This window comes from Sulfurimonas sp. HSL3-7 (genome assembly GCF_039645985.1).
GTDB classification, from domain to species: domain Bacteria; phylum Campylobacterota; class Campylobacteria; order Campylobacterales; family Sulfurimonadaceae; genus Sulfonitrofixus; species Sulfonitrofixus jiaomeiensis.
Genome location: NZ_CP147919.1, coordinates 342442 through 457784, shown reverse-complemented (window position 1 = coordinate 457784; position 115343 = coordinate 342442). Strand labels below are relative to the sequence as shown.

General features: G+C 48.2%; 102 protein-coding genes and 1 pseudogene (2 of these 103 only partly in view). 26 read left to right on the top strand and 77 right to left on the bottom strand.

Going from position 1 to position 115343, the window contains the following annotated elements; translation table 11 throughout:
- Window positions 1-1792, top strand: the 3' portion of a protein-coding gene (locus WCY20_RS02290) for a TonB-dependent receptor (RefSeq protein WP_345976661.1). Its footprint begins 233 nt before the window's first position; 1792 of the gene's 2025 nt are visible here — the last part of the coding sequence; its start codon lies beyond the left edge, outside the window; its stop codon occupies window positions 1790-1792.
- Between the two features lie 33 nt (window positions 1793-1825).
- On the opposite strand, the gene WCY20_RS02285 is transcribed toward WCY20_RS02290, so the two are convergent.
- The 3 genes from WCY20_RS02285 to WCY20_RS02275 all read right to left on the bottom strand — a co-directional run bounded on the left by WCY20_RS02285 (window position 1826) and on the right by WCY20_RS02275 (window position 5151).
- Window positions 1826-2389, bottom strand: coding sequence for an NUDIX domain-containing protein (locus tag WCY20_RS02285; RefSeq protein WP_345976659.1), 564 nt, complete (start codon window positions 2387-2389; stop codon window positions 1826-1828).
- A 205-nt stretch (window positions 2390-2594) separates the two neighbouring features.
- Complete coding sequence (gene mgtE / locus WCY20_RS02280) at window positions 2595-3947, bottom strand: magnesium transporter (protein ID WP_345976658.1); 1353 nt, start codon at window positions 3945-3947, stop codon at window positions 2595-2597.
- Window positions 3928-5151: a peptidoglycan DD-metalloendopeptidase family protein gene (locus WCY20_RS02275; protein WP_345976656.1), complete on the bottom strand. Its 1224-nt coding sequence runs from the start codon at window positions 5149-5151 to the stop codon at window positions 3928-3930. The genes mgtE and WCY20_RS02275 overlap by 20 nt, the downstream gene beginning before the upstream one ends.
- A gap of 190 nt (window positions 5152-5341) precedes the next feature.
- Here WCY20_RS02275 and WCY20_RS02270 point away from each other — a divergent pair, with 190 nt between their 5' ends.
- From WCY20_RS02270 to WCY20_RS02260, 3 genes are all read left to right on the top strand, one after another.
- Window positions 5342-6148: a plasminogen-binding N-terminal domain-containing protein gene (locus WCY20_RS02270; protein ID WP_345976655.1), complete on the top strand. Its 807-nt coding sequence runs from the start codon at window positions 5342-5344 to the stop codon at window positions 6146-6148.
- A gap of 2 nt (window positions 6149-6150) precedes the next feature.
- Entirely contained in the window at window positions 6151-7536 is a 1386-nt protein-coding gene (locus tag WCY20_RS02265; RefSeq protein ID WP_345976654.1) for an FAD-linked oxidase C-terminal domain-containing protein, read from the top strand.
- 62 nt (window positions 7537-7598) lie between these two features.
- Window positions 7599-8435, top strand: a complete 837-nt coding sequence (locus tag WCY20_RS02260) for a YihY/virulence factor BrkB family protein (RefSeq protein WP_345976653.1) — start codon at window positions 7599-7601, stop codon at window positions 8433-8435.
- Here WCY20_RS02260 and WCY20_RS02255 read toward each other — a convergent pair.
- The 10 genes from WCY20_RS02255 to WCY20_RS02210 all read right to left on the bottom strand — a co-directional run bounded on the left by WCY20_RS02255 (window position 8382) and on the right by WCY20_RS02210 (window position 16952).
- Entirely contained in the window at window positions 8382-9644 is a 1263-nt protein-coding gene (locus WCY20_RS02255; RefSeq protein ID WP_345976652.1) for a ComEC/Rec2 family competence protein, read from the bottom strand. The genes WCY20_RS02260 and WCY20_RS02255 overlap by 54 nt on opposite strands.
- A 222-nt stretch (window positions 9645-9866) precedes the next feature.
- Complete coding sequence (locus tag WCY20_RS02250; RefSeq protein ID WP_345976650.1) at window positions 9867-11300, bottom strand: replicative DNA helicase; 1434 nt, start codon at window positions 11298-11300, stop codon at window positions 9867-9869.
- The gene (ispG, locus tag WCY20_RS02245; RefSeq protein WP_345976649.1) at window positions 11300-12370 is read right to left on the bottom strand and encodes a flavodoxin-dependent (E)-4-hydroxy-3-methylbut-2-enyl-diphosphate synthase; all 1071 of its coding nucleotides are present in this window, start codon (window positions 12368-12370) and stop codon (window positions 11300-11302) included. The genes WCY20_RS02250 and ispG overlap by 1 nt, the downstream gene beginning before the upstream one ends.
- 107 nt (window positions 12371-12477) lie before the next feature.
- Entirely contained in the window at window positions 12478-12879 is a 402-nt protein-coding gene (locus WCY20_RS02240; RefSeq protein ID WP_345976647.1) for a type II secretion system protein, read from the bottom strand.
- 67 nt (window positions 12880-12946) lie between these two features.
- The gene (locus tag WCY20_RS02235) at window positions 12947-14827 is read right to left on the bottom strand and encodes a primosomal protein N' (protein WP_345976645.1); all 1881 of its coding nucleotides are present in this window, start codon (window positions 14825-14827) and stop codon (window positions 12947-12949) included.
- 127 nt (window positions 14828-14954) lie between these two features.
- Entirely contained in the window at window positions 14955-15365 is a 411-nt protein-coding gene (locus WCY20_RS02230) for a prepilin-type N-terminal cleavage/methylation domain-containing protein (RefSeq protein ID WP_345976643.1), read from the bottom strand.
- 359 nt (window positions 15366-15724) lie between these two features.
- Entirely contained in the window at window positions 15725-16111 is a 387-nt protein-coding gene (locus tag WCY20_RS02225) for a prepilin-type N-terminal cleavage/methylation domain-containing protein (protein ID WP_345976642.1), read from the bottom strand.
- Between the two features lie 148 nt (window positions 16112-16259).
- Window positions 16260-16397 (bottom strand): hypothetical protein, encoded by a 138-nt coding sequence (locus WCY20_RS02220; protein WP_345976640.1) that lies wholly within the window; start codon window positions 16395-16397, stop codon window positions 16260-16262.
- A 72-nt stretch (window positions 16398-16469) separates the two neighbouring features.
- Window positions 16470-16688, bottom strand: coding sequence for a hypothetical protein (locus WCY20_RS02215; protein WP_345976639.1), 219 nt, complete (start codon window positions 16686-16688; stop codon window positions 16470-16472).
- Window positions 16689-16724: 36 nt separating this feature from the next.
- Entirely contained in the window at window positions 16725-16952 is a 228-nt protein-coding gene (locus WCY20_RS02210) for a hypothetical protein (protein ID WP_345976638.1), read from the bottom strand.
- 127 nt (window positions 16953-17079) lie between these two features.
- Here WCY20_RS02210 and uvrB point away from each other — a divergent pair, with 127 nt between their 5' ends.
- Together uvrB and WCY20_RS02200 are read left to right on the top strand one after the other, a co-directional pair.
- Window positions 17080-19053, top strand: a complete 1974-nt coding sequence (gene uvrB / locus WCY20_RS02205; protein WP_345976637.1) for an excinuclease ABC subunit UvrB — start codon at window positions 17080-17082, stop codon at window positions 19051-19053.
- A 138-nt stretch (window positions 19054-19191) separates the two neighbouring features.
- Window positions 19192-19995: an ion transporter gene (locus tag WCY20_RS02200; protein ID WP_345976636.1), complete on the top strand. Its 804-nt coding sequence runs from the start codon at window positions 19192-19194 to the stop codon at window positions 19993-19995.
- Window positions 19996-20254: 259 nt separating this feature from the next.
- Here WCY20_RS02200 and WCY20_RS02195 read toward each other — a convergent pair whose 3' ends face one another.
- The gene (locus WCY20_RS02195) at window positions 20255-20815 is read right to left on the bottom strand and encodes a DedA family protein (RefSeq protein WP_345976635.1); all 561 of its coding nucleotides are present in this window, start codon (window positions 20813-20815) and stop codon (window positions 20255-20257) included.
- 269 nt (window positions 20816-21084) lie between these two features.
- On the bottom strand, window positions 21085-22671 hold the full coding sequence (gene pckA / locus WCY20_RS02190) for a phosphoenolpyruvate carboxykinase (ATP) (RefSeq protein ID WP_345976634.1): 1587 nt from the start codon (window positions 22669-22671) through the stop codon (window positions 21085-21087).
- A 249-nt stretch (window positions 22672-22920) separates the two neighbouring features.
- Here pckA and WCY20_RS02185 point away from each other — a divergent pair, with 249 nt between their 5' ends.
- Both WCY20_RS02185 and WCY20_RS02180 read left to right on the top strand, forming a co-directional pair.
- Window positions 22921-23271: a hypothetical protein gene (locus WCY20_RS02185; protein ID WP_345976633.1), complete on the top strand. Its 351-nt coding sequence runs from the start codon at window positions 22921-22923 to the stop codon at window positions 23269-23271.
- Window positions 23272-23315: 44 nt separating this feature from the next.
- On the top strand, window positions 23316-23609 hold the full coding sequence (locus WCY20_RS02180; RefSeq protein WP_345976632.1) for a c-type cytochrome: 294 nt from the start codon (window positions 23316-23318) through the stop codon (window positions 23607-23609).
- On the opposite strand, the gene WCY20_RS02175 is transcribed toward WCY20_RS02180, so the two are convergent.
- The 5 genes from WCY20_RS02175 to WCY20_RS02155 form a co-directional block, all read right to left on the bottom strand.
- Window positions 23587-24771: a HAMP domain-containing sensor histidine kinase gene (locus WCY20_RS02175; protein ID WP_345976631.1), complete on the bottom strand. Its 1185-nt coding sequence runs from the start codon at window positions 24769-24771 to the stop codon at window positions 23587-23589. The two genes, WCY20_RS02180 and WCY20_RS02175, sit on opposite strands and share 23 nt — an antisense overlap.
- Complete coding sequence (locus tag WCY20_RS02170) at window positions 24734-25405, bottom strand: response regulator transcription factor (RefSeq protein ID WP_345976630.1); 672 nt, start codon at window positions 25403-25405, stop codon at window positions 24734-24736. Before WCY20_RS02170 ends, WCY20_RS02175 begins: the two co-directional genes overlap by 38 nt.
- A gap of 64 nt (window positions 25406-25469) precedes the next feature.
- Complete coding sequence (locus tag WCY20_RS02165) at window positions 25470-26447, bottom strand: hypothetical protein (protein WP_345976629.1); 978 nt, start codon at window positions 26445-26447, stop codon at window positions 25470-25472.
- A gap of 332 nt (window positions 26448-26779) precedes the next feature.
- Window positions 26780-27736, bottom strand: a complete 957-nt coding sequence (locus WCY20_RS02160; RefSeq protein WP_345976628.1) for a glycosyltransferase — start codon at window positions 27734-27736, stop codon at window positions 26780-26782.
- 57 nt (window positions 27737-27793) lie between these two features.
- Entirely contained in the window at window positions 27794-29002 is a 1209-nt protein-coding gene (locus tag WCY20_RS02155; protein WP_345976627.1) for an ATP-grasp domain-containing protein, read from the bottom strand.
- A gap of 275 nt (window positions 29003-29277) precedes the next feature.
- Here WCY20_RS02155 and WCY20_RS02150 point away from each other — a divergent pair, with 275 nt between their 5' ends.
- Window positions 29278-30285, top strand: a complete 1008-nt coding sequence (locus WCY20_RS02150; RefSeq protein ID WP_345976626.1) for a hypothetical protein — start codon at window positions 29278-29280, stop codon at window positions 30283-30285.
- 176 nt (window positions 30286-30461) lie between these two features.
- On the opposite strand, the gene WCY20_RS02145 is transcribed toward WCY20_RS02150, so the two are convergent.
- Both WCY20_RS02145 and WCY20_RS02140 read right to left on the bottom strand, forming a co-directional pair.
- Window positions 30462-31781 (bottom strand): Na+/H+ antiporter NhaC family protein, encoded by a 1320-nt coding sequence (locus WCY20_RS02145; RefSeq protein ID WP_345976625.1) that lies wholly within the window; start codon window positions 31779-31781, stop codon window positions 30462-30464.
- A gap of 57 nt (window positions 31782-31838) precedes the next feature.
- On the bottom strand, window positions 31839-32462 hold the full coding sequence (locus WCY20_RS02140; protein ID WP_345976624.1) for an acyl-CoA acyltransferase: 624 nt from the start codon (window positions 32460-32462) through the stop codon (window positions 31839-31841).
- A gap of 79 nt (window positions 32463-32541) precedes the next feature.
- Between WCY20_RS02140 and WCY20_RS02135 the strand changes: the two genes are divergently transcribed.
- Window positions 32542-33255, top strand: coding sequence for a L,D-transpeptidase family protein (locus tag WCY20_RS02135; protein ID WP_345976623.1), 714 nt, complete (start codon window positions 32542-32544; stop codon window positions 33253-33255).
- Here the strand turns inward: WCY20_RS02135 and WCY20_RS02130 are convergent.
- Together WCY20_RS02130 and WCY20_RS02125 are read right to left on the bottom strand one after the other, a co-directional pair.
- Window positions 33225-33431, bottom strand: a complete 207-nt coding sequence (locus WCY20_RS02130; protein ID WP_345976622.1) for a hypothetical protein — start codon at window positions 33429-33431, stop codon at window positions 33225-33227. The genes WCY20_RS02135 and WCY20_RS02130 overlap by 31 nt on opposite strands.
- Window positions 33432-33669: 238 nt before the next feature.
- The gene (locus tag WCY20_RS02125; protein WP_345976621.1) at window positions 33670-34689 is read right to left on the bottom strand and encodes a cytochrome-c peroxidase; all 1020 of its coding nucleotides are present in this window, start codon (window positions 34687-34689) and stop codon (window positions 33670-33672) included.
- Between the two features lie 140 nt (window positions 34690-34829).
- Here WCY20_RS02125 and WCY20_RS02120 point away from each other — a divergent pair, with 140 nt between their 5' ends.
- Window positions 34830-35240 (top strand): Fur family transcriptional regulator, encoded by a 411-nt coding sequence (locus tag WCY20_RS02120; protein WP_345976620.1) that lies wholly within the window; start codon window positions 34830-34832, stop codon window positions 35238-35240.
- Between the two features lie 131 nt (window positions 35241-35371).
- On the opposite strand, the gene WCY20_RS02115 is transcribed toward WCY20_RS02120, so the two are convergent.
- Window positions 35372-37618: an AAA family ATPase gene (locus WCY20_RS02115; protein ID WP_345976619.1), complete on the bottom strand. Its 2247-nt coding sequence runs from the start codon at window positions 37616-37618 to the stop codon at window positions 35372-35374.
- 48 nt (window positions 37619-37666) lie between these two features.
- Entirely contained in the window at window positions 37667-38548 is an 882-nt protein-coding gene (glyQ, locus tag WCY20_RS02110; protein ID WP_345976618.1) for a glycine--tRNA ligase subunit alpha, read from the bottom strand.
- Between the two features lie 151 nt (window positions 38549-38699).
- On the opposite strand from glyQ, the gene WCY20_RS02105 reads away from it, so the two are divergent.
- Both WCY20_RS02105 and WCY20_RS02100 read left to right on the top strand, forming a co-directional pair.
- On the top strand, window positions 38700-40067 hold the full coding sequence (locus tag WCY20_RS02105) for a M6 family metalloprotease domain-containing protein (protein WP_345976617.1): 1368 nt from the start codon (window positions 38700-38702) through the stop codon (window positions 40065-40067).
- 9 nt (window positions 40068-40076) lie between these two features.
- Window positions 40077-40457, top strand: coding sequence for a hypothetical protein (locus tag WCY20_RS02100; RefSeq protein ID WP_345976616.1), 381 nt, complete (start codon window positions 40077-40079; stop codon window positions 40455-40457).
- Here the strand turns inward: WCY20_RS02100 and WCY20_RS02095 are convergent.
- From WCY20_RS02095 to WCY20_RS02080, 4 genes are all read right to left on the bottom strand, one after another.
- Window positions 40454-40609, bottom strand: coding sequence for a hypothetical protein (locus WCY20_RS02095; protein WP_345976615.1), 156 nt, complete (start codon window positions 40607-40609; stop codon window positions 40454-40456). The genes WCY20_RS02100 and WCY20_RS02095 overlap by 4 nt on opposite strands.
- A complete protein-coding gene (locus WCY20_RS02090; protein ID WP_345976614.1) occupies window positions 40609-41466 on the bottom strand; it encodes an ARMT1-like domain-containing protein in 858 nt (285 codons plus the stop codon). Before WCY20_RS02090 ends, WCY20_RS02095 begins: the two co-directional genes overlap by 1 nt.
- Before the next feature lie 71 nt (window positions 41467-41537).
- Window positions 41538-42035: a 5-(carboxyamino)imidazole ribonucleotide mutase gene (gene purE, locus WCY20_RS02085; protein ID WP_345976613.1), complete on the bottom strand. Its 498-nt coding sequence runs from the start codon at window positions 42033-42035 to the stop codon at window positions 41538-41540.
- Window positions 42036-42130: 95 nt separating this feature from the next.
- Window positions 42131-43432: a peptidase U32 family protein gene (locus tag WCY20_RS02080; protein WP_345976612.1), complete on the bottom strand. Its 1302-nt coding sequence runs from the start codon at window positions 43430-43432 to the stop codon at window positions 42131-42133.
- A gap of 120 nt (window positions 43433-43552) precedes the next feature.
- On the opposite strand from WCY20_RS02080, the gene WCY20_RS02075 reads away from it, so the two are divergent.
- The 3 genes from WCY20_RS02075 to WCY20_RS02065 all read left to right on the top strand — a co-directional run bounded on the left by WCY20_RS02075 (window position 43553) and on the right by WCY20_RS02065 (window position 47102).
- Window positions 43553-44332 (top strand): histidinol-phosphatase, encoded by a 780-nt coding sequence (locus tag WCY20_RS02075; RefSeq protein WP_345976611.1) that lies wholly within the window; start codon window positions 43553-43555, stop codon window positions 44330-44332.
- A 146-nt stretch (window positions 44333-44478) separates the two neighbouring features.
- Window positions 44479-45909: a type I glutamate--ammonia ligase gene (gene glnA / locus WCY20_RS02070; RefSeq protein WP_345976610.1), complete on the top strand. Its 1431-nt coding sequence runs from the start codon at window positions 44479-44481 to the stop codon at window positions 45907-45909.
- Window positions 45910-46151: 242 nt separating this feature from the next.
- Window positions 46152-47102: a HAMP domain-containing sensor histidine kinase gene (locus WCY20_RS02065; protein ID WP_345976609.1), complete on the top strand. Its 951-nt coding sequence runs from the start codon at window positions 46152-46154 to the stop codon at window positions 47100-47102.
- Between the two features lie 9 nt (window positions 47103-47111).
- On the opposite strand, the gene WCY20_RS02060 is transcribed toward WCY20_RS02065, so the two are convergent.
- Both WCY20_RS02060 and WCY20_RS02055 read right to left on the bottom strand, forming a co-directional pair.
- Window positions 47112-47810: a pirin family protein gene (locus WCY20_RS02060; protein ID WP_345976608.1), complete on the bottom strand. Its 699-nt coding sequence runs from the start codon at window positions 47808-47810 to the stop codon at window positions 47112-47114.
- On the bottom strand, window positions 47807-48325 hold the full coding sequence (locus WCY20_RS02055) for a nitroreductase family protein (RefSeq protein WP_345976607.1): 519 nt from the start codon (window positions 48323-48325) through the stop codon (window positions 47807-47809). Before WCY20_RS02055 ends, WCY20_RS02060 begins: the two co-directional genes overlap by 4 nt.
- Before the next feature lie 268 nt (window positions 48326-48593).
- Here WCY20_RS02055 and leuA point away from each other — a divergent pair, with 268 nt between their 5' ends.
- Window positions 48594-50258 carry a 2-isopropylmalate synthase gene (gene leuA / locus WCY20_RS02050; protein ID WP_345978203.1) on the top strand — a complete coding sequence of 555 codons (1665 nt, stop codon included), beginning with the start codon at window positions 48594-48596 and terminating at the stop codon, window positions 50256-50258.
- Here leuA and WCY20_RS02045 read toward each other — a convergent pair.
- From WCY20_RS02045 to WCY20_RS02005, 9 genes are all read right to left on the bottom strand, one after another.
- Window positions 50255-50767, bottom strand: coding sequence for a hypothetical protein (locus WCY20_RS02045; RefSeq protein WP_345976606.1), 513 nt, complete (start codon window positions 50765-50767; stop codon window positions 50255-50257). The two genes, leuA and WCY20_RS02045, sit on opposite strands and share 4 nt — an antisense overlap.
- 6 nt (window positions 50768-50773) lie before the next feature.
- A complete protein-coding gene (locus WCY20_RS02040; protein WP_345976605.1) occupies window positions 50774-52831 on the bottom strand; it encodes a PBP1A family penicillin-binding protein in 2058 nt (685 codons plus the stop codon).
- Window positions 52828-53517: an ATP-binding cassette domain-containing protein gene (locus WCY20_RS02035; RefSeq protein WP_345976604.1), complete on the bottom strand. Its 690-nt coding sequence runs from the start codon at window positions 53515-53517 to the stop codon at window positions 52828-52830. Before WCY20_RS02035 ends, WCY20_RS02040 begins: the two co-directional genes overlap by 4 nt.
- 19 nt (window positions 53518-53536) lie before the next feature.
- The gene (locus WCY20_RS02030) at window positions 53537-54649 is read right to left on the bottom strand and encodes a pyridoxal phosphate-dependent aminotransferase family protein (RefSeq protein ID WP_345976603.1); all 1113 of its coding nucleotides are present in this window, start codon (window positions 54647-54649) and stop codon (window positions 53537-53539) included.
- Between the two features lie 21 nt (window positions 54650-54670).
- The gene (gene maf, locus WCY20_RS02025; RefSeq protein WP_345978201.1) at window positions 54671-55237 is read right to left on the bottom strand and encodes a septum formation inhibitor Maf; all 567 of its coding nucleotides are present in this window, start codon (window positions 55235-55237) and stop codon (window positions 54671-54673) included.
- Between the two features lie 370 nt (window positions 55238-55607).
- Complete coding sequence (locus tag WCY20_RS02020; protein ID WP_345976602.1) at window positions 55608-56144, bottom strand: hypothetical protein; 537 nt, start codon at window positions 56142-56144, stop codon at window positions 55608-55610.
- Window positions 56145-56333: 189 nt separating this feature from the next.
- Window positions 56334-58883, bottom strand: a complete 2550-nt coding sequence (alaS, locus tag WCY20_RS02015) for an alanine--tRNA ligase (RefSeq protein WP_345976601.1) — start codon at window positions 58881-58883, stop codon at window positions 56334-56336.
- 596 nt (window positions 58884-59479) lie between these two features.
- Entirely contained in the window at window positions 59480-60103 is a 624-nt protein-coding gene (gene gmk / locus WCY20_RS02010; RefSeq protein ID WP_345976600.1) for a guanylate kinase, read from the bottom strand.
- Window positions 60093-61010: a hypothetical protein gene (locus WCY20_RS02005; protein ID WP_345976599.1), complete on the bottom strand. Its 918-nt coding sequence runs from the start codon at window positions 61008-61010 to the stop codon at window positions 60093-60095. Before WCY20_RS02005 ends, gmk begins: the two co-directional genes overlap by 11 nt.
- Before the next feature lie 99 nt (window positions 61011-61109).
- On the opposite strand from WCY20_RS02005, the gene WCY20_RS02000 reads away from it, so the two are divergent.
- On the top strand, window positions 61110-61574 hold the full coding sequence (locus WCY20_RS02000) for a hypothetical protein (RefSeq protein ID WP_345976598.1): 465 nt from the start codon (window positions 61110-61112) through the stop codon (window positions 61572-61574).
- 47 nt (window positions 61575-61621) lie between these two features.
- Here the strand turns inward: WCY20_RS02000 and WCY20_RS01995 are convergent, their stop codons facing one another.
- From WCY20_RS01995 to rpsB, 3 genes are all read right to left on the bottom strand, one after another.
- A complete protein-coding gene (locus WCY20_RS01995; protein ID WP_345976597.1) occupies window positions 61622-62266 on the bottom strand; it encodes an ABC transporter ATP-binding protein in 645 nt (214 codons plus the stop codon).
- Between the two features lie 182 nt (window positions 62267-62448).
- Window positions 62449-63513 carry a translation elongation factor Ts gene (tsf, locus tag WCY20_RS01990; RefSeq protein ID WP_345976596.1) on the bottom strand — a complete coding sequence of 355 codons (1065 nt, stop codon included), beginning with the start codon at window positions 63511-63513 and terminating at the stop codon, window positions 62449-62451.
- 2 nt (window positions 63514-63515) lie between these two features.
- Entirely contained in the window at window positions 63516-64283 is a 768-nt protein-coding gene (rpsB, locus tag WCY20_RS01985) for a 30S ribosomal protein S2 (RefSeq protein WP_345976595.1), read from the bottom strand.
- Between the two features lie 419 nt (window positions 64284-64702).
- Between rpsB and WCY20_RS01980 the strand changes: the two genes are divergently transcribed.
- On the top strand, window positions 64703-66313 hold the full coding sequence (locus WCY20_RS01980; protein WP_345976594.1) for a DUF3373 family protein: 1611 nt from the start codon (window positions 64703-64705) through the stop codon (window positions 66311-66313).
- An 84-nt stretch (window positions 66314-66397) separates the two neighbouring features.
- Here the strand turns inward: WCY20_RS01980 and WCY20_RS01975 are convergent, their stop codons facing one another.
- Window positions 66398-67591 (bottom strand): capsular biosynthesis protein, encoded by a 1194-nt coding sequence (locus WCY20_RS01975; RefSeq protein ID WP_345976593.1) that lies wholly within the window; start codon window positions 67589-67591, stop codon window positions 66398-66400.
- A gap of 68 nt (window positions 67592-67659) precedes the next feature.
- Between WCY20_RS01975 and WCY20_RS01970 the strand changes: the two genes are divergently transcribed.
- Both WCY20_RS01970 and WCY20_RS01965 read left to right on the top strand, forming a co-directional pair.
- Window positions 67660-68511, top strand: a complete 852-nt coding sequence (locus WCY20_RS01970) for a DUF2279 domain-containing protein (protein ID WP_345976592.1) — start codon at window positions 67660-67662, stop codon at window positions 68509-68511.
- 255 nt (window positions 68512-68766) lie between these two features.
- Window positions 68767-69279, top strand: coding sequence for a hypothetical protein (locus tag WCY20_RS01965; protein ID WP_345976591.1), 513 nt, complete (start codon window positions 68767-68769; stop codon window positions 69277-69279).
- A 111-nt stretch (window positions 69280-69390) separates the two neighbouring features.
- Here the strand turns inward: WCY20_RS01965 and WCY20_RS01960 are convergent, their stop codons facing one another.
- The 18 genes and pseudogenes from WCY20_RS01960 to WCY20_RS01875 all read right to left on the bottom strand — a co-directional run bounded on the left by WCY20_RS01960 (window position 69391) and on the right by WCY20_RS01875 (window position 96136).
- On the bottom strand, window positions 69391-70698 hold the full coding sequence (locus WCY20_RS01960; RefSeq protein WP_345976590.1) for a capsular biosynthesis protein: 1308 nt from the start codon (window positions 70696-70698) through the stop codon (window positions 69391-69393).
- 5 nt (window positions 70699-70703) lie between these two features.
- The gene (locus tag WCY20_RS01955) at window positions 70704-72722 is read right to left on the bottom strand and encodes a capsular polysaccharide biosynthesis protein (RefSeq protein ID WP_345976589.1); all 2019 of its coding nucleotides are present in this window, start codon (window positions 72720-72722) and stop codon (window positions 70704-70706) included.
- On the bottom strand, window positions 72719-73732 hold the full coding sequence (locus WCY20_RS01950; RefSeq protein ID WP_345976588.1) for a glycosyltransferase: 1014 nt from the start codon (window positions 73730-73732) through the stop codon (window positions 72719-72721). Before WCY20_RS01950 ends, WCY20_RS01955 begins: the two co-directional genes overlap by 4 nt.
- A 14-nt stretch (window positions 73733-73746) precedes the next feature.
- Complete coding sequence (locus tag WCY20_RS01945) at window positions 73747-74832, bottom strand: hypothetical protein (RefSeq protein ID WP_345976587.1); 1086 nt, start codon at window positions 74830-74832, stop codon at window positions 73747-73749.
- A complete protein-coding gene (locus WCY20_RS01940; protein ID WP_345976586.1) occupies window positions 74825-75628 on the bottom strand; it encodes a class I SAM-dependent methyltransferase in 804 nt (267 codons plus the stop codon). The genes WCY20_RS01945 and WCY20_RS01940 overlap by 8 nt, the downstream gene beginning before the upstream one ends.
- A gap of 2 nt (window positions 75629-75630) precedes the next feature.
- The gene (locus WCY20_RS01935; protein WP_345978199.1) at window positions 75631-79743 is read right to left on the bottom strand and encodes a heparinase II/III family protein; all 4113 of its coding nucleotides are present in this window, start codon (window positions 79741-79743) and stop codon (window positions 75631-75633) included.
- Window positions 79718-81046: a LamG-like jellyroll fold domain-containing protein gene (locus WCY20_RS01930; protein ID WP_345976585.1), complete on the bottom strand. Its 1329-nt coding sequence runs from the start codon at window positions 81044-81046 to the stop codon at window positions 79718-79720. Before WCY20_RS01930 ends, WCY20_RS01935 begins: the two co-directional genes overlap by 26 nt.
- Window positions 81043-84921 carry a glycosyltransferase gene (locus tag WCY20_RS01925; RefSeq protein ID WP_345976584.1) on the bottom strand — a complete coding sequence of 1293 codons (3879 nt, stop codon included), beginning with the start codon at window positions 84919-84921 and terminating at the stop codon, window positions 81043-81045. The genes WCY20_RS01930 and WCY20_RS01925 overlap by 4 nt, the downstream gene beginning before the upstream one ends.
- 1022 nt (window positions 84922-85943) lie before the next feature.
- Window positions 85944-87173, bottom strand: coding sequence for a UDP-N-acetyl-D-mannosamine dehydrogenase (wecC, locus tag WCY20_RS01920; protein WP_345976583.1), 1230 nt, complete (start codon window positions 87171-87173; stop codon window positions 85944-85946).
- Window positions 87174-88313 carry a UDP-N-acetylglucosamine 2-epimerase (non-hydrolyzing) gene (gene wecB / locus WCY20_RS01915; RefSeq protein WP_345976582.1) on the bottom strand — a complete coding sequence of 380 codons (1140 nt, stop codon included), beginning with the start codon at window positions 88311-88313 and terminating at the stop codon, window positions 87174-87176.
- 25 nt (window positions 88314-88338) lie between these two features.
- Window positions 88339-88545: pseudogene (locus WCY20_RS01910) on the bottom strand (glutamine--fructose-6-phosphate transaminase (isomerizing)); the annotation flags it as partial.
- 517 nt (window positions 88546-89062) lie between these two features.
- The gene (locus WCY20_RS01905) at window positions 89063-90682 is read right to left on the bottom strand and encodes a polysaccharide biosynthesis/export family protein (protein ID WP_345976581.1); all 1620 of its coding nucleotides are present in this window, start codon (window positions 90680-90682) and stop codon (window positions 89063-89065) included.
- 14 nt (window positions 90683-90696) lie between these two features.
- Window positions 90697-91962, bottom strand: a complete 1266-nt coding sequence (locus WCY20_RS01900) for a hypothetical protein (RefSeq protein WP_345976580.1) — start codon at window positions 91960-91962, stop codon at window positions 90697-90699.
- Window positions 91955-92635, bottom strand: a complete 681-nt coding sequence (locus WCY20_RS01895) for an ABC transporter ATP-binding protein (protein WP_345976579.1) — start codon at window positions 92633-92635, stop codon at window positions 91955-91957. The genes WCY20_RS01900 and WCY20_RS01895 overlap by 8 nt, the downstream gene beginning before the upstream one ends.
- Window positions 92632-93417, bottom strand: coding sequence for an ABC transporter permease (locus WCY20_RS01890; RefSeq protein WP_345976578.1), 786 nt, complete (start codon window positions 93415-93417; stop codon window positions 92632-92634). The genes WCY20_RS01895 and WCY20_RS01890 overlap by 4 nt, the downstream gene beginning before the upstream one ends.
- Window positions 93418-93424: 7 nt before the next feature.
- Window positions 93425-93934, bottom strand: a complete 510-nt coding sequence (locus tag WCY20_RS01885) for a peroxiredoxin (RefSeq protein ID WP_345976577.1) — start codon at window positions 93932-93934, stop codon at window positions 93425-93427.
- A 76-nt stretch (window positions 93935-94010) separates the two neighbouring features.
- Window positions 94011-94463, bottom strand: a complete 453-nt coding sequence (locus WCY20_RS01880) for a DUF523 domain-containing protein (protein WP_345976576.1) — start codon at window positions 94461-94463, stop codon at window positions 94011-94013.
- A 257-nt stretch (window positions 94464-94720) separates the two neighbouring features.
- The gene (locus WCY20_RS01875; RefSeq protein WP_345976575.1) at window positions 94721-96136 is read right to left on the bottom strand and encodes an aldehyde dehydrogenase family protein; all 1416 of its coding nucleotides are present in this window, start codon (window positions 96134-96136) and stop codon (window positions 94721-94723) included.
- Window positions 96137-96704: 568 nt separating this feature from the next.
- On the opposite strand from WCY20_RS01875, the gene WCY20_RS01870 reads away from it, so the two are divergent.
- From WCY20_RS01870 to WCY20_RS01850, 5 genes are all read left to right on the top strand, one after another.
- Window positions 96705-97163, top strand: a complete 459-nt coding sequence (locus tag WCY20_RS01870) for a globin (protein WP_345976574.1) — start codon at window positions 96705-96707, stop codon at window positions 97161-97163.
- A gap of 650 nt (window positions 97164-97813) precedes the next feature.
- Window positions 97814-98731, top strand: a complete 918-nt coding sequence (locus WCY20_RS01865; RefSeq protein ID WP_345976573.1) for a branched-chain amino acid transaminase — start codon at window positions 97814-97816, stop codon at window positions 98729-98731.
- A 31-nt stretch (window positions 98732-98762) separates the two neighbouring features.
- Window positions 98763-99836: a prohibitin family protein gene (locus tag WCY20_RS01860; RefSeq protein ID WP_345976572.1), complete on the top strand. Its 1074-nt coding sequence runs from the start codon at window positions 98763-98765 to the stop codon at window positions 99834-99836.
- A gap of 147 nt (window positions 99837-99983) precedes the next feature.
- Window positions 99984-100664 carry a bifunctional phosphoribosyl-AMP cyclohydrolase/phosphoribosyl-ATP diphosphatase HisIE gene (gene hisIE, locus WCY20_RS01855; RefSeq protein ID WP_345976571.1) on the top strand — a complete coding sequence of 227 codons (681 nt, stop codon included), beginning with the start codon at window positions 99984-99986 and terminating at the stop codon, window positions 100662-100664.
- Window positions 100665-100763: 99 nt separating this feature from the next.
- Complete coding sequence (locus tag WCY20_RS01850) at window positions 100764-101642, top strand: rhodanese-like domain-containing protein (RefSeq protein ID WP_345976570.1); 879 nt, start codon at window positions 100764-100766, stop codon at window positions 101640-101642.
- A 1-nt stretch (window position 101643) separates the two neighbouring features.
- Here the strand turns inward: WCY20_RS01850 and WCY20_RS01845 are convergent, their stop codons facing one another.
- The 14 genes from WCY20_RS01845 to rpmE all read right to left on the bottom strand — a co-directional run.
- Window positions 101644-102609 (bottom strand): TIGR01212 family radical SAM protein, encoded by a 966-nt coding sequence (locus tag WCY20_RS01845; protein WP_345976569.1) that lies wholly within the window; start codon window positions 102607-102609, stop codon window positions 101644-101646.
- A 12-nt stretch (window positions 102610-102621) separates the two neighbouring features.
- Complete coding sequence (gene purF / locus WCY20_RS01840) at window positions 102622-103974, bottom strand: amidophosphoribosyltransferase (RefSeq protein ID WP_345976568.1); 1353 nt, start codon at window positions 103972-103974, stop codon at window positions 102622-102624.
- Window positions 103975-103986: 12 nt separating this feature from the next.
- Complete coding sequence (gene dapB / locus WCY20_RS01835) at window positions 103987-104754, bottom strand: 4-hydroxy-tetrahydrodipicolinate reductase (protein ID WP_345976567.1); 768 nt, start codon at window positions 104752-104754, stop codon at window positions 103987-103989.
- A gap of 10 nt (window positions 104755-104764) precedes the next feature.
- Window positions 104765-105706, bottom strand: coding sequence for an FAD-dependent oxidoreductase (locus WCY20_RS01830; RefSeq protein WP_345978197.1), 942 nt, complete (start codon window positions 105704-105706; stop codon window positions 104765-104767).
- Between the two features lie 311 nt (window positions 105707-106017).
- Complete coding sequence (gene trxA, locus WCY20_RS01825) at window positions 106018-106335, bottom strand: thioredoxin (RefSeq protein ID WP_345976566.1); 318 nt, start codon at window positions 106333-106335, stop codon at window positions 106018-106020.
- 202 nt (window positions 106336-106537) lie between these two features.
- Window positions 106538-106867 (bottom strand): YraN family protein, encoded by a 330-nt coding sequence (locus tag WCY20_RS01820; protein WP_345976565.1) that lies wholly within the window; start codon window positions 106865-106867, stop codon window positions 106538-106540.
- A 328-nt stretch (window positions 106868-107195) separates the two neighbouring features.
- Window positions 107196-109253, bottom strand: coding sequence for a molybdopterin-dependent oxidoreductase (locus WCY20_RS01815; RefSeq protein ID WP_345976564.1), 2058 nt, complete (start codon window positions 109251-109253; stop codon window positions 107196-107198).
- 220 nt (window positions 109254-109473) lie between these two features.
- Window positions 109474-110733 (bottom strand): homoserine dehydrogenase, encoded by a 1260-nt coding sequence (locus tag WCY20_RS01810; RefSeq protein WP_345976563.1) that lies wholly within the window; start codon window positions 110731-110733, stop codon window positions 109474-109476.
- The gene (locus WCY20_RS01805; RefSeq protein WP_345976562.1) at window positions 110726-111952 is read right to left on the bottom strand and encodes an LL-diaminopimelate aminotransferase; all 1227 of its coding nucleotides are present in this window, start codon (window positions 111950-111952) and stop codon (window positions 110726-110728) included. The genes WCY20_RS01810 and WCY20_RS01805 overlap by 8 nt, the downstream gene beginning before the upstream one ends.
- Window positions 111953-111960: 8 nt before the next feature.
- Entirely contained in the window at window positions 111961-112797 is an 837-nt protein-coding gene (locus tag WCY20_RS01800) for a hypothetical protein (RefSeq protein WP_345976561.1), read from the bottom strand.
- Entirely contained in the window at window positions 112791-113666 is an 876-nt protein-coding gene (locus tag WCY20_RS01795; RefSeq protein ID WP_345976560.1) for a hypothetical protein, read from the bottom strand. Before WCY20_RS01795 ends, WCY20_RS01800 begins: the two co-directional genes overlap by 7 nt.
- Before the next feature lie 2 nt (window positions 113667-113668).
- Window positions 113669-114346 carry a 23S rRNA (guanosine(2251)-2'-O)-methyltransferase RlmB gene (gene rlmB / locus WCY20_RS01790; protein WP_345976559.1) on the bottom strand — a complete coding sequence of 226 codons (678 nt, stop codon included), beginning with the start codon at window positions 114344-114346 and terminating at the stop codon, window positions 113669-113671.
- Between the two features lie 139 nt (window positions 114347-114485).
- Complete coding sequence (gene rsmI / locus WCY20_RS01785; protein ID WP_345976558.1) at window positions 114486-115304, bottom strand: 16S rRNA (cytidine(1402)-2'-O)-methyltransferase; 819 nt, start codon at window positions 115302-115304, stop codon at window positions 114486-114488.
- 14 nt (window positions 115305-115318) lie between these two features.
- Window positions 115319-115343 carry the 3' end of a 50S ribosomal protein L31 gene (gene rpmE / locus WCY20_RS01780; RefSeq protein WP_345976557.1) on the bottom strand. It continues 176 nt past the right edge of the window, so only the last 25 of its 201 coding nucleotides appear in the window; its start codon lies beyond the right edge, outside the window; the stop codon is at window positions 115319-115321.

The following is a 115343-nucleotide window of genomic DNA, read 5'->3' as shown; positions in this document are numbered from 1 at the left end:
CAATGTCCTCATCGACGACGGCAAGATCTACGGCGCCTGTCCCAACCGCATGGACCCGCCGATCTCGCACGTTCTGACCAACAACATCGAGAGCATCCAGATCGTCGAAGGACCGTATGATGTCGAGAACTTCGGTACCCTCAGCGGTGCGGTCAAGATCACGACGAAAGAGCCTGAAGAGGGTGTCCACGGTGATATCAACTTCGGTGTGGGCAGCTTCGGCTACAAAAAAGCCGCAGGTACGATCACAGGCGGGACGGACCGTTTCAAACTGCTTCTGAGTATGTCGGGCGAGACCAGCGGACAGTACAAAGACGGTGACGGTAATGATTTTGCCGAGCAGATCGACAACTACCTTTCACCTACTGCCGGAGCAGCGTATCAGGACAAATACAGGGACATGGACGCCTATACGAAAAAGACTTTAATGGGAAAACTCTTTTTTAACATCACAGACGACCAGGAACTCCGTTTCGGCTACACCGCCAACCGCAGCGACGACATCCTTTACCCCTCCAGCAAAATGGATGCACTCTATGATGACTCAAACCTCTATACGGCGGAGTACATCATCCGCAACATCGGTGCAGTCTCCAAAGAACTGGACCTTCAATACTACTACTCTGACGTTGAACATCCGATGTCAACTGAGTACAGAGTGTCAAGTACGAAGCCTCTTCCGCAAGGCGGCATTAAAGTCAGTAAACTGACGACTGATATACAGGGCGTTAAGCTCATTAATACTGCTGATATCAACGACAATCTGGAATTGAAAGTAGGCCTTGACGGCAGTAAACGCAACTGGGATGGAAAGTACACCGTAAATGGCGAGTCGGCTTCGACTGTCAATGCCATGTGGAGTGATACCAGTATTACGGATGTTGACACCGTTAATGCTGCTCTCTTCGCAGAGCTTAACCAAAAAATATCAGATCTTACTATCAAGTACGGCTTACGTTATGACAATACCAAGATCACACCGTCAAGTGATCAACCGGATAATGACTATCAATCTGTCAGTGCCAACATCTTCGCAAACTACCAGGCGACAACGAATCTGGGCTTTTTCGGAGGCGTGGGCAAAGCATCGCGTGTTCCTGATGCAAGAGAGCTCTACTTTTACGGACTTATGGGGAATGAAGTTGGTACACCCGACCTTGATCAGACGACAAATTATGAAGTCGACCTGGGGATGGAGAACAAGTATGAAAGTTTCTCTCTTAAAACAAAACTGTTCTACAGCATGCTGAAAGACTATATCTACTACAACTCAAGCAACGTCAACGGCGGTGGTCAAGCTGTAAACGCATTCGAGAACATTGACGCAACGATATACGGCTTTGAGATCACTGGAAGCTACTACGCCCTTGACAATCTCTACGCTGATTTCGGTGTCGCCTACCAGCGCGGTAAAAAAGACAAAGCCCTTGAAGGTCAGACGAACACCAACCTTGCAGAGATTCCGCCTCTTAAAGGTAATGTCGCGCTTAATTATGTCTACTACCAAGAAAGTACTGCGACAGTTGAATTTGTCGGTGCCGATACATGGAAAAACTATGATAGTGATAATGGCGAACAGGAGATCGCTTCATGGGGCATCATGAACCTGAAGATCGACCATAAACTCCCTTACGGCTTCGGCATCGCTGCCGGTGTTGACAATGTCTTTGACAAGACCTATGCTGTTTCAAACACCTATAGCGATCTCACCCTGCTGACAGGCGGTGACGAGGTGATGCTGCTGAACGAACCGGGTCGTTACTACTACGTCAGCGCAAGCTACAAATTCTAACCTTCTTCTCACAATCCGGGGTTTTCAAAACCCCTATTTCAACTTGGAAAACCACCATGTCATCGCAAACATGATGCCGGGTGTTTTCGCTTTAGACTCATTATAAATAAACTCTTTAGCTTCATGGACCGGTAGATAAACGACTTCTATCGCTTCATCGTGAATACCGCCGCCATCGCTTACCCTGTCCTCATCATCGACCGCAACATAATAGAGTTCCTGTTTTGCCCCTGCAAAACCGACGGCCGTATAGAAGGATGTCACTTTCTTGATGCGATCAGGTTTGACTGCATAACCGGTCTCTTCCAAAATCTCCTCCTGGGCGATCTCAAGCAGTGACAGATCTTTATCGACGATGCCTGCACAGAGCTCATAGGTGAAACCGTCCCTGTTATTCAAATAGACCGGAGGACGGAACTGTTTGACAAGGACAAACGCTTCTCTGCCCTTATGATAGATCAGCACGGCAACGCTGTCGTGCACCTCCACCAGGTCCCACGTCTTTTCTTCTCCGCCTTGCGTGTAATGCATGCGTTTCGATTTAACGAAATTGGAATCGGCACATGCGCTGAATGAAATGTTTTCTATTTTATACATGAAATAATTATATCGGAAATGAGGGTAAAGGGATTATAGAAAGGTGGCGTAGCTCACCTGATTCCAAACTGATTTTTTGAAAGGTTCAGATTTGGTGCAGATTGTGGAAAATGTTTTGCCGACTGCGCACTGCTGTGCGCCGAGAGCAAAATGTTTGCACACGATGCGCCGATACCCGAAGGGGCAGACCCAGCTGGAACTTTCACTATTTTATCAGTATTAAACTGGCAAGCCCCAGGAAACTTAAAAAGCCAAAAACATCGGTTGCAGTGGTCAGCAATACCGACGAGCCGACCGCCGGATCAATGTTCATCCGCTTCAGCAAAAGAGGGATAAAGGCACCGAAGAGTCCGGCGATCAAAAGATTGAAGATCATTGCCAAACCGATAACCAGACCCAATCTTGGGACATCAAACCAGATATAGGCGACAATACCCATCAATACGGCGAAGATAAACCCGTTCAAGAGCGCAACCGTCGCCTCCTTGATGACCGCATCTTTGGCATTGACGACATCGATATCACCAAGCGCCATCTTACGGACCATAACGGTCAGTGTCTGCGTACCGGCGTTGCCGCCCATTGAAGCGACGATAGGCATCAAAATAGCAAGTGACACAAAAGCAACCAGCGTTTCATCGAACATCCCGATAACGATGGAAGCCAAAATGGCCGTAAAGAGATTGATCAGAAGCCACGAAGCACGCTTTTTGAAGACCTCAAAAAGATCTTCCTCCAGCTCCGCTTCATCATTTACCCCGGCCAGGTTGTAGATCTGTTCCGTCGCGCGGTCTTCGATGACATCATAGATATCGTCCGACGTGATACGCCCGACCAGATGTCCCTGGCGATCGACAACAGGCAATACGGAGAGGTCATACTGTTCGAACATCGATGCGACCTCTTCGATCGGTGAAGAGACTTCGACAGAACGAAACTCTTTGGATTCCAGCTGTTCCCTGAAGGTCTTGGAGAAGTCAAACAAGATCACGTTTTCAAGAGGAATCGTCGCGATCAGCCGCCGTTCATCGTTGATGATGAAGACCTGATGTACATTCTCGATCTCATCCAGCTCTTTCATTCTCTTTAGGCGATCACGGGCATCTTGTATCGTCTCATCCAGAGTCGCGTCAAAAACCTCGATCTGCATCCATGCACCGGCCTGGTCCTCTTCATAATGGCGAAGGTGTGCGATCTCTTCACGATCTTCATCATCAAGATGCGCAATAACCGCCTCACTTTTATCCTCATCGACTTCGTCAATGTCCTGAACCAGGTCGGCCGCATCATCCGATTCGAGCCCCTCGACCGCTTCTGCAAGCTCTTTTGTCGAGTAGAAGGTGATCGCTTCATCTTTGAGCTTTTCAGGCAGTTCGAGGAGTACATCCCCGCGGGAATCCTGCGGAAGACGCGACAGTGCTAAATAGAAAGCCTCTTTATCTTCGCTTCGGATCTTTTTAAGGAGGTACGCGACCTCACTGGCGTGCAGGTCATGTTCCTCACTGCCGTTAAGGTAAAGTTCCAGAGCATGTTGCATCTCATTTTCGTACTGTTTCATTACGCTCTGCCCCCTCTCCAAAATCATCATGCTTCACATAACAGACGGGATCAAAATCAAAAAACCGTTCAGCCTGTTTATTGCTGGCCAAAATCATTTCCGCCTCTTCGTCATAATGTTTTACAATATTGTCAAACTGCTTTTTCTTTTTGCCTGTCAATTTTTTGGTTGTCACCTGAATGACGCTGCGCGGATTGATCGCACGGTTGTGTTTATACAGGCCGAAGTGAAGATGCGGCCCGGAAGAGAGACCCGTTGTCCCGACATATCCGATGATCTCGTCTTTTTTGACCCGTTTGCCGCGCCGCATGCCCGCACGAAACTTTTTCTGATGAGCATAAAGTGTCATATACCCGTCGGCATGGCGGATCTTCATCACGTTTCCGTAACTCGGGCTGCGGCGTGCTTCGATGATCGTCCCTGCTCCGGCAGCATGGATAGGGGTCCCTCTCGGCGCGGCATAATCCATTCCCAAATGCGCCCGATATTTGTGCAGGACCGGGTGCCAGCGCCGTTTGGTAAAGCCGGAACTGATCCGCGCACGTTTTACCGGTTTAACAAGCAGGAAGCCTTCGACCTCATGCCCTTTGGCATCATAGTAACGTTCATCTGCACCCAGATAGACCCCGTGCCATTTGCCGTGAAGACGGATTTTTGCCAATTGCAGACGCGGCATGGAGAACGGTTTTCCGAAGCGATACTTCTGATCATATATCATGACCAAGGGATCATCTTTCTGTACATGTAGAGCAAAATTGATCGACTTTCTGAATCCACTGATAAAGGCACTCATCGCCCGTTTGGAATGTGTCGCATCGTAGATAGCAGAAGAGGGGTTACTCGTTATCGTCGTTGTAAAAGACTGAATCTTGGTATTGTATATAATCGGGATCGCTTCAAACACATACTTTCCCTTTCTGTCCTGATAGATATGCAGCTGCAGTTCATCGGAGATAGGAATAAGTACCTGTTGGATGGCTGTCGCGTTGTCATCACGGAGGATCTGATAACGGACACCGCTGTAGATCTCTTCGGTCAGCTTTCTGTCCTCGCTGTCAAGATTCCAGTAAAGCGTACGTGAAGGCAGGTCGTGTTTGGCTAAAAAACTGAGATAGGTCATACCGTTATCCCAGCGCAGATAGTCCACCTTTGCCGCACTCAACACAAGAGGAAGTAAGATCAAAATAAGTAGCCGCTGTATCAACACTTCTTCCTTGCATTTAATTTTGTCAGGATATCGAACTTTAACTTACCAAGAGCTAATATAGTCCCTTGTTTTGGTGCTTTCCAAAGACAGCCACCCATTCGCTGTATTTTTTCTTCTGCCGTCTCCGCTAAGGTCTCGACAAAGAAAAACTGAGCTATAATTGCTCAACACGTTACGAGGATAGTTTGTGCATAGATTTATACTGTTTTTTCTTTTCCCTTTTTTTCTACATGCGGCTGAGCTCCACCTGCCTGTAAAATCCGTCACTGATAATGGTAAAAGTGCGACTGTAGAGGTCAAGCAGATCGCCAAAGGCGTGCACGGTTTTATCGTGCGCCACTTTACCGATGACCACAGTGTCATCGTCGCCGATGCCTATGTCTCTGAATTTAACGAAGCGACATCGGAAGCGACGCTGGCGCTTTCGGAATATGAAGGGCTGAAGCAGAACTCTCTGCCCAGAGGCAGCTGGCATGTTCAACCGGGCGATGAAGCGATCCTGGCCTTCGGCTATTCACGTGCACTTTTGCTTGCACCCAGCGAAGAGACCTATCATATCATCACGAAAAATATTCATGGTGTCGAATGGATCCACCCTGACAGTTTTGCCACCTACCTCTCCTACCATGCGCATCCGGCACCTGTAAAAGAGGACCTTTCAGGTTATTGTACCCTGGGTGAGATCGGGCTTTTGTATATCTACGCTGAAGATGCCCTTTTCACACTAGATTGTCAGACGATGAGCCTGATCCAGATCACGCCCGTCGAACTTGAAGAAAAAGATATCAAACTGCCTTTCTTCTCACGGGTTGAAAAGATCTCGACCTCATGGTGGGTATGGGGCGAAGCAAGCCGGCCTTTAGAAAGCTATGCGCCCTACTATCTGGAACTGCTGGTAAAACACAACACAGAGTCAAAGCTGCTTTATGACCACATCAAGAGCCTTGAAACAGCGGATAAAAAGCTGCTCAAGAAATTTAAAATCGAGGAATAATCATGTTAGACCATTCGCATATCTACTATTTTGAAAAACTTTTAGACAAAGAGAATGTCTACAGCGATAAAGCCCACATGATCGCCTACTCTTACGATGCGACACGTGCACACTTCGAGCCTGATGCCGTGCTCTTCCCCCGCAACGAAGAGGATGTCAGCGCGATTCTGAAGTACTGTAACGAACACCATATTGTCATCGTTCCCCGCGGTGCCGGCTCCGGTTTCACCGGGGGCGCCCTGCCGAGCAAAGGCGGTATCGTTCTCGCTTTTGAAAAGCACATGAACAAGATCCTCGAGATCGATATGGAAAATATGGTCGCCATTGTACAGCCAGGGGTCATCAATATGGATCTGCAAAAAGCGGTTGAAGCGGTCGGCCTCTTCTACCCGCCGGACCCGGCCAGCCAGAACTACTCGACTATCGGCGGAAATGTCAATGAAAATGCCGGCGGCATGCGTGCTGCCAAATACGGCATCACAAAAGACTATGTCATGGCCATACGTGCTGTCCTGCCAAACGGCGATATCATCAAGGCCGGAAAACGCACCATCAAGGATGTAGCCGGTTACAACATCGCCGGTATCCTGATCGCATCCGAAGGCACCCTCGCCGTCACGACCGAAGTCACGTTGAAACTCCTCTCAAAACCCAAGATGACAAAAACGGCGATGGGGATCTTCGATACCGTCAACTCGGCGATGGAAGCCGTCTACAAGACCATGGCATCGGGTGTTACCCCGGTCGCGATGGAGTTTCTGGACAACAAGACCATCCGTGCGGTCGAACAGACCTACCATAAAGGGCTGCCGGTCGAAGCGGGCGCGATCCTTGTCACCGATGTGGACGGCAACCTTGAGAGCGATCTGGACTTCCAGCTCGCCCAGATCGAAAAGGTCTTCAGAGAAAACGGCTGTACTGATTTCAAGATCGCAAAGAACCAAGAGGAAGCAGCCGACCTCTGGTTCGCGCGCAGACGAGCCTCCCAGTCACTCTCCATCTACGGCAGCAAAAAGATCAATGAAGATGTTACCGTACCGCGTGCGGTACTGCCGCAGCTTCTTAAAGAGTTTGATAAGATCGCTGAGAAATACAATATCAACATCCCCTGTTTTGGCCACACCGGCGACGGCAATGTCCACACCAATGTCATGGTTGACGGCAGCGATGAAGAGCAGGTCAAGATCGGTTATCAGGCTATTGAAGAGGTCTTTCAGGCCACGATCGATCTCGGCGGTACGCTGAGCGGTGAGCACGGCATCGGCCTTGCCAAAGCACCGTATATGAATATGGCCTTCACGGATGAGGAGATGAACCTGTTCAAAGCGATCAAAAAAGCGTTCGATCCGAACAATATCCTCAATCCGAACAAGATGGGTCTCGACTAAGCTTATGCTACGTCTGGAACGGTAGCGTTCTCCAAACCAGTCACCTTGTGCTACAATAGTTTATGCATCTGCCTCAAAGTATAAAACGCAACCATTATTATCGTCACATCCGTTTTTTTCTCAAGAAACTTTTTGATGACGAGCTGACCTATTATGCCTCAAGCCTCAGCTTCTACACCATCTCGACCATTGTCCCCCTGCTGGTAATCATCTTCTCGCTCTTGCCGCGTCTGGAACGTTTTGATGAATATTATGCAACACTGAAGATTTTTCTGATCGAGCACCTGCTTCCCGTGCAGACCGAGATCATCACAGACTATATCGATACCTTTATTGCCAACAGTACGCAACTGGGCATTATAAGTCTCACCGTTACGCTGCTGATCTCCCTGCTCTTTTTTACCAATTTCTCTTACGTTGTAAATAGCATTTTCAAAGCCAAACACAGCGGGTTTTTCAAAACGATCTTCACCTACCTCTTGCTGATCACGCTGATGCCACTGGGACTGGTACTCTCCTTCTACTTCACCAGCACCATCAACCAGTTTGTCAACAGATACCTTTTCGGCAGCGTCATCGAGTTCTCCGCCGTGCTGCCCCACCTCATCGAGTGGCTTATCTTTTTTCTTATCTACAAACTGTCTCCCAACGTCTATGTCTATTACAAATCGGCCGCGATAAGTTCCTTCATCGCCATGCTGATCTGGGCCAGTTCCAAGGCCGCCTTTGTCTACTATGTCTTTTTTGCCAAAGCGACCAGCACCATCTACGGTCCTTTCGCTATATCCATCTTCTTTTTGACCTGGATCTATCTCTCCTGGATCATCTTCGTCTACGGATTGCGGCTATGCTACCTGATAAACCGTAGCTACGGATACTCCAGAAGCCACCAAAAGTAGAAGATAGAGCATCTTTTTGCTGTAGAGTGCGCTCAGAGCCAAAAGCAGATAAGGTGCCAGCCAATACAGTGGCAGTTCAAAATGGATGCCGTTGATTTCGTTCACCAAAAAAAAATCCAGCACGCCGTCCATGGCCGCACCATATCCTATTGCGTGCAGCATAAGCGCTGACGGGTAGAAGAGTGTAAACAGAATACTCCATACAACCGAGAGCGGATGGTAGAGACTGTAGTTTCCAAAAACTGTCAGAGCGATCGGTGTCATCATCAGATAGACCCATACCGGGACAACGAAAAGAGTGAGATATTTTGAGAGCTCAGAAAAATAACGCAGGTATAAGAAGATAAAGTAGACCCCGCCGATCGAGAGCCAGAGTCCCACTGAAAAAAAGAGCCTCGGCCACAATGAAAGCAGCAGCACCAAGGTGATAAACAAAGTCTGCATCGAGACGATCTTTACTCCCCTGTCGTGCAAGAGATAGGCAACGATCAACATCACATACGCACGAAGCAACGAAGCGACATCCCCCAGAAAAAAAAGGTAGCTGCCCAACACAAAGGCAACGATGATAAACAGGTCGCGGTTGCGGTGCCTATAGGGGAAATAGCACTGCTGCAAAAGCCGGTACGGCCATCTCAAAAGTGCGAATAAGATCAGGCTCAATACGCCCAGATGGAACCCGCTGATCGCCAGCAGATGCGAGACACCCAGATAGGAAAACCGCTCCTGCAAGGCGCGCCCAAGCGGCAGGGCAAGAAAAAGTGCCCCGTAGATCCTCCCTGCCTCGATGCTGACATGGTTTTCTTGTAAGGTCTCGCCTAGGCTATACCGTTTCTCTTTCATCCGCTCGACTGAGATGATACGCCCTTTTGCAGCAAAGCCCTTAAGATAATCGTAAAAACCGATGTGCGCCGTATGGAGCCATGTCGTTACCCGATACCCGACCAGGTTTTTCAAGACCGGCTTCGATGTGATATAGAACTTGGCACCGTCACCGCTTAGAAGCTGCAATACATCATATTTCTTTCCCTCTTTGACCTTTGTATAGTGCTTTAGAACCGTTACCTCTATAACCGCATCATCAAACTGCGTGAGTTTGGCGTAATGATAAAACTCTGCAGCAAGGGAGAAGAGCAGAAAAGAAAAAGCGAGCAGAAAAAAGTAGAGGTATTCACGACCTCTCAAGAGCGGCGGCGCAGACAATATCACTGTAGGTCCCAACCTTCGATCAAGCTGAAAATATTATAACCAATATTGTTTTATTTTGTTTAAATAATAGTGAAAATTTCTCTTAAAGAGAAGGGATTTAAGAGTTTTAGATTTAGTGTAGATTGTGCCGAAGTCAGGCCGAAAACGCACTGCTGTGCGTAGAATGTCTGCCTTCGGTGCAAGATGCGCTGATACCCGAAGGGGCAGACCCAGCTGGAACTTTTAAATAGTCGGCATCTCTATGTTCATGTTCGCCGAAGTGGTGTCGACGTTTTCATACGCAACTTCAACGGCACCGTAGGCCGGTCTGTCGACAAAGCGGGTCAGTTTTTTCTGGAAGAGAAGCTTAACATGCCCTGTCGGTCCGTTACGCTGTTTGCCGATAATGATCTCGGCCTCCTCTTCCTCTTTTTCGACGTAAGTCGGGGTAAACTCTTTCCCTTCCGCCTTTGCCGCTTTTTCGCGCTCCTTCTCCTCTTTGTAAAGGTAGACATCGTCGCGGTAGACGAACATAATGATATCCGCATCCTGCTCGATCGAACCCGACTCACGGATATCGCTGAGCATCGGACGCTTGTCGTTGCGCGACTCAAGCCCGCGGTTGAGTTGGGAAAGGGCGATGATCGGCATCTCAAGCTCACGGGCCAGCATCTTCAGCCCGCGCGACATCTCACTGACCTCGAGGTGACGGTCTTTTGTGCCCGTGCCGCTCATGATCTGCAGGTAATCCACAACGCAGAGCTCAATCTCGGGATGTTTTCCTTTGAGCTTGCGCAGTTTCGAGCGCAGCTGATTGATGTTGAGTGAGCCGTGATCGTCCACGAAGAGCTTGGAGTGCTGCATCTGTTCGACGGCCTTGTTCAGACGGGACCACTGGTCATCATCCATGTCGCCTACGCGCAGTTTCTGCAGACCTACAGAGGTCTTGATACTCAAAAGACGCAGCATCAGCTGCTCGGCCGGCATCTCTAGTGAGAAGAAAGCAACTCCCTTACCGTTGTCAAGAAGATTCTGGACGATATTTAGCGCAAACGAGGTCTTACCCATGGCCGGTCTCGCCGCCAAGATGACAAGGTCACCCTTACCGAAACCGGTCGTCATCTTGTTGAGTTCTTCAAACCCCGTATCGACCCCGACAAGCACTGTGTTGCCGCGCGCCTTCATCTCTGCGATATAGTTCATCGTGTCGATCGTCACCCGGTCGGCGTCTTTGAAGTCGCTGCTCTGCGAGTCCTGGGTGATGGCATAGAGCTTTTTCTCCACCATATCGACAACTTCACTGCTGGGGAGCTCCTCTTCGAGCGTCACCCGCTTGATCTCTGTAGTCAAGGTCAGAAGATGCCGCTTGAGTGCCTTGTCCTTGATTTCTTTGACGTACGCCGTGGTGTTGGAGATAGGGTTTGCTGAAAGGATGTCCAACATCACCGCTTCATCGAACTTCTTCTTCTGGCTCAGCTCTTTCTTGATAAACTCTTCGTCGATCGGTTCATCCCGGTGCACCAGTGTTGCGATCGCCCTGTAGATATCCTGGTGTGCCGGCAGATAGAAATCGTCTTCTTTTAGAATATTTTCAAGGTCATCGAACTGGCTCGGCTCAAAGATAATCGAGCTAAGGATGGAACGTTCAAATGCCAGGTTATAGAGAGCTTCTTCCATCACCCCTCCTTCTCAATCTTGTCGGCCATCTGTTCGACCTCGGTGACGAAGCGCTCGACAAGTTCCTTCTCATCCAGGTTTGCCACCACTTCGCCTTTGACCATTACCAGCCCCTTGCCTTTGCCGTAAGCGATCGCCACATCCGCATGCGCCGCTTCGCCGATGGCGTTGACAACACACCCCATGACCGAGACGTTGAGCGGGGTTTTGATATGTTTGGTGCGTTCTTCGATCTCGCTGACCGCACTGACCAGATCCGCTTCAATGCGCCCGCAGGTCGGGCAGGAGATGATGTTAAGCCCTTCGGCCGCAGCTCCACTGTCTTTCAAGATAGCACGACCGACGTTGATCTCCTCTTCGAGCTCTCCAGTGATCGAAACACGCATCGTATCACCGATGCCATCAAGCAGCAGCGCGCCAAGGCCGATGGCGCTTTTGACCGTCGCATGGAAGATGGTCCCCGCCTCGGTTACACCGAGGTGGAAAGGGTAGTCATTTTTAGGGCGAAGCATCCGGTAGGCATCAACAGTGCGCTGCACATCGGACGCCTTCAAGGAGACCTTGATGTCGGTAAATCCGAGATCTTCCAGAAACTTGATATTATATTCGGCTGAAGCGACCATCCCCTCCGCCGTCTGACCGTATTTGTTCTCAAACTGCTTTTCCAGAGAACCCGCATTGACCCCGACACGGATCGGGATATTACGTTCTTGACACGCCTTGACGATGTCTTTGACCCGCGACTGATCACCGATATTGCCCGGGTTGATACGGATACAGTCCACCACTTCTGCGGCAACAAGCGCCAGTTTATAGTTGAAATGGATGTCGGCGACCAGCGGTAAAGAGATCTGCTCTTTGATGCTTTTAAGCGCCAGCGCATCCTGCATGTCCGGCACTGCGACCCGTACGATATCACAACCGGCAAAGTGCAGACGGTTGATCTGTGCCACGGTCGCTTCGACATTGTGTGTCTGCGAATAGGTCATCGACTGTACGGAGATCGGAGCATCCCCGCCGACGGCGACATTACCGACATATATTTTTTTGGTTTTTACACGTTCAATCATAAAGAGATTTTAGCGCGAAGCGCGTTAGAGAGAGTTGAGGAAATATTTAAAATGAAAATACCGTTCTTTAAAATAATTTTTCAGTTACTGACATATAAAAATCACTATTAATAGGCGACTTTTGTCTCTTTAAACACACGTGTCCCTACCAGTTGGTTCATAGCAGCTATCCCGATTGCCGATGCGCAATGAGCACCGTCTCCGATGCTTGAAGTGACTGTAATACCATCGTCTACACCATCGCCATCAGAATCTGCAGCTACAAGAACAAAGCAATCACCTGCTACGACAGCATTTGTAGCACCGACATCCAAAGTACCTGTTGCTGTATAGTGAGACCCTATATCCTGAATAGCAGTAGCCAGGTTCATTGCTGCACGTGATCCTTTGGCATCATCTCTTGTTGCAGCGAGTGTTGTCATAGCGACACCTGCCAAGATACCTAATATTACAATGACGAATATCATTTCTATCATAGTAAAGGCTGTTCGTTTTGCGATAAAGCTCATGACAAATCTCCTTATACACGCTGTCTATGCTTTATACTACCATAAGTATCGTAGAATTCATCAATTTTCACATAAATTCTATAGGGTCCATATCGATCTCGGCTAATGGCGTTTTACTGCGCATAAGAGCTTCAATTAATTCTGTACTTTTTTCTGCTCTTAACAAGATCTGAAAACGGTACTTGTTGGCGATTTTCTCGATCTGTGCAGTACCAAAACCGATGACTTCTACAGCTGTAAAACGACGTAAATTTTCGACCATTGCCATCATATCTTGTTCTGCTTTATAGGCATTTTGATGCGCGAAAAGCACACGTGACAACTTCCTGTACGGCGGGTAAAGCGCTTGGCGGAAAACTTTTTCATCCTCGAGGAACTGCTCGTAGTTATTGAGATACGGTTCAAAAAAATCTCTGTTGTAACTTTGCACCAGGACTTTGGCTGCTTTTTTACGACCGCTGCGTCCTGCTATCTGTATGAGTAACGACAGCGCCTTCTCCCGGGCACGATAATCACTCATATTAAGCTGGTTATCAAGCCCCAGGATCACCGCCAGTGTCACGTCATGGTAATCGTGCCCTTTAGAGAGCATCTGCGTACCGATCAGCAGATCGATCTCTCCCGCATTGAAGGCTTTGAGCAGTTTTTTGAGTTTGTTTTGTGTACTGACGGCATCACGGTCAAACTGCCCTACCCTGATCTGCGGGTGGTTCTCTTCGAAAAAACGGACAGCCTCCGCTGTGCCCAAACGGTTTGAGGTCAGCATCTCATGGCCGCACTTCGTGCATTGTGTCGGAATTCTTTCCGAAAAATTACAGTAGTGGCACTTAATGGCATTGCTTTTATGATGCACACTCATACCGACACTGCAATAGGGACACGAGTGGGTATGACCGCAGGCTTCACAGATCAGATACTTGAAATTTGCCCGTGTCGGAACGAAAAGCATCGCCTGTTCATCTTTGGCTTTTGTTCCCACAATGGCAGCTTCGACGTTTTGCGTGATCTCCTCTCGCGAAGACTCAAAAAAAAACTCTCTTGTAGCGGTATAGTGGCCGCCTTTCAGCCTGTAGTGGGGAAACTTCACGTAGGAGCTCATCGATGGTGTCGCGCTTCCCAGGACGACAGGAACCTTGTATAGCTGCCCCATATAGATTGCCATATCCCGGGCATTATAGCGCGGACGGGCGTTGGATTTGTAGCTGTCATCATGCTCTTCATCCACCACGATCAACCCCAGATCTTCCACCGGTAGAAAGAGCGCCGAGCGGGCTCCGGCAATGATCTTTGCCGAACCGTTATAGATGCGCTCAAGAAGCTTCTTCTTCTGCACCTTGGTCACCTTGGAGTGCCACATCACTATGGCATCGCCGAAATGCTCTTCGAGGCGGATCTGCATCTGCGGCGTCAGAGAGATCTCCGGCATCAGAAAGATCGCTCGTTTGCCCTGTTGTAAAATATCTTCAAAATAGCGCATGTAGATCTCGGTCTTGCCGGAACCCGTGTCACCGAACAGCAAAGCAACAGGATGCTGCTGCAAAAACGTTAACGCATCATCTTGTTTCTTTGAGAGGACTATGGATGTATTATTCTGCTTTTTCCTTTCTTCCCCATTCTCCATTACCGATTTACCATTTACCGTGCCAACGGCACACTCTTCACTTAAAAAAGGGACAAAAAGGTTCAAGGCTTCGCCGAGAGAACAAATATAATACTCTGAGATAAATTTTGCGGTCTTGATCTGTTTAGGAGAATAGTAGTTTGACGTCAGTGTCCCGATCTCGCTCGTCTTGAATTCCGGGATTTCACAAGCCTGTACGACAACACCGGTCAACTGACGGTTGCGAAGTGATACATTAACCTCATGCCCAACGGCAATGACACTTTGTGATTGGTAGGTTAGCGGTTCAAGGGGGGAGTTGAGCAGTGCTATCTTATAAAAGTACAAATATATCCTTTTGCAGACATATTATACTTCAATTTTGAAAAGAGAAAAGAAAGGCAAAGAGAATATCTGCTCAATTTTTTATGATCGTCAAATTCCAAAAGGTTTTTGCCCCTCACAATTCTCAACACTAATCAGTTAATTTTGAGCAGTATGAACCTGAAGTACATTCAAACTTTCCGGTAGCTTGTGTATAAGTAAATACATTTGACTCACCTTTTATCTTATACGTATAGCTTGTCCCTCCACCGCTCCAGTGACCATCACCCGTACCAGCTGTTATGCCGTACATCATCACACCGTCAAAAAGTTTGTTAACAGACAACTTATCCGGCGCGATGAAACTGTGTTCACCTTTGACCAACCGCGCTTGTCTTTCTGAAACGATCCCCGTACGAATGGCGGCAACATCGGAACGCCCTTTAGAGATCATTGCATCATCACGGGTAACAGCCAACTTAGGAACAGCTATTGCCGCCAGTATGCCCAGAACTACGATCACAAAAACAAGTTCTATCATCGTAAATGCACTTTTTTTCATAATTCCACCTTATTTATATAAAATTATTATATCACACAATCAAAGTTTATGTTGCTTATCTCAATCGCATATGCTAAAAATCGATTGTCAGCTCTTCAAACACGATACGCTGATTCACGCATTAAAGAAGAAACGTCTGTTTTGCATAAAAACATAAGAAACAGTTAGCTGCCAGAGGGAAACAGACAATTTACAGCTGTCATAAAAAAGATCAAGAGGAGTTTTAGCAGTAACGGCAAAACCGTACAGTAATAGAAAGTATCAATGTGACAGGCGTTATAAACAGAACGCTTCTAAAAAACAATCATCATTGCAATGTCAAAAAACAGGATGAGAAAACTCTCATCCTTCTATACATATTAGTATATTACGTTCGATCCACCGAAACTATGTGTTTTAATTAGACCTTTTGCAGTTGCTTTTGTATTCGCATCTACACAATATGCTAAAGCTGCATCTGGACCGCCACCTGCAACACTAAGATCACCACTTGCTGGGTCTGCTGCAGAAATTACAAAACAACCAGCGTTTGCATTTACACAAGCTGCTGAAGTCAGGTCTGTTGTTCCTGTTGCTGTAAATGCACTACCTGCATCTGCAATACATGTTGACAAGTCTGTTAGTGCACCTGATGTTTTGGCATCATCACGAGTCGCTGCAAGTTTTGGAATAGCAACGGCTGCCAAAATACCCAAAATAACGATAACGAAGATCAATTCGATCATTGTAAAACCAGCTCTTTTCATAAAGAACTCCTTAAATCAAAATATTTGGCTACTCTTGTAACCTGGCCATTATTATGGATCAAATTTTCTTATGTTCAGCTTAGAAGTCAGGTTTTACACCTATCTTGTACAATTATGTTCCAGCATCCCATTGGACTCCCTGCTAAAACTAACGCTCCATACCGCGGCTCATGTACGCCAATACAAGGGCTACAACAACAAGCGCCCCGAACATGATCAGCCAGATCGTAAGATCGGCACCTCCTACCATACTTTCAGTCATTTGTGTCGGATCTGTTGCTTTCATTTTCTCTCTTTTTTAATTTTCAAACTGCCATTTGCTTTATCGTCTTGCTGACGCGGAGAGGCGCATAAGACCTTATCTTTCCAACTTTTCAACAAGCGCTTTCATCTCTTCGTCCTGCCTGAAAAGCTCCGCATTTTTTCGCACATAGGCATGAAGAAGGGTTTTAGCGTCGTTGTTGCCTTCGATATTGAAATCTTTTTTCATCTGTGCTGTCAGATAGCGGGCAAATCCCTCTTCCAGCTCGATGTCAAAACGGCTGCCGTTGATGGTGAGAGACACTTTCTTGCTCATCTAACTTCTCCCATCCAAACTTGTATCATCTTCTGTTCAGCCCAGGATGCTTTCGATCTTATTGACGATCTCTTCGATCTCGCGGTCTTTTTCTGTCAGTTCGTCCTGCATGCGTGACAAAACGGCCTCTTTTGATGCATTTTCAGATTTCAATAGGTCGATCTGCTCCTGCAGCTGCGCATTTTTCATACGCAGTTCATCGTACGTTCTCAGCATCTCGCTGACTTTTTGGCTAAGTTTCTGAAGGGTGGTTGACTCTTGCATCTATTCTCATTGCTGTTGGTTTCGTTTAGCTATAATTTTATCATAAAAGAGAATAAAACCGTGTGGGAAAAAGTAAAATGATATTTAATAGTATCAATTTATTTAGACACCATACAAAAGGCAAAAATTGGCTGACTTCAGTGTAAAGACCGAGTTTGAACCGACAGGCGATCAACCGAAAGCGATAGCGGCACTTTCAGAGAGCATTACAAAAGGGAACCGTTACCAGACCCTCGAAGGGGTGACCGGAAGCGGCAAGACCTACACGATGGCGAAGGTGATCGAGAAGGTGAAGATGCCGACTATCATCATGACTCACAACAAGACCCTTGCTGCACAGCTCTACAGTGAGTTCAAATCCTTCTTTCCGAACAACCATGTCGAGTACTTTATCTCCTACTACGACTACTACCAGCCCGAGGCCTACATACCCCGCCAGGACCTTTTCATCGAAAAGGACAGTGCCATCAACGAGGAGCTGGAGCGGCTCCGCCTCTCCGCTACGGCCAACCTGCTCTCTTATGATGATGTCATCGTCATCGCCTCCGTCTCGGCCAACTACGGTCTTGGAGACCCGGAAGAGTATGAGAAGATGGTGCAGAGCATTGAAGTGGGCGATGAGATCTCGCAGAAGAAGCTGCTGCTGCGTCTCATCGACATGGGCTACGCCCGCAACGACACCTATTTCGACAGCGGACACATCCGCGTCAGCGGCGATGTGATCGACATCTTTCCGCCCTACATGCAGGATGAGGCCGTCCGCATCGAGTTCTTCGGCGATGAAGTGGAGGCCATCTACACCTTTGAAGTCATTTCGAACAAACGCCTTGAAGAGCATAAGCGCTTCACCATCTACGCCACCAGCCAATTTACTGTCGGCCAGGAGAAGCTCTCCGTCGCTGTAAAACGTATCGAAGAGGAGCTTGACGACAGACTCGACTACCTCCTCAAAGAGAACAAACTTGTCGAGGCACAGCGGCTTAAACAGCGCACCGAGTTTGATCTGGAGATGCTCGAGACGACCGGTATGTGCAAGGGAATCGAGAACTATTCCCGGCTTTTTACCGGCAAAAAGCCTGGCGAAGCGCCCTACACCCTGCTCGATTACTTTGCCCTTCACCATGACGAGTACCTGATCATCGTCGATGAATCACACGTCTCCCTGCCGCAGTTCCGCGGCATGTATGCCGGTGACCGCAGCCGTAAAGAGGTCCTGGTCGATTACGGTTTCCGCCTGCCGAGCGCGCTTGACAACCGTCCGCTCAAACTCGACGAGTTCATCAACAAAGCGCCCCACTACCTCTTCGTCTCTGCCACCCCTGCGGAGTATGAGCTGGAGATCTCAGCCACACTGGCCCACCAGATCATCCGTCCGACCGGGCTGCTCGACCCGGTTATTACCATAAAGGACTCCGATAACCAGGTCGAAGATCTGCATGACGAGATCAAAAAGACCGTTGCCAAAGGAGACAGGGTGCTTGTCACCGTGCTCACCAAGAAGATGGCGGAGGGGCTGACCAAGTATATGGCCGATCTTGGCATCAGGATCCAATACCTCCACTCTGACATCGATGTCATTGAGCGTAACCAGCTCATCCGCGGCCTGCGGGCGGGCGAATACGATGTTCTGGTCGGGATCAACCTGCTGCGCGAAGGGCTTGACCTGCCGGAAGTGAGCCTGGTCGCCATTCTCGATGCCGACAAAGAGGGCTTTTTACGCTCTGAAACAGCCTTGACACAGACCATAGGACGCGGTGCACGTAATGCAAACGGACGTGTCATCTTATACGCCAAAAAGATGACAGGCTCTATGCAGCGCGCCATCGACAAAACAAATGCACGCCGTGAGGTGCAGATAAACTACAACAAAAAGCACGGTATCACCCCGAAAACGGTCAAACGTCTTCTCGATACCAACCTTAAAGTCGACGACGCAGGCGAACTCTATGCAAAAAGCAAAAAGGCAGACAAGATGCCTAAGGCCGAACGTAAGAAACTGCTCGACGAGCTAAACCGTAAGATGAAAGAGGCGGCCAAAAACCTGGAGTTTGAAGAGGCTGCAAGACTGCGCGACGAGATCATGAAGATCAAGAAGCTGTAGCATACTGTCACGCTGAAGCGATAATCCGCGGCGCCACGGCCTGCCCCATCCGACCTCTCTGCAACGCTAGCAGGAATGCCTGCCCGTTAATCTTCGCACGATAAAATTCCGTTAAATATTTTCTGCAAAGGGATAACCGTGTATTCAACACTCAAGCAGTTTGTCGACAGCTCAGGTTTCAAAAACTTTATCATCGCGCTGATCATCATCAACGGCATCACGATGGGGTTAGAGACCTCCAAGGTGATCGTCAGCGGTTACGGCGCTTTTCTGCATTTTTTCGATATCGCCGTCATCACCGTTTTCACCCTTGAGATCCTCTTGAGGATCTATGTCTACCGGGTCGATTTTTTCAAGGACCCGTGGAGTCTCTTTGACTTTTTTGTCGTCGCGATTTCGCTTGTTCCCGTTTCGGCCGGGTTCGAGATACTCAGGGTACTGAGGGTGCTGCGTCTCTTCAGGCTGATCACCGTCGTACCTCAGATGAGAAAGATTGTTATGGCGCTGCTGAGTGTCATACCCGGCATGGTCTCGATTGCCGGGCTGATGATGCTCTTTTTCTACATCTTTGCAATCATGGTGACCAAGCTCTACGGGGAGACATTCCCTCAGTGGTTCGGTACGCTGGGCGAATCCTTCTACACGCTTTTCCAGATCATGACGCTGGAGTCCTGGTCGATGGGGATCGTCAGACCCGTCATGGAGACATACCCCGGTGCCTGGGCCTTTTTTATCCCCTTCATCTTCGTCGTGACCTTCATCATGGTCAACCTGATCGTCGCAATCGTCGTCGATGCGATGAGCATCATCAATGCTGAGGAGGAGGCGCACATCATCAACGAGGTTCAGACAACCGAAGATCACACCAAGACAGAGATACAAAGGCTAAGGGTGGAGATAGGAGAGCTCAAAGCCATCATGCTCGAAGCCGCCAAAAAATAGCCCCTGTTTTGGGGCGAACATGAATTAAGTAAAGCGTAAAGCGTAAAGCGTAAAGCGTAAAGCGTAAAGCGTAAAGCGTAAAGCGTAAAGCGTAAAGAAAGATAGCGCAGCGCATCTTTCAAAAGTCTGAACTAATAAAAGTTTCAGATTGGGTGCAGATTGTGACGAAGTGAACCCGAAGACGTACATCGGTACGTCGAGCGGTAAACTCCGGTGCAAGATGTGCCGATACCCGAAGGGGCAGACCCAGCTAGAATTTTTATCGTTTTTTCGTCGCCCACGACATATAGAACCAGATACTTCCGCCCAAAATGACAATGATGATCGGTGCAAGATACGGTTTATCCGCAACCGCTTCATAGCCGCTCATCAACACATTTCCGGCTAAATAACTTCCAAAACCGACAACCAGAGTCCATATGATCGTCGCAAAAAAGTTATGTATCGTAAACCTGCCAAATGGATACTTCGTAATCCCGATAGCCAGCGGGATCAAGGTCTTGATACCATAAACAAACTTCTGCATATAGATGACCCATCTACCGTGCTTTTTCATCAAAAGATGCGAAAGTGCCAGTTTACGGCGATGCCTGCGCAGATAGTTCATCATCTCGTTTTTGTGATAACGCGCCATATAGAAAAGCAGCGTATCACCGATAAAATTGGCGACAAAGGCAATGCCCATCGCCAGGCTGAGATCCATTTTCCCCTGTGAAGCCAGAACGGCTGCCGCCATAAGGGCTATAAAACCACCGCCCAAAGAGTATAAAAACAGACCTATATAACCATAGGTCACGAGGTTAGAGAGCATATCTTCCATAATAATCCAAAAAATTCAGTTGCATGATTATAGCTAATTATCGGTTTGCGAAGATGATTCGTGTTAAGTGTTAAGTGTTAAGTGTTAAGTGTTAAGTGTTAAGTGTTAAGTGTTAAGTGTTAAGAAAGATGGCGAAGCTCATCTTCAAAAAAACTGAGCTTGTAAAAGTTTCAGATTTGGTGCAGATTGTGCAAAACGTTTAGCCGACTGCGCACTGCTGTGCGCCGAGAGCTAAACTTTTGTGCAAGGTGTGCCGAAGCTGGAACTTTTTAAGAGCCGACTTTCGGACCTGCTTGTGAATAATCGAATTCACTGTCTTCCGTCATATATTTTGTAAAGTTGTTAATAAACATCTCCGCAAGTTTGTCACGCTGAGTATCGAAGGCATCTTTATCTGCCCATGCATTGCGAGGATTCAGTACGTTTGGATTGATGTCACCCAGTGTTTTCGGTACTTGGAGGCGGAAGGTCTTTGTCGTATCGAATTCGGAGTTGTTAATGCTGCCGTCAAGGATAGCATTGATACAGGCGCGTGTATCTTTGATGCTCATGCGCTTGCCGACACCGTATGCACCGCCGCTCCAGCCTGTATTGACCAGGTAGACCTCGACGTTGTGCTTGTCGATCTTCTCACCGAGAAGTTTTGCATAGACTGTCGGATGAAGCGGCAGGAACGCCTCACCGAAACAGGCAGAGAATGTTGCGACCGGCTCGGTAATGCCGCGTTCTGTCCCGGCGACTTTTGCCGTGTACCCGCTCAGGAAGTAGTACATTGCCTGCTCTTTTGAGAGTTTAGAAACCGGAGGGAGAACACCGAAGGCATCCGCCGTCAGGAAGATGATCTTTTCAGGGTGACCCGCCATCAGCCCCTCTTGGTGGTTCTCGATATGTTCGATCGGATAAGAGACACGGGTATTTTCTGTTTTGGAACCGTCATCGTAGTCAACCAGGCCGTCCTCGTCATAGACAACATTTTCCAATAGCGCATTTTTGCGGATAGCCGCATGAATCTCAGGTTCGCTTTTAGGATCGAGGTTGATCACCTTGGCATAACAGCCGCCCTCGAAGTTGAACACACCTTCGTCGTCCCATCCATGCTCATCATCACCGATAAGCGCGCGGTTCGGATCGGTAGAGAGTGTTGTCTTTCCTGTACCACTCAGACCGAAGAAAAGAGCCGTGTCACCGTTTTTGCCGACATTGGCAGAACAGTGCATCGCCATCTTCCCCTCGAGCGGCAGCCAGTAGTTCATCATCGAGAAGATACCCTTTTTCATCTCGCCGCCGTACCAGGTACCGCCGATGATCGCTACATTCTCTTCGATATTGAAAAGGACAAAGACATCGGAATTGAGTCCCATCTCTTTGTAACGTGCATTGGTCGCTTTACAGGCATTCAGTACCGTGAAGTCCGGCTTGAACCCGTTAAGTTCGCTCTCGGTCGGACGGATGAACATGTTTTTAACAAAATGCGCCTGCCATGCGATCTCGGAGATGAAACGTACATTGCGTTTACTCGCAGGCGAGGAACCGGTAAAAAGGTCCATCACATATAGATCTTTGTCAGAGAGTTGAGCTGTGGCAATTTGATAGAGCTCGTCGAAATGCTCTTTTGTAATAGGCTGATTGACATCACCCCAGGCAATATATTTGTTTGAAGGCTCTTGATCCACAAAGAACTTGTCTTTAGGGCTGCGTCCGGTAAAGATACCTGTGTCGACCATGGTCGCACCATTTTCTGCCAATGCGCACTCACCGTTTTTCAGTTCGTGATCAATCAGTTCGTCATAGCTTAAGTTGTAAAAGATATTGCCACTGTTTTGGATGCCTAACTTTTCAATCTCTGCGGGGTTCATCGTTTTTGTACCTTCTTTGAACAATAGTTACATTAGTGTAATCGTCACACTGTTTGCTTTCGCTTAAGACAAACACCGTTCTTCAGACACTATTGAATTTTGAATGCGCAATTATACTCTTAGTAACCATAAATTGAAAATAAAGATCCGGACTTAAGTCTATGATCGCTAAATAAACCCGTTTTTTACCTTCACAATCGCTCCACGATCACATTTTACAATGAGACAGTTCAAAAAAGGAGTTTCATCATGAAAACAATTCAAAAGACAGCTAAAACACTTTTAGTCGCATTGATGCTTACATCGGCCTTCGGCTCGGTACTTCATGCCGATGCGGTAAAGGGACAAAAGTATTACCTTAAGAGTCTCAAAAACAAATTCAGTATGAACGGGACACAGTTTGCAGGTCAGCACACCCAGGATGAGTGGGAAGAGCTTTTTGAGAACCGAGGCGAAGGCTTTATTCAAGAGTACTCGCTCAAGTACCCCAAAGCGGAAAAGTTCCTGCAAAATCCAAAGAGCTGGAAAAAGTTGCAGCATGTTCGCGACTTTGCCGTTAAATACGGCAGTGACTCGGGCAACGTACCGAGTTGCGGATAAGTTGATGTCAACCATCCGACCAATAAAATAACAAAGGACAAACAATGAGAACACTACTACTGATCATGGGCATAACAACACTCTTGGGTGCTGCCGACGGTGCAGCCCTGTTTAAAAAATGTACCTCTTGCCACGGGGCTGCAGGTGAAAAACATGCGCTCAATAAAAGCAGAATCATCAATGAAATGAGTAAAGAAGAGATCGCTGCAGCACTGAAAGGATACAAAGCAGGTACCTACGGCGGCGCGATGAAGGCCTTGATGAAAGGTCAGATCGCCGCCTACAGCGACGAACAGATCGATACGGTCGCAGCCTTTATCGCTGCCAAAAAACAGTGATGCCGGTCCCCTTTTGGGGGCCCGACTCCACCTCAACCTTAAATCCATACTCCTCTACAATAGACGCAACGATATGCAGTCCTATCCCAAAACCGCCGACACTCTTGTCAAACCTGCTGTAACGCTCAAAGATCTGGTTCAGTTTTGACGGGTCTATCCCTTTTCCGCTGTCACGGACCTGGAGTTTGCTTTCATCCAAAAAAACCTCGATAGTGCCGCCCCTTCTGTTGTACTTGACGGCATTGGAAAGCAGGTTGTCGATAATACGAATGATCTTGCTCCGATCGGCAGTGAGGGTGCAGGCAGAGAGCCTCAGCCTGACGTCAAGCTGCTTTTGGGCAAAGTGGTCGCTGAAATAGGTGATGCGTTCCTGCACTATCTCTTCCATCTGCAGCGGCTCATCTACTGCCGCGACCTTATGATGCAAAATAAGGTAGGTAAGATCTTCGTAAATAGAAGCGATGGTTTTGGCTGCGATATCGATACGCCGTATCTTTTTACGCGTTTTCTCGTCGAGCGCGGCAAGGTCGATCGTCTCGACATTGGTCACAATGGTACTTACCGGCGTATTAAGTTCATGGGTCGTGTCTTTGATAAAATTATCCAGCAGGACGACCGCTTCGCGCATCGGACGGATAAAAAGACGCGAGAGGGCGATTCCGAGAAAAAGCAGTACGGTAAAAAGCATACCGCCGTATAGCAGAAAGTTCATCCACATCGCTTTCAGCCACAGTCCGTCATCCCTGGTCTCAAAGCCCAAAAGCATCCCTTTCATCCCATATGATCCCATTGCCATGACAAAATGGATCTGATCACCTTCTTTATAGATGCCCGGAACGAACTGCTTAAGCGGCAGATCGAAGTATGAGACTACAGCGGTACCGTTTTTTGTATAGATGGCCGTATGATACGCAATATCGATCGGGAAAGCCTCTTTATTACCCCTTTCACCTTTCCATGCCATCAGCCTCGGGATATAACTTTCGGCTTCTAGCTGCATCGACAGGCGATGGGTGGAGAGCATCAGCTCTTTAGAATAGCTATGATAGATCGTACCGATCAGCACTAAAATAAAAAGCGCCATCACCCCGTACAAAAGGACGAAGGCACGGAGCGTTCTGTTTTCAGCGAAATTGATACCCGAGTCGTTTGTGGCTGACAATGCGTTCCTTTCCCAGAATCTGTCGCAGATGTTTGATGTAGGTACGAAGCGCATCGTCGCTTGGCATTTCATCAAAATCCCACAACTGCTCTTTGATTACCTCATGAACGACCAACTCCCCTTTTCGCTGTATAAAAAGTTTTAGCAGGCGGTTTTCCTTGTCCCCGAGGGTGACCATCTCGCCGTCTTTATAAAGTGCCAATGCGGCGGTATCATAATAAAGATTCTCTCCCAACTCAATCCGGTTGCTGTTGTCGTGATGAAATGTGCGTTTGAGCAGATTTTCAATGCGCAGAAGAAGCTCTTTAAGAGCAAAGGGCTTGCGGAGGTAGTCATCAGCTCCGCTCTCAAACCCGTCTTCAAGGTCGGCCAAAGCACTGCGCGAGGTAAGAAAAATCGCGGGGGTCTTCGTGCCTGCTTTTCGTGCCGATCTCAACAGACTGAAACCATCCACCCCGGGGACATTGACATCCAAAAGCAGCAGGTCAAACGGTGTCTCATAGAGTTTCTCTTCCGCCTCATCACCGTCAAAGACAGAAACAACCTCATACCCCTCTTCTTCCAAAAATTCGGTGATCGTCTCATTGAGAGCGCTCTCATCTTCCAAAAGAAGCAGTTTGGCTTTCTTACTCATCTCAGCATCCCGAAATGGGTAAAGAGAACAAATGCAATCATACCTGAAATGGGGGTTGTACTGTTCATTCCCTATGCCCTTCAATGTATCTTTTCACAGTTTCCGCAATACGGTGCATCTCCCCTATCCCGTATCGCTGATCAATGGGCAGTGCATGTACGTACTTTGTCAGTTTCTCTTCAACGGTATCCGGCCGACCCACATAATCCGACACCTCTTTCCAGTATATGGCTACATAGATTTTCTGTGCGATCAGGTATTCACGAAGTCCTTCGATTTCGATTAAAAGGGGATAGACCATTGGGCCCGATATCTGAGAATATGCGATCTCCAGGGTGTTGAATGTTTTAAGTTCATTGTGCAGGTATAAGAAGTTACGTTCGCGAATCAGCTTGGCTTCTTCATAATCAACACCTGACAACAGGGCGCGGGTCAACCTTGACATTTTTTTCAGAGGAAGACCACGCAGGCTCTCATTATGTTTAATATATTCCATGTAAAAGGAGGAGGCGTCCATATCGATCCCGCCAAGCAAAGCGTGGCAGCGGTCATATGAACGATCTTCTTCAAGCGCTTCATCGAGCAGTGGCTCGGTATAAAGATAGCCGCCGTCAGGTACGCCAAAAAATTTTCTCGGCGAATAATAAGTGTCAGTATGTTTGAGGGGCCTTTTATAAAAGGCCTGTGTATTGTCAACGATCAGCTGTCTGCCAAACAGCTCCGCCAACGTGTCGACATACGTGTTTTTGACTCCGAAATAGTTAATATAGAGTATCTTTTCACCTTCGAGTAGCATATCCGGACGTATATCGGCGATCTCCAGTTTGGCGTCGATGGAATAAAAGCGGTAGGTTATACCAAGTGTTTTGATAGGCTCAATGAGCGTTTCACAGATAAAATAGGGAATGTAAACGGTTCTGATTTTTTGGGCCAACAGTATATATTTGATGGCATTCCTGCCACTGTTTACCTTGATCGCATCATCATAATATTCGGTGGCTCGATGAAGCTCCAATCCAAAAAATCCACCTATCTCTTTCATCCCTCTATCCTTTGCTGATAGGCGTATAGCCACTTTTGATATGAAGTCCATGCTTCGTCTTCAGCTATGACAATAAAGAGGCCCGGGACAAACAGATAACAAACGGTTCATATCCGTTTACACAGAGTCTGACCCCATCATAGCGAAAATAACAGTTTAACGTAAAATTTCTGATCGCCGATAGTCTGAGGTCTGATTTTTGCACGCCACCTCTATCGAAGAGATCTTTGTTGCAATGTCGTTTGCAATAGTTTCGGTTTTCTTCCGTATATAGTCTAGCAACGACGTGATCGAACAAGGTCCAAAAAAAGGCCTTGACAAAGTTACAGATTCTAAATGATACGGGTATGTTTCTTAATGAAAAAGTTAAGTTTCCATATCCCCTGCAAAAATCTGGGAAATTTTCTCAAATAATAGCAGGTACGTAGCTTCAGTGATTTATTATTTGCTAAACGGTGGCTTTGAGTGATAGCTTCATGGCACGCTTTAAATTTATTTTGCTGTAAGTATAAGACGGCCAGTTTGAGATACACTTTTGACCTTTTCAGGTTGATGTCGTCATGGAATTCATTGTCAAGATAGCACTCCAGATTGTCAAATGACACAAGCAAATCCTTAAGGTACTGTTCTTGTCGGGCCATATGGGTATTGGTCACGGACCAGGAGCCAGGAGCATTTCTCCTGTAAACCGACATTGGTCTGGCGATATAGAGCGCACCCCCGTGTAAAGATCCGAAAATCTGCGCGAAATAATCGCCAATAGGTGCTTCGTAAAACCATTGCGGGAGATTGTCAAAAACGTCTCTCTTGAAAATTAGGGATGCGGTCGGGCAAAAACTGCCGCCACCCTTTATGATTTCACGGGTCGTAAAGACTCTGTTCCCTTCTGCCTGTCTGCCGGTGATTTGGTTTTTCCTGCGTTTATCCTCCCACACTTCAAGCGCCGGGTGAAAACTCATGTGACAGTCGGGGTATTTACGCATCTCGTCGACCTGAATTTGAAGCTTATGGGGGTCTGTCCAGTAGTCGTCCCCCTCAAGTACGGCGATATACTCACCCCGGCACGCCCGGTCAACGGCCTGGATATTTTTTGCGGCCCCAACATTTTTTTCATGCAGTATCAGCTTGAATATATGGGGATATTTTTCTTTATACTCCAGTAGGATCGTTCTCGTTCTGTCAGTCGAGCAGTCCTCTCCAACGACGATCTCGTATTTGAAATCCACCTTTTGCATCAAGACGGAGTCAAGTGCCTGTGCAATATACTTTTCATGATTGTAGGTAAGCATATTGACTGAAAGGAGGATCTCTTTATCTTGTCTAATTGGCATAGTCATGCTCTGCTTTCAATTGGCTTCTTTTTTGACATGGACTCTCAAATATTTTTCCATGTTGTACGTTTTTTCCTGCATTTCGTCCAGGGAGGAAAACTTTAGAAGTATTATCCCGATTCTATCGCCTGTACGGTTCATCCTGATTACCTTCTCACCCGGTTTGGCGGTAATCGATTGGGCTATAATGTTTTTCTTTATCTCCTCACTGTACCAGATATGATCAAATACGCCATCCTCAAGTGTATGCACGAGGTAGTCAGCGTAAAACCCTTCTGTTTCTTTCATTTTCAAATCCGAACAGTCCGACCCCAATGCAGCATCAACGGTATATTTGGTGAGATAGACACCCGTTGCATTACGGATGACTTTGGGCACCGAACCCCCACCGTTGCGGGGACCGAAATCGAGCAGTAGAAAATTACCCTCTTTATCGAAAGCAAACTCCGCGTTAAACGGCCCGTGTTTTATATTGAGCAGAGTAAGGAGTCTTTGAATTTCTGATGTGGCATGGTGGATTCTTGTTTTCGGCATAACCGAAGGAATATTGATGCCAACGAATACCAAAGGATTGACTAACTCACTTCTTTGAGAATCACCGCAGCAATGAAATACAACTTTGCCGTCAACGATAAATCCGTCGCCATCGACGATATGTCCCTCATAATCAAAGAACTCTTCAATAAGCACTTTTTTAGCCCTTGAAAATGACAAGGCAGCGTCAAATGCGTTCTTAAGTGCATCCACTGTTTCGAGCTTCGTGATACCGTTACTTCCTGAACTGTCAACGGGTTTAACGAGAACAGGCAGTTTAAACAGAGCCATATCCCTATAAGCCGTATCATAGTCAGTAAAGCTTTTGGAAACAGGCGTATAAAAACCATGTTCTTTCATAAAAGTACGTAACAGGTCTTTTCTTGTCAATGTCACTACTGATTCATAGGGGTTGGAAGGCAGACCCAGTTTGTTACCGACATAGGCCTGAGTAGGAGCACCGGAATCTGATCCAAAGGCCAAGACAGCATCTATGGCCAATGTTTTGGCAAGCTCCAGTACCGCTTCTTTATCGACAGTACTGACATAGTAGGATTCATCGGCCAAGATATGGCCGGGATTTTCAGGCAAATAATCACATGTAATGACATAATGACCCTGCTCTTTGGCATACTCTATTGCCGGGACCTGGTCATCTGACGCACCCAAAAATAAAATTCGTTTTTGCATCGATACCTCGCTTCTTTATTTTTAAAACGTATTAATTTATTGTAGTATACTTGATTTTCCTCATGGTGTGATAGAAAAAACGTCCTGTCACGATAAAGTCGAATGCCCTTATTTAGTCACTTTTTCGGCATCATACATCAAGAACAAAGCTTCACCCGCAACAAAAAAATTGTCACCAGACGATGTCCAACTGACTTTGTTAGAAGGGCTATTTTATGCAAAAGGCACTTTAAGTTTAACTATGTTAGATTTGATATATCTTCAAAAAGAGGGCGATGATGAGAGAAAACAATCCAGATGCTTTAGCCTTTAAAACAACAAGTAAAATTAATATCAATGGTATAGAAGCACAAAGACTAATGAGTGTCTATAGAACGGTAGGATGTGCGTATGATAAAAATAAACACGGATGTACTATGTGTGATTTTGCAGCATATGCGAATCCTAACGCGAAGGGAAAAAATATTTTAACTCAACATGAGACCTCTTTAAATATGTTGCAAAATGGTGATTATTCTCACTTTGATCTTTTAACATTAGGGAATTTCTTTAATGACCAGGAGATTGCTGCTGACTTGAGAAAAGAATTATTAACATTATTGGCTCCCATTGAAAATCTTAAAAGAGTATTAGTTGAAGCACGAAGAGGATATATAACGGTCGATAAACTCCGAAAAGCAAAAAGCTATTTGAGAGAAGACCAAATTTTAGAATATGGGCTAGGTTATGAATCAAGTAATCCTAAAATCAGAAATGAGATTTTAAATAAAGGCGTTCCAGAAAAACATTTAGATGATTCACTGCGAATATGTAAAGAATCAGGAGTTGATTTTGTGGCATATGTCTTGATAAAACCTCCCAGACTCAATGAAGCGGAAGGGATTGAAGATGCCGTTAATACGGCAACACATGTTTTAAAAAAAGCAGACAAATATTCAGTGAATGCCAGAATTGCTTTTGAACCGGTATTTGTAACGGAAGGAACATTAGTTGAAGAACTATGGAATAAAGGAGAATACCAACCTCCTAAACTGTGGAGCATTATTGAAGTACTGAAACAAACAGTCGAAAATGTAGGAAGAGATAAGTCAAGAGGAAAGTTATTTGTTGGACTCAGCGATGAAAATTTATCAAAGGATAGAATGGCCGGAAATTGCGGTATTTGTGATGCCGAAATTTCATCTCAAATTCAAGCATACAATGGACATCAGGACATTACTCAGCTAACAGATCTTTATCACAGTTGTAAAAATTCCTGGGAAAATGAAATTTGGCATAGTTAATCCATCTTCACTTTTTGTCAAAGCCTTGCCGGCTTGGCTCGAGACATCACAGCAGTTCTAAAATAGTTATGTGCGTATTAGATGGTTGATAATGCTAAAGGAACGCCTAGTCAGAATGACCTTTTTGTATCTGTCATTTTACGACAGAAGGAAGTCCTTTTTAGTGGGTTTTATGCTTATCTCATCATTCCAAAGAGGGCAAAAAGCAGGAACGCGATCGTACCGGAGATCAGCGCATAAGGCAGCTGCGTTTTAACATGTTCGACATGATCGCATCCCGATGCCATTGAAGAGATGATAGTGGTGTCAGAGATGGGCGAACAGTGATCGCCGAAGACCCCGCCTGAGATCACCGCGCCCAGTACCAGGGCCATGTCGGCATCCATCGCCGCAGCCAGCGGAATCGCGATCGGCACCATGATACTGAACGTCCCCCAGCTTGTACCGGTGGAAAAGGACATTACCGCAGCCAGCAGAAAGACCGCTGCGGCCAACCACATGGGGCTCAAAACAGCATTGACGTAAGAGGCCAGGTACATTCCCGTATGCATATCGCTGGTCACCTGCCCGATGGCAAAGGCGAACAGGAGAATCAGTACCATAGCCTGCATCCCGCGTATACCGCCAACGCTCTCTTTGATGACCGTTTTCAACGGCATGATACCTTTTAGCACAAAAAAGAGCCCCATCACCGCTAAAGTCACCAGCATCGTATAGAAGATGGAACTTGAACCGCTTCCCTTTAAGATGTCGCCCCCGCCTGTGATAAACAAAAAGAGAAAGACGCCGCCGACCATCATTACGATCGGCACGATCATATACATAGGATGGCCGTTTTCCTGGATCTCACCGACCTCGTTTTTGACAACTGCTGTTTTCATGGCACCCAGATCGATCTTAAACCAGATCACCAAAAAGGTCACGGTCAGCGCAGCAAGCGCATAAAAGTTCAATATCACCGCTTCCATCAGCCACGCCACACTCTCACCGCCCATAACGCCTTGCCCTATCTGCGTCGTGATAAGCCCCAGCATCAGTGCGCCCCAGCCGTTGAACATCAACACCGAACTGACGGGTGCCGATGTCGAATCGGCCACATAGGCCAGTTTGGCACGGGAGATGCCACGCGCATCACACAGCGGCCGTCCGATACTGCCTGCGACCAAGACGGTAATCGTACTCTCGATAAAGATGACGATGCCGATGGCATAGACAAGCAACAGTGCTGCCCTGTCGGACTTGATCACGGCCAACTTATGCGTAAGCATGTAGACAAAACCGTTCACCCCGCCGGAGCGTTCCATCAGGTGCATCACCGCACCCATTAAAAAGATAAACCCGAATGTCTTAAGGATCCACGGGGTCGTCAATAACTGCACCGCCAAATCAACTAAAGCTTGCAAGGTATCAACAACTGAAAAAGTATTAATGATGAACTCACCGACCAAGATACCTGCAAAGAGAGAGAGCAGCACGCGTTTGGTGAACAGGGCCATAATGATGGCAGTAATCGGGGCTGCGAGAGATAGAATACCGTACTCTATGGGAAGGCCTTATAGTTGTATTTGCAGACGTACGATACCTGCTCGGCCGTATTCGGCTTCATAGTGTTTGTCACGGCGTTCGTCTATGACACTAAAGCCGAGTTTTTTGTAGACCATCATCATCTCGACAGAGCCGATCTCCACCATGGTTTGAACAATACGGTACCCTTTGAGTCGGGCGGTAAGCAGGCTTTTCTGCACCAGCTCTTTTAAAACTGAAAATTCATGATACTCATCTTTTACAGCCATAAAATCAAGTAAAAAAGTCTTTTTATCAAACTCGGGCTCGACCAAAAGATATGAAGAGAGACGATCCTGGTACGTTCCATCGAATCCAAGCTCCTGCATCGCTTTTGCAAAGATCTCATGCGTAGCAATACGCGGCTCATACCCGCAGAGAAAACCGGCATCTTCACCGTTGACACTTGCCACCAAAAAGTTGGAAAAATGGCAATAACTTTTTGTCTCTGTCACGGAAAGCTTTTCCAAAAGAGCGAGCAGCTCTTTTTTATCCGAGGTTTCAAAGATGACATCAAAGATCCCTTTTTTCTTACCGGAACGTGAACTTTCAAGCATCGACTCTGCCAAAAGAGGTGCATCACCTTCCGTTGCTTTGCGGATCTTAATATTCATAAACTCTCCCTTACTAAAGCCTAAGCCAAGTTAGCGATATAATAGTGTGTTTAAATCATTCTCAATAAGTGTACCATAGATGAAATATTTTACAAAGCTTTTTTTACCTCTTTTTTTAACCTTTGATTTTGCCTGCGCATCTGAACAGTTGCTCTTGATAGAGAGCAATGATTTCAATACAACACATGCCGTGTTAACACGTTATGAAAGCCGCGCGGACAGCTACGTACAGGTAGGCGAACAGATCCCCGTCAACCTTGGCCGAAACGGTCTGGCCTGGGGGCTTGGCGAAAGCGGTTTTAAGGGCAAAGCAGGTGAACCTCTCAAACAGGAGGGGGACGGACGCTCCCCTGCAGGAATATTTACAATATCCAGAGCCTTCGGTTATGCAGCGCAGTTCAAAACAAAAATGCCCTATATCCAGGCAGATGCAGCGCTTATCTGTGTCGACGACAGCCAATCGGATGATTACAATACGATCCTCGACAGAAACGAAAGTGACAGTCCGAAAAGTTTTGAGTGGATGAAAAGAGAAGACGATCTCTACAAAATAGGCTTGGTCATCGAGCATAACAGCGTGGGGAAGAAGGGTGCAGGTTCGTGCATCTTTTTTCATATACAAAAATCCGAGGACGCCCCGACAGCGGGATGCACTGCCATGAGAGAAGAGGATCTCAACACCATCATGACCTGGCTTGATCCTGCCAAAAAACCGATAGTCGTCCAGATACCCCGAAGCTATTGTTCACAGGCCGAAAGTCTTTATCGCGGCATCCACTGTCCGGTGAAATGAATGGTGAATGGTGAATGGTGAATGGTGAATGGTGAATGGTGAATGGTGAATGGTGAATGGTGAATGGTGAATGGTGAATGGTGAATGGTGAATGGTGAATGGTGAATGGTGAATGGTGAATGGTGAATGGTGAATGGTGAATGGTGAATGGTGAATGGATTATAAAAAGATGGCAAAGCTCATCTTAACGCAAACTGAACTTGTAAAGTTTCAGATTTCGAGGAAACATCGCCATGCGTGCGGTACCCTTGTTTTGGTGTAAGTTGTGCCGGATGTGAACCCGAAGACGCAGAAGAACCAACAGTTCACTACAGCGAACGACTAAATCGTGAGTCGTGCTGCTGTGCGTTGAGAGGTGAACTCCGGTGCAAATTGCGCCGATACCCGAAGGGGCAGACCCAGCTGGAACTTTTGTTAGTTGACGTCCGGTTTCGGTGTCGCTTCAGTGCTGGCCGGCAATATCGGCAATACGATTTCAGGTTTTCTTCCGTCCAGTGCTTTCAGGAAGGTCTCGATAGAGGCAGCATCTTTATCACTGATCTTGACGCCCAGCTGAATACGTCCCATCTCCTGGATCGCCTCTTTAAGGCTCCAGACCGTACCGTTGTGGAAATACGGCGCTGTCTGTGTGACGTTGCGCAATGTCGGGGTTTTAACAAGGCCGTTGGCATCCCCTTTAAAGTCACCGACTTTGGCGTGTTTAAAGTCACCTGTGATCGCAAAGCCCTGCATACCGCCGCCAATAGCAATACCGGTATGACATGAAGTACATCCTGTCGCAATAAAAGTTTTGAGACCCTCTTTTTCGGCTTTGGTCAACGCTTTTTCATCGCCGTTAAGGAAGTCGTCGAAACGTGACGGTGTTACAAGCGTACGCTCGAACAGACCGATCGTCTCCGCGATTGCATTGAAATCGATCTTCACATCTTTACCATACGCGTTTTTGAAAGCCGCTACATACTCCGGCATGGATTTGACCACTGCTTCAATGTGCTCTGTCGATGCTGCCATCTCCGGTGCTGCAAGCATCGGCCCTTTTGCCTGGTCTTCAAGGTCTGGACTGCGCCCGTCCCAGAACTGCTTCTCCGCAAATACCGCATTGTAGACGCTCGGTGAGTTCAGGTGGTGCGGGTTGGCTGTCCAGTTATGACCGATCGCGGCACCGACACCGTCATCACCCCCCTCACTGAGGTTGTGACAGGTATTACAGCTGATCAGACCGCTTTTTGAAAGACGCGGGTCAAAATAAAGTTTCTTGCCCAGCTCGACCTTGGCCGGCGTCATCTTGTTCTTCGGGTTCTCAGTCAGCTTGTTCAGTGCTGCTTTGTCGGCCGGTATCGCGACAAGACCGTTATCTTTGGCCTCTTTGAGCAGCGGTGACGCCATAACGGTCGCACCGACGGCAAAAGTAAGTAGCAGATGTTTCATTTTCAATCCTTTTATACACGTTGTTTTCTTGGCGTTATTATATGGTTCAGAAGCTTAAATAATAATTTTTATTATTTAGTTATCTTTATCCTTTATGGCCGACTCTGGTATAATGACACTCCATTATAGAACAGAATTGGAAAAAAATGCAATTTAGCGAATTGTTAAGAGAAAACACTTTAAAAGTGACGCCGCAGAGAATGGCGATACTTTACGCAATAGAGAAGGCCGGCCATATTGATATCGATCGTCTGTACGACGTCATCCATGCCGCTTATGCCAACATCTCGCTTGCCACGGTCTACAAAAACATCAACCAGATGTACGAAAAAGGTATTCTCGAAGTGATCAATGTACCGAAGCAAAAACTCTGCTATGAGATAGCCAAAGAGCCGCATGTCCATCTTGCCTGCGACATCTGCGGCAGTATCATAGACATGCACCAGTGCCTGGACCAGCTGATCGATTCGGCCGAGGCCAAAAGCGGGTACAGGCTGGAGCATTCAACCGTTGTGCTTAACGGAGTTTGTCCCGACTGTCAGACCAAAACGTCATAGGATCATCAAAACGGTATAGATATTTAAAAAGCGTCATGCTCTTTTCACTCGATAAGAGGCTATGTACCGCCTGCAGTTTTTTTTGCCAGGACTCTCCCCAGCCAACCGCAGCCGAAAATGGCGATGTGTGTCTAGCTTGCTCCGCCGAGTTCCGCCATGACGGTATCGCGTTTGGTCACGTCCAGGCGACGGCACGCCGACTCGAAGGCACCGCTTTCACCGACAATATAGCATTTGTGCTTCGCCCGCGTTATGGCGGTATATAAGAGCTTGGTGTTGTGCATGATGAAGTGCGAAAAACTCATCGGCATCACCACCACGTCGTACTCCATCCCCTGCACTTTGTGAATGGTCAGCGCATAGGAGAGCATCAGGTGGGTTTTGAGCTGGTCGTAACTGTACTGCACCACCGTATCTTCATTGGGGTAGACCACATAGACCAGCTCTTCCTCCTCGTCGATCTTGAAAAGAAGGCCGCCCATGCCGTTGAAGATCCGCTTCTCACTGCTCTCTTCGCCGTTTTTGAACCCCTCCATGCTCCAGGAATGCATGTTCTCGTTTTTGGTGTGCACCACCTTGTCCAACAGGCGGTACTCTCTCTCCCCTTTTTTGACCAGCTGTTTCGGCTTGGGATTGAAGTAGGACTGCAGCACGGTATTGAGGTTGTCCACACCGAGTGTCCCGCCCTTCATCGGCGTGATCACCTGAAAATAGTTGAGATACTCTTTGATCTCTTTTTGGGCCAGATATCGCCGCGCTTTGGGAATGTAGGAGACCGCTTTGTACATGATCTCGCGGACGATCGCATCGGCATTCTCCTGCCGGAGTTCTGCCAGTTCGCTCTGCGAAGCGCTGGCCCGTCTGGCATAGTAGTTCTCTATGTCAACGTGAACAAACGAGAAATCGTCATACGCCTGATTGTAGTTCGGGATCACACCCTGGCGGATATCATTGGCGATCAGTGCGATCGCCTGTTCTTCGCTCTGGCGGTAGATCCTGGTCAGTTTGACGATCGGTGTCAGCTCAAGCCTGAGCAGGTCGCTCAATACGTCGCCTGCACCGATCGGCGGCAGCTGCGCATCATCACCGACGATGATCACGACCGCGTCTCGCGCCACTTTTGAAAGCAGACGGGCGAAAAGCAGGGAGTTGATCATCGAGGCTTCATCGATCAGTACGACATCGTAAGGGAGGGTGTCGCGGTCTTCATATTTGACCAGCAGGCTCTGGATCGTCGCGCTGGCATAACCCGTTGTCTCGGCGATACGCTGCGAGGCGATCCCGCTCAAGGCACAGGTGATGACCGCCTCGGGCTTGTAACGCTCGGCCAGTACATCCAGAATGGTGCGGGCCGTTGTACTTTTCCCCGTTCCGGCGTAACCGACCAGGCAGAGTATCCCTTTTCCGCTGTTGATCACCTCGACCGCTTCGCGCTGCTGCTCACCCAGCTGCAGACCGCCTTTGGCGACAAAGCTCTCAAGGTCCTTGACGATCACGCCGTTGTCAACCTTGGCCCGGCGTTTGAACTCGTCAAACAGAAACTTCTCGGCTTCATAGAGTCTGTCAGGGGCATAACGGTGATTGGCAAGCGGGTAGATGGTGCCGTCGTTCACCCGCTCCAGAAGCACCGTTTCGTAAAGGTTGTTTTGACCGCTGAAGCCGAGCAGGTTGTCGAGCTGTTCGAAAAGAAGGTACTTCTCGACACAGGAGTTCCCCTGCTGGTCGCAGTAGTCGTTGAGGGCGAAGTCCATCGCCGAGCTGATGCGCTTTTCGGAAAGCGGGTCCACCCCCATGTTGAGTGCGATCTCGTCGGCCCGTTTGAAACCGATACCCCGGATAGAGGTGAGAATGTAGGGGTTGTTTTTGATCTTTTCGGCAGGGTTCTGCACCTCCTTCATCGCACCAGCAATGATGGAGAGGATACCGGGCGTCACGCCGAAGGGGGAGAGGAAACCGCCCAGCTCGCGAAGGGAACGAAACTGTTTCCAGCGCTCCTGCATCTTGGCCAGCCGTTTTTTCTTGATTCCCTTGAACTCCAGAAGGCGCTCGATGTCGTTTTCAAGTATGTCGACCAGCCCCTCTTCGCCGAACTTCTCAATGAGGTCGGCCGTCACCTTTTTCGGGAAGCCTTTGACCACGCGGTTGAGGAAGAAGAAGAGTTCGTTCTGGTTGACGATGATGGTCTCGAAGAGAAAGGATTTGCCGTGTTTCTGATGCTCCTGGTAGTCGCCCTTGAGCGTCACGGCGGCGTCGACTAGGTTCTTGACCTCGCTTTCGTGGTACTCGCCCTGGACCTTTTCGCCGGACTTGAGGACGCCGATGAAAAAACCTTCCTGTTCAAAGATAATCTTGTCGATCTGGCCTATGAGTGTTTTCATCACGTCCGCTTTAGAAGGTTGCAGGCGGGGCTATGCCGCTTGCGTGGGTTAGGCTTTAACGCGTTCGAGGCGTTCAGCTTCTTGGCTCTTGTAGAGCTCTGCGCATCCTTTGGAGAGTTCGCGGATCTGCAGGATGTAGTTGGCACGCTCTGTCTGCGAGACTGCCTTGCGGGCATCAAGGGTGTTGAAGGTGTTTGATGCCGCCATACAGAGGTCGTAGGCCGGCAGCGGCAGTCCCGCCTCAAGCGCACGTTTACACTCTTTTGACTTGGCATCGAACTCAGCGAAAAGCATATCGGTGTCGGCCACTTCGAAGTTGTATTTTGAAAACTCGATCTCGCTCTCTTTATGGATGTCGCGATAGAGGGTCTTGCCGTGTTCGTTCTCGTTCCAGATGATGTCAAAGACCGAGTCGACCCCCTGCAGGTACATCGCCAGACGCTCGGTACCGTAGGTAATCTCAACCGCAACCGGGTCACAGGCGACGCCGCCGACCTGCTGGAAATAGGTGAACTGCGTCACCTCCATGCCGTTAAGCCACACTTCCCAGCCGAGTCCCCAGGCGCCCAATGTCGGCGACTCCCAGTTGTCTTCGACGAAACGGATGTCGTGCTCTTTGAGGTTGAGTCCGAGGTACTCCAGGCTTTTGAGGTAGAGCTCCTGGATATTGTCCGGGCTCGGCTTGATCAGTGCCTGGAACTGGTAGTAGCTCCCGAGACGGTTCGGGTTCTCGCCGTAACGGCCGTCTGTAGGGCGGCGCGACGGCGCCACATAGGCGACCGACCACGGCTGGGAGTCGAGTGAACGTAAAAATGTGGCCGGGTGAAAAGTACCCGCACCGGCAGGGATGTCGTAAGGCTGAACAATGTTGCAGCCCTGCTCTTTCCAAAATTCCTGAAGTTTTAAAAGTAGATCGCTAAAAGTAATCATCTGGGCCCTTGAGGTGAATAATTGGCGAATTATAGCATTTTACTCACCGCCTTTTCATTATGCAGGCAGCACTTACACTCCTGTAACAATCTTCTGCTAAAATAAAGTATTGAAACTGTTAGAAAATTTGATCGTTTTATAAAGAGGTCCTGTGTTTATACGTCAGCTTATTTTACTTTTTCCTCTCTTTTTTATCGCCTGTGACTCAAAAACAGGAACAAGTGATACAAACCCTTATACCGGGCCACAAGTTGCAAATGAAATTTTCACACCAGGTACAACATTAGAAGAACGCCATATGCTCGTCATTCGTCTGGACTATGCAAACCAGCATTTTGTCAACGATGAGAGCAGCTGGGCGGCAAAGATCTTCGGCACGCAGAACCAGCAGTTGAACCACTATATGAGTGAAGTCTCAAACGGCCAGTTTCAATATACCCCTGTTGCTGAAAACGACGGGGCAAACGATGGTGTCGTGACGGTCTATTTCAGCTCCGAACACCCTGACCCGGATATCAATAGTGTTGAAAGCAGCCTCCACCCAAGCCTTAAAGAGGCCGTCATTACCGTCTCAAATAATGGTTTTGATTTCAGCCTCTATGACGACGATCAAAATGGAAATATCACATCTGACGAGCTTTTGATCGTCTTTATCATGGCCGGCGAGGAAGATGCCTATTCCGGCGGGTCATCACTTAACGGGGTGTGGGCACATCAATATTGTACCAGTGCGGACTATACGCCGAACGTCAACGGCGTCTATGTGATGGGGTGTGATCAAGATGGCAAATATGCCATCTTCGGTGAAAGACACCACGATACAATCACGGCCAGTCATGATGCAACCATCGGTATTATTGCGCATGAACTTGGACACGCTGCCCTTGGTCTTATTGATCTCTACGATGTCACGTACAACTCGGCCGGGATAGGCTATTTTGGGCTAATGTCTTCCGGGACATGGGGGCAGGCAGATGCCCAGGAATACCCGGGTCAAACCCCTGTTCCCTTTTCTGCATGGAGCAAGATTTACGCAGGATGGTACAGGCCAGCTATCGAAACGAGCACCAATATTGCCTTGAACGGCACCGGATATTCGGACTACAATATTATCAAAGTCCCTATCAGCGGTACTGAGTACTTTTTACTCGAAAACCGAAGCACAACCGGCTATGATAGAGGTCTGGCCTATCCATTAGACGGTACATATATGGGAGGCATTACCATCTGGCACATCGATGAAGATGTCATTTCAAGCAAGTTCGATGCCAATACTGTCAATGATAACGTTTCCCATAAAGGCGTTGATCTCGAAGAGGCCAACAATCCTGTTCTGGATGTTAGCTGGTATAAAACAGGGGATGCAAAAAATCTCTATTATCGCGGCAATAAAACCGAATTTTCACCGACGACATTTCCTAACAGTGACAGCTACTATTCCTCTGGAACTGGTATTAGCATATATAACATCTCTGATGTCGGCAGTACAATGACGGTCGATATCATCAACCCGAATTAAGGCCTGATTATGAAATATCTATTGATTTTATCATTCATCACTTCGCTTTTAATCGCCGCCCCTGCCTTTCACGGCAAGCGCACCTTCACGCAGCCTGACGGAACGGTGGTCGAATACCGTGCGCAAGGCGACGAACACCTGCACTGGAACGAGACGGAAAACGGCGACATCCTGCTCTACAGCAAGAAGAACAAGCGCATGGAGTTTGCAGAGATCAAAAACGGTACACTCCAGCCTTCCGGGATTGCTTACTCAAAATCGGAAACCTCGAAAGCCCCGTCGGCAACACCGCGGAAACTCACCAAAGAAGAAATCTCAGAACTGCATAAGAAGAGACGTGACGAACATCTTTCAAAGATGAAGAGCCGCCACGATCACCCGCATCATTAATAGATAAAAGGGATAAACCTTTTTGTCTCTTTCATACTAAACCGTATACGCTTCGCTGCCATCGCGCTCCATGAAGAGAAGATACTTTGTGAGTAGACAACCATCAAACCGATGAGCGAGAACCGGGCGAAAACCAACCCGCGTGAATACATCAGTTCATCTTACAGATGATGTCACCCACATTTTGGCCAAGTGAAGCAGCAACGACATTGCACTTCACCTTTAGAAGATAACAGAGGTTCGGACGCGGCGAAGGCGAAAGGCACTCGTAATTGCCCATCCCTTTAGTGATCACCAGGTCGGCCTCGTCAAAAAGTTTTTGGCTTGCTCCATTGGCCCTCTCGTAAGCAAAACCGGGGGTATTGACCCCGCTGTCGACCAGATGGCAAAGCGTGTCAAAGCCCGCCTCTTTTGCCTCTGCCATCGTCACGTCATTGATGATCGGGTTGCCTCGTACCATGTAGTAGACCTCGAGTTTCGGGTAGAGCTGCTGCAGGGTCTCGATGCAGAGGTAGTCAAAGATATGTTCGCCGACATTGTCGCCGATATAGAGGAGCGTCGAAGCCTTTTCAAACGCCTTGGCGAGCTGATCGACGTCGTCGTGGGCGAAGTTGGTCTCGAAGATCTTTTCCATCTCTTCGTGCAGGTCGAAGGTCACCTCAGCGGCCAGATCGATCACATTGCCCGCCACCGCGATCTTGATCGCCGTCAAAAGCTTGTCCGATGATGCCTCGATCACCTGATGAAGCTGAGGCAGAAAGGTCCTGGCTTTTTCAGTCGCGTGCGCTTTCAGTTCGCCGTAGAGGTCCTCCATACCGGCCATTTGGGCCATCTGTTCATAGACATCGGAAGCAACTTCCGGGGGCGACTGCGTAAAATCGAAGTGCTTGCCCAACGCTTCGACGCGGGCAAGCATGCGTCTGCTCAAGGCATCATCGGCTCTAATCGCTTCAGTGACACGGCGGCTCTGATTAAGGATGCATTCAACACAGGCATTTTCGATCTTCATGGTCTGGCTCCGGGATTATTTGAGTGGGGGAGAGGTCTGCCTGCAGACTGAGCCGCTGGCAGAAGGGGGTTTTACTTGATGATCGTCTCGATCTCCATAGAGTCCATCTCGACTTTTTTCGCTTTGGCGATACGGTCCTCTTTCAGCTTCACCGAAAGATCCTCATCGTTGAGTGCCAGGATCTGCATCGCAAGGTAGGCCGAGTTGATCGCGCCCGCTTTGCCGATCGCGACCGTCGCAACCGGCATGCCTGCAGGCATCTGTACTGTCGAAAGAAGGGCATCGATGCCGCTCAGTGCCGAAGCGCTCATCGGTACACCGATGATCGGTTTGACCGTTTTGGACGCAAGTACGCCTGCCAGATGCGCCGCCATACCGGCTGCCGCGATAAAGACCTGCGCCCCTTTTTTCTCAGCTGCTGCGACATACTCTTTCGTACGTTCCGGAGAACGGTGTGCCGAAGAGATGATAAGTTCGTGGTGAACACCAAACGCTTCCAATGTGTCTGCACACGACTTCATGATCTCATAATCACTTTTACTTCCGATGATGATTGAAACGAATTTCATTGTTGTCCTTATGGGCAAACTTGACCTGCCGCTGTTTTTTATGCCGAGATTATACTCTAACTTCTTTTTCAGCTTCTTTTAACCCTGTCTCTTTTTTAGACTTTCGGGATCTGCGTCATCTCTTCCGTCGCCGGAATACGCAGGAAAGAATACGGCGGCAGCTGGATCGGCAGTCTGATCGGATTGACGTTGCCGCTGTGGACCGACTCCCACTCTTTGCCGTTTTCCGCAATCAGCTTTTTAAAAGTTATGTAGTAAGTATCACCCTCTTTGGTCACATTTCCGATCTCATTGTCGACCTCTTCGATCTTGGCATCGAACGGCGCCATGATCTCCACCTTGTCCCCCGGATAGGTCTTGTATTTGCAGAGGAAATGGTTCCCCTCTTCCGTCACCATACCGCTGACCTGGTGGGTTCCCATCTGCATGGTAAAGTCCAAACTCTGCGTGTCATGCTTTTCAAAAGGACGGTTAATGAGATAGGCATCGGTAAAACCGCGGTTCTGCATGGAGTTGAGCTCATGCTGATAACGCTCCGGATGGTAATCGTCGGCATAATAGTCATCAATCGCCATACGGTAGGCCTTCGCTGTCGTTGCCGCATAATAGGCGGTCTTTGTACGCCCTTCAATCTTGACCGAGTCCACCGCGCCCGAATCGAGGATCTCTTTCATATGTGAGGCCAGGTTCAGGTCTTTGGAGTTCATGATGTAGGTGCCGACCCCCGGGTCCTCTTCAAGGCGGAAGAGTGTTCCCGTTTCAGGATTTGCGGCATACATCTCATACGGAAAGCGGCAGTCGTTGGCACAGGAGCCGCGGTTAGGCACACGCCCGCTTTGGAGTGTCGAGATCAGACAGCGGCCGCTGTAGGCAAAACACATCGAACCGTGGACAAAGACCTCCAGTTCAAGATCCGGCAGCTCTTTTTTGATCTCGGTCAGATCGCGGAGCGAGATCTCCCTGGCCGCAATGATCCGCTTGGCCCCCATGTCGTGATAGATCTGGGCATCAAGCACGTTCATCACGTTCGCCTGCGTCGAGAGGTGTTTGGGGATATGCGGTGCGATCTCCTGGGAGAGCTTCAAGACACCCGGCGTTGCTACGATGATTGCATCGGGTTCGAGCTCCGCCATCTTCTCTATATGTTTTTTGAGCAGGTTCAGCTGCGAATTGAAAGGGAAACCGTTAATGGTTGCATAGACCTTCTTGCCGCGTTCATGGGCATAATCGATCCCCTCCTTAAAATCATCCATGGTAAATTCTTTACCCGAACGAATTCGCAGAGAGAAGTGACTCACCCCGCCGTAAACGGCGTCAGCCCCGTAATCAAGAGCGATTTTAAGTTTTTCCAGGTTCCCTGCAGGTGAGAGAAGTTCGACTTTTTTAGTTTTAGACATTTTCCATCTTTAGAAGTGCTTTTTATTAAATTAATATTGTAATTTTAGCGCAATGCTGAACAAAGATGATTTAAAGAGTTAATCTATATTATAATTACGGCATTAGTTTATGGAGAAGACATGAAAATCGATCTGCACAGCCACACCACACTTTGCAATCACGCCGAAGGCAGCGTTGATGAGTATGTTGAAAAAGCGATCGAATACGGTATCGATATCATAGGTTTCTCCGACCATGCACCGATGGATTTCGATCCCGGCTACCGTATGAGCTTCGAAGAGATGGCACTCTATAAGAAGTGGGTCATCGATGCAAAGCAGAAGTATGCCGACAAGATCGAGGTCCTCTTCGGCTATGAGGTGGACTACCTGCCGGGCCACATGGATGAACGCGTCTTAAAGGCGGATGTCGACTTCCTGATCGGATCGGTGCACTTCATCAACGAGTGGGGATTCGACAACCCCGAGTTTATCGGCCGTTATGAGAATGAAGACATCGATCAGATCTGGCAGAAATATTTCGACCTTGTCGAAGAGATGGCAAAGACCGGGCTTTTCGATATCGCCGGCCATATCGATCTTATCAAGGTCTTTAAGTTTATGCCGAAAAAAGATATTTTAGAGATGGCAATGCCCGCTTTAAAAGCGATCAAAGCGGCGGACATGGTCCTCGAGCTCAATGTCGCAGGCTACCGTAAACCCTGCGCCGAGCCCTACCCTTCCCCGTCGATATTGCAGGCGGCCTTCGACCTTGGCATCAAGATCACCTTCGGTTCGGATGCCCACAACCCGGAGCAGGTAGGGCTTTACCGTCAGGAGGTGGAAGCCCTGGCCCGTTCGATAGGCTACAAAGAGTGTGCTGTTTTCAGAGACCGTGAACGGACCATGTACCCATTTTGATGCTCTGAGAACATCTCTCTTCGTTTACGGGGTCGGATTACATATCGAAACACCACTGCAACTGGTTATTTTTTAAGCAACGCCTACAGTAAAGTGTCAAATTAATTGGGTTATACTTCTAGCAATATTTACCTCAGGAGACAGAAATGGGAAAATTCGTAAATAACGTAGAAGAGTTTTTTTCTTATTGTGAAGAAAATGATGTTCAATTTGTAGACCTTCGTTTTACAGATATCAAAGGGGCATGGCACCACCTTACTTACCGCATGAGTGCAGTTACCACAGAGATACTTGAAAACGGTTTTCCGTTTGACGGTTCATCAGTCGATGCATGGCAGCCGATCAACAAATCAGACATGCTTTTAAAAGCGGATGTCCCGACAGCGTTCCTTGATCCATTTACTGCAGATCCGACCATTATCCTCATCTGTGATGTTTACGATATCTATAAAGGCGAGCTGTATGAGAAATGCCCTCGTTCTATTGCTAAAAAAGCACTTGCCCATGCTGACAGCATCGGTATTGCTGATGCCGCCTATTTCGGTCCGGAAAATGAATTCTTTATCTTCGATGATGTCAAATTTGTTGATAACATCAATGAAGCAGGCTACAAAATCGATACCGAAGAGGGTGCATGGAACTCTTCTACCGACTATAAAGATATGTACAACACAGGGCACCGTCCTGGTACAAAAGGCGGTTACTTCCCGGTCCAGCCTACTGACTCCATGGTCGATCTTCGTGCCGAGATGATGCTGATTCTTGAGCAGGTCGGTCTTGAAGTCGTACTTGGTCACCACGAAGTGGCACAGGGTCAAGGCGAGATCGGTGTTGTCTTCTCTGACATCATCGGTGCAGCCGACAATGTTCAAAAATACAAATATGTCGTCAAAATGATCGCGCACCTGAACGGTAAAACAGCGACCTTCATGCCTAAACCTCTTTACGGTGATAACGGTAACGGTATGCACGTACACCAGTCACTTTGGAAAGACGGCAAAAACCTTTTCTATTCTGAAGGCAACTACGGCAACCTAAGCGAGATGGCGATCAACTACATCGGCGGTATCTTCAAACATGCAAGAGCGGTTGCGGCGTTTACAAACCCGACAACAAACTCTTACAAACGTCTGCTTCCAGGTTTTGAAGCGCCGAGCATCCTGACTTACTCGTCTCAAAACCGTTCAGCTTCATGCCGTATTCCTTACGGTGCCGGCGAAAAAGCGACACGCGTCGAGATGCGTTTCCCAGACAGCTCTTCTTGTCCATACCTTGCATTTGCCGCAATGATGATGGCAGGTCTTGACGGTATCAAAAACAGAGACATCCCGGTCGGTCCGATGGATGAAGACCTTTTCGAACTTTCTCTTGATGAGATCCGTGAAAAAGGTATTCCTCAAATGCCGCACACCCTACGCGGTTCACTTGAGTCTCTGATCCGTGACAACGACTTCCTTAAGCCGGTCTTTACAGATCACTTCATCGAAGAGTATCAGCACTACCGATTTGAGCGTGATGTATGGCCAGATGAAGGCCGTCCGACTGCTTACGAGTTTAAAACAACCTATCAGTGCTAGAAGCACTTTAATTCCCATACCGGTCAAAGAAGCTGTTGCTTCTTTGGCAACACTGACCTTTTCCTTTTCACATAACCATATCTTCCCTACTTTCTGCAGCCTTTTAATTTTTTTGTCAATAGGTAAACGTCGCACACAATATCTTTAAAATATGCCCATTATCAGGGGTGTTTTATAAAAAGCATGATATAACATTGGCTAATAAATTGACGCTTAGAACCAGATTTTAGGGATGATGCACGGTGACAAAAGAGAAGACCAGAGAACTGCTTAATACTGTTATTGAACTTAGCAGAAACGCCCATCCCGATATTCATCAAAAAGTCCTGCTTCTCTCCAAACAGTATATGCAGGATCTCCGTTTTCGTACGATGCTGGTCGACCAGAACACTCGTTACAATGAAAAACTCCAGCGTCAGGAAAAAGAGCTCACACGCTATAAATATGAACTGACCAACCTCGTCAAACAGGAGACAGAAGCCCACCTGAGAAACGAAAAGATACTCCAGCAGCAGGCCAAGATGGCAGCGATGGGTGAGATGATGGATGCCGTCGCCCACCAGTGGAAACAGCCGCTGAACGCCTTGAGCATGTACACACAGCTGTTAGAGAGTGATTTTGACGACGGCCTCGTTGACAGTGCCTATATCCATACGCTTGCCCATGATGTCGACGAGCAGATCGAACATATGATCTCGACATTAACGGAGTTCCGCACCTTCTTCCGTCCCGACAAAGAACCGGAGCCCTTCGGCCTTAAACGCTGTATCCAGACGGTCATGCTCCTGATGAAAGACGAACTTATGCGCAATCTGATCGAAGTCCATATCGAAAGCGAAAAAGAGATCATTATCACCGGCATCGAAAACGAGTTCAAACACCTTATCTTAAACATCATCACAAACGCACGCGATGCCTTTGTCGAGCGCGAGCGGAAGCAGCGTGCTATCTTTATCCGCTTTCATCAGCAAAACGGTAATGTCATCTTGAAAATCGAAGACAATGCCGGCGGTATCCCCGAAGAGATCATCAAAGACATCTTCAAACCAAACTTTACCTCAAAAGAAGAAGGTACAGGCATCGGCCTCTACATGAGCGCCCAGATCGCACAGAAGATGAGCGGGCAGCTCTATGTTGCCAACACCGAGCGCGGGGCGGAGTTCACCCTGGAAGTACAGCCTTTTCCTAACTAAAAAACCTGTTTACTCCGTGCGCATCTCCACGAGAAGCAGATGCAGATCCGTGATCGCTTCAACCACAACCGATTCGCCTTCCACCTCCGCCGCATCACCCGGCGCGAACACAGTGCCGTTTATAGTGCCGCTGCCTTCCATCACTTTCAGATAAAGCCGGCGTCCCTTTTGCAACGCAAAGGGGAGCCTTTGACCCGCATCGATCTCGCTGACATACATATTGGCATCCTGATAGATGTGGATTGCTGCTTCGCTCTCTTCCGGTCCGGCCAGATGCAGCCACCTGTTGTGACGCGCATTTTTATCAAATACTTTGGAGCCGTATTGCGGTTCCAGCCCTTTTTCGGCAGGGATTATCCATGTCTGGATCAGATGCACCGCCTCACCGCCCTCATTCGTCTCCGAATGCATCACCCCGGTGCCGGCACTCATATACTGAACCCCGCCGCGGCCCAGGCTCTCTTTGTTGCCCATACTGTCTTTATGGGTCAACGCACCGCGTAGCACATAGCTGATGATCTCCATATTTTCGTGCGGATGGGTACCAAAACCCTTGCCGGCCTCGATAATATCATCGTTCATAACACGCAACGGCCCATAGTGTATATTATCGGGATTGCGGTATTCGGCAAACGAAAAGTGGAAACGGCTTTTCAGCCATCCATGGTCTGCAAAATAGAGCGACGCAAACGGAATATGCCTTATCATACGGATCTCCTGTCTATAATAATATCATCCAGCGCTTTACGCGGCGTCATCGTATGGGCTTCATCACGATAGCCCAGAGCGACAGCCGCATGGGGCTGAAGTTCTTTGAGTTCAAAAAGCTCGACCGCTTTTTCTGCCTTAAACCCGCCCATAGGATGAGCATAGATATCTCGTCGTAACGCTTCGAGAATCAGATACCCCATCGCCGTACCGCAATCATAGGCATGCCAACGATTGGGTTTTTGATTGCGTGAAAATTGCGGACGCGAACAGATAAGAATAATCTCTGCTGCATTTTTGGCCCACGAAGCATTGGCTTCAGACAGAACAGAGAGCATCTCTTCTTTTGTTCCCAGCACAAATACCCAGGGCTGTTCGTTAAAACATGAAGGTGCGCTCGAAGCAGCCTCGATAAGTGCTTTTAGATCATAATCTTCGATCGCTTTTTGTTTGAACTTTTTAGGAGAAAAACGCTTTAAGAATTGTTCATCGATGGTAAACTGGCTTGTTCGCATATTTTTTCCTGTCGCAAATAGCACTATTATAGGAGGGCTATCGTTAGTCGACACTTATGTTATCTATTTAATCCATGATAAAGAGATGAAACCGGCAGGAGAGGCAGTGATGATAATGAAACGTAAAAAAAGATATTTTCTCTTAAAAAGGTCTTCATTTTTTTCTTCGTTGTCACTCTTTTTGTTCGTTTATACCTCTATTTGCTATAATTGCGCCACTGATTACCTCTTAGCAGGATGGTAGTTGGAATTCAAGTAAACAGGATTCATTATGACTATGAATACAAACGGAAAATATCGTCCGTACCCACAGGTAGATTTGCCAGACAGACAATGGCCCTCTAACACCATTACCAAAGCACCGATCTGGTGTAGTGTAGACCTTCGTGACGGGAACCAGGCTCTTGTCACACCTATGAACCTTGATCAAAAACTTGAACTCTTTAACCTCCTGCTGAAACTCGGATTTAAGCATATCGAAGTCGGTTTCCCGTCCGCTTCTCAGGTCGAATTTGACTTTCTGCGCAAGCTGGTCGAAGACAACCTTATCCCTGATGATGTCACCATCCAGGTACTTGTTCAGGCGCGGGAGCATCTTATTGCCAGAACGTTTGAAGCGCTCGAGGGTGTCAAATCAGCGATTGTGCACCTCTACAATTCAACATCTATTGCACAGCGCAAGATCGTTTTTCAAAAAGAGCAACAGGAGATCATCGAACTGGCTCTGGCCGGTGTCGACATGGTTAAAAAGTACGAGGCGAATCATACGGGCAAGATCGCGCTGGAGTATTCACCGGAATCCTTTACCGGCACCGAGCTGGAATTTGCAGCCGAGATCTGTAATGCCGTTACCGCGCGCTGGGGTATAGGCGCTGAGCGCAAAGTCATCATCAACCTGCCGGCAACGGTGGAGATGGCGACACCGAATGTCTATGCGGACCAGATAGAGTGGATGAGCCGTCATTTGGACAACCGTGAACATGTCCTGATCTCGACGCACACCCACAATGACCGCGGAACGTCGGTGGCGGCAACCGAACTGGCGCTTTTGGCCGGGGCGGACCGTGTCGAGGGGACACTGCTCTCCAACGGCGAGCGTACCGGTAACGTCGACATCATCACCCTTGCATTGAACATGTACACACAGGGGATCGAGACGGGGCTGGATTTCAGCGATATCAATACCGTGATCGACGTCGTTGAACGCTGTACCGCTATCGAGACCCATGTGCGCCACCCTTATGTCGGTGAGTTGGTCTATACCGCCTTCTCGGGTTCGCACCAGGATGCCATCAATAAAGGGCTGGCCTACCAGCGTATCAAAGAGGACGCCTTCTGGGAAGTGCCGTACCTTCCGATCGATCCGGAAGATGTGGGCCGCAGCTACGAAAGTATCATACGTATCAACTCCCAGTCGGGCAAAGGCGGGGTCGCTTATATTCTGGAGGACAGTTTCGGTTACCAGCTGCCGAAGAAGATGCATCCTGAAATAGGAAAGATCGTACAAGAGGTGACGGACAGAGAGGCAAGAGAGCTCGGCAATGACGAGATCTTAGCTATCTTCGAACGTACCTATTTCGGACCGCCGTCACACCTGAAATTTGTGTCACGTTCGGCATCGACAAAAGAGGAATCCGTCTGGTGCAGGCTCAACTACGTCTATAACGGCAAGGAGATCGAGGCGGAGAGCGAAGGCAACGGTCCTATTGATGCCTGCCGTAAAGCGCTGTTAAAAGACTATCCTAATGAGTTTATCATCCGCTCCTACTCGGAGCACTCATTGGGCGCAGAGTCATCGGCATTGGCTGTCGCCTATATCGAGATCGAAACAAAAGAGGGGCAATCGTTTTTCGGTGTCGGAAAAGACAATGATATTACATTGGCTACGATCAAAGCGCTCTTCAGTGCACTTAACCGCGCTTTTAACGCCTAAAAACTAAACCCTATTACGGCTTCGGGGTAGCCCGAGGTCTTGTCACTCACATTATCACGGCCGAAATAGACCTCCTGTACCCAACCAAAACCACCATACCCGTTTTCAAAGAGAATGGCCAAGCCGAAACGTCCCCCTGCACTGCTGTAGTCGTCATATGCTTTGTCAGCGATATGGGTATAACGGCAGAACCCTCCCAGATAAGGACGGAGGGTGCTTTCTGTTGGCATATAATAGGTCACGGGGAGCGTGGCCTGATGGATCACAGGCGTACCGCCGAACCATCCTCTGTATCCCAGCCCAACAGAGAGGCCGTCTGCAACAAAATAGTCACCGCTCACACCCGCAATAATATAGTTTTCCACCGCCGTGCCGCTCAGGGTGCCGCCGCTGTAACTTACGCTGCCGGAGCCTACCGTAACACCGATGCTTCGGCTACCGGCAACAAAGGAATCGGCAAAGACGAGTGAACTCATAAGTGCGAATGTACAGACTACCTTCTTCATCATAGAGTCCTAAAAAAGCAGCTCTTCGTCTGCTTCAGCTTTGACCTCGGTACGAGGCGGCTTGGAGATATCGGTAAAGTACTCCTTCTTTTTGCCCTCTACCGTCACCTCGATCACATCATCAGGCTTTTCAAACTTTCGCGGCATCTGCGGGTAGATCTTTACCAGCTCTTTGTAAAAATAGCTGAATGAAGGGGCCGCCGTCCAGCCCCCCTGTTCTCTTTTCCACAACGGCGAGTTGTCATCATTGCCGAACCAGACGATGGTTTCGATCGAAGGCGAATACCCCACAAACCAGGTATCGATCGAATCATTGGTCGTTCCGGTTTTGCCGGCAAGTTCTATGCCTGCTGCACGGGCCCGATACCCGGTACCGCTCTGAACGACTTCGCGTAAAATTGTCGTCATTAAAAAGGCCTGTCTCTCTTCGGTCACACGTTTAACGACCTGAGCCGGATGTTCCCAGAGCACTTCGTGCTGTCTCTCAACACTCTGGATCAGACGCAGATCACTCAATTGGCCGCCGTTGGCAAAGGAGGTGTAATATTTTGCGAACGTCTCCGGTGTCAGGGTGATACTTCCAAGGGACAGGGAGAGGTCGCTCGGAAGGTCCTGGATGCCGTACTGCTGTCTCAACTTGCTCTTTATCGTATTGATACCGATATCGGTCACCAGGTTAATCGTCGCAAGATTGCGCGAATGCACCAAAGCTTCGCGCAGTGTGATCAACCCTTTGAAGTTGTTCTCATAGTTCTTAGGCTTCCACTTTTTCGTCTCATTGCTCTCATCTTCGCTCTGCGTCTCATAGTCATAAGTCCGGGAGATATCGATCAGCTTCGTTGCGCCCGAATACCCAAAGTCGAGCGCCACCTGGTAGAGAAACGGTTTGAATGCGGAACCCGGCTGACGGTAGGCCATTGTCGCCCGGTTGAAAGGGCTCTTTTGATAATCAACGCCGCCGACCAAAGCACGGATCTCACCGAGCTTCGGATCAACAGAGATGATGGCACCGTTAAACTTTGTAAGATTCTGGTCTTCGTAATCCTCGCCGTATTTCTCGACACGGATCTTCGCCTGCTCGTAGCCGTAAACGATCGCCTCCTGCGCCGCTTTCTGCATCTTCAGGTCGATCGTCGTATAGACCTCGTAACCGCCTGTTTTAAAATCAGGGAACTGCTCTTTCAAACGGCGTACCACCTCGTCTACGACATAAGGCGCTTTGTTCTGGGTCAAGGTCTCATCGTAAACGACAGGCTTCTCTTTGAGCGCTTTTTCATAACTTTCATCATCGATCCATGCCAGATCATGCAGACGTTCGATCACACGGTTGGCACGCCCTAAAGAGATGTCGTAGTTTTTGGTCGGTGCATAATAGCTTGGTGCCTTTGGCAGTCCGACGAGAATAGCCATCTCTTTCAGTGTCAGATCTTTGAGCTCTTTGTGAAAATAACCGTCAGCTGCCGTTTTGATCCCGTAATAGTTATGCCCAAGATAGATCTCATTGAAATAGCGTTCGAGTATCTCGACCTTGCTCAGTTCGGACTCGATCTTATAGGAGAGGATGAGCTCTTTTAGCTTTCTGGAGATCTTCTTTTCGCGTGTCAGTAACGTGTTTTTCACCAGCTGCTGTGTCAGCGTGCTGGCCCCCTCAACCATCGCCATCGCTTTGATATCTTTGATGATCGCACGGAATATCGCATCATAGTTAATGCCGCCGTGCTCAAAAAACGAGGTATCTTCTATCGCTAAAAGTGCCTCGACCATTCGCGGCGGGATCTCGTCGAAAGGGGCGAAAAAACGGTGTTTTCCTTCAAATACATTCGCGATCTTATCGCCGTTGACATCATAGATACATGATGAGATCTTCGGTTGATAATTGACAAGTTTGCTGGTGTCATACGTCAGGTTGAGCGCGATAGAGCCGACAAAAACGATCGGTCCGAAGATCACGAGCAGTAGCGACGCCGCAATGATGATTTTTTTAAGACCCGACTTTTTCACAGGTGTCTCGTCCTGAATGCCGCTCTCTTTTTTTCGTTTTTTTTCTAATATTTCTTCGATATTCATTCTCTAAATTTCCTGTTTGCAAAACTTGCTTCAATTAATGTTTTTGTATAGGGGTTTGAAGGGTCTTGGAGCACACTCTCCATCAACCCGCTCTCTTGTACTCGACCCTCTTTTATGACACAGATCTCATCGCACAGTGCGGAGGCGGAGTGCATGTCGTGCGTGACAAAAAGAATCTTGAACCCCTGGCGTTCCTGCAAATGCTTGAGCAGTTCGATGATCACCTCTCTCGTCTTAGGGTCAAGCGCTGTTGTCGGTTCGTCCAACATCAAAAGTCTTGGCTCTGCACTCAACGCAATGGCGATAATCACCCTCTGCAGCTGCCCGCCGGAGAGTTCAGGGGGAAAACGCTCAAGCAGTGCAAGATCCAGATCGACACTCTTGCACAACGCTTTCATCTTACGCTCATCGACAAAGAACTGATCTTTGATCTTTGTCAGCGGCGAAAGTGCCGTGAACGGGTTTTGCGGGACAAAAGCAATTGTTTTTCCGCGTTCAAGTGCGAAATCGGCCTCAAAATCCAAATACAGGGCCATCTGTGAAGGCAACATCCCAAGCAGTGCTTTAAGCGTCAGACTTTTGCCGCTGCCGCTTTGGCCCACAAGCGCAAGTGAATGCTTAACCGTAAATCCGATATCAACTAAGTCGCTCTCGTTCAGAGAGACCCGGAGTTTTTTGATCTTCATGACACCCTTCGCCGCTGCCCTAAATAGCAGATATTTTATCCAAACTCCGGTTAATCCTCTCACACTTGTCGCGAAAGCTCTCTTCGTCGAGTCCGAGGCGCGCTATAAAACGGATGATCGCTACAGGCACGGTCGGCTGACGGATGGCACCGACCAGGATATTCTGTTCCAGCAGCTCTTTTTGGATCGCCATTACTTTGCGGTTATCGCCCACCAAGATCGGAACGATCAACCCTTCGACCGTAATACCGAAGATCTCCTTGACGATCTCCTGACGGCGGTTTATAGCAGCTTTCAACTCTTCGGAATTTTCCTGAAGATAGCGCAGGGCGTAGTGGCCCAAAAGGGTGTCGAAAAGCGAGGGTGCGGTCGCATAGATGATCGGTTTCGCACGGTTGATCAGAAAATCGATGATATGCGAAGAGGCCAGGATGTAGGCGCCGAAACTGCCGTACGCCTTGCCAAGCGTTCCCATCTTGATGTAGTTCTCTTTGACCGGTATCTTGTAGTGGTCGAGTATCCCCATCAGATGGTCACCGATCACACCGGAACTGTGGGCTTCATCCAGTATCAGAAGGGCCCCGTAGCTGTCGGCAAGCTCGATGATCTCGCGCGGCACCAGGTCGCCGTCCATCGAATAGATCCCCTCAACAGCGATGATCTTACGTTTGGCGTTGGATTTTTTTAACAGCGCCTCTAAAGCGGCGGCGTCGTTGTGCGCGAAATAGTGCAGTTCGCCGTCGATCAGTTTCGATGCCAGCACCCCTGACGCATGATACTTCTCATCCATAAAAAGAGCATCGCCTTTGCGCACCAGGGTCTCGATCATGGCGATATTGGCATTGAATCCCGAACCGAGTATGACCCCCTCTTCGAAACCGTTTGCCTCGCATAAAGCACGTTCAAAATCCTGATGCACCCTGCTGTAGCCGTTCACCAGCATCGATGCTTTCGAGGCGTGCGATTCCAGGGACTGCAGTTCATCCACGGCGGCCTGCAGTATCTCTCTGTTATGGGCCAGTCCGAGATAATCATTGGAGGCCATATCGATAACGTTCTCATCAAAGATACGGCGTTCACGGTAGCGACCCGCACGTTTCAATGCTGAGAGCTCTTTTTCATAAAAGTTCATCTTAGTATTGTACTCTCTGTCTCAGCGTAAAGTGATAAAGGTCTTCAACACCTCGACACTCAGCCCCATTGCGCAGGATTCATACCCTTTGACCTCTCTGATGTAGGGCTTGCAGAACCCCTCGACCATGCAGCCGCCGGCTTTTCCCTTCCACTCGCCCGAGTGCAGGTACGCTTCAAGTTCATCCGTATCAAAGGTATCGAAGAGATAGTCTGTCGAAGAGATGTCCAGCAGCTCCAGTTTTTCACTTTTGTAGATCATGCACGTGACGATCGAAGTGACACTGCCGCTTTGTGTCTGCAGGATCTCCCTTGCCTCCTCCAGAGAGTTCGCTTTGCGGAGGATCCTGTCCTGTGAAGTGACGACCGTGTCGGAGACCAGAAGCGGCATATCACGGTAGTCATAGCTTTTTTTGGCGGCTTCGAACTTTCCCAGAGTGGCCTGATAGACAAAGTTTTTGGGCGAGTCTGCGATGATCTGTTCCTCATCAAAATCGACAGGAGACTGCACAAAACTTATACCTGCATTACGTAATATACTGGCTCTGCTTTCCGATTGTGAACAGAGTCGAATTTGAAGAGAGTCCATTTTTGCTACTTTATCCACTAAAATCCTCCATTTAGGAGGATTTCTTGACGCGGCATATCATCAAAATCGACGGGAGACTGCACAAAACTTATACCTGCATTACGTAATATACTGGCTCTGCTTTCCGATTGTGAACAGAGTCGAATTTGAAGAGAGTCCATTTTTGCTACTTTATCCACTAAAATCCTCCATTTAGGAGGATTTCTTGACGCGGCATATCATCAAAATCGACAGGAGACTGCACAAAACTTATGCCTGCATCACGCAGGATCTTGGCACGGCTTTCAGATTGGGAACAGAGACGGAGTTTAGAAGAGTTCATAGTCTCCCTTTTACAAAGGTTCTGAAACGGCTTTCAGAAATAAGTTTTTTATGTATGCGAATACCTGAGTACCACGCCCATATAGATAGCGACAAGGCCGAGAAGAATGTTCAAAGGAACAAGGTATTTGCCTATCATTCCCAGCATCTCTTTTGCAGCAGGCATATCACCCAAAGCAAGGAATTTTTTGGCTTTTACAAGTCGCCACACCATGTAGCCGTAGTTCATCGCCATCACCATCCAGATCGCCTCTTTGACATGGACCAGCTGATATACGCCGTAGGCCACTTCATCGATGATATTGCTGTTCGCATCGACAGCTGCTGCTCTGAAACCCCAGCCGACTGCCATCAAGACAGCGGTCGCGATAAGTATCGCAATAAACGGTGCGACGATCGCAAAAAGATTGCCCAGCGCCTGAGCTGTGCGCGGAAGCCGCTGTACAGGCTCTAGTTCCTGGAACGAATAGTGTGCCGCAAAACGCATCGCGATCATACCGCCTACCCAGATGACAGCACTGATCACATGCAAAAATACGGTGATCTCTATATTATTCCAGAAAAACTCGACCATTATATCTTTCATAAAAAATCCTTGTTACGGACATGAACGTAATTCCATGACCTGCGTTGACACTAGGTCCACTTACGATGCGGCATTTTACGATTCGTCATTTAGTGACTCTCTGTATTGTGCTGTCGGCACTTAAGTGCCGCACATGCACTGCATTGTTAATGCTTGTCAGCAGTGGGCTCACATCATTAATAACTCTGATTAGGAGAGGGCCTCTTTGACAAAGTCAAGTGCTGCCGCTTTCGCTTCCGGCAGTTTGGACGCGTCCTTGCCGCCCGCCTGTGCGAAGTCGGGACGCCCGCCGCCGCCGCCGCCGAGGATCGGTGCGATCTTCTTGATCCAGTCGCCGGCTTTGGCATTTGCCTCTTTGACACCCGCCGCGATGATGACCTTGTCGCCTTTGACCTGAAACAGCATGGCGGCAACACTGTCGTGCTTGTTTTTAAGTTCATCGATACGCGTCTTCACATCGCCGCTTTTGAGCTCTTCGATATAGACGGCAACACCGTTGATCTCTTCGGCTTTGAGCTCCTCTTTCGAGGCGTTCAGCGCGTCCTGAACTTCCTCTCTTAGCGTTTTGACCTGTTCTTTGAGTTTCGTCACTCCGGTCACAACGTCACGGTTTTTCACCTCTTCGGCCACCGTATTCAACGTATGACGCTGCTCTTTGAAAAGGTTATACGCCGCATTGCCGCACACCGCCTCGATACGGCGCACACCGGCGCTCACACCGCTCTCTTTGGTGATGATGAAAGTACCGATCGACGACGTATTCGTAACATGGGTCCCGCCGCAAAGCTCGACCGAGGCATCGCCGAAACTGACGACACGCACTTTGTCACCGTACTTTTCGCCGAACTGTGCTTTGGCACCCGAGTTCTTCGCCTCTTCGATATCCATCTCTTTTGTCACACGCTCGATACCGCGCAGGATCTGGTGGTTGACCTGCTCTTCAACCGCCGCGATCTCTTCCGTACTCATCGCCTTGGGGTGTGAGAAGTCAAAACGCAGGCGCGCTGCATCATTGCTCGAACCCGCCTGCGAGATGTGATCACCCAGGACATCATACAGCGCGGCATGAAGGAGGTGCGTCGCCGAGTGGTGCTTTTCGACTTCCAGACGCGAGATATCGACAATTCCGGTCACCGCTTCACCTGTTTTGAGAAGGGCCGTTGTCTCGACTTCGGAGAGGTTCAGGTCAAAAAACTTTCGGGTATCGACAACCTTGGCAAATCCTGCCAATTCGCCCCTGTCACCGATCTGCCCGCCGCTTTCGGCATAAAAAGGCGTGTTATCCAGAAGGACCCACCCTTTATGACGCGAGTGCAGCTCATCGACGATCTTGAAATCTTCACTCAAAAGGGCAAGTACTTTTGACGTACCTTCACGCTTTTCATAACCGGAGAAGCTGTTCTTGCCGAACTTCTCGAGCAACGTTTTAAAGTCGCCTTCGATGGCCGCGTCCCCGCTCCCTTTCCATGCCGCTTTGGCACGTGAGCGCTGTTCGCTCATCAGACGTTCAAAGGTCTCGCTGTCAAGCTTCAGTCCTTTCTCTTTGAGCATATCTTCCGTCAGGTCAAGCGGGAAACCGAAGGTGTCGTAGAGCTTGAAGGCGACCTCGCCGCTGAAGACATCTTTGGTATGGGCCAGTTCCGCATTAAACAGCTCGATCCCCGAAGCGATCGTCTTGAAAAAACGCTCTTCTTCAAGCTCAATCTGTGTCTTGACAGCCTCGGCTTTTGTCTCAAGGTAAGGGTATATCTCTTTCATCTGTTCAACAAGGGTGTCGACCAGCTTGTACATAAAGGCTTCATTCAAACCGAGCAGATACCCGTGTCGAACAGCACGGCGGAGGATACGGCGAAGGACATAACCGCGCCCCTCATTCGAGAAGTTGACATCCTGCGAAAGCAGGAAGACCGCCGTTCTGATGTGATCGGCGATAACACGAAACGAAGCACCGCTCTTGTAGACATACTCTTTGCCGGTAAGTTCAGCGACTTTGTTGATGATCGGCATAAAGAGAGAAGTATCATAGTTGCTTAGTGCGCCCTCTTTGACAGCAACCACACGTTCAAGACCCATACCGGTGTCGATTGACGGTTTCGGAAGCGGTGTCAATGTACCGTCTTTTGCGCGCTCGTACTGCATAAAGACGAGGTTCCAGATCTCCAGGAAACGGTCACCTTCGCCGCCCATATAGTCCTCAGGGCCGCTGAAGTTCTCTGCACCCTGATCAAAGAAGATCTCGGAACACGGACCGCACGGACCGGTATCCCCCATCTGCCAGAAGTTGTCTTTGTCACCCAGACGCATGATGCGATCGGCTGCGACATACTTTTTCCAGATCTCTTCGGCTTCATCATCGCTCTCATGCACCGTTACCCAAAGCTTCTCAACCGGCAGTTCAAGGACCTCCGTGATAAACTCCCAGGCATAGGCGATCGCCTCTTCTTTGAAATAATCACCGAATGAGAAGTTACCCAACATCTCGAAAAAGGTGTGGTGACGTGCCGTATGGCCGACATTCTCAAGGTCGTTATGCTTACCGCCGGCACGCAGACATGTCTGGCAGGACGTGACACGAGGGTTTTCCGGAGCGGGGATCTCACCGGTGAAGATCGATTTAAAAGGCACCATACCTGCATTATTAAATAACAGCGTCGCGTCATCAGGGACTAATGGAGCACTCGCTGCACGGCTATGCCCTTTTGATTCAAAATATTCTAAAAATGCTTTTCTAACATCCATTGTTCTGTCTTTTCTAAGCCGCTCAGGACCCTTAGTTTAATACGCGATTATAGCGAAGCGGATGTTAATATTTTGTAAAGGGTAAAAAGTTTGCCTTCGGCAAGGTGAAGAGTGAAGGGTGAAGGGAAATAGTAAGGGGGTTGCCTTCGGCAAAGTGAAGGGAAAGAGCCCATCGGCTTCGCCTCATTTTAGGTAACATTGAACTTTCCATACTATCCATGATCTCTTGGAAGTTTATATTTTATGCGTCATGACACTGATTCCGGCAGAAGTGCCGGAATGCCACCGGATGAAAGGTCAAAGTTCCAGCAATGACTTCTGGCCGGAGGGTATAGCTCTTCTTTCTTTTCGTTAGGTTTCTTTCTTGAGCTAGCAAGAAAGAAATGTAACATACTAGCTATTGAAAAATATTCAAAAAAGATGATTGAGAAAAGAAGAAAGGATTATAAAAGATGGTGATACCCAAAGAGGCAGATCCAGCTTGACTTGTAAAGTCTTGGATTCCGAAGAAACATCGCTTCGCGAACGGTACCCTTCTTCTCACTGGAACGTCAGCAAGCTGAGCGTTTCACTCGTTTTAGTGCAATGTGCGGCGCTCAGGCCTCGTTTTCCCACTCCAGAATAAATTCATTGATAGCGATACTCGGGATCTTCATCCGGGCAGCTTTGGCAATATTGACCAGCACCTTTGCCGCTTCATCCAGATCGTCATTGATCACCAGGTAGTCGTACTCACAAATGCGCTGTACCTCGCGTTTCGCCATTTCGATACGTTTGTCTATGATCTCCTGGGCATCCGTACCCCGGGCGGTCAGGCGGTGTTCAAGTTCCCTGAGTGTCGGCGTGGTTACGAAGACCGAAGTGGTGATATCCGCCAGACGTTTCTGCACGGCGTCATGTCCTTGGACATCGATATCGAAGAGGACCAGTTTGCCCTCTTTGAGCGCTTTTTTTACAGGTTTGATCGACGTGCCGTAATAGTTGCCGTGTACGACAGCATACTCCAGAAAGTTCTCTTTTTCAATATCGCTTTCGAACTGCTCTTTGCTCACAAAATGATAATGCACGCCGTCGATCTCGCCTTCGCGCATGGGACGCGTTGTCGTCGATATAGAGAAGTAAAAGGCGCCGATCTCATCTTCGATTTTTTTGATCAGCGAACTTTTGCCGGCGCCGCTTGGGCCCGACAAGACAAGGATTGCGCCTGCATCATGATTCATTATCTTCTCCGAATGTAAGGTTGATCGTTATTGTGCCCCGCAGCGATTTTGAGAGCTGCGGGTTTTCCAGCGCTTTAAGAAGGGTTCGAAGCGTTTCGATAGACTCTTGATTTTGATGCTTCGAGGGGCTTTTTGTCTTCGGTTCTTCCCAGGCGAGATCGTCTGCCGGAAGATCATCAAATTGCAGCAGCAGTTCATCATCCAACCCCCGCGCAAGATCTGCTTCACTTAGATTGCGCAGTGCCGCTTCAAGTTCCTGGTCTATATCGCCCGCCTCTTCTCTCGTATCGAAGGTATCTTCGGCCATATTTTCCTCATCAGGCCGTTCTTCCCCCAGGACATCCAAAATAGCCTTGACTGCCGAGACCTCCTCGTCTGAAAAGATGTTTTCGAGGACCTCTTCCTCGCTTGCTTCATCCGCATTGATCTCTTCAAAAGGCTCTTCGTCGATCTTCTCAAAGCGCTGAACGCGTTCTAGCGCATCCTGTTCCGCTTCGTCTTCACCGCCGAAAATATCATCTTTGCTGATAAACGGCTCTTCAAAATCATCAAAGATGATTTCGCGTGACGCCTCTTCATGCTCTTTTTCAACGGATGTGCCGATCTGATGGAGCATCAGAAGCAGTTCAGTCGGTAAAAACGGTTTGTAGAGATGTTTCTCAAAAAGATCGGTATCTTCGCTCTCGCGTGTCGTGATAATGAGCGAATGCGCGTAAATGATTTTGTCGTTCAGACGTTCAAGAAAGTCTCGGCTGAACAGGTTCCCGTCCAGGATGAGCAGATCGTAACTCCCCTCTCTGATCTCGTCTATTGATGTTGCCGTGTCGAGTCGGTCTCCTGTCTTTTGGGTACTGAGCTTCACCAGTTTTGTGACAATAGCATCATTATTGACAAGAAGAATATTCATCGAGAAAAAGACCTTTACGTTTAATGGTATCATTGTAACAAAAGATAACTTCAAAAGATGATGAAAATGCCGCCGCTATTTGCACTGATATACAGTCTGATGTTTCTCACAATCACCCTGAATGCCAATGAATACTATCTTCTGCCTGAGCACAAAAGCGACCTTTTGCATACGCTCAAACAGAAGATAGCTCGGGCCCGAACCATTACGTTTATCTGCAGTGAACTGGAGAGCCAACCCCTTGCCCAAAGCATCGAGAAAGCCCTTCTGAAAGGTTCTGAGTTTCATCTCATTACGACAAGTCTTGAAAGTGCCGCCTACTATGCCAAATACAAAAACACCCTTGTCAAGGTGCCTCGTTCCGAAGGCATAAACGAGGCGTTTTCGCTCAATATGCTGATCATTGACAGAAGTGATATCTGTTTCTCCACGCTCGCGTTCAGTGAAGCGCTTTTAAAACGTCACATCGGCAGTGTGATCTGTACAACGGATGAGGAGGATATTGCTTTTGGAGAAAGGGTTGAAAAGAGTTTCGTAGAACGTTTTGAGGCGTACGAACAATAGAGGGCATCTCTCTGACGCTATCCAGGATTTTGGAGATGCCCTTAACGCTATTTGATCTTTTCAAGCACTCTGTTGTGAAGGCGGTAGACCTTGTCACAGCGGTTTGCAAATGCTTCGTTATGGGTCACGAGAACCAGGGCGGCTCTGTTTGCCGAAACATACTCTTCAAAAAGCTCCATCACCTCCAAAGAGGTGGCATTGTCAAGGTTCCCCGTCGGTTCATCAGCAAAGATGATACGCGGCTTTTTCGTCAGCACTCTCGCGATGGAGACACGCTGCTGCTGTCCCCCGGAAAGTTCGGTCACCTTCTGCTGTATGACCTCTTGCAGACCAAGACGCGTCAACAGGCCCTGATCAATAGCTTCGCCGGAAAGGATGGATGAGACTTCAAGATTTTCGTAGGCGCTGAATCCTTTAAACAGGTAATGGGATTGAAAAACCAACCCGAGATCATCCCGGCGCAGAGCGACCAGAGCCCTGTTTTTGAGGCTGTATATCTCTTTTCCGAAAAGCCGCACTTCCCCTTCGTTCGGTTCAAGCAGACTCGATAAAATGTGCAGCAGTGTCGATTTTCCGCTTCCGCTGGCACCGACTATTGCCATCGTCTCACCCTCTTCAAGGCTCAAATCGACATTGTCAAACAGAGGGTAGTCAAAACGATGGGCAAGTGCATGGGCATCAAGTATTTTCATAAGAGATATTATAAGAGCAATTGGGTTAGTTTTGGGTTAGTAACGGCTTGTTTTTAGTAGGTATGGGTAAAAGGGTGTAGACGGGATGCTTAAAACAGAACTGCCTAAGCTCCAGACGGAGGGATTCCGCCTGGAAGAGCGAAATGAACCCCGGGATCAACCCGAAGTCCACTTCAAAAGATTTATGCCATTTGTGCTGCAACTTCGGCAGCAAAGTCATCGACTTTTTTCTCGAGACCTTCACCTACTTCAAGGCGAATGAATGCAGAGATCTCAGCAGTACCGCCGGCAGCCTTGCCAGCAGCAGCGACAGCTTCAGCAACGCTCAGCTTGTCATCAAGAACATATTTCTGATCAAGAAGGGCCTGCTCTTTGTCAAGAGTCGTGTTATCATCGATAAAACGTGCCAGTTGCCCAGGAACGATCTTGTCCCAGATCTGTTCAGGTTTACCCTGCTCTTTCAATGCCGCTTTGATATCGGCTTCAGCCTGCGCCAAAACGTCATCGGTCAATTGACACATAGAGATATATGAAGGTACGTTAAGAAGTGGTTTCTTCATACGTGCACGCTCTTCATTCTCAGTTTTGATCGCTTCGATACGACCGGCTGTCTCTGCCGCTACGAAATCAGGATCAAAGTCTTTGTAAGAAAGCGTTGTCGGCTTCATCGCAGATGCGTGCATTGCGACTTGCTTCGCTACCGGCACCATTGCTTCAGCAGTTTTTGCAGAGTCACACTCGATAGCAACGATAACACCGATACGTGTGTTAGAGTGAACATAACCGTTAACAGCAACGTTTTCGTTACCGCTTAGTGCCGCGATACGACGTACTTCGATCTTCTCACCGATCTTGGCAACAGTCTCATCGAAGTAAGCGCTGAACGCTTTACCTTCAAGCTCTGTCTCGCGAAGTGCTTCTGTTGTCTCTGCATCTGTTTCAAACGCTTGCGCAACAGTTTTTGATACAAGATCTTTGAAACCGTCGTTCTGTGCAACGAAGTCAGTCTCAGAGTTGACTTCAACCAGTGTCGCACGTTTGAAGTCCGGAGAGATCTTAAGACCGATAGAACCTTCAGCTGCTACGCGGTCCGCTTTTTTAGCAGACTTTGCAACACCGCGTTCACGTAGCCACTCTGATGCTTTATCAAAGTCACCATCACATTCAGTCAACGCTTTTTTACAATCCATCATTGGTGCATCAGTTGCTTGACGCAACTCTTTTACCATTGCTGCTGTAACTGCCATGATTATGCTTCCTCTGTAGTTTCAGTAGATGCTGTCTCTTCAGCTGCTGCTTCTTCTGACGGCATCTCTTCTTCGCTTGTCGCGTTATCAGCGTTAAGCGCTTTACCTTCGTTGATCGCTTCCGCCATTTCACGACAGAAAAGCTGGATCGAACGGATCGCATCATCATTACCCGGGATCGGGTAAGTGATTAGGTCAGGATCACAGTTTGTATCCAGTGGTGCAACAACCGGGATACCGAGACAACGTGCTTCGTTAACCGCGATGTGCTCTTTGACTGCATCGACAACGAACAGCATGTCCGGAAGTTTTTTCATGTTGCGGATACCGCCGAGGTACTGCTCAAGCTTCTCTGCCTGGCGAGACATCATCAACGCTTCTTTTTTGGTAAGAAGATCGATCTGCCCGTTCTCTTTCATCTGCTCGATGATCTCAAGTTTGCGGATCGATTTTTGGATCGTCGGGAAGTTTGTCAGCATACCACCCAACCAACGGTTGTCAACGTATGGCATACCACACTTGATCGCCGCTTCTTTTACAGACGAACGTGCCTGTTTTTTTGTACCGACGAAAAGAACAGTTTGTCCTTCTGCGGCAGCATCAACAACGATCTGGTATGTGTTACGGAAGTAACGCAATGTTTTTTGAAGGTCGATGATATAGATGTTTTTACGAACACCGAAGATGTATTTTTTCATTTTCGGGTTCCAGCGACGTGTCTGGTGTCCGAAGTGTACACCGCATTCTAATAGGTCTTTCATAGTTACCATAAGAGGTCCTTATTGATAGCACTTCTGTGCTAGATTTTGATCGGTTTGCTTCAGTATCGCCAGCATCCAGGTCTATTTTTTCAGACTTTTCTGCACCGATTTTCAGGCGTGATACTTGAGATATTGTCCCAGTTATGAGAGAAATCGCGGAATTATACCTAAAATTATTTAAATTCATGCTGTAACTAATTATGAGACCGCGGCTCCTTCCGATTCAGCATCACACTTCTTTACCAAACGCCACAATCATCTGCATTCAGGTGTAACCCAAGTTCCCTGCTCACCTCTATTTAAAGATAAATGAACCGTAAGCATCCGTTTGGAGAATAATTCAAATAACTTTTATATTAGTTTTGTTAATCTGTGCGAACATTTACGGCATGCTACTGCCAATCTAACAACATTATGGAGAATTCCACATGATCAAAAAGCCCCTACTCGTATCACTCGCGGCGGCAGCCCTGTTAACAGGCAACGCGCAGGCAGCATCGATGTACGACCGCATGTCCGAGATGGAAACAGAGATGCAGGCACTTAAAGCCGAACTCGAAAAGGTCAAAGCCGCGAAACCGGTGGTTGAAGAAGAAGCGGAAGAAGAGGAAACCGCGATGAAAGACGAGCCTGAAGAAGATGAAGAGGATGAGGGTGAAGAGGAAGACGAAGAGGACGAAACCGAGGAGGCATTGGCGTATTTCGACGAGGCGATCACCCGCCTCAACAAAAATACGAGCGGTAATGCCCTGAAATTCGGTGTCGACTTCCGTACAGCCGTTGATAATCTCCAGTACAAAATGGCAGACGGCTCAAAAGAGGAGAACAGCGCCCTCTTCACAAACCGCCTGTGGGTCAATATGAACTGGGCAGCCAGTGAAAACATGAGTTTTACCGGGCAGCTGGCTTATAACAAAGCATTTGGTGCCCGTTCGATAGGTCAGGCAAATCCACAAACCGGAAATCCGGGTGCTGCATATGAACCATTTGACTGGATCACAAGTGAAAATGCATTCGATGATTCTTTGCGTGTTCGTTCAGCGTACTTCTTCTATAGAAACGACACCTTCCTGGGTACAGACATCCCGTGGACCTTCAGTATCGGTCGCCGCCCCTCTACCAACGGCCACCTCATCAACATGCGGGATGATGACCGGGCCGCTTCGCCGATGGGACACACGATCAATGTCGAGTTTGACGGGCTAAGTTCCAAGTTCACACTGATGGAAGATATCGGTATGTATGCCAAGATCTGTGCGGGACGCGGTATGACCAATGCTGCACCAAGATTTAATGCTGCACCATATGCAAGCGTTGATGACAATCCAAATATCGATCTTGGCGGTTTAATCTTTGTTCCATATGATGACGGTCAATACAGCATCGGAATGCAGTATTACTACGCTGCCCATCTGATCGATGTTGATCCGCGTCTTTACTCCGCTGCTCCAGAGACAGCAAATGCTTCCGGTTTTGAGGATGTCGGTAATCTGCATTCCTTTACTGCGAACCTGACTGTCAATGGTATAGGTGATGAGTGGAGTGACTTCCTTGATGATTCGACATTTTTTGTAAGTGGTGCGGTGAGTGTCACGGATCCGAATGAAGATTCTCTTCAAGGTATGTTTGGCGAATTTAATACAGACGGAAGCTTTAGACCGCAATATGACAAAAAAACAGGATACTCTGTTTGGGTTGGACTTCAGTACCCTTCTCTTATCTCTGAAGATGGCCGTTGGGGAGTTGAGTATAACCACGGCTCAAAATTCTGGCGTGCGATCACGTATGCCGAAGATACAAACATCGGTTCAAAGATCGCGGCGCGTGGTGATGCTTATGAAGCCTACTTCACTGAGCCGTTGATCGATGATATCTTTAGTTTCCAACTTCGTTATACCTATATCGATTATAACTTTGCCGGCAGCAACGGTTTCTTCGGTACGATGACAGGTGCTACTAATAAGATCTCTGAATTCCCAAGTCCGAATATGGTTGACACAGCGCAAGATATCCGCGCCTACCTTCGTTACCGTTTCTAATCTCTAACGCAATCGGGGCTCTCCCCGGTTGGACAGACCCTGCTTTTCGACTCCTTTCTCAAAACACGCTCAAGCTATACTCATTCAGAGCACCTTTATAAACAGTTTTCCGTAAAAGCTGCCGTTGAGCTGCGTATGTTTGATCAGGTACTGTCTGAAGCGTTTGTACAGTTCATAATCGACAGGTCTTGGCTCGGTCCAGAACCTGTCCAAGCCGCTCGCCGGTACGCTTAGCCCTTCGATGCCGTAGATAGCATTTCCCATAGTGACGGTCGGTGTCTTATGATGCAGCGAAGAGAGGCCGACCGTGCTGTTGATGGTGACCGTACCGATAGCATGCTTCAACAGCGCCGGCAGATAGACGTCGTGCAAAACCCTGACTCGCGGTGCAACGCCCAGCTTCTGCGCATGTTCAAAAATAAAACCGGCGTAGTTTTTACGCCCCCTGTCTACAGGGTGATGTTTAAAGATCAGCAGATGCTCTTTATCGGCATTTTCGCTAAACGACGTCAGCACGTCGATGATAAACTTCTCGACCGATCGATACCTTGAATGCTGCAGTATCTGGAAATCATTATGGGTCTGCAGCGGTACAAAAAAATAGCGTTTGGACCAGCGTCCTGTCACCTCCTGCAGTATGCCCCGTTCCGTATAGGCGTAGATGAACTTTCGGACAATATTGCGAAGGGCCAGATAGAACTCTTTTAAAGCAGAGAAGTCGCGATGATGCCGGTAATGCGGGTAACGCCATGAGAAGAGGTTTGCCACGGCATAATAGGCAACGGCACTGTAGGCTAATCTGAAACCCGATGTATGGGCCGGCTTCGGCGGAGGCAGCTCGGTCAACTCGAGCCCTCTGTAAAATGCCGGATCATGCGGTATCCGGCTGTAATCGTTCACACCGTAACGTTCCAGTGTGATGTAATCAGGCCTTATATACCCCTCTTCAAAAACGAAGACGTCGATGTTGAGTCTTTCTGCGGCATCAATCGCTATTGACTGGTAAAACCGGCAGTCACCAAACAGAAAGATCATCTCGATCTGGTGTTCTCTCAGATAATCGTGTATAAAATCGGGCCACGCTTCAATCTTGCCGCGAAAGGGGGTATAGGCATGCTTGTAGGCGAAAAAATAGTCAGCAGCGTTGAATCCGATACGGTATGTTGAAGCGCCTGCCTCTGAAAAAAGTTTTTCCAGTTTGGCAAAAAAAGAGCCCATCGGACCCTGCAGAAAAAGTATCTTTTTGCCGCTGACACTGCCGATTTTATTTAAGTTCATAGTGATAGAATTATACTTGGTCTCTACTATAAAAACAACACCGGCCGACTCCAAAGTATCAGGCAGTTATGAAAAAACCAATAGCACTTTTTCTCATAAGCCTCTGTCTGCAAGCCGACACCTTCACAAGCACGCTCAACAGCACCTCAAAACGTCTCAACGATACACTGCTTTTAAGTGAAGATCCCGCCACCGGCTTCCTTGTAGATACCGGTCTGGTGATGGCAGGCATAACAGCCTGGGGAGCCACCCAATGGGACTGGGGGAGTAAAACATTCCATTTTCACAGCGAAGGGTGGTTTGATCGCTCCAGCAAAACGGGCGGGTCCGATAAAACCGGCCACTTTTATATGACCTACCTTCTATCGCGTGTCATGGCATCGCGCATGCAGGACCGCGGACTCAGCCTCGAAGAATCTTCACTCTACGGTTCGCTCTCCGCGCTTACGGCAATGACCTTTATGGAGATAGGCGACGGGACCAGCCCCTACGGTTTCTCGAAAGAGGACTTTATCGCAGACTCCGTCAGCGCCCTTGTGGCCTATCTCATCCGAACCCATCCCAAAATTGACGAGTATATCGATATACGGTTTGAATACCTGCCCCTCAACGATTCATCCGGCAGGAGCGACTTGACGACGGACTACTCCAATATGCGCCACCTTGTGGCATTCAAGGCGATGGGCTTCGATGCACTGAAGCAGACGCCGCTGAGCCTGCTGGAACTGCAGGTCGGCTACTACTCAAGGGGCTACCGCTCCTATGATACGGTTGAAGAGAGCCAGCATCTTTACGTGGGCATCGGAATCTCTTTGGCCGATCTTGCAAGACGCAGTGAGATCAATGTTCTACAAAACATATTTGAATTTTACCAACCCGGGCACACCTATGTCGAAACAGACCTATGGAGCCGGCCATAAGCCTGAAACATCTGAAATGTTGAACCCCGCGATTTTGAAACATGCTAGATTGTCGTTTATTGAAGTATATGGCTTGCTATTACAGCCGTCCCTTCCCGGGCGTCTCAACATGAGATGAGGAACTTGCAAATCATCATCTGACTTACCAAAAATTGAGCCCTAGATGCGTATAGATCTTATGATTCTGTTATAATATTGACTATCAAGAGATGATGGAAATTGTACATGAACAAGTCATTTTATATGTTATCTGCAATGAAAATCATACAACCTTTTCTCCTGACAGCATTTCTGTTCAGCTTCTGCACCGTCCGTGCCGATGATGCTCCACGACGCATTCTCCTCAGCGGCATTACCTGGCACGAAAAAGAGGCACTGGACAACGGTACAAAACTCAACCGCTACAATCTTGGGCTCGGTTACGAACGCGACTACTTCAAAGAGTACAAAAAGCTCTACTACACCTACCATGTCATGCTGCTCAATGACTCCCGTAGCAACCCCTATATCTATCTTGCGGGCAGCAAGTCCGTCCGTTTCCACCACCACAGGATCGACACATCCCTCGGCATCGGTGGGTTTTTCGGATTAAAGAATATGCGCTATAGCAACGGAGACTACCACTATTCGCCGATTGTCGGGCTGGCACCCGTTGCCTCGGTATACCTGGCTGATTTTACCCTCAACATCACCTATGTACCCGGCATCGACTTCGGACGCTATGAGACGATCGGTTTTCTCTACATGTACGCAGGCTGGGAGTTCTGACGCGCATCACATTCTGTTCAGAGCCGGTCTCTCAGGCCTCTCTCCCAGCCTGATCAGCCCAAAAGATATATTCGCGATGCAAAAAGTAGTTCTCTTGTTTTTCCCTAAAGTCTAGGCTTGTACGCAGGTCGGAAGCACTGATGCGCATGGCAGTGGGGTATTGCTGCAAACCTCTACCTGTCCGCTCTTTACATCCGCCGATGCGTTCTCGACTGCCAGACAGTGGTCAAAGTCGGGCATCCTGCCGTAAAAACTCCCGTTGAGCTGCGTTGTAAAGATGAGATAGCGGCGGTACTTTTCAAGCAGTTGCGCATCGGGGGCGCGCTGTCCGCACCAGAAATCGTCCATCGCCATCCCTTTGCAGGTAAGCCCCTCGATGTCATAGATCGCGTTGCCGAGCGTGATCGTCGGCGTCCGGTGGTAGAGTGACGAAAGGCCGACTGTGCTGTTGATCGTCACGGTGCCGATGGCATGTTTGAGGCAGGTCGGCAGGTGGACGTCATGCATGACACAGATGCGTTCAGCAATACCGAGCTGACGGGCCTGATCTGTAATGAAAGTACTGTACTCTTTTCGTCCTCGGTCGACCGGATGGTGCTTGAATACCAGCCAGCACTCTTGCGGCGCATGGCAGGCAAACGATTCAAGCACTTCGAAGATGAACTTCTCGATAGATCCGTACCCCGAGTGCTCGAGGATCTGGAAGTCGTTATGGGTCTGCAGCGGTACGAAGAAGTAGCGGCCTGAACACGTACCCTTTATGCGTTCAAGATAACCGCGTTCGTTCCATCGGTAGTACCATTTGCGCAGCAGGCTCCTGGCGCCGAAAAAGGCCTCTTTGATCGCGGAGAAGTCCCGATGATGGCGGTAGTGCGGGTACATAAAGAAGAGCAGGTTCGACACACCGTAGTAGACAACGGCACTGACGACCATTCGCAGCTGGCTGAAACCGGCCGGTTCCGGCGAGGGTTCTGGCAGTGTCTTTAGATCAAGAGTGTCATAGAACGCCCGTGAGCGGCTGATCCTGCTGAAGTCGTTCACACCGTACTTTTCCATGGTGATATAGTCCGGACGGGCATACCCCTCTTCAAAGACGAAGACCTCGATGCCCAGCTCGCTCGCGGCTTTGATGGCGATGCGCTGGTAAAAACGGCAGTCGCCGAAGAGGTAGATCTGGTCGATCCACTGCTCCCGCAGGAACCTTTTGACAAAGTCGTACCACGCCTCACGTTTTCCGCGGTAGGGGATGTAGTTGTCCCGGTGTGAAAAGAGGCAGTCGCCCGCGTTGAAGCCGATCTTGTAGGTCTTTGCCCCTTTGTCGCGGAACAGGGCGTCGAGACGTTTGAAGAAACTGCCCATCGGTCCCTGCAGAAAAAGGATGTTCTTGTGTTTAATATCACCGATATAGTTATTTTTCATGAACATTATTTTATAGATAGCGAGCTTAATAGACGCCAAATCAGCTGTGATTTTCTTGCAATGAAACGGCGCATATGCTGCACTCTTCTGGATCCGCCAGAACGTTCAATGCGTCTGCGCTCCGCCTCGATCCCCTCAAGTGTCACCTCCACCTCGCAGAGTTCTTTCGTCTTCGGATCGATATAGCGGGGGTAGAGCAGCAGCGTCGCTGCCGCGAGCTGGTCTGCCGTCAAGGTGCGTTTGCGCCGTTCGCAGCGGAAGGCATCACTACTCAGCCCCCATCCCGCGTAAAACGGCAGTCCGTAGGTATAGACTCTGATCCCCCTGATGATCGCCTCGAAACCGACCAGCGAGGTCATCGTATGCACCTCGTCGGCATGTTCAAGGACGCTGTCGATGCTCACCTCGGTGACGACGCGGTCGCAGTACTTTAAGGCCTCGGACTCTGCCACATCCCCTCCCCTGTTGCCCGCCAGTACGTCGGGGTGGGGTTTGAAGACGATGTAGGCGTCGGGGGCGTTCTCTCTTGTGCGCTTGAGCAGCTCCTGGTTGCTCATTCCCGCCGCCCCGTACCGTATGGAAGCGTCATCCTCGACCTGTCCGGGCACCAGAACGATCCTTTTATCATGGGGGAGTGAGAGGTCGACGTCGCTGTAGTTGTTGTACTTGGAGAGTCTCTTCTCGGCCAGATGCCTGCAGAGGTGCCTTGCCCGTTCGGTCTCCTCTTTCGTGAAGACGTGGAAATTGAGCAGATGCTCCAGGTCGCTCTCCTGCGTCGGGTCGAAGTAGATTCCCCGGCTGTCCATGACCAGCGAGTAGGGCTGTGTCAGGTCCGAACCGAGGCCGACAGAGCGGACAAAGCCGTCCTCAACGCGCCAGATGGGGATGCTTTTCCTGCGGGCATAGGCTTCGACCTCATCGAAGGCTTTTTTGCCCCAGATGTAGATGCGGCTCTCTTCATCCAGTCCTCTCCTGAGCGCTTTGTCAAGATGGCCTTTGCCGAAAATCGGGTTGATGAAACGGACCGAAGCGATGTTGCCGACATAAGGGTCCATGAAGGGGTGTTTCCAGCGCGAGAAGCCGAAGAAAAAGGCCTTTTGATCGACTCTTTTGTCGCGTTCTTTGTAGGCGGCGATCGTCCTGATCGTGTCGATGATGTCCGAGGGCTTTTTGCTGTAGGGGTTGTAGTACCTGCTGTAGAGGATGTACGCAGCGGCAAAGATCTCTTCGACGCTAAGCTTCCGTTTTCTCCGCTCGCAGCCCGCCCTGTCGTCGGTGACGCCCCACCCCGCGTAGAAAGGCATGCCGAAGCAGACGCACTCTTTGCCCAGCAGCAGCGCCTCGAAACCCATCTGAGAGGTCTTGGTGTAGACCTTGTCGAACTGTTCGAGCAGCGAGAGCGGGTTGACGTCGGCATCGATGATCTTGCATCTTTTCCGAGCGGCTTCGATATCGATGTCGGAGGCCTTGTTGCCGCTGAGGACGTCGGGGTGGATCTTGAGGTAGACCGCGGCACCGGGGTTCTCCGCTACCGCCGCGTCTATCATCTCGTCGGTCGTGAACCGTCCGGCCAGTCCGTATGTCAGCGACGCGTCCCCCGCCGTCTGGGCGACGACCAGCACCCGTTTTCTGCCGTCTTCGGGGAAAAAGCCCTCGGCTATGTCTGGGGCGTGGTTGTACTTGCTGATGCGGTATTCCCTGATGAGTGCCATCGCCTCGCGGGCCTTTGCCATCAGCGCCTCGTCGGTGTCGAAGTCATGGCTGTTGAGGAGGTTTTCGAGCCGGCTTGGCTGCGTTGCATCGTAATAGATCCCCACATCGTCCTCGACGATGCTGAACGAAGGGGAGTCGCCGAGGCCGACGGAGCGGATGAAGCCGTCTTCGAGAAGGGTCAGTTCGCCGCCGAAACGTTCATGACACCACATGGCGAAGCGACCTGTCCGTTTTCTGCCCCACCCTCTGAAACGGCGTGCGCCGAAGATCTCGGCAATGTTGTCCAGATAGTAGCGGTAGCCGCCGATCACCGCTTCACCCCTATCACGCTGCAGATTTCTTCCATACGATGCGCCCAGGTGTGTTCTTTGGCGACATATTCGGCCCCCGCGCGTGCCCGTTCCAGATCTTCGTCGGAGGGGCCGTGTTTCAAGCGCTCGAACAGTTCCGCCATCTCCGCTTCGTCATGCACGACATGGCAGTAGTCCTTGAAGTATCTTTCCACTGCGGGAGACGGGTTTGTCACGGCAATGCCGCCGCATGCAAGGATCTCTACCAAACGGCGTGAGAACATCGTCGGGGAATCCTCTATGGTGTTGACGTTCAGAGATACAAGGTACTCTTTGTAAATCCGTGCTGTGTCAGCATACTTGACCGCTGCGTTTACGTCCATATGCGGCAGTTCAGGGAAGCGATAGTCGGAAGATTTTCGCGACGAGTTGCGGTCATGAACGCTCACCCCAAGACCTGTCCTGCTCGCCGCACGGAACATCATCTCCTGCCACGCCCTTCTACGGTCGTGGATGTGGCGGCTGTAGCTGCCGACGAAGTTTGCCCGGTTATGTTTGAAATGAAACCCGGTGAAGTTGTGCAACTGCGGCTGGACCGCAAACATCAAGGTATTGACCGTCACTTCCTTGCCCACGATTTCCCGATATTTCGGAACGTAATTCTCGTCGACAGTGAAGATATGGTCGAAGAGCTTCGCACTGTCAATAAAACGCTCGAAATGGACGCCGTCCTCCTTGTTCCAGAAGACCGTCGGAATGCCAAGCTTTTTCGCGTAGGCCACTACCTTTTGCAGCGTCTTATTGTTACGTTTCGGGTGGTCTGGGTAGGCGGCTATCTTAAACTTCCAGGCCTTCCGGCGTCCATGCCAGGACGACTCGACAAACAAAAAATCGGGTTTCCAAAATTGCAGGACAAACCGGTAGTTAAGCGGGGTGATGTAGTATACATCTGCCTCGTGCTTTAGACAAGCCTCTGTCAGTTCGTCTGCGATCAGTGCAATTTTGTAATGTAGATTTTTCTGATTTTTCAAAAAGTGGATACCTGTCACCTGTTTTTATGATCTGCGTTGGCGTCAAAGACAAAAATACCTTTGCGCAATGTGGTCCCTGACTTGTCCCGGATGAAACCGATGACTTCCAAATTGCCTCTAGGCAGCTCGTCTTCGAATGTAAATACAGTTGTAGGGTCGGACTCGTACCCTCTCAGCTGTACTCTTTGGCCATTGTGCATGAGATAAAAAGCGTATTGCACATCCTCCGTTCCCAAGTAATCCTGCCCCAATATACAGTGCACTTTTAAAGATCTATCATTGCAGACCGCATCTATTGTCGTGAGCTGTACAAATTTTGGAGGCGTGTACTTGATGAAAAGGTCGACGACCTCTTTCATCGAATGATTGATGATATGTCCTTCTCCCGGTAACAGTTCCAGATGGATGTCCACACCCTCTTCCAGGCAGGCATTGACAAAGTACATCGTCTGTTCCTGCAGGAAATTCTGCAGCCACGGCTCCTTCTGGTGAATATTGTCGCAAACAAAGAACGTCGGCAGTTTTTTATGCCTGTTCGCTTTCATAAATACGACCAGATCGTTTTCTATAACATCTTTCTTCTGAGGAGGAATCGTGAAATCAACTCTATTTTTATAGATCTCGCTGTACATAGTTGTATCATGCAACTTTATAATAGGTGCATTGGCATATACGCCCCTTGCTTCAAACAGAATTCCGTACATGATCGCAGCATAAGCCCCGATGGAAGAGGCGTAAAAAAAGAGATTTTCTTTCGGATCACATTCGCACTGATCGATTGCTGTCTGAATCAGAGAAAGTACCATCTCGCGGACAAAAAAATCACCCTCTTCACCCAGATATGCCGATGTATCGCCTTCAAGCCCGAATGTATCTACCAGTGACAACACATTCCAATCACCGTTTCTAAATTTACTTGGGATTTTTGAACCCCTAGCATTTAAAATGACCAGAAGGGGCGCACCCTTGGAGACTTCAGCCGGTGTAAACCTGTAAGTCAACTTCCGTCCATCCTTGGCTTCCATGTAGTCTATGCCGTTTTGCAAAGACACTTTTCCCCCTATGCCAGAGCCGATAACATCATAGACGTCATTATGCATGATGTGATGTTTGACGTCTCAAAATGAACGCCCCCTTTTCGGTTTCAACGTACTCCGATTCAAATTCCGGATACTCCTCCAGCCAGCGTCGGCAGATCTCTCTTTCTTCTTGGCGAATTCCATCATCCATAATGACAATAGCATCATCCGCTAAACGATCTATCAAATACGGAAGGGCAGGATATCGTGCTGCTTTATCGGTTCTGGCAGGCGGACCGTCTACTACCAGCATGTCAATTTTTGCCGGTACTTTTGTTTCATCTACACTATACCACTTTGCATCTCTATTATTAATAGTAATATCTGATATCGGTGCACTTATGACCTCGGCAAACTCTTCCAGGCCATGCAACTTAAGGTTTTGAACGGTTTTTTTGCCGTAGAACACATCATGGTCAAAAGAGGTTAGTTTGCCCTGTTTGTTCATTTGCAAGGCGTAGCCTGTGATCAGTGTTGAAACACCGCTTCCAAATTCAACAATATTTTCAGGCTTCCGGATAAGTATCTCTCTTAACAACAACTCGGCAAAATCGGGAGAAATCGCCCAATTACGCATTTTTGGCAGGGGAAACCTTATGTTCAATACATTTTGTATATTTATGAGTGACTCTAACTGAGAAAAGTTGTTTTTTTCTGCATCATTGATTACTTTACCGATCTCCGTCATATCAATAATTGCAGGTGGCTGTTCACATACACTCTCTTTCTCTTGCAATGACCGCATACGTAACTCGGTTTTAATCAGCCTGAGTTCATCCAATATTTCATCTATTGATTTTTCCTCTTCTTGCTTCATGCTTATTTCCTAAGAGTCATCTCAACAATAGAATACCCTTTATTGTGCTTTGGTACAATACTGCATCGTAATGTTTGAATAGCATCTATTTTCCCAAATACTTTAGATTGCCAGCCTATTACTTCTTCATTATCTTCCCCCGATAATAATTCAAAACTATAAGTACACTCACCATCAAATAGCATATGAAGTTCATGAGAATTTTGACCACTTATATAAACACTGTTATCGTCTCTGATCTCTATCTTTTTATCCATAGGAATATGGAACATCAGTTCATACGGTGTCACCTCTTTCGTATCTGCATCAACTTTATCTGTAATGATAAACCTATTAGGACGAATATACTCGATTCTTCGTGTAACACAATAACCCGTATACATAAAACTTTTTGCTGCTACCCATGATGTTTCTTCATTTAAAAAGTAATCTGTGATCTTCGACTGTTTGTCTGCATCCTTATTTATTATGCGGGAAACTTCTGCATTTGGTACTACCGGTATATTATGTGCCTTAGCCGAGCGAAGGTACTTTCTATATGGATCTTGTTCGTTATACTTGTAGATGCCTCCGTCAACAAACCACTCTTCACCTAAGCCATGTAAAATAAAATTCAGATCATCATCGTGTCTGTGGAATGTACTCAGGAAACCGCACTTGAATACCAAGTGAGTCATATCATCATAGGTATCTTTTTCATGCCACTTATCTCTAAGAACAGCATAGCCGCTCTCTTCAAAGACTGCGTCAGGAAGGTTTTCGCCTACTTTACCCCGTTGAGCCTGCGAATGAACATACTGAAATAATTGAAAATTAGTATTATTTTTCAAATGGTTCAGGGCAGGTATTCTTGTACCCGGGTCTGTATCACCAAACATAGGCAGTGCCCCGTTTGGATGCACCAGGTATGCCAATGCTTTTAATGCATTGTTTATAATATCGTTTAACTCTATACTATTTCCCGGTTCATAATGCTGTATCATTTTTGACGCAAGGTCAACCCGCTGTATCATTCCAACCAAATAACTTGGGCTATTTTCTACATGTATCCCTTCTGATGTGAAAGCTATACCCACCTCATCGACTAAACGATCAAAAGCAATGTCATGCCACTGTTTGGCATTTTCAAACTCAGGGAATTTCACTGACGCCAAATACAAAAATAAACTTTGGTCAAACCCATGGTTGTTATGCTTCATGTAAAACTTCTCAACAGAAAGTACATTACAATGTGTCTCAACAAGGTTTAAAAGTATGCTGGCAAAGTCTTCAGTTATGGCGTACTCACTATTGCGTAAATACTCCCATATGTAGATTAGACTGCGTAATCGCAAAGCAGTCGTGTGATCATGCCATGACATTTCGCTTGGGTGTTCTTCTGCATAATTACAGTCATACCAGCTTGTTAAAATTTCAACTAATCTATCTAAATATTTTGCTTCTTTAGTCTTAGTATGGGCTGCAAGCAGATCTATGTAAAAAATGAGCTGATGGAACTGCCATTGCCAGCTACGGTTACTTAGCGGGTTTTCTTTCCATGTCAGTACGGTTGACAGGTGGACAGGTTCAAAACGGTCAAAACTATAAATGTTTTCTAATAATTTTTTACCCTTGTCCCAATTTTTATCATTCAAGCCAGCCTCAATACCCGTCCACAAAAAAAGATCTTTCTCTTTATTGTAGGCTTCATCCAAAAATTCGAATTTCCGGCTCGGTTTTGAATGGGTATACTGTTGCCAATCTTCCTGAGCCAACGGATAGGAACCTAATATAAGTTCATTAATTGTACTATCATGCCATTTAGTGTTCGTCAGTACCGCATGACGTTGAGTGCCCGAACTGTCAAAAGCAATGCAACCCCTGTTTTCATTTAACTTCCAAATTCCGACATCTTTATAGGCATGATCAGTTTCAGAATATTCTTGAATTCCTACATATGAAATACTTGTTTTTTCTTCATGTTCATAACCTGTAAATCCACTGCCTATAGCATTGAAGACGACATCTGTTTTCTGTTGTACTTCAACACTCTTTTCACCATCTGTAAACAACCATGCACCATCATCGTAGGTAACAGTCAACCGAATAAAATTACCAACGTTATAGGGGAGACCACCTATATAAGAACCATCAGCCAGTCGGTACATGATCTTGTTTTTTACCCGTGCAAAACCGTGAAAACGGCTTCCCCTCTCTCCGAAAAAGAAGTTGAGATTAGCGTCATTCTCATATTCCAGAAAATGTATAATTAATTTCCATTTGTCTGCACTTTCGAATCTTATCGTTGGGAATTTTGCATATGAGTAGCAATCAAAAAATAGAACGCCTCCGCTTTCTTGCAAAGGCTCGTCTTCTTTCTTATCGCTGTCAATAAAATCCACTTGACGTTCAACAGTCGGTGTAGACATGAACCGACTATTACAATATGGGGCTATTCCAGTATGCTCTAAGTGGAGTTCAAATCTATTCGTATTATTTCCCTTTGTTACATCGATAGTAATTTCCGACGAAGATTGCCGCTGAACATCCACTTCAAAATTTTCATTTTCCGATAAATCGATCAGGGTGTAAACTGTACTTTGAGCGTTTACACGGTTAAAAAAGTGTACTGCCTTTGACTGGGAAATCGTTCCATCCCTATTCAACATAAAACTTTCCGCCATCTTTTGCTCAATTAACGAATCCGCACGAATTTGTTGAATTTTTTTAGGCTGATTATTCACTAGAAAACTCATTCCATGTGCAATCTCTGAGAATTCATTAATCTCCAGCCCAAAATTAAATCTTGTTTGAATCAAGAACTCTTCATTTAAAGCACTCTCATAATGGTCTACAACGATCAAAATCTGCGGTTTAACATAGATTAATGTCCTCTCCACATAGATGTTTTGCATCCGGTGCTGCACTCCTTGAATCGCCAAGAGACTATCTGACTGAAAATACTTGGTAAGTTTGGTATCTTTCAGCGGAGCATTACGATTTTTCCATTTATGGTTTTCACACGTCGAAACATTGTGTACCTCTTCTGAAGCGTAAGGGACTTCATCCCTGGTAATTACATCACTATAACCCGGGTCCTCGATAATATTGCATCCGTTGGAATAGAGACTAAAACTCAAATCATCATTTTGTTTATGCACATATGAATGCCATGAAGCTGTAAAAAAAAGATGAAATATTTTTTCTTTACTTTCCCCATATTTATTACGGATTACTGAGAACCCTGCTTCTGGTGCAATCAATAATGTGCTTGCTAAATTTTCACCAAAAAACGATTCACTTCTTTTTTTGATTTGACTGGGTAATTTCTGATAAGCCTGTTCTATTTTATGTAATAACCGCTCATTTGGATAAGCAAACGTATCCCCGATCCTATGATTTTCTCCATTAGGTTTCACACAATACTTCAGAAAATGGTGTGTAGTTGCGATTATCGTATAAATTTTTGACAGTAAAGAAGTCTCTCTCTTATACTTCTGATAGAGATCCCATAGTTGAATACACAATGCAGCGTCAAACTCTTGATAGGAAATGGAATGTTCTTTGTTAAAGCCAAAAGTGTCAAACATTGCTTCCATCTGCTCAGCTATACGTTTTTCGGCAATAGTGATAATATGACTATCTTCATCAAATTTTGGAAGCACCAAGGAAAATTCGATTAGTGCTAGGTCAATCATAAAACCATGGTTTGACTTTTTCCTGTAAACCCTGTCGCCCAATAACACTTCTATGTGCTTCTTAATTTCGGCTTCGAGAATTTTTGTATCAACCTGTTCATAATCAGGATTTTCATTCTGTTTCTCTTTGATAAAATGAGCAAAGACTTCCAGCCTTTCAGACATACTATGGTCTGCAAGTTTCGACATATAAAATCTATTTTTAGGTTTATCTTCATTTGCATGATACGTCAAAAAGTCAACGAAAAAAAGCACAGGGTTTACGCCAACTTTACCATCTCTTACCCACTGTTTAATATTGGAAGGCAGCCATCTCAAGCTATAAAAGTTATGGCACCAGTTATTGTTTGAATAAGGATCTACAGACCAGTCAAACGGTAAACTCATCTCCATATCGGGAAAATTTCTATACTTAAGTATCATCTTTTTTCCCTTCATCAAAGTCAGCTTCCTTTCCTAGTTCCCAATAGCCAACAAGATCGTTGTCTTTTTCCATGAGACTTTTGTCAAAACAATGAGCAACCTCTTCAGGTATCAAAGCTTTTTTCCAAATTGCCGCTGTCTCTATAAGACAAGGCTGTTCATGCTGTTTACCGTTATACCCACTGCCAATAGCATCAAAAACAGCAGAAGTTGGATGCTCAATAACATCCGAACTCTTACCATTGTTATAAAAAATAAACTTTCCTTCGTCGTACACAACAACAACTTCATTTAGCGTTTTTGTTAAAAACTCGACGCTGCCAACATACTGATCATCATCTGCTCTGAACTCAAGCCGATTTTTTCTTCTAACAATACTCTTATTTCTCGTGCCACGCTGACCGAAAAAAAAGTTAAACAACTGGTCATTTTCAAATTCATATATCTTGATTGCAGCTGTCCATGAATCATCAGCATTAAACGCTATTTCTGGTATTGGGAAATAATCTTCTGGACCATTGAACTTTTTTCCAAGTTTCAATAATTGTTGGACTTCTGCTTGATGTGAGTGAATTTCATAATGAAAATGAATAAAACCAGCGAGAGCAACATAAATAGAATCGTGGAAATGTGCTGGATCATTTTCCAGTTGAAATTGTTTTTTGATAAATGGGGCAGGAATAATTGTTGCTTCATTGCTTTTAAAAAGCGCTTCAAACTCTTTGGCTCTTTCTTGTCTTTTCGGGTTTTTTTCATAAGTGTTATATGGATAATGTATGAAATAAATACTAGCAGTTGGTTGCGTCGCTTTGAGGAATGTAATAATTTCTCTGAAATAAAAAGCAGAATTTTCCAACGAAATCTTATCACCTAATGTAAAAAAATCATCATAATTTTCAAAGTCATTCTTGCGTAAAAAAACAGGAGATTCTGAATACTCTTCAAACTTTGGATAAGATAGTCTTCCACTCATATCTACATAATTATCCAGAATAAATACATCAACTTTTTCATTTTGAAGCACATCAAAAAAATCATATTTTTCTACTGTTCTATGCTGACCAATTCCTTCATATTGGTTATTTAACATTGCTTCAAAAGAAACATAATTCGGATCATCTGAATTTATTTCAATTGGATTTAGTGACTGTTCAATGCATTTTCTCGGTATTTGTTTTTTGTCGGCTTTTACATAATAATGGTAAAATTGATCGCTTCTATGATGGACTACATTTCCTAATCGTTTGCCCCCAAATCTAATAACAGCTCGATTAGCAGTCATATCAGAAAGACATGAACCTATTGTTATAACATTCATAGAATAACTTTCTCCCATTGATCATGGATTTCACTCAGATCAAACTCTTGTACAAATTCCTTGCTCTCGAGTATAGCATCCGAAAACGATACGTCCGTTTCCTGCAAGATATGGTTAACCGCCTCAGGAATATGGTCGAAACAGTTTTCTTTCGGGTAGATCTCGTCCGCCCCATCCCATTTTATGATGACTGGCGAGCTGCCCGAAGCCATTGCCTCGGCTACGGAGAGATGTGAACCTTCAAAGTCACTTGGAGACAAAATATAGCCTATTTTACTGAACCAGCTTCCCATATCTTTACTAAAACCATCATAGTGTACCGCACCTTTTAAATAAGGCGAACTTTCAATGCGTTTCTCCTGCTCTTCGTAGTACTTCATCTCGTCGGGACGATTCAGCATCCAGGGGTACTCTTTCGCCAGTTTCCCCTTGACAAAGAGCTGGTAGCGCTTGTCCTTCTTGCGCAGCCCCTCGAGGATGTCCAGAGCCCGGTCGAACCGCTTCATCCTGGGAACGATGCCGACGATACCGAGATTGAAACGGGCATCTTCCGTCTTGGGTTGGTCGAGTTCTGCCGTATCGACATAGTTCGGGATATAGATGAATTTGTCCGCGTACTGCTTCAGTGCATACTGGGCAATCGTCTTTCTCTGCATGTGCGGGACGATGAACGTCATTTTGTCTACTGCTGCATAATCGACCTGGGCCGGATAACCCGTCTCGATCTCCTGACGGTGGAAACGGATGAACATCTTCTGGAAAGGCAGCTTGTTATGTGAATACCACACAGCATTCCCCAGGCACCATTCACAGAAGATGATGTCGGCACGCTCCAGCAGTTCCCTGCTTTTGGCCTCGTCGTGTTTGTTGTGGCCCTGCCACTTGTCGACGAGGACGGTGTAGCCGCCGTTCGCAAACTGCGCCATCAACCGTTCGACGAACTTAAGGTCATGCCCGGCAAACAACACGCTCTTGTGCGTCTCTCTTGATCGAAGCGGCGCAACAAGATCGTCAATGTAACCTGCCCTGATAGCAGAGAACGAAAAGGCCTTGCTGGCCTTGTACACAAGCGATGATGCACGCTTTATAGCTTCGGGGTCGCTTATGACCGACTCGATGGTCGGGACCAGCCTGTCATACGAATTGACAAAGAGCGGGTACGCCTCGCTCAGGAGTTTCGTCGTAATCTTGTTGCCGATGACGAGCATCGGCAGGCCGACGCTCGAATACTCCAGGAACTTGGTCGAGACTTCGTCTGTATTCTCTTCAAGCTCGGGGCGTCTCCATGCCCAGGCAAGGTCGTAGGTACGCATCGCCGCGATGACCTCGGCACGAGGACGGGCTTTGTGCCAGACAAGCCCTTCGGTGTTGTTGAGCGCCTCTTCGATCTCTTTTCTGAAAGAGGGGTCTTCGGGCGGGTTGTGTATCTTGTCGCCGTAGACGTGGAGCTCGACATTGTTCTTCCTCTTGCGAAGCTCTCTGAACGCCGAAAGCATCTCGCGCGTGCCCCACAGGGGATCGAATTTACCCGCGTAGACGATTCTGAAGGCGCGTACGCCCGTATCGAAGGTCTTCTTCGGTTCGGGCTGGTCCGGGACCATCGGAGGCAGCAGGCTGGTTTTACCTTTGGCGGCGGGTATCTTCTCTTCGAGGAACTCCTGGATGTAGGTCGTCTGACAGAAGACGGTATAGGAAGCGTCTACGATCTTTGTGACGTCGGAGAGAATGGTTTCGTTCCACTCATCCTTTTTATGGAAGACATCGATCATATATGGCCACAAGCGCCCCTTGAACGCCTCTTTTTCCGCCGCACGTCTGTTGAGCTCGAACCCCCTTAGGATCACGCCGTCAAAGCTGTTCTGCAGCTGCAGTTCTTCGAGCACCTCGATCGCCTGTTCAGGCTTGAGCATTCTGCTCTTCTGGGATGTTTCGGAAGGTGAGATCAGAGTGACGTTGTTCAGCGGCTTCAGGGACTCGATCAGCGTATCGTGTGTCAGGTCTGCTTTCAGTAAGAACGTAACGGAGACATGGTTCAGACCGGAGAGCATTTCGACAAGCGAACATGCCCAGATGGCCGAACCGTCCACGTAGTTCAGGTTAAGATCGCCGTAGACCAGAAGCGACAGCGGACGCATCCGTTTTGCTTCTTCTATCTGCGACATCAGTCTGTCCCGGTTGATGCTAAACGCTTTGTCGTAGACACCGTCAAATCGCGTCGCAACCTGTGACCAGTCGCGGTTGGCAAGCACCCACTCTTTTCCTTTTTCCGCCAATCTCTCCCGCAAAGCTTTGTCCGTCAGTACGGCAGAAAGTTTTGCGGCAAGGTCTTCGACGTTACCTTTCTCGAACAGGAGTCCTGTTTTACCGTCCTGCACGATCTCTTGCAGCGCGTCTACACTGGATGCGATCACCGTTTTCTGCTGGGCCATGGCCTCGAACGGTTTGAGCGGAGAGACCATTTCGCACACCTGCAGGGGCTTTCTCGGGAACGGTGTGATATCGATCAGCGAATAGTGATCCTGCACTTCGTGATGCGGGATTCTACCAAGGATAAAGACATCGTCCTCAAGCTCCAGTTCCGCAACTTTTTGACGGATCCCCGCCAAGGCATTGCCGTCACCGATCAGTAAAAAGTTAAAGGACACACCATTACGTTTCAAGAGCGAAAGGGCTTCTACCAGATCGTCAAGACCTTCATAATCGACAATAGAACCCACGTAGCCGATGGTCGGGGCATCTTTCAGCCCGATCTTCTTTCTCAGTGCTTCGTTCGGCTCAAGAGGCTTGAAATGTTCTGTGTTGATGGCGTTGGGGATGATGGTAATCTTCGCTTCATCCACCCCGCGGCGTACGAGTTCGTCTTTCAGCCCGCTGGTAATCGCGACAACCTGGTCGGCTTCCTTTGCCACAAGGGCTTCCAGACTGCTTTCCAGAGTGAAACGTTCTGTTTCTCCCCATCCCGGCAGTGTCGAAGCCCGTGTGATCTCCCAGAGTCCGCGCACTTCGTAGACGAAGGGAATGCCCAACCGCCGGGCCGCGATAAGCGCCGGAAGTGCCGTATAGAATGCGGAGGCGGAATGGACAATCGAAGGTTGTTCTTCGACAAGCCGTTCTTCTATCTCATCGGCAGCCGTCATGATGTACTGGTCCATCGGCTGGTCATAGTAATGGGCAGCGCTCAGCCTGGAGTAGCTCACACCATCTACGACATCCTTCTCTTCGAAGGTTTTGATACCCACATCGAGCGGGTATCCCGAACGTGTTACGCCTTCAACACTGTAGCTGGATGTTTTCAGCAGCGTGGTCAATACGGCATGCGACCGGGTTGCGTAGCCGTTGGAATGATGAGGCAGGGACGCATGCAGGAACATCATGACCTTGTGCGTGTTCTCTTCCAGGGGCTTGACCACACCTGAAGACAGTTGCGGCAGACGGTTGTACAGCGAGACATAGCCTCTGGCATAATTGACGTTGCGCAGATCGGCCGGCTGGACGGAGTAGTTTTTCCGTTCGAAATCCTCGAGGATTTTTTTGGCCGTTTCGAGCAGACCGGCATCAACGATACGACGGAACATTTTGGCGGCCCTTTCATATTCAGGGTCTTCCTGGTATGCCAAAAGATAGTAGCGCCCCTTCATTGACACACTTTCCATGTCCGCAAGTGCTTCATACAGGTCTGCTCTGTGGTAAGCAGGCAGTTGAGAATTTACAATGTACTCCTCCGCTTTTTGACGCCCTTCTTTTTCCCAAACAACCTTCATCTGTTCAATATAATTTTTTGCGACCTTGGCTTTCGGCACGTTTTTTTCAGCCATTTCTGTCAAAGCGATCTGAATGATGTTGTTGTTATACCATGGAAGCCATGTTAACTTCACTTTCTTACAGTGTTCGGGTGTTTTAAATGTTGCCTTCCAGTCATGTTCCCCTGGATTTGCAGTAGGCAGGTAAATATAAAATCCTAGCTTTTGGGAATACCGAAGTCCAAGCTTTTTTGCAGATTCTTTCGCAATCTTCAAATTTAAAAAATCGACTTGTATTAGCGCTGCATTATCCTTTTCACCCAACAACGTAATTATTTTGCCGTTCAGCTCAACTTGACTGTTCGGTATAACATTGATGGTTTTATGAAAAACTGCATCAGAAATTGTTTTCCAGACAAGGTTCTTATCTTCTTCTTTCTGATGATATGACAATAACTCTTTCTTATGTTTATTTCGATAAAGCTGGTACAGGTCTTTCGGAAGTCTAAAAAAATCCTTTCGTGATTTTGTAGCATGTATAAGCAAGTAACCGAGTTTAAACGACAATGTTTTACGCACATTTTCAGTCGCTTGTTTTTCATGAATCAAGGCTAGTTTCAACGACCGTTTTCTTTGTTTTGTATACTGCAATTCATTGTATATTTTTGAGTAACAAACATCTTTTGAAATATTGATTTCTTTATGAATAATGACATCATGGCTGTTCTTCCATGTTCGAAAACCTATTTTCAAGATTCCTATCTCTTCGGGAATAAGTATGTTAAAAGACCATACACTAATCGTTTTCCCAACGGGCAGATAGCTATAAATACCGACTTTTGACTTTTTCAACCCGTTAAGTCTACAGGTCTCTTCATCCATCTCATAATTTCCGAAATCAAGAAGAATTAATGCAGCATCTCTATTTTCACCGGGCTGGCTTCTGAGATAACCTGAAAAATTATATCGCTCGCCCGCTTTCACATGTAAGGTGATCCAGTAGGGGCTTGTTTGCAGAAGATGTTCATCTTCCAAGATAGCATCAGTCGTCAAAAGTGAAGGGGGATGCAATAGAAGCTCCTTTTCATTGCTGACATCAGCCGAAACAACAGAAAGCGGATTCGAATGTGACATTTGTATCAACCTTTACAATCTTATTATATATTTACAAAATCTAATACTTGCTGCAAAGTTTGCAATGCAACAAATTCTTTATGCTTGACCAGAACAACAAGAACATCCGCTTGTTCTACCGCCTCTGTCAAAGGAGCCAGTTCGATATTTTTCCTGTTGCTCAAAACAGGAGGAAGCACATCGATATTCGGTTCCACTGCAAGTATCTCAAAACCTTCAACATCTGAAAGCATTTTGGTTATCTCCAGTGCCGGCGATTCACGCAGATCGTCGATATCCGGCTTGAAAGCAAGACCCAAACAAGCGATTTTTGGATTTGTTATATTTTTTACAGCTTCTTTCACTTTTGAAATCACATAATGAGGCTTTCCATCATTTACTTCTCTAGCTGTTTTTATAAGTCTTGCTCCTTCCGGAAAGTCATGCACAATGAACCATGGGTCAACTGCTATGCAGTGTCCACCTACTCCGCACCCAGGTTGAAGTATGCTTACCCTTGGGTGTTTGTTTGCCATTTCTATAAGTTCCCAAACATTTATACCCATCTCATCGCATAGCAAACTAAGCTCATTTGCGAAAGCAATGTTCACATCTCTAAAAGAGTTTTCCGTCAGCTTGCACATCTCTGCTGTTCTTGCAGTTGTAATACTGCACTCACCTTCTACAAACGTCTTGTAAAGCGTTGCCGCATAGTCTGCACATTTTGGAGTCATACCGCCGATGATACGATCATTTTCCACAAGTTCTCTGATCATTTGTCCAGGCAAAATTCTTTCCGGGCAATGTGCTATGCGTATGTCTGAGTCTTCACCATGTGTTTGAGGGAAAGTAAGGTCTGGTCTCTCCTCTGCTATCCATGCAGCCATTTTCTCTGTAGCACCTACCGGAGAAGTTGACTCAAGAACTACAAGGTTGCCTTTTTCAAGTACTTTTGCAAGGCTTCTCGTAGCTGACTCTATATAGTCAAGGTTTGGTTCATGATCCTCGCCTTTAAATGGTGTTGGCACAGCCATAATAAAAGCATCTGCTTTTTGTGGCGTTGTAAATGCTTCCAACATACCGGCATCAACAACCTCTTTTACAAGCGCCTCGAGTCCGGGCTCTTCAATGTGGATCTTTCCTTGGTTGATCGTATCGACAGCGTGCTGATTAATGTCTACACCTTTGACTTTTATACCACTTTTTGCAAAAACTGCTCCCGTCGGCAAACCGATATAACCTAAACCCACCATACAGACTGAATCAAATCTCATTTATATATTTTCCTTTAAAAAATTTACGATTTTACGACATGCGTTCCCATCACCGTATGGGTTGTGTGCATACGCCATTTTTTTGTACATCACCTCATCCTCCAACAGTCTTGAGACACTGTTGACGATCGTCTCTTTGTTTGTGCCGACCAGCATGACCGTTCCTGCAGCCAATGCTTCAGGTCGTTCCGTAGTATCTCGCATTACCAGAACAGGCTTGCCTAATGAAGGTGCCTCTTCCTGAACACCGCCACTATCTGTCAAGATCATATGACATCTGTTTAAAAGATAAACGAACGGCAGATAGTCTAAAGGTTCTATCAAATAGACATTATCTATGCCGGTCAATATCTCTTTAACAGGCTTTTGAACATTCGGGTTGAGATGGACAGGATAGACAAAATCAACATCTTGGTGTTTTTGTGCAAGTTCTTTGAGTCCATTACAAATATTTAAAAAACCATCTCCAAAGTTTTCGCGGCGATGGCCCGTTACGAGAACAAGTTTTCGATCGTCAGTCGGTGTGTATCCAAGAGCTGTAATCTTTGTCAGGATATCTGTTTTTAACTGCTCGTCTGTATCGATCTTGTCTCTTACCATGAAGAGAGAGTCAATGACAGTATTACCTGTCACGATAATATCTTTATCGCTTATATGCTCTTTTTGCAGGTTTTCTTTGTTTGTCAATGTCGGCGCGAAATGATACTTTGTAATCTGTGTTGTTAAAAGTCTATTTGCCTCTTCCGGCCACGGTGAATAGATATTTCCTGTTCTCAGGCCAGCTTCAACATGCCCCACTTCGATCTTTTGATAAAAAGCCGCGAGTGTAGTACTGATCGTTGTCGTTGTGTCACCATGCACTAAAACAACATCAGGTTTGAACGTATCAAGGACATCGCGCATTCCCAACAGCACCTTCGAGGTCACATCGTAGAGGTCCTGCCCGTTTTTCATAATGTTCAGGTCATAATCTGGCTTGATCTCGAAGAGTTCAAGCACCTGGTCGAGCATTTCACGGTGCTGCGCAGTGACACACACTCTCATGTCGAACACATCGGCATGCTTCTCGAACTCTTTGACAAGCGGCGCCATCTTGATCGCTTCCGGGCGTGTTCCAAAAACTATTAATACTTTTTTCAATTTTTCCTCTTTATTATGCTTATTTTTATTCTACCGTCACGCTTTTCGCAAGATTGCGCGGCATATCGACATCGTTGCCCAGACGAACCGAGACCTCGAGCGCCAGCAGACGGGTCACGACCATCATCGCATAGAACTCCAGCATATTGTGCTCTCTCGGCTGCAGGACGATTTGCTCATCAGCCTTGTCACAGACGTAGCAACTAACGCTGCAGATCGTCGCATCGCGTGCCCAGTTCCTTGAAGAGCAGCTTTTCCGACAATCCCACACACATAAATAACTCACTCTCTCTTGAAACTCATCTGTTTTAATCCGTAAATTGAGTCAGGATCATATAACATTTATATTACATAAAAAATCAAATTTAAATATTTTTAGTTATTTTATATTTTCAGGTCTTTAAGAGAGGCACGAATAGCAGATCGGTATCGTCTTTTCTTAATGAAAGACGCTGTTTTGATCTCTGTAAAGATCCATGAAGTGTCTTCTTCGGCCTGCAGGACAATGACTGTTTAACGAAAAACAATAAAAATTAAGAGTCGCCATTGTACACTTTTTTTGCTTGCAACGGCATGAAAAGCTTCAAAAATCAGGAGGATGTTTTTAAAATCTGCTGTGAGTGTGTGACAACAGGAAGAGGTAATTGCAAATCGTAAAGCAAATGGGAAGAAACGGTCGCAGCCCGGGTACAGAAATTTGGTGTGACGGCGCTAAGCCGTCTCCAATACCTCCGGGGACCGAATTAAGTTTAATACCTTATGACGACCGCCGCGCCGACGGCGATCTGGTAGATGATCTGTGTGATGTCTTTAATGGCCTGGAGGTACTTCGTGTCGACCTTGCCCAGCACCAGGATGGAGTCGCCGGGTTCGACCGAAGCGTCGCCGGCAAACCAGGCGCCCGCATCGTAGGGGGTCACCGAACCGTTCTTGTGGATGATCAGGACCTGCCTTCTGTCGGCTCTGAAACTGTAGCCGCCGCAGGCGTCGATGTAGTCCTTGAAGTGCAGCGATTCGACAAAGGTCTGTGCACCGGGCAGCTGCACCTCACCCTGCACAAGGACCATATGGCTCTTCTTCGGTATGAAGATGGTGTCCTCGTTTTCCAGAACGACCCGGGAGAGGTTCGTGTCCCTGTTAATGACCACCTGCCCTTTGGGCTCCACCTTCCTGGCCCGCTCGATGAAGTTCAGCACCAGCGCGGCCTCCTGTTTTCTAATGACGGCCTCTTCGCCCGTCATGGAACCCGTTGTAAGGGTCTTTGCCTCCAGGTCGTCCAGAGAGGCGCTGATCAGCTCCTTCTGCTGCGTGGCGACACTTTTCCTGAAGAGCTGAAAGGAGCTGCTGTCGGAGAGCGGCGACATGCGGATGCGGCTGTAGAGCTCTTTGAGCGTCGTCCCTTTCGGCACCACCAGACGGTGGGTGTCGGCATGTTCCCCCTCGATGTTGATCGTAAGGCTCTGCGCCTGGTGGTCGGGGATGAACTCGACGCTCTCGCCGGCATAGAGCTTGAGCTCCTCGTTCTCCGATATCTTGTAGATCTGCGCGCTCTGCTCGTTGTCCTGGTTCCAGCGGGTGACGATGACATTGGTCGATGTCGGGTTCGGCAGCACCACCTTCTTGACCATGCCGAGGGTCGTGTAGGGCGACTTCAGTTCGTAGCGGTAGGGGCGCTTGACATCGCCCGTGATCTCGAGGTAGTTGCGGACACTGTCGACGACGATGACGTCGCCCATCTGGAACTGGAAGAGCTCGAGGTCGCCGCTGAGCATGAACTTGTAGAGGTCAAGCGCTTTGACCTCCCTGTTTTCGCGCAATATCAGGATGTTGCGGTAACTTCCGGTCTCGGCGTTGATCCCTTTCGCCTTGTCGATGAACTGCAGGACCGAGTCCGATGAAAGCCCCTCGTAGAGCCCGGGCTTGTTGACGGCCCCCGTCACGAAGACGCTGACCGCCTGGTAGGAGACAAGGTCGGCATAGACATAGACATTGCTGCGGAACTCCTTTTTTATCGCATTCTGCAGCTTCCGGCTGAGCTCGTCGTTGCGCGTGCCCATCACCCGCAGCGTCCCGACCTTGGGGATGAAGATGTTACCCTGCGAATCGACGGTGAGGGCAGCCTCGATCTCGATGGCACCCCAGATCTTGACATTGATCGTATCGCCGATGTTGATGCGGTAGTTGGGGTTGTAACGAAACTGCGTGTTCGAGGCGAAACTGCCGTTGAAGAGGTTGTGACCGAAGACCTTTGCGGAGGTCTCGATCCTGGATGCATCCACCTCTTCGGAGACTGCAGTGGCGCTTGAGAGCTCTATCGCTGCCAGAGCGCAGACATGGAGAAGAAACAGTGAAACAACGCGTAAAAACATTTGACTACCTTTTTTCAATCTTTATGGTCACGGACGATGGTCAACACGAGCGAGACGATGCCGTACCCAAGCAGCAGCACCAGAAACAGCGTGATGCTCTCGCGCAGTTTTTCCGGCCTGGCGTAGTCGTCGGGCAGGTTGGGCTGCGTCAGCACGGTCAGGGTCTTCGCCTCCTTGACCGTCTCGACTTTGGCAACCTCGTACTGCGCCAGGTTCTGCTTGTAGACCTCCGTGTCGAAATCGACCTGGCGGATCAGCTTCTCATACGCGACCATCGTGGCGTTGAGCTTCCCCTCCCCCTTGCCAGAGAGAGAGCTTCTGAGCTGCCTGAGCGCTTTTTTGATCTCGCGTATCTCTGCGTCAAGCTGTACGACCTCGATGTTCTCCCTGTTCATATAGCTCAGCAGCTGGTTGTAGCGGGCCTTTTTCTCGACCAGGCTCGCTTCAAGGTTGGCGATGATGGCGTTGGTGCTCTGCGCCTCGACTGCAGGGTCAAGCAGCCGGTTCTCGTTCTGGAACAGCTCCAGCTCGCGGATGGAGGCCTCCAGCTTCTCCCTGCTCTTCTCAAGCTCCCCCTCGATGAAGGTCAGCTGCTTCTGCGCACGCAGCTGGTTGTAGTGGTTGAGCTGCGTTTCCGCCCTGGCGACCAGGAAGGCAACGATCTTCTGCGCCTTTTCGGCCGATGTGTGCAGAAAGCCGATGGTCAGAATGCCCGAGATCTCGTCGTAGTTTATCTGCAGCCGCTTGTTGTAAAGCTCCAGAAGGTCCTCCCGGCGCGACGAGGTGTAGAGGCGCTCGAAGGGGTCGAGCGCCTCGGAGTGGTAGTGTTCGCTGAGGCTGAACGCCCTGTCCAGCACATCGAGCACGTCATAGGAGCCGAGATACTGCTCGAGGACGAAGGCGTCCTGCATTTGCGTCGAGGTGCCGACCCCCAGCAGGCTCAGCCCCATCGACTCCTGGGGATTCTTGTTGATGTCCTTGACGATCACACTGGCATTCGAGAGATAGAGCTCGCTCTTGATGAAAAGAATATAGACCATCGATGCAACAAAGGCAAAAACGAAGAGAAGCCGAAGCAGCGCAGCGCCGTAGCTGCCGCTGAGGCGGTAGTAGAGCAGGTAGTTCTCCTCTTTCAGGACGCGGATCTCCTTCTCGAGGCGCTCGCGCATGCCCCTGTAGCCGAAACGTCTGAAACGGGCGTAGGACTTCTTGACGGTGCGGAACTTCTCGTTGCCCAGCGGCCCGTCCGCTCTTGAAAGAATGTAGAGTTGTTTAATCATGGTGTGATTCTACCAAATTTAGTGATTCATAGAGGTTAATCGCGTCATCGATCTTGTCAAAATAGCGAATCGTGCCGTTGTCGACGACGATGCCGACGTCGCAGAGCTCCCGGAGTGTCGGCATAGCGTGGCTGACCAGCAAAATATGGCAGTTCTCTATCTTCGCCCGCAGCGCCGCCTTGGATTTGGCCTGGAAGTTTTTGTCGCCGACAGAGAGGGTCTCGTCGATGATCAGGTAGTCGAAATCAAAAGCGAGGCTCAGACCGAAGCTGAGCCTCGACTTCATGCCGCTCGAGTAGGTCTTGATCGGCATGTCGAAATAGTCGCCGAGTTCGCTGAACGCCGCCACCTCCTCCATGATCTGCTTTATCTGCGCCTCGCTTTTGCCGTAGATGCGGCAGACGAACTTGATGTTTTGGCGCCCCGTCATGCTCCCCTGGAAGCCGCCGCCGAGCCCCATCGGCCAGGAGAAGCTCTGCTCCGAGGTGATCACCCCTTCGTTGGGGAAGTCGATGCCGCCGAGCATCCGCAGCAGGGTCGATTTGCCGGCACCGTTTCGCCCCAGTATGCCGATGTTCACGCCCGAGGGGATCGTCATCGTCACGTCGTTGAGGATGTACTTTTTGCCCTGCTCCGTCTTGTAGTACTTGCTGACATGGTAGAGTCTGATCATGAGGCGATGATCCTTTTCTCCGAGTGCCTGTAGAGCCAGAGGCCGAGGAAGAGCGGCAGCAGCGTCCAGGCGGTCATATAAGAGTAGTCGACGAAATCGGTGTTGAGCGTCGAAAAATAGAAGCCGTGTATCATCTCGATGAAATGGACCACCGGGTTGTAGAAGAGCACCTCCCGGGCGACCGGCGGCAGGCTCGCCATCGTGTAGAAGAGCGCCGAAAGAAAGAAGAGCGGCGTAAAAAGGAGGTTGACAACGCGGCCGAAGTTGGGGAAGTAGACGATGACCACGGCAAAAAACAGCCCCAGCGAGAGGCCGAAAAGTCCGATCCAGGCAAAGGCGAAAAGCACCATGTTGATGTTCTCCACCGCCATGTCAAAACCGAGATAGGCGCCGAGACCGACCAGCACTGCCGTCGCCGCCACGAGCACCACCAGCTCCACCAGCACCCTTGCGATAACCGTGTCGATGGGTTTGACCTGCTTGTAGACGAAGAGCGCGCTGTTGGCATCGAAGGCGTCCATCGACTTTTTCACGATATCTCTGAAGAAGTTGTAGGCGAGAAAACTCGTCGCCAGGAAGACCGGAAAATCGATCTGCGGCATCGCACTGTCGGAAATCAGTGTCTTGATGACGGAAAACACGATGATCTGGCTCAGAGCATCGACCAGCGCCCAGATGTAGCCGAATTTCTTTGTTCCGAACCGTGTCTGGATCTCCCTCAGAAAGAGTGCCCGGATGACCGAGGCGAAGATGCTGAAGGAGGTGCGTTTTTCCGTCTTCATCAAAGTGCTAGAGAGAGGCCTGAAGTTCTTGCAGCTCTTTTTTGACCTCTTCGACATGGACGATCTCGTAAGCCACGCCCTCTTTTTTACGTTTCTGGCGGACTTTGACATTTTCCCAGCCGGCTGCGATCTCCCCTTTCGGGTTGATGATATAGGTCGTACGGACGATCCCCATATACTCTTTGCCGTAGTTCTTTTTCAGCTGCCAGACACCGTAATCCTGCATCATTGTCGTCGCTTCGTCACTCAGCAGCGTGAGGCCGAGGTTCTGCTTGGCGATGAAGTTCTGGTGCTTCTTCGGCGAGTCGGCGCTGACACCCAGGATAATGGCATTCAAGCCGTCAAAATCCGGCATCTGTGCCGTAAAGTCGCACGCTTCGGTCGTACAGCCCGGGGTATTGTCTTTCGGGTAAAAGTAAAGAACGATCCACTTGCCTTTGAGATCGCGCAGGCAGATCTCCACCTCATCCTGGTTCGGCAGACAGAATTCCGGTGCTTTGGTTCCAGTTTCCAACATTGTTTCTCCTTTGTTTATGTCGTTATAAGCCATAGATTTCCCGCATTATAGCAAGGTGCTTATGATGTTTCAATGCTTAGGCAAGATGCGTCAGGATCGAATATTCGTCGAAGACCCTGCCGGGGAACCTGTTGCTGAAAAGATCGGCGGCCACCCCGTTGCCCAGTTTCACCTCTTCTCTGTTCGTGTTCAGGATCGGCGTCGTGCCCAAGCCGCAACTGGGCGACTTGGATTTGAGCACGATGATATCGGCATCGGGATGGGCTTCTATCATCTTCTCTGTCTGAAGCTTCAAGGCGGTGGTCACTTCGATACGGCTGTTATCAGTGATCACCCTATATTCGCCGTTGACATTAATGACCGAGATACGTTCGCGGGGTGTCCCCATTACCGGATCTTCCGGGCAGAACGGGATGATCTCGTACGCTTTGAGTGCTTCGATCACGTTGTTGTCTTTTTTGGTGGTTCCATCATAACGCACTGTCTCGCCCAACAGACATGCCGAGACGATCGCTTTCTTCTTTCGCAAAGACAATCCTATCTATCTTACTTTATCCGATGAAAATGTGCATTCAGCACATTTCTCATTCGGCATATCATCATAACGCACTGTCTCGCCCAACAGACATGCCGAGACGATCGCTTTCTTCTTTCGCAAAGACAATCCTATCTATCTTACTTTATCCGATGAAAATGTGCATTCAGCACATTTCTCATTCGGCATATCATCATAACGCACTGCCTCGCCCAACAGACATGCCGAGACGATCGCTTTCTTTTTTGCCATCAGCAGATAACGACCGACTTGATCTCGGTCATCTCTTCGATCGCGAAATGCGGTCCTTCGCGTCCGACGCCGCTGAGTTTCACACCGCCGTAGGGCTGGATGTCGAAACGCAGGGTCGGCATGTCGTTGATGATGATGCCGCCCGCGTCCAGCTCATCGACAGCGCGCTGCGTCAATGCAAGGTCGTTGGTAAAGACCGAGAACTGCAGGCCGTACGGCGAGTTGTTCATTCTCGGCGCGGCATCGTCAAAACCGTCCACTTTGACAAGAGAGACAATCGGTGCGAAGACCTCCTCGCAGACGATCGCCATATCGTCCGTCACGTCGGCCATCACGGTCGGGTAGAACATCGTCCCTTCACACTTGACCTCTGTCACCGGACGTGCCCCCTCATCAATAGCGGACTGCACCCAGGAGAGGGCTCTCTCTGCCGACTCCTCATTGATGAGCGGCCCCATGAAAGTATCGTCGTCATACGGCGATCCGACAACCAGTTTTTTTGTCTCATCCGCCATCTTTTGCGCAAATTCATCATAGACTACCGCATCGACATAGATACGCTGCAGGGAGATGCAGACCTGTCCGGAGTTGACAAAGGCACCCAGGGCGCAGCGGTTCGCCGCAAGATCAAGGTCGGCGCTCTTGTCGATATAGGTCGCTGCATTGCCGCCGAGCTCCAGGCTCACTTTTTTGATGCCGGCCGATTTGGTGATGATGTTGCCGACCGGCACCGAACCGGTAAAACTGATCACGCGGGGGATATCGGAGCCGACCAGCGTCGAACCCACTTCGGCATCGCCGTAGACCACGCTCAGCGCATCTTTGACCGCATACTCGCTCTCAATGAACATCTTGGCAAATTTATAGGCAGTGAGCGGCGCTTCCGGCGTCGGCTTCAACACCACGGCATTACCGGCGACCAGCGCCGGTGCAAGTTTATGGGCAACCAGGTTGAGCGGAAAGTTGAACGGGGTGATCGCCGCGACGACACCGACCGGTTCACGTCTGAAAAAGGCCATCGTCTTCTTCCCGCTCGGCATCGCATCGGTGTTGATGGTCTCACCATGCATCGTCCGCATCGTCTCGGCCGAAAGCGTGACCGTCTCGATACAGCGGTCGACTTCGACCCGTGCGAAGGCAATCGGTTTGCCCACTTCATCGGTAATGGTCCGCGCCAGATCTTCCCTGTTCGCACGCAGTTTATCGGCAACATCAAGCAGCCATGCACAGCGCTGTGCCAGTGTCGACGCTTTTGCCGAGACCGTTGCATTTTTAGCGATCTCGAGCGCTTTTTTTGTCTCTTCGACACCGCAGACCGGTGCGGTAGAGACCACTTTGTTGTCATAGGGGCTCAGCCGTTCGCTGAACCGTGTTGTCTCTGCCTCACTGGAACCGAAAAATATCTTTGCTTTCATTTATAATCCCTCAGAAATATTCATATTATTCTAGCATCTTTTCCGGAGGGTTTACCTTCGGCAAGGTGAAGGGTAAATGGTGAAGGGTGAAGGGAAAGAGCGAGAGGTTTGCCTTTGGCAACAGGATGCGGGAAACATTGATTTAGAACCGACAGCTACCGCTTTTTAACCCGGCTCTGCTTCTTTGTGTAGGACTTTCGACTCTCAAGACGATTCAGATATCTTGGATGGTTATGCCCTGTGTGCGTTAGGGCATTAATTCCGGCAGTAGTGACGGAATGCCACCGGCAGAGAGATGAAAGTCTTGGCAGTGACTTTTGGCCGGAGGGTATAGCCCTTTTCTTTTTTTGGTTACTTTTTTCTTTTGGGCGAGCAAAAGAAAAAAAGTGACACTGCTACTATCAAAATACATTCTTGACAGATTCGGAATGGCATAGACGGGGAATTGGGGATGGGGATTTGTACTATACACTTTCTCCCGCACCTTAGGCATCCCTTCTTTTCCGATTTTTTAACATCTCTCTTACCAAGCAGACCTTAGAATTCCATACTTAAAAAAAGGGATATCATGAATCTGACTATTACACCTTCTCGTCTGGGCGACAAACCGCCTGTCACAAAAGCTTATCCGGAATTTTATCAGCAGGTCGGCGAAGCACGTTTCAGAAAGCTGATATCAGACCACTACGACCTGATCAAAGAGAGTTCCATCAAACATCTTTTCCCTGTTGATGATCCGCATGCCTTCGAACTGGCAAAAAAACATGCAGCTGATTTTTTCATCCAGATCTGCGGCGGGCCGATGTATTTTCAAGCCTCGCGCGGGGCACCGATGATGGGCAACCGTCACGCCCCTTTTGCCATCACGGCTGAAGCAAGGGTTGTCTGGCTGGAGCTTTACGCGAAACTGCTCGAAGAGCTGGCAGACGAAGGCGTTTCCGAAGCCAACATCGAGTCATTCTGGCGCTACCTCGAAGTCTTCTCCAAACATATGGTCAACACGCCGTCGAACACCTTTTCCTTTTAAAACAGTCGGTGCTTCGCACATCATAAAGGCGCGTCGGCTAAAAAACAGAAAGCAGTTTCTGTTTTTATTTACGCCTTTGGCGGTTCCGACCCTAAAAAAGCCAAAACAAGGATACCGCTCGCGCAACGATGTTTCTTTAGGGCAGTTGGCTTGAATGTCTCTGCCACAGGTACTGGTTGATTATCTATATATAACTTTATCCACCGAAGAGTGCCGTTCAGGCACTTTTCAGTGGCATATCATCTGCTCTGGTTCCGACCCTAAAAAAGCCAAGCAGTTGGCTTTTTCTTGACGGGTCTCATATTAACAAGAAGCTAATGACTTTTTGGATAAAATCACCTCCATTAAATAACGATTTAAATTAAAGGGCACCTCTATAAGCCCAAGTCCGCCTCAGCGATAGAGAGAAGTTCACAATCAAGGCGATTCTTTGAAGCCCTAGCCGTAGCTAAGGCCAAAAGGATCAACGCGGAGTGTGGATTTCTCTCTATCGCCCTGCGGGAGGGATAAAGAGAGCGATAACGCGTAGAACTTTTCATCGTCGTAGCTTTGGCTACAACTCAAAAAAGATTTTACACGTTCTCATCTCTCTTTCTTCCCTCTGAGGTTGGCTGGGGTTTATAGAGGTGCCCTAAAGTAGGAATGCACTCATGGATGCAGCAAAATATATCTGGATGAACGGCAAATTTATCCCTTGGGAAGAGGCGACGACGCATGTTCTGTCACACACTATCCACTACGGAAACGGTGTTATCGAAGGGACTAAAGCCTATAAAACGAAAAAAGGCTACGCAATATTTCGTCTGAAAGAGCACACAAAACGTCTTTTGGAATCAGCGAAGATGACACTTATCGATGTGCCGTACACTGCCGAAGAGCTTAACGAGGCACAGATCGAACTGGTACGTAAAAACGAGTTTATCGGAGACAATGTCTATATCCGTCCTTTTGCCTTTCTAGGGTACGGTGTTATGGGTGTCTATCACAAAAATGCTCCGGTCGAGACCGTACTTGCCGCCTGGGAGTGGGGAGCCTATCTAGGCGAAGAGGGACTCAAACGCGGTATCCGTCTTAAGATATCATCGTTCAGCCGCCCTGCAAATACCTCCAACATGGGTAAAGCCAAGGCAACCGCCAACTATCTCAACTCACAGTTGGCAAAACATGAGGCGATCGAATGCGGTTATGATGAGGGACTTCTCCTTGATGATCAGGGCTATGTAGCCGAAGCGACGGGTGCGGCATTTTTTATGATCCGTGACGGCAAAGTGATTACGCCGCCAAGCGATAATGCGCTTGAGTCGATCACGCAAAGAACGGTCATCGAGCTGGCAGAAGATATGGGTATCGAAGTGCTTCGCCGCCGCATCACCCGTGAAGAGCTCTACATTGCCGACGAAGCATTTTTGACCGGTACGGCCGCAGAAGTGACGCCGGTCCGCGAGATTGACGGTCGTATGATCGGCAAAGGCGAGCGCGGTCCGATCACGGAAAAGATCCAGAGCACCTATTTTGATATGGTCTTCGGACGTAATCCTAAATACGAACACTATTTGACTTACGTCTAGTCAAACAAAAACAACAGAAGCGGGAGCAATAATGGCATCAGATATGAACGATTATTTCAACAAGAAAAAAAGCAGCGGCGGCGGAAGCTCCAACAATAGCGGGTTTAATGTTCCTAAACCGCCGAAAATGGATTTTAATTTCGGCGGCGGTAAAGCCGGGATCATCTATTTCATCGGCGGTATCCTGCTACTACTGATCCTGGCAAAACCTTTTGTGATTATCACGGAGGGTGAGCGCGGTATTTTGGCGACCAACGGTAAGTATGAGGCCCAGGCCCTGTTGCCGGGTCTGCACTTCATTCTTCCTGTGATCCAGAAAGTCTATATCGTTGACACAAAAGTACGTATCATCAACTATGCCAGCCGTATAGAGCGTACCGCTGCAGTGGGTGAAGGGATCGAGGTCAAACCGGCGATCACCGTTCTTGACAAACGCGGTCTGCCTGTTTCCATCGAGCTGACGGTTCAATACCGCCTTAATGCCGAATACGCGGCGCAGACCATCTCCAACTGGGGATTCAGCTGGGAAGAGAAGATCATCAACCCTGTTGTGCGTGACGTCGTGCGCAACATCATCGGTAACTATGAAGCCGAAGCCCTTCCGACCAAACGCAATGCCATCGCCACGGCGATTGAGCAGGGGATGAGAGAAAGCATTCAGGGGCTTCAAAACACACCGGCTGAGCTTCAGTCGGTCCAGCTTCGCGAGATCGTCCTGCCGCAAAAGGTCAAAGACCAGATCGAACGCGTCCAGCTTGCCAAACAGCAGGTCCAACAGGCCGAACAAGAGGTAGCACGTGCGAAACAAGAGGCACTTAAACGTGCTGCTGAAGCGCAGGGTCGTGCCGATGCCGTGAAGATCGAAGCGTCAGGTAAAGCGCAGGCGATTACCATCGAAGCCGATGCGAAAGCCAAAGCCAACCAGTTGATCGCAAAATCGTTGACAACACAGCTTCTTCAGCTTGAACAGATCCAGGTCCAGGGCAAGTTCAATGAAGCACTGCGCGAAAACAAAGATACGAAGATCTTCCTGACACCTGGCGGTTCAACACCGAATATCTGGGTCGATACGAAAGACGCGCGTAAACAGTCAGCCATCCAATAAGTCAAAGGAAGGCATTCCTTTAACTGCACAAACCGAGTGTTCTCTCTCGCAGAGAACCCTTTATCCTCTATTAATCCATGATCAAACGGCATTTATGGCCATCTGGTACAATAGAGGCTCCATTTTGTAAAATAGACAGGAACACTTATGCAAGAGATACTAAATCGCGTTGACTGGGAAAAATCAGAACTGCTGCCGGTCATTGTTCAGGACAGCACCACCAACGAAGTACTGATGATGGCCTATATGAACAAAGAAGCGCTTCAGCTTTCACTCGAAACAAAACTTGCCCACTACTATTCCCGCTCAAAACAGCGTATTTGGAAAAAAGGTGAAAGTTCCAACCACCTTCAGCATATTCAATCCTTCATGATCGACTGTGACAATGACACCCTGCTCCTCAAAGTCATTCAAGACGGCGTTGCTTGCCATACGGGGCGAAAATCATGTTTCTTTACAGAGTTGGACTCCGGCGAAGTGACGATTGACAAAAGCGTCGATACGGATGCGATGTACGGCGTGATCGACACGCTTTATCACACTATCCTTGATCGAAAGCATGCCGATCCTGAAAGTTCATGGACAGCAAAACTCTTCGCCAAAGGCGAGAACGACATCCTGAAAAAAGTCGTTGAAGAGGCCGGAGAGTTCAGTTTTGCAATCAAAGACGGTAACGAAGAGGAGATCATCTATGAATGTGCGGATCTGACCTATCATGTCATGGTCGCTCTCGGCTATCGAAACATCTCGCCTGACCGTATCAAGCAGGAATTGGCACGCCGATTCGGCATGAGCGGCATAACAGAGAAAGCGTCAAGAACAAAATAATACCACCGTCTTGTATTATATAATAATTACTTATATTATTTAATTTATATAAAAGTCTTTGCATCTTATCATTAAAGCTATTTCAAATTAGCAGGATGTATGATGAGAGTACTTACTATAGTCTTATGCTTCGCTCTTCAACTCCTGGGAGCCGAAGCTTTTATCTCTGCTCAGGAGCTTCACAGCCGCCTCCCCTCCGATGGAGTTGTTATCCTCGATGTCGGGAGTCACAGCAGCTACCATAAAGGCCATATCCCCGCCGCCATCCATGTCGACATCAACCAACTTTGTAGAGAGGTCGACGGCCATTATGAGATGCAGAACATTCCTCAACTTGTCGAACTCGTACGCCGACTCGGAATCGAAAACGACTCTGATGTCGTTATCTATAACCATAACACTCCCGACGGTCTTCTGCATGCCAGCTATCTTGCTTTGGCACTGCACCGTCTCGGTCACACAAAGGTCTCTATCCTCAACGGCGGTTATGATGAATGGCGCTATGAATACGACGGCGTCACAACGATCACGAACAGAGCACCCTCAGACTTTACCCCGCACCCCAACAATGACCTGATCGTTGACCGCAGCTACGTTGCCGGCAAACTCATGAAGGTGCCCATCCTCGATGCCCGTCCCGCCAAACACTACTACGGTATCTACAAAAGTCCCGGTGTCTATCGCCTTGGGCATATCAAAGGTGCCATGTGCGGCTATTGGAAAAACTGTCTGCTAAGCGACAACACGCTGGCCGAGAGAGCACTGCTTGAAGAGATCTACCTAAAGGGTTTCAGACTGGATCCGGCCGAAGAGGTGATCGTATACGGGCTTGACGGTTATCAGGCTGCCGTAACCTGGTATATTCTGCAGGGGGTCTTCGCTTTTAAAAATCTGAAAGTCTATGATGCTTCTCTTAAGGAGTGGGGCAATAGGGATGAGAGTGCGATGGTACGTTACGCCTGGGAGCTCCACCGGTAGCCTAATACTTCAGGCCGACCTTTTTCAGAGCGGCATTGATATGACGGATCTGTCTGTTCTTGTCGCGGCACCAGTCCGGTGAGATCAGGCTCTCATCGTCGATGCCTGCCGTCATACGCTGTACGCTGACATTTTCAGGCTTCATCTGCAGTGCTTTCACCAACACATCAAGATAATCCTCTTCGTTGATCGGTGTAAACTCTCCGCGGGCATATTCGTTGGCGAGTGCCGTACGTTTTACGACATAGAGCGAATGATACTTCACGGAGTCAATACCCCATGAATAGGCCTCTTTCGCCGTCGCAAGCATCATCTCTTTGTCTTCACCCGGAAGGCCGAAAATAAGGTGGCCGCAGACGTTCAGACCGGCCTCTTTGGACTTGATGATCCACTCTTTGACATTCTTCGCATCATGCCCGCGGTTGATACGTTCCAATGTCTTATCATAGACCGACTGGATCCCGAATTCGATCCAGATCTCTTTTACTTTGGCAAGTTCCGAGAGATAATCAAGTGTCTCTTGCGTAATAGAGTCTGAACGTGTACCGATGCTGAGCCCGACAACATCATCAAATGAGAGGGCCTTGTCATAAAGTGCTTTCAAGGTCGCAAATGGGGCATAGGTGTTTGTAAAAGACTGGAAATAGACCAGAAATTTTGTTGCACCGTATTCACGGCGGAGACGGGCACTCAGAGCGTCAAACTGCATCTGTAGCTGCAGCAGCTGCTTCTCAAGATACGGGTTCTCTTTGGATTCAAGATTGAGATAAAACCCTTTTAGCTCTTTGACCTGGTCGAGGCTGGCACTGAAGGAGTCGTTTTCGCAAAAGGTACATCCGCCCTTTGCTACGGTACCGTCTATGTTAGGACAGGTAAATCCGGATATATTGATACCGACTTTATAGACCTTTTCGCCGAACTTGTTTCGCAGGTATTCGCCAAAAGTATATATCTGTTTTGTCTTCAAAAAATTAACTTCTTATACAATATATTCGCCGGTAAAACATGCCGTACAGTAGCTGTCATCTTCGGAGTTAACACTGCGCATCAGTGCTTCATTGCTTAAGTAGGCCAGAGAGTCCGCCTCGATATAGTCGCAGATCTCCTGGGTGTTCATGTTGGCTGCGATCAGTTTATCTTTGTCCGGTGTATCGACCCCGTAAAAACACGGGTCAGTCGTCGGTGGGCTGGAGATACGCATATGCACCTCGGCCGCACCGGCCTCTTTGAGCATTCTGATAATACGGCGTGACGTTGTTCCACGGACGATCGAGTCATCAATGACAATAATACGCTTGCCCTTGATCAGGTTGGTGATCGGTGAAAGTTTCATCTTGACTTTCAGGTCGCGCATCTCCTGTGTCGGTTCGATAAAGGTACGGCCGATATAGTGGTTACGCATGATCCCCATCTCGTACGGGATACCGCTCTGCTGCGAATAACCGATTGCTGCCGGCACACCGCCGTCGGGGACCGGTACGACCATGTCCGCTTCGACCGGCTGTTCTTTGGCCAGTTCGATACCCATGTTTTTACGTTTCTGATAGACATTCTGTCCATAGACCTGGGAATCGGGACGTGCGAAATAGACATATTCGAAGATACAGTGTTTCGGCGTCGGTTCATAGACCTTGATGGATTGAATGGCCTTCCCTTTTTCAAAGATCAGCAATTCACCCGGTTCGACTTCACGGATGTACTCCGCCCCGATCAGGTCAAAGGCACAGGTTTCCGAAGCGACGACGTAACCGTCGCCGATACGGCCGAGACTGAGCGGACGGAAACCGAAACGGTCACGCATTGCAAACATCTTGGAACGGCTCAGGAATACCAGGGAGTAGGCCCCTTCGATCTTTTTAACTGCATCGACGATACGGTCTTTCAGCTTTCCTTGATCACTCTTGGCGATCAGGTGGATCAGGTTCTCGGTGTCCATGGAGCTCTGGAAGATCGCGCCTTTTTTGATCAACTCCCGACGTACCTCTTGATGGTTGGTCAGGTTACCGTTGTGCACGATGGAGAGCTGACCGAGATCATAATTGGCGTGCACAGGCTGTGCGTCCAAAATAGAGTCGTCCCCGGCTGTCGAATAACGCGTATGCCCGATGGCCATATGCCCTTTAAGCGTCCCAAGTTTCTGCTCATCGAAGACCTGAGTGACCAGACCGCGGTCCTTGATCGTGTGCAGACGCTCGCCGTCACCGGAACTGATTCCGGCAGCCTCCTGGCCCCGGTGTTGCAGGGCATGTAAAGAAAAATAGGCCAGTTTAGATGCCTCTTCATGATTAAAGATACCGACAACGGCACACTTTTCGTTCAAATTTTCACGCATAGATTTTCCTCTTTAAATTTCCAGACAGTCTGCGATACTGTAAAGCCCGCTCTCTTTATCGGCCAGCCATTGTGCCGCGCGTATCGCCCCTTTTGAAAAGGTGTTGCGACTGGTAGCCGTGTGGTTGAGTTCAATAAACTCACCGTCGTTATAAAATCCGACCGTATGGCGGCCGACAATGTCACCGCCGCGCAGCGCCATCACTGCGATCTCGTCTTCGGAACGTTCACCGATATTGCCGTTACGTCCGCTGACACGGACTCTGTCAAGGTCCAGTCCGCGGCCTGCAGCTGCAGATTCTGCCAGGGTCAAAGCCGTCCCGCTTGGTGCGTCTTTTTTGTGACGGTGATGCATCTCAACGACTTCGATATCAAAACCTTCAAGCGTCTTTGCCGCCGTATTGACCAGTTTGCTCAACATCGCCACGCCCAGTGACATATTGGTCGCATGCAGTACCGGCATCTGTTCACTCACCGTTTTAAGAAGGTTAAGCTGGTGTTCATCGAAGCCTGTTGTCCCCGATACGATCGGTCTTGGGCATTTCAGAGCCTCTTCAAAAAGCAGCTGAGCCGCTTCCGGCAATGAAAAATCGATAACAATGTCACAATGTTGTAAAAATGTTGCCAGATCATTCGTAACCGTTATCCCCTCCTGCAGCGGAAAGTTAAGTTCTTTACGGATATAAATGACACTAAGTTCAATCCCCTCTGTTTTGGCAAGATCCTCAATGAGAAGACGACCAACGCGTCCGCTGGCTCCGTACACACCTGCTTTTATCATTTTATACCCTCTAATTTAATTTTTCATCGACGAAAGCAATCGCCTGCAGCGCTGCTACCGCTCCGTCACCTGCAGCCGATACGACCTGTTTCGGTGCCGCTATACGCATATCGCCCACCGCATAAAGGCCCGGTACCGAAGTCCGCATCGAAATATCGACAATAACTTCGCCGGATTCGGTCATATCGCATAAAAAAGTGCCGTCTTCCTGCATCAACACCTGGTTGTTGACATCATTGCCGACAAAGACAAAGATACCCGGCACGTCTAGCTGGCGTAGCGTTCCGTCATTGATAATCATATGCACCCCCGTTACGCCCATTGCATCGCCGACGACTTCATCCACACAGGCATTGACGATCAGCTCGATGTTCTCTGTTTTCTTGACACGTTCAATGGTGTTGGGTGACGCACGGAAACGGTCACGTCGATGTATCAGATAGACTCTGCTGCAGAGCTTGGCTAAATAGAGGGCCTCCTCGAGAGCGGTATCGCCGCCGCCGACAACCGCGACCTCCTTGCCCTTGTAAAAGAATCCGTCACAGGTGGCACAGGTACTGACCCCTTTTCCGAAAAACAGGTCCTCGCCTTTGAAACCGGCACGTCTCGGTGTTGAACCCGTACCGACGATGACAGAGAGGGCCTCTTCTGTTTCGCCGTTCTCTTTGAGGATGACAAAGGTGCCGTCTTCTTTTTGACTGACACGTTTGACTTCGACCATTTCGTGCTTGAGTCCGAAGCGCTGGCACTGCTCCGGCCACGGCATCATCAGATCCATCCCTGTGATTTCACCTGTGACACCAGGGTAGTTTTCGATCTCGGAACTCTGTGTGATCTGTCCGCCGGGCATCCCTTTTTCAAACATTGTCACATTTGCCAAACCGCCGCGAGTTGTATATAATCCTGCCGTTAAACCTGCCGGTCCACCACCAATAATCGCACAATCCAACATCTTGGTTCCTTTTAAATTCATCACTGCAATTTTGTTTAAAATAATACCCGTTTACTACTAAAGAGACTCTTTGTCATTTGAATAATTCAGATTGTCTTAAGGGGAACTCTAAAAACCCTAGTCAGTCTCACCAACACAGCGTGTATGTTTCTCTGTGTTGCCCGCAGGGAGGGAAAAGAGGTGTCCTATAAGTTGAGAGGACGAAGGGGCGTTAGTAAGCGGCAACTAGCTCTTTAACGTGAAAAATAGGCATAAAAAAAGCCAAAGAGCTTTCACCCCTTGGCTTGAACAACCGTTTACGTTTGTAAAGATTAGAGAAGAGAGTTAATCTTTGACGCGAATGCATCTTTAGAAGCTGCACCGACCATCATATCGACTTGTTGACCATCTTTAAAGAAGATGATTGTCGGGATAGAGCGAACACCGTACTTAACAGCAATGTCCTGCTCTTCGTCAGTGTTGATTTTAACGATTTTAGCTTTGCCGTCAAAATCTTCTGCAAGCTCTTCAACTACCGGTGCGATCATACGACACGGTCCACACCATGGAGCCCAGAAATCTACCATTGTTACGCCTTCAGCGATTGTTGCATCGAAATCTGCAGATGTTGCTTCAATATATTTAGCCATGAGATTACCTCTTGTTATGAATTTATGAAAATATTATATCTCTTCTTCAGTTAATTTTTTATTTAGACACTGTTATCCTATGTTAAAAAAAGAAAAACGTTACCTTCTGAGATATAAATCAGAGAAATTTTATCCTATTTAAAAAAAGGCAATCTATGCTTGCTTTGATTATTGTAATTTTTTAATATTGACTTAAGATTACCTACAGCGTAATATTTTCTATATGCGTCACCGTATCCGGCGTCACAATAACACCGTCGACGCAATACGCCATATCAAGCTTGTGTTTTTTAAGATAGCTCGCTACTGTCAGCAGAAAACGCTGCAGCTTGACAGGGGTGATGTTTTGAACGGCACTGTCATACGCAGTGGCACTTTTCACTTCAACAAAATGCAATACATCTTCTTTAAGCGCGATGATATCAATTTCACCATAGCGGCTGTAGACATTGCGGTCAATGATATCAAAGTCGTGTTCACGCAGAAACTCGCACGCCTTTTCTTCAGCTATGGTTCCTTTGGCTCGACTCACGTCGGCCTCCCATTTAATCTTACTTTATCCGTAAAAAGCGTGCATTCAGCACACTTCTTTACGGCATATCCTTTGGCTCGACTCACGTCGGCCTCCCATTTAATCTTACTTTATCCGTAAAAAGCGTGCATTCAGCACACTTCTTTACGGCATATCCTTTGGCTCGACTCACGTCGGCCTCCCATTTAATCTTACTTTATCCGTAAAAAGCGTGCATTCAGCACACTTCTTTTCGGCATATCCCTTGTTTCGGCTCATCGCATCATCCTTTCAAAACAGGTGAGAAGCATGTCAAAACTTACGGTTGACTGCCTTGCCGTCTCATGGTTTAAGGAACCGGAACAACCTCGACTTTGATCGACTTGAATGCCGCGGTCAGGATCAATTCATCACATTTATCACCAAATAGTGCATTGATGCGCGAATCGGCATGGTGGAATGTCGTAAAGAGTGTTTTAGGTTTGACCTTGTCCGTCAGTTTGATCGTCAGCGGATTTGTCTTGCCGTACTCGGTCTGCAAGATTACTTTTTCGCTTGGGAAATCCGCCGCATCCTCTTCACAGACCAACAGGATATCTTCACTGTAGCGGTCCATCAATGCTTCGGTCTGCTTTGTTTGCGCCGCGTTGTTGTAGTGCGCGATCGTTCTTCCTGTCGTCAAATGGTAGCCCGTCAGTTTTTTACTTCTGATCTCTTCAACCATGCCACGCAGTTCATACTGTTTGTAATGAAACCGACCCAGCCCGTCTTCCGTACGGAAATCCAGTTGGTGCAGGATTGGGGTATCTTCCGTGTGTACCGGCCATTGCAGACCACGTTTTCGATGACGTTCCAAACGGATATAGTCCGCCCCGCTGAAACGGCGGTAGGCAACACGCTGTACCTCTTCCCAGATATCTTTCGAACTGGTATACGCAGCGTCACCGCCCATTTTATTGTCCAGCTGTTTCAGCACTTCCCAGTCATCCGGCAGGTCCGATTTGACAAGCGGCTGCGACAGGTGCAGACGGCGCATCGCATTGATATAGACACCCGTCTTCTCATAGGCCGACTTGACGCCGATGACGATATCCGCTTTCTGGGCGATATCAGTCATGAACAGCTCTTGGACCATGATCAGTTCGAGGTTTTCGATCGCACGTTCGATCTTGTTGAGATTCGGATGGATATGGGTCAGATCCTCGCCCATGTTCAGCACCGCTTTAACGCGTCCTTCGAGCATCTCATCCACCAGTTGCGGCGTCATCAGGCCCACCTCTTTAGGCGTTTGATAGTCCGGATCGTAATACGGCAGCATCCCCATGTCGCAGGTGCCCTGAACATTGTTCTGTCCGCGAAGCGGCATCAATCCGGCACCGCTTTTGCCGATGTTGCCGGTCATTAGGGCAAGGTGGGTGATCGCCATAACGGCGTACGAGCCATCCAGATGTTCCGTGATACCCAGACCCCAGAAGATCATCGATTTTTTAAGGGCATACTCACGGGCCACCTTGCGGATCATCTTCGCCATATATTCGTACCCCTCTATCTCATTGAAATAGTCCGGGTTGGCATAAGGATCGTTCAGTATCTTCTCTTTGAACGCCAAAAACCCTGTTGTCCGCTCGGCGATAAAATCTTCCGCATACAACTCTTCGTCGATGATGACATAGGCCAGCATGTTCAACACCAGCAGATTCGCCTCATGCGGCATGATCGCTTTGTACTTGGCAAAACGGTGAAGCTTGATCTCCCGGACATCAAAGACAGCCAGATTATCATGTTCCCTTGCAACATCCAGGATACGGTTTGAGATGATCGGGTGTGCTTCGGTGGTGTTCGAACCGATAACGATCATAAATTCCGTATTGTAGATGTCATTGTACGGATTGGTCGCGGCACCCTCCCCTATGGTCGTACGCATTCCTTTAAGCGACGGTGAATGACAGACCCTCGCACAGTTATCGACATGCGGCGAGTTCAGTGTATGACGGGTGAACTTTTGGAACAGATAAGAGTTCTCGCATGAGGTTCTCGCCCCGCCGATGGAACAGACCGATTTTCTGCCGTACTTCGCCTGAATCTCTTTCAGTTTCATAGCCGCGGCCGTTGTCGCCGTATCGAGATCCGTTTCATACCAGACGGCATCAAAATCGTTCAGTTTCGAACCGATCGCCTCTTTGATAGCTGGGTTCTTCTCTAAAAAGCTCTTTTTGATGCGCGGTATTCGCAGCCGCTCTTCTGAATCGACAAAGTCAAAACCGTACTTGCCTTTGATACAGAGCTTCCCTTGCGATACGACCCCGTCCGGATGGGCAAAAATCTTGACGATTTTATTGTCTTCGACATTTGCCGCAATATCACACCCTACACCACAATATGTACATACACTATCGATTGTTTCCACGGTTTTGCCCCATTGAGAAGTTAAATACTAAAGACTACAGACGTAAAGATAGCGATTCTGCACTATTGAGTATTTTTATCATTCAGAGTTTACAGTGTCATGACTTAATAAGTTTAAAAATACTGGGGTTACCAAAGGGGTTTCAGAAGAAAAAAATTACTATCGGTTTGAGGTAAAAACAGCCCCTCTCTCAAGAAGGGACTCTACCAAAATATCGTTCTTAGACGATACGGATCATAACCGGGTCAGCCATCACAAAATCGAGTGTTTTAACGACGGAAATCACATCCTGAATGTTTCGTTCAACAGCCATATGCGTCGAGAGCAGGAGGTTGACCGATTCCGAACCGGACGGGCGCTGCAAAATAGTCTCGATGGAGATATCATGCTCACTGAAGAGCGCTGTGATCTTGGCCAGGACACCCGGTTTGTCCATCACGTTGAAACGCATGTAATATTTCGATGCAATGGCATCTTTGGCTTTTAGCGTCAATCCATGTTCCAAAGGTTTGTTAAACCCGAGCATCGGTGCCGATTTGCCCGAACGGACGATATCGATAATATTGGCCACAACGGCACTCGCTGTCGCATCGCCGCCGGCACCCGGACCGTAGTAGAGTGTCTCGCCCACTTTGTCGCCTACGACACTGATGCCGTTCATCACGCCGTCGATTTTGGCGATCATCTCATCTTTGGAGATCAGAGCGGCATGGACGCGCAGCTCCACTTCATCACCGTCACGTTTGGCGATCGCAAGCAGTTTTACGGCGTAACCGAACTCCTTGGCAAAGGCAATATCGTCCTGGGTCACATTCTCTATCCCCTCGATCAGGATATCTTCCGGTTTGGCATCGATCCCGTAGGCGATAGAGGCAAGGATGAGAAGTTTGTGTGCGGCATCAAATCCGCCGACATCGAAGGTCGGGTCCGCTTCGGCATAACCCAGTTCCTGGGACTCTTTCAGAATCGCATCGTAAGCGACACCGTCATCTGTCATCTTGGTCATCATGTAATTCGATGTCCCGTTCATAATGCCGACGATCGACTCGATATGGTTCGCTGAAAGGCCGTCACGGAGAGCATTAATGATCGGGATCCCCCCGGCGACACTCGCTTCGAATTCGAAGGGAAGATCTTTGGCGATATCCTGAAGTTCGTAACGATGATAGGCGAGAAGCGCCTTGTTGGCTGTGACAACGGCCTTGCCGTTTTGCAAGGCCGTTTTGACCACTTCGAACGCCTCATCCACGCCGCCCATCAGTTCAACGACCACATCGATCTCAGGATCGTTGACGATATCGTACGGATTATCGGTGAGCTTGATATCAAGCCCTCTCTCTTTTGCAAGGTTCTTGACCACGCCTGAGGTCACGATCACTTCACGGCCTGCACGTGCCGTGATCATCTCTTTGTTGTCATTAAGAATCTTTACAACGGATGTTCCAACTGTTCCGACACCGATTACACCGACTTTAACCATCAATATTTTCCTCTTCAAACTGCTGTAAAAAGCGTTTGATATTTTTACCGGCCTGACGGATACGGTTTTCGTTCTCGATCAATGCGATACGGACATACCCCTCACCGTATTCGCCGAAGCCGATGCCAGGAGCGACCGCGACCTGTGCTTCGACCAATAGACGCTTGCTGAACTCCAGTGAACCCAGATGCGCAGCGCATTCGGGGATCTTCGCCCAGACAAACATGGAGGCACGGTTGAGTTTTACCGGCCAGCCTGCACGGTTGAAGGTTTCGACCAGCACATCCTGTCGTTTGTCATACTTGTTGACGATCTCTTCGACACAGCTCTGATCGCCGGTCAAAGCAACCGTAGCCGCCACCTGGATCGGGGTGAACATACCGTAGTCCAGCCACGATTTGATCTTCTGAAGTGCTCCGATCAGCTTGGGGTTCCCGACAAAGAAGCCGACACGCCAGCCCGCCATATTGTAGCTTTTCGAAAGGGTGAAGCTTTCCACTGCCACATCCTTGGCTCCCGGTACGCTCATGATCGACGGCGTCTTATAGCCGCGGAACGTAATATCGCCGTACGCGATATCGGAGATGATGTAAAAACGCTCTTTCTTCGCCAGAGCGACCAGACGCGTGTAAAACTCCGGCGTCACCGTAGCTGACGACGGGTTGTGAGGAAAGTTGACCACCACATATTTCGGCTTGACGAAAGAGTCTTTGAACGCTGTTTCAAGGTTCACAAAGAACTGATCTTCATCCACATTATAATCTTCGTCAAACGGCAGTTCCATCTTCTGGACATTGCCGCCGGCAAGAACGAAACCGTAGGAGTGGATCGGATAGGTCGGGTCCGGTACGACGATCACATCACCGGGGTTGGTAATGGCGTATGCAAGGTGGGCATAGCCCTCTTTTGAGCCCATGGTCGCTACCGCTTCGGTTACCGGGTCCAGATCGACCTCATAGCGCTCTTTATACCAGTCACAGATTGCCTTGCGCAATTTGATGATCCCTTTGGAGTCTGAATAACCGTGTGTTTTTGTCTTTTGCGCCGACTCAATAAGTTTTTCGCGAATATGCTCCGGCGTGTCACCGTCAGGGTTACCCATAGAAAAGTCGATGACGTCAGCACCTGCACGACGTTCATACATTTTCAATTCGTTAACTTCGGCGAATACGTACTTCGGAAGTCTCTGTATTCGGTCAAACTGAATTTCATTAAACATTGTTTCTCCTATTTTTTCCCGGAAGGACTAAATTCAAGTCCATATCTGATATTTGTTATTGTGTAAAGGTCACTGACCCTTATATAGCGTGTTTCCTGCGGTAAATTCAAATTAAATTCGCTTGTCTCTTCATCTTGCTTTATCACCTTTAACAGTCGCAGTGAGCTGTCATAAAGTGCGATATACGGGTACCAGAAATTTGCCCTGTGGCTTTTGATCTGCATCGATTTGATATGATCGACATCAAGCCACTTGGCATATTGAAGACGACTGTATTTTTTCTTCTTTCCAATTTCAAGCTGATCGACTTTAAGATGTGCTTTTGAGGTGTCGATATCATAGTGCCAATCCGTTGCGGAGTTGCGTACAATATCGATGATGTCACATCCGCACGTTGAAAGCTCTTTACGTAACAGTACCGGGTCCGTCACATACTCCGCTTCGAGTGAAATAGTCCACTCAAAACCACTTTCATCATTTTTCGACTCTTTCGTCACATAGCGGTAATACCCCATAGAGCGCAGGGTGTCACCCATCAACTTGACAAAAAAGAGCGGCGAACCGGTTGAATGAAAGGTCATCTCATACTGCTGCGGCTCTTCAAAGAAGAGGTGCAGCAACCCATTTTCCTGCAGCGTCTCAACAACTTTTACGACATTGATATGCTCTTTCGTGTAAAAATTTTTTGTATCTCTAAAGATAATATGAATGTAATCTCTGTTTTTTGAATAAGACTCTTCGCCGATAAAAGAGATGATCTTCTCGTCAAGAAGCTCTTCTTCTATCACTTCCTGTGCAAAAACCGAGAGGGCCAAGACCAAAACAAGCAGCAGCTTTTTCACCACAATTTACCTTTATTCCGCGCTTTGAACTCATCTTCATCAATCTTATGACAAACGCCGCTCTCATATAAAAAGAGCAGTTTGTCATTTACTCTATATTTTTTTGTTGTATCGCCACACTCCATGTCAAGATAACCGTATCCGGTCATGATAAGCCACTCTTTTTTCCCGTCAAGATCAAGAGGCTCAGTAATGATCTTTACTTTGCGTTTATGCGTCTCTGCATCGATAATACCCAGCCACAGCTTTCCATGCGGAACGATACGTAAGTAGAGCGGTACCGTCGGTTCCGGACCGTTGAGTGGTTCCTGCTGGAGCTGTGCACTCACTTGCTGTGCCTGGCTGTCAGGCACAGCCGTCGCGTTGCTCTCCGAAACGTCTTGTCCGAACTCGGCCGATTCGACCTCGTTGTCTTTGATCGGCTCATCAACATTAGCCGCATGAACAGGTTCCAGATTCAAATTCTTTTTCGCCTGATCTATTGCCGTATTGTTGATCTCTATCTTCGCCTCTTCAGGTACCGAAAAATCGATGAAAGTAAACAGCAGGATCAGCACAAGAACAACAGCAACCGCTGAAGCCCCATAGAGAACTTTTTTCTTTTCAAACAGCTTTGGGGCCGTTTCGGGAATCTCAAAACTGCTCTCGTGCGCCATCTCTTCCTGCGCCCGCGCAAAAAGGTACTCCTGCTTTAGTGCTGAAAGGTCGACTTTATATTCGCGCTCGAGTATGGAGAGAAAGCCAAAGAACTGTGCCTTTGCAAAAAGCGTGAACTCTTTATTCAAGATCGCCTCTACATGCGCCACCGGAATGTGTGTTGCTGAGGCGATCTTCTTGCTGCCTAACTCCTGAAGCTTTTCAAAATCATCCATCACTAACGCATCCTATCCATTAAAATTGCGCCGGCGGCACTGACATTGAGCGAATCAAAACCGTGTGCCATTTTAATGCTCACCGGATAATCAAGTTTTTCAACCACGCGATTAGAAAGCCCCTCTGACTCATTGCCCAAGACCAAGGCTCTTTTATAAGTGATATTCGCACCGTTGATGTCTTCTCCGTCCATTACGGCACCATAGATATAGTAACCTGAGGTCTTCAGATCATTCAGTACATCGTGGACATTATTGACGATCGCTATCGGCATGTCAAAGATCGCACCCGATGAGCTGCGGACTATAGCTTCAAGGTTTAGATGCTTTATGCCGCATACGACGATACCGTCAACCCCAAGGGCATAAGCACTTCGGATAATGGCGCCGATATTCCCGACATCAGTGATGCCGCTTAAAATGACAATAAACGGTTTGGTGCGCAGGGCCTCAAGGCTTTTGACTTCAACCCCATCTATATCGGCCAGAAACCCCTGATGGTTTCCGTTTTTAGCCATTTTCTGAGCAGCCTCGGGCGGTATACGTTTGATAGTAACACCCATCCGCATAAGGCGCGAGTACTCTTTTTTTTCCAGCTCTTTTGCTAGATAGAGCGTCTCAATACGGTGCGGGTACTTCTCAAGAAGATAATAAACTGGTTGTTTTCCATAGATTAACATCCGATGATTTTATCCAAAAATTTCTTTTAAAAATGTGAGAAAAATATTTTTGTGTTATATCGTTCGTGCAAGGCGGGATTTTATGGGCTTAAAGAGGCGTAAAAGCATCTGTTTTTTTGGCGGGACGAAGAGCTTTCGGCTACTGTTTCTTTTCGCCCAGTAAACGCTGATAACAGGCTTTTGGATGTTCTCCGGTAATCTTTGCGATCAATTTTGAGGCCACTTTGATAGGAAGATCAAAGGCCAGGATATCACGTTCGCTAATGCTGGAGCGATGGGTTTCACCTGCTTCGATAACGACAACCCACTCCCCTTTGACCGGTGCCGGGATCTTTGATCTGATCTCGGCAGCCGTACCGTGCAGATAGCTCTGATACTTTTTGGTCAGCTCTTTCGCTAAAAAGAGGCGGCGTTCAGGTGCTTCCAAGGCCAGTTCATCAAGCAGTTTCATCAAGCGGTGCGGTGCTTCATAGAGTACCGTTGTATAGCCGTTAAACAGTGCCTCTTGCAGTGCTGTGCTGCGATCGCTCCCTTTGTGCGGCAGAAATCCGAAAAAGAGCATTTGCGTTGCGACAAAGCCGCTCGCGACAAATGCGGTCAAGACCGCATTGGCCCCGGGCAGGATATCATACTTGATCCCGTTGTCAATACAATAACGCACCAGAGTCTGCCCCGGATCGCTGATACCCGGCATCCCCGCATCACTCACATAGACAACATTCTGTTCAAAAAATGAGGGTTCCAGTTTGTCAACAAAATCTTTCTCATTATGCGAATGCAGGGAGATAAATTCTTGTTCACGACGTTCCAGGTTATAGCGCGTATCCAGGATATTAAGAAGTTTTTTGGTGATTCGGGTGTCTTCACAGAGCAGGATATCTGCTTGTGAAAGCGTTTCCATGGCGCGCAGCGAGATATCGCCGATATTGCCGATAGGAGTAGGGACAAGGGTAAGCAATGCTTACTCTTAGATTATTTCTGTGCGTAACGTGCTTTG

Bases quoted from the DNA above. Each gene is read 5' to 3' on its own strand.
- WCY20_RS02180 (WP_345976632.1), top strand. From the start codon at position 23,316: ATGAGAACACTACTACTGATCATGGGCATAACAACACTCTTGGGTGCT.
- WCY20_RS02135 (WP_345976623.1), top strand. From the start codon at position 32,542: ATGAAATATTTTACAAAGCTTTTTTTACCTCTTTTTTTAACCTTTGAT.
- WCY20_RS02240 (WP_345976647.1), bottom strand. From the start codon at position 12,879: ATGAGCTTTATCGCAAAACGAACAGCCTTTACTATGATAGAAATGATA.
- glyQ (WP_345976618.1), bottom strand. From the start codon at position 38,548: ATGATTACTTTTAGCGATCTACTTTTAAAACTTCAGGAATTTTGGAAA.
- WCY20_RS02210 (WP_345976638.1), bottom strand. From the start codon at position 16,952: ATGCAAGAGTCAACCACCCTTCAGAAACTTAGCCAAAAAGTCAGCGAG.
- WCY20_RS02030 (WP_345976603.1), bottom strand. From the start codon at position 54,649: ATGAACTTTTATGAAAAAGAGCTCTCAGCATTGAAACGTGCGGGTCGC.
- pckA (WP_345976634.1), bottom strand. From the start codon at position 22,671: ATGAACCCCGCAGAGATTGAAAAGTTAGGCATCCAAAACAGTGGCAAT.
- WCY20_RS02220 (WP_345976640.1), bottom strand. From the start codon at position 16,397: ATGAAAGCAACAGATCCGACACAAATGACTGAAAGTATGGTAGGAGGT.
- WCY20_RS02265 (WP_345976654.1), top strand. From the start codon at position 6,151: ATGTTAGACCATTCGCATATCTACTATTTTGAAAAACTTTTAGACAAA.
- WCY20_RS02140 (WP_345976624.1), bottom strand. From the start codon at position 32,462: ATGAATATTAAGATCCGCAAAGCAACGGAAGGTGATGCACCTCTTTTG.
- WCY20_RS02285 (WP_345976659.1), bottom strand. From the start codon at position 2,389: ATGTATAAAATAGAAAACATTTCATTCAGCGCATGTGCCGATTCCAAT.
- purE (WP_345976613.1), bottom strand. From the start codon at position 42,035: ATGAAATTCGTTTCAATCATCATCGGAAGTAAAAGTGATTATGAGATC.
- WCY20_RS02215 (WP_345976639.1), bottom strand. From the start codon at position 16,688: ATGAGCAAGAAAGTGTCTCTCACCATCAACGGCAGCCGTTTTGACATC.
- WCY20_RS01795 (WP_345976560.1), bottom strand. From the start codon at position 113,666: ATGGATGATTTTGAAAAGCTTCAGGAGTTAGGCAGCAAGAAGATCGCC.
- WCY20_RS02170 (WP_345976630.1), bottom strand. From the start codon at position 25,405: ATGAGTAAGAAAGCCAAACTGCTTCTTTTGGAAGATGAGAGCGCTCTC.
- WCY20_RS01805 (WP_345976562.1), bottom strand. From the start codon at position 111,952: ATGTTTAATGAAATTCAGTTTGACCGAATACAGAGACTTCCGAAGTAC.
- WCY20_RS02145 (WP_345976625.1), bottom strand. From the start codon at position 31,781: ATGGCCCTGTTCACCAAACGCGTGCTGCTCTCTCTCTTTGCAGGTATC.
- WCY20_RS01860 (WP_345976572.1), top strand. From the start codon at position 98,763: ATGGCATCAGATATGAACGATTATTTCAACAAGAAAAAAAGCAGCGGC.
- WCY20_RS02225 (WP_345976642.1), bottom strand. From the start codon at position 16,111: ATGAAAAGAGCTGGTTTTACAATGATCGAATTGATCTTCGTTATCGTT.
- WCY20_RS02080 (WP_345976612.1), bottom strand. From the start codon at position 43,432: ATGTCTAAAACTAAAAAAGTCGAACTTCTCTCACCTGCAGGGAACCTG.
- WCY20_RS02230 (WP_345976643.1), bottom strand. From the start codon at position 15,365: ATGAAAAAAAGTGCATTTACGATGATAGAACTTGTTTTTGTGATCGTA.
- dapB (WP_345976567.1), bottom strand. From the start codon at position 104,754: ATGATAAAAGCAGGTGTGTACGGAGCCAGCGGACGCGTTGGTCGTCTT.
- purF (WP_345976568.1), bottom strand. From the start codon at position 103,974: ATGCGTGAAAATTTGAACGAAAAGTGTGCCGTTGTCGGTATCTTTAAT.
- trxA (WP_345976566.1), bottom strand. From the start codon at position 106,335: ATGGCTAAATATATTGAAGCAACATCTGCAGATTTCGATGCAACAATC.
- WCY20_RS02005 (WP_345976599.1), bottom strand. From the start codon at position 61,010: ATGAATATTCTTCTTGTCAATAATGATGCTATTGTCACAAAACTGGTG.
- WCY20_RS02100 (WP_345976616.1), top strand. From the start codon at position 40,077: ATGAAATATCTATTGATTTTATCATTCATCACTTCGCTTTTAATCGCC.
- WCY20_RS02150 (WP_345976626.1), top strand. From the start codon at position 29,278: ATGATGAGAGAAAACAATCCAGATGCTTTAGCCTTTAAAACAACAAGT.
- mgtE (WP_345976658.1), bottom strand. From the start codon at position 3,947: ATGAAACAGTACGAAAATGAGATGCAACATGCTCTGGAACTTTACCTT.
- glnA (WP_345976610.1), top strand. From the start codon at position 44,479: ATGGGAAAATTCGTAAATAACGTAGAAGAGTTTTTTTCTTATTGTGAA.
- WCY20_RS02250 (WP_345976650.1), bottom strand. From the start codon at position 11,300: ATGGAAGAAGCTCTCTATAACCTGGCATTTGAACGTTCCATCCTTAGC.
- WCY20_RS02000 (WP_345976598.1), top strand. From the start codon at position 61,110: ATGTTTCTCACAATCACCCTGAATGCCAATGAATACTATCTTCTGCCT.
- WCY20_RS02185 (WP_345976633.1), top strand. From the start codon at position 22,921: ATGAAAACAATTCAAAAGACAGCTAAAACACTTTTAGTCGCATTGATG.
- WCY20_RS02090 (WP_345976614.1), bottom strand. From the start codon at position 41,466: ATGAAGATCGAAAATGCCTGTGTTGAATGCATCCTTAATCAGAGCCGC.
- WCY20_RS02165 (WP_345976629.1), bottom strand. From the start codon at position 26,447: ATGAAAGAGATAGGTGGATTTTTTGGATTGGAGCTTCATCGAGCCACC.
- WCY20_RS01945 (WP_345976587.1), bottom strand. From the start codon at position 74,832: ATGCATAATGACGTCTATGATGTTATCGGCTCTGGCATAGGGGGAAAA.
- WCY20_RS01935 (WP_345978199.1), bottom strand. From the start codon at position 79,743: ATGAAGGGAAAAAAGATGATACTTAAGTATAGAAATTTTCCCGATATG.
- WCY20_RS01975 (WP_345976593.1), bottom strand. From the start codon at position 67,591: ATGAACTTAAATAAAATCGGCAGTGTCAGCGGCAAAAAGATACTTTTT.
- WCY20_RS01900 (WP_345976580.1), bottom strand. From the start codon at position 91,962: ATGATTAAACAACTCTACATTCTTTCAAGAGCGGACGGGCCGCTGGGC.
- WCY20_RS01905 (WP_345976581.1), bottom strand. From the start codon at position 90,682: ATGTTTTTACGCGTTGTTTCACTGTTTCTTCTCCATGTCTGCGCTCTG.
- WCY20_RS01870 (WP_345976574.1), top strand. From the start codon at position 96,705: ATGAATCTGACTATTACACCTTCTCGTCTGGGCGACAAACCGCCTGTC.
- wecC (WP_345976583.1), bottom strand. From the start codon at position 87,173: ATGAGATTTGATTCAGTCTGTATGGTGGGTTTAGGTTATATCGGTTTG.
- WCY20_RS01830 (WP_345978197.1), bottom strand. From the start codon at position 105,706: ATGTTGGATTGTGCGATTATTGGTGGTGGACCGGCAGGTTTAACGGCA.
- WCY20_RS02260 (WP_345976653.1), top strand. From the start codon at position 7,599: ATGCATCTGCCTCAAAGTATAAAACGCAACCATTATTATCGTCACATC.
- WCY20_RS01810 (WP_345976563.1), bottom strand. From the start codon at position 110,733: ATGGTTAAAGTCGGTGTAATCGGTGTCGGAACAGTTGGAACATCCGTT.
- WCY20_RS02035 (WP_345976604.1), bottom strand. From the start codon at position 53,517: ATGAAGATCAAAAAACTCCGGGTCTCTCTGAACGAGAGCGACTTAGTT.
- WCY20_RS01895 (WP_345976579.1), bottom strand. From the start codon at position 92,635: ATGATCAGACTCTACCATGTCAGCAAGTACTACAAGACGGAGCAGGGC.
- WCY20_RS02040 (WP_345976605.1), bottom strand. From the start codon at position 52,831: ATGAATATCGAAGAAATATTAGAAAAAAAACGAAAAAAAGAGAGCGGC.
- ispG (WP_345976649.1), bottom strand. From the start codon at position 12,370: ATGATTGAACGTGTAAAAACCAAAAAAATATATGTCGGTAATGTCGCC.
- WCY20_RS02160 (WP_345976628.1), bottom strand. From the start codon at position 27,736: ATGCTTACCTACAATCATGAAAAGTATATTGCACAGGCACTTGACTCC.
- WCY20_RS02060 (WP_345976608.1), bottom strand. From the start codon at position 47,810: ATGATAAGGCATATTCCGTTTGCGTCGCTCTATTTTGCAGACCATGGA.
- WCY20_RS01865 (WP_345976573.1), top strand. From the start codon at position 97,814: ATGGATGCAGCAAAATATATCTGGATGAACGGCAAATTTATCCCTTGG.
- WCY20_RS02120 (WP_345976620.1), top strand. From the start codon at position 34,830: ATGCAATTTAGCGAATTGTTAAGAGAAAACACTTTAAAAGTGACGCCG.
- maf (WP_345978201.1), bottom strand. From the start codon at position 55,237: ATGGACTCTCTTCAAATTCGACTCTGTTCACAATCGGAAAGCAGAGCC.
- WCY20_RS01970 (WP_345976592.1), top strand. From the start codon at position 67,660: ATGAAAAAACCAATAGCACTTTTTCTCATAAGCCTCTGTCTGCAAGCC.
- WCY20_RS02020 (WP_345976602.1), bottom strand. From the start codon at position 56,144: ATGAAAGATATAATGGTCGAGTTTTTCTGGAATAATATAGAGATCACC.
- WCY20_RS02055 (WP_345976607.1), bottom strand. From the start codon at position 48,325: ATGCGAACAAGCCAGTTTACCATCGATGAACAATTCTTAAAGCGTTTT.
- WCY20_RS02155 (WP_345976627.1), bottom strand. From the start codon at position 29,002: ATGCAAAAACGAATTTTATTTTTGGGTGCGTCAGATGACCAGGTCCCG.
- WCY20_RS02195 (WP_345976635.1), bottom strand. From the start codon at position 20,815: ATGGAAGATATGCTCTCTAACCTCGTGACCTATGGTTATATAGGTCTG.
- WCY20_RS01980 (WP_345976594.1), top strand. From the start codon at position 64,703: ATGATCAAAAAGCCCCTACTCGTATCACTCGCGGCGGCAGCCCTGTTA.
- WCY20_RS02115 (WP_345976619.1), bottom strand. From the start codon at position 37,618: ATGAAAACACTCATAGGCCAGATCGACAAGATTATCTTTGAACAGGAA.
- WCY20_RS01965 (WP_345976591.1), top strand. From the start codon at position 68,767: ATGAAAATCATACAACCTTTTCTCCTGACAGCATTTCTGTTCAGCTTC.
- WCY20_RS01960 (WP_345976590.1), bottom strand. From the start codon at position 70,698: ATGAAAAATAACTATATCGGTGATATTAAACACAAGAACATCCTTTTT.
- gmk (WP_345976600.1), bottom strand. From the start codon at position 60,103: ATGAATCATGATGCAGGCGCAATCCTTGTCTTGTCGGGCCCAAGCGGC.
- WCY20_RS01930 (WP_345976585.1), bottom strand. From the start codon at position 81,046: ATGAATGTTATAACAATAGGTTCATGTCTTTCTGATATGACTGCTAAT.
- WCY20_RS01850 (WP_345976570.1), top strand. From the start codon at position 100,764: ATGATGAGAGTACTTACTATAGTCTTATGCTTCGCTCTTCAACTCCTG.
- rlmB (WP_345976559.1), bottom strand. From the start codon at position 114,346: ATGTTAATCTATGGAAAACAACCAGTTTATTATCTTCTTGAGAAGTAC.
- WCY20_RS02075 (WP_345976611.1), top strand. From the start codon at position 43,553: ATGAAAATCGATCTGCACAGCCACACCACACTTTGCAATCACGCCGAA.
- WCY20_RS01890 (WP_345976578.1), bottom strand. From the start codon at position 93,417: ATGAAGACGGAAAAACGCACCTCCTTCAGCATCTTCGCCTCGGTCATC.
- WCY20_RS02095 (WP_345976615.1), bottom strand. From the start codon at position 40,609: ATGTATTCACGCGGGTTGGTTTTCGCCCGGTTCTCGCTCATCGGTTTG.
- tsf (WP_345976596.1), bottom strand. From the start codon at position 63,513: ATGGCAGTTACAGCAGCAATGGTAAAAGAGTTGCGTCAAGCAACTGAT.
- WCY20_RS01940 (WP_345976586.1), bottom strand. From the start codon at position 75,628: ATGAAGCAAGAAGAGGAAAAATCAATAGATGAAATATTGGATGAACTC.
- hisIE (WP_345976571.1), top strand. From the start codon at position 99,984: ATGCAAGAGATACTAAATCGCGTTGACTGGGAAAAATCAGAACTGCTG.
- rpsB (WP_345976595.1), bottom strand. From the start codon at position 64,283: ATGGTAACTATGAAAGACCTATTAGAATGCGGTGTACACTTCGGACAC.
- WCY20_RS01995 (WP_345976597.1), bottom strand. From the start codon at position 62,266: ATGAAAATACTTGATGCCCATGCACTTGCCCATCGTTTTGACTACCCT.
- WCY20_RS02045 (WP_345976606.1), bottom strand. From the start codon at position 50,767: ATGATGAAGAAGGTAGTCTGTACATTCGCACTTATGAGTTCACTCGTC.
- WCY20_RS01875 (WP_345976575.1), bottom strand. From the start codon at position 96,136: ATGAAAGCAAAGATATTTTTCGGTTCCAGTGAGGCAGAGACAACACGG.
- alaS (WP_345976601.1), bottom strand. From the start codon at position 58,883: ATGGATGTTAGAAAAGCATTTTTAGAATATTTTGAATCAAAAGGGCAT.
- WCY20_RS01885 (WP_345976577.1), bottom strand. From the start codon at position 93,934: ATGTTGGAAACTGGAACCAAAGCACCGGAATTCTGTCTGCCGAACCAG.